At 30.3% G+C, this 115,343-nt stretch carries 141 protein-coding genes, 1 tRNA gene and 1 other annotated feature; of the genes, 129 read left to right on the forward strand and 13 right to left on the reverse strand.

Going from position 1 to position 115,343, the window contains the following annotated elements:
* Positions 1-348: 348 nt before the first annotated feature.
* The 17 genes from BUA92_RS00475 to BUA92_RS00555 all read left to right on the forward strand — a co-directional run bounded on the left by BUA92_RS00475 (position 349) and on the right by BUA92_RS00555 (position 10,976).
* On the forward strand, positions 349-735 hold the full coding sequence (locus tag BUA92_RS00475; protein WP_073015785.1) for a hypothetical protein: 387 nt from the start codon (positions 349-351) through the stop codon (positions 733-735).
* A 316-nt stretch (positions 736-1,051) separates the two neighbouring features.
* A complete protein-coding gene (locus tag BUA92_RS00480) occupies positions 1,052-1,441 on the forward strand; it encodes a DUF5071 domain-containing protein (protein ID WP_242950027.1) in 390 nt (129 codons plus the stop codon).
* Between the two features lie 111 nt (positions 1,442-1,552).
* Positions 1,553-2,278, forward strand: coding sequence for a hypothetical protein (locus tag BUA92_RS00485; protein WP_073015789.1), 726 nt, complete (start codon positions 1,553-1,555; stop codon positions 2,276-2,278).
* 233 nt (positions 2,279-2,511) lie between these two features.
* Positions 2,512-2,940, forward strand: coding sequence for a hypothetical protein (locus BUA92_RS00490; RefSeq protein WP_073015791.1), 429 nt, complete (start codon positions 2,512-2,514; stop codon positions 2,938-2,940).
* 57 nt (positions 2,941-2,997) lie between these two features.
* Positions 2,998-3,534, forward strand: a complete 537-nt coding sequence (locus BUA92_RS00495; RefSeq protein WP_073015794.1) for a hypothetical protein — start codon at positions 2,998-3,000, stop codon at positions 3,532-3,534.
* Between the two features lie 227 nt (positions 3,535-3,761).
* Positions 3,762-4,136: a cytidine deaminase family protein gene (locus BUA92_RS00500; protein WP_073015796.1), complete on the forward strand. Its 375-nt coding sequence runs from the start codon at positions 3,762-3,764 to the stop codon at positions 4,134-4,136.
* 282 nt (positions 4,137-4,418) lie between these two features.
* Positions 4,419-4,787 carry a nuclear transport factor 2 family protein gene (locus tag BUA92_RS00505; RefSeq protein ID WP_073015798.1) on the forward strand — a complete coding sequence of 123 codons (369 nt, stop codon included), beginning with the start codon at positions 4,419-4,421 and terminating at the stop codon, positions 4,785-4,787.
* Positions 4,788-4,864: 77 nt separating this feature from the next.
* Entirely contained in the window at positions 4,865-5,053 is a 189-nt protein-coding gene (locus tag BUA92_RS00510; RefSeq protein WP_073015800.1) for a DUF6440 family protein, read from the forward strand.
* Positions 5,054-5,323: 270 nt separating this feature from the next.
* On the forward strand, positions 5,324-5,821 hold the full coding sequence (locus BUA92_RS00515; protein WP_139259251.1) for a VanZ family protein: 498 nt from the start codon (positions 5,324-5,326) through the stop codon (positions 5,819-5,821).
* 309 nt (positions 5,822-6,130) lie between these two features.
* Positions 6,131-6,685 (forward strand): GNAT family N-acetyltransferase, encoded by a 555-nt coding sequence (locus BUA92_RS00520; protein WP_073015804.1) that lies wholly within the window; start codon positions 6,131-6,133, stop codon positions 6,683-6,685.
* The gene (locus BUA92_RS23455) at positions 6,670-6,888 is read left to right on the forward strand and encodes a hypothetical protein (protein ID WP_073015807.1); all 219 of its coding nucleotides are present in this window, start codon (positions 6,670-6,672) and stop codon (positions 6,886-6,888) included. The genes BUA92_RS00520 and BUA92_RS23455 overlap by 16 nt, the downstream gene beginning before the upstream one ends.
* A gap of 200 nt (positions 6,889-7,088) precedes the next feature.
* Positions 7,089-7,574 (forward strand): GNAT family N-acetyltransferase, encoded by a 486-nt coding sequence (locus BUA92_RS00530; protein ID WP_073015811.1) that lies wholly within the window; start codon positions 7,089-7,091, stop codon positions 7,572-7,574.
* Between the two features lie 269 nt (positions 7,575-7,843).
* Positions 7,844-8,218, forward strand: a complete 375-nt coding sequence (locus BUA92_RS00535) for a hypothetical protein (RefSeq protein WP_073015813.1) — start codon at positions 7,844-7,846, stop codon at positions 8,216-8,218.
* 26 nt (positions 8,219-8,244) lie between these two features.
* Positions 8,245-9,105, forward strand: a complete 861-nt coding sequence (locus tag BUA92_RS00540; RefSeq protein ID WP_073015815.1) for a metallophosphoesterase family protein — start codon at positions 8,245-8,247, stop codon at positions 9,103-9,105.
* 20 nt (positions 9,106-9,125) lie between these two features.
* Positions 9,126-9,389, forward strand: coding sequence for a class I SAM-dependent methyltransferase (locus BUA92_RS00545; protein WP_073015817.1), 264 nt, complete (start codon positions 9,126-9,128; stop codon positions 9,387-9,389).
* An 11-nt stretch (positions 9,390-9,400) separates the two neighbouring features.
* Positions 9,401-9,655, forward strand: a complete 255-nt coding sequence (locus tag BUA92_RS00550) for a hypothetical protein (RefSeq protein WP_139259253.1) — start codon at positions 9,401-9,403, stop codon at positions 9,653-9,655.
* A 58-nt stretch (positions 9,656-9,713) separates the two neighbouring features.
* Positions 9,714-10,976, forward strand: a complete 1,263-nt coding sequence (locus BUA92_RS00555) for a hypothetical protein (RefSeq protein WP_073015821.1) — start codon at positions 9,714-9,716, stop codon at positions 10,974-10,976.
* 121 nt (positions 10,977-11,097) lie between these two features.
* Here the strand turns inward: BUA92_RS00555 and BUA92_RS00560 are convergent, their stop codons facing one another.
* On the reverse strand, positions 11,098-11,577 hold the full coding sequence (locus tag BUA92_RS00560; protein ID WP_073015823.1) for a YbaK/EbsC family protein: 480 nt from the start codon (positions 11,575-11,577) through the stop codon (positions 11,098-11,100).
* A gap of 124 nt (positions 11,578-11,701) precedes the next feature.
* Between BUA92_RS00560 and BUA92_RS00565 the strand changes: the two genes are divergently transcribed.
* The 18 genes from BUA92_RS00565 (at position 11,702) to BUA92_RS00650 (ending at position 28,352) form a co-directional block, all read left to right on the forward strand.
* On the forward strand, positions 11,702-12,256 hold the full coding sequence (locus BUA92_RS00565; RefSeq protein ID WP_073015825.1) for a helix-turn-helix domain-containing protein: 555 nt from the start codon (positions 11,702-11,704) through the stop codon (positions 12,254-12,256).
* A gap of 28 nt (positions 12,257-12,284) precedes the next feature.
* On the forward strand, positions 12,285-12,929 hold the full coding sequence (locus BUA92_RS00570) for an alanyl-tRNA editing protein (protein WP_073015827.1): 645 nt from the start codon (positions 12,285-12,287) through the stop codon (positions 12,927-12,929).
* 479 nt (positions 12,930-13,408) lie between these two features.
* Positions 13,409-13,552, forward strand: coding sequence for a hypothetical protein (locus tag BUA92_RS23505; RefSeq protein ID WP_242950028.1), 144 nt, complete (start codon positions 13,409-13,411; stop codon positions 13,550-13,552).
* A 264-nt stretch (positions 13,553-13,816) separates the two neighbouring features.
* Entirely contained in the window at positions 13,817-14,722 is a 906-nt protein-coding gene (locus tag BUA92_RS00580) for a DUF4351 domain-containing protein (RefSeq protein ID WP_073015829.1), read from the forward strand.
* Between the two features lie 485 nt (positions 14,723-15,207).
* Positions 15,208-15,639, forward strand: a complete 432-nt coding sequence (locus BUA92_RS00585; RefSeq protein WP_073015830.1) for a hypothetical protein — start codon at positions 15,208-15,210, stop codon at positions 15,637-15,639.
* 22 nt (positions 15,640-15,661) lie between these two features.
* Entirely contained in the window at positions 15,662-16,216 is a 555-nt protein-coding gene (locus BUA92_RS00590) for a hypothetical protein (RefSeq protein WP_073015831.1), read from the forward strand.
* 21 nt (positions 16,217-16,237) lie between these two features.
* Positions 16,238-16,801, forward strand: a complete 564-nt coding sequence (locus BUA92_RS00595) for a GNAT family N-acetyltransferase (protein WP_073015832.1) — start codon at positions 16,238-16,240, stop codon at positions 16,799-16,801.
* A gap of 121 nt (positions 16,802-16,922) precedes the next feature.
* On the forward strand, positions 16,923-17,465 hold the full coding sequence (locus tag BUA92_RS00600; protein ID WP_073015833.1) for a helix-turn-helix domain-containing protein: 543 nt from the start codon (positions 16,923-16,925) through the stop codon (positions 17,463-17,465).
* 144 nt (positions 17,466-17,609) lie between these two features.
* A complete protein-coding gene (locus BUA92_RS00605; protein WP_073015834.1) occupies positions 17,610-18,530 on the forward strand; it encodes an ABC transporter ATP-binding protein in 921 nt (306 codons plus the stop codon).
* A 2-nt stretch (positions 18,531-18,532) separates the two neighbouring features.
* On the forward strand, positions 18,533-19,315 hold the full coding sequence (locus BUA92_RS00610; RefSeq protein WP_073015835.1) for an ABC transporter permease: 783 nt from the start codon (positions 18,533-18,535) through the stop codon (positions 19,313-19,315).
* 239 nt (positions 19,316-19,554) lie between these two features.
* Complete coding sequence (locus BUA92_RS00615) at positions 19,555-19,929, forward strand: hypothetical protein (protein WP_083553352.1); 375 nt, start codon at positions 19,555-19,557, stop codon at positions 19,927-19,929.
* Between the two features lie 34 nt (positions 19,930-19,963).
* Entirely contained in the window at positions 19,964-20,311 is a 348-nt protein-coding gene (locus BUA92_RS00620) for a TIGR04076 family protein (RefSeq protein WP_073015836.1), read from the forward strand.
* Positions 20,312-20,676: 365 nt separating this feature from the next.
* A complete protein-coding gene (locus BUA92_RS00625; protein WP_073015837.1) occupies positions 20,677-21,972 on the forward strand; it encodes an MFS transporter in 1,296 nt (431 codons plus the stop codon).
* Positions 21,973-22,243: 271 nt separating this feature from the next.
* Positions 22,244-23,029: an electron transfer flavoprotein subunit beta/FixA family protein gene (locus tag BUA92_RS00630; RefSeq protein ID WP_073015838.1), complete on the forward strand. Its 786-nt coding sequence runs from the start codon at positions 22,244-22,246 to the stop codon at positions 23,027-23,029.
* 20 nt (positions 23,030-23,049) lie between these two features.
* Positions 23,050-23,988 carry an electron transfer flavoprotein subunit alpha/FixB family protein gene (locus BUA92_RS00635; protein WP_073015839.1) on the forward strand — a complete coding sequence of 313 codons (939 nt, stop codon included), beginning with the start codon at positions 23,050-23,052 and terminating at the stop codon, positions 23,986-23,988.
* 126 nt (positions 23,989-24,114) lie between these two features.
* Positions 24,115-25,656, forward strand: a complete 1,542-nt coding sequence (locus BUA92_RS00640; RefSeq protein WP_073015840.1) for an L-lactate permease — start codon at positions 24,115-24,117, stop codon at positions 25,654-25,656.
* Positions 25,657-25,729: 73 nt separating this feature from the next.
* The gene (locus BUA92_RS00645) at positions 25,730-27,163 is read left to right on the forward strand and encodes an FAD-binding oxidoreductase (protein WP_073015841.1); all 1,434 of its coding nucleotides are present in this window, start codon (positions 25,730-25,732) and stop codon (positions 27,161-27,163) included.
* A gap of 49 nt (positions 27,164-27,212) precedes the next feature.
* Positions 27,213-28,352 (forward strand): acyl-CoA dehydrogenase, encoded by a 1,140-nt coding sequence (locus BUA92_RS00650; protein ID WP_073015842.1) that lies wholly within the window; start codon positions 27,213-27,215, stop codon positions 28,350-28,352.
* Between the two features lie 79 nt (positions 28,353-28,431).
* Here BUA92_RS00650 and BUA92_RS23100 read toward each other — a convergent pair whose 3' ends face one another.
* From BUA92_RS23100 to BUA92_RS00660, 3 genes are all read right to left on the reverse strand, one after another.
* A complete protein-coding gene (locus tag BUA92_RS23100) occupies positions 28,432-28,593 on the reverse strand; it encodes a hypothetical protein (protein ID WP_175550822.1) in 162 nt (53 codons plus the stop codon).
* 11 nt (positions 28,594-28,604) lie between these two features.
* Positions 28,605-29,198: a class I SAM-dependent methyltransferase gene (locus BUA92_RS00655; protein WP_073015843.1), complete on the reverse strand. Its 594-nt coding sequence runs from the start codon at positions 29,196-29,198 to the stop codon at positions 28,605-28,607.
* Positions 29,199-29,297: 99 nt separating this feature from the next.
* Positions 29,298-29,678 carry an RrF2 family transcriptional regulator gene (locus BUA92_RS00660; RefSeq protein ID WP_073015844.1) on the reverse strand — a complete coding sequence of 127 codons (381 nt, stop codon included), beginning with the start codon at positions 29,676-29,678 and terminating at the stop codon, positions 29,298-29,300.
* Positions 29,679-29,835: 157 nt separating this feature from the next.
* Here BUA92_RS00660 and BUA92_RS23105 point away from each other — a divergent pair, with 157 nt between their 5' ends.
* From BUA92_RS23105 to BUA92_RS00855, 40 genes are all read left to right on the forward strand, one after another.
* Entirely contained in the window at positions 29,836-29,985 is a 150-nt protein-coding gene (locus tag BUA92_RS23105; RefSeq protein ID WP_175550823.1) for a hypothetical protein, read from the forward strand.
* Between the two features lie 235 nt (positions 29,986-30,220).
* Positions 30,221-30,802: a helix-turn-helix transcriptional regulator gene (locus BUA92_RS00665; protein WP_073015845.1), complete on the forward strand. Its 582-nt coding sequence runs from the start codon at positions 30,221-30,223 to the stop codon at positions 30,800-30,802.
* A 176-nt stretch (positions 30,803-30,978) separates the two neighbouring features.
* A complete protein-coding gene (locus BUA92_RS00670; RefSeq protein ID WP_073015846.1) occupies positions 30,979-31,446 on the forward strand; it encodes a hypothetical protein in 468 nt (155 codons plus the stop codon).
* Between the two features lie 71 nt (positions 31,447-31,517).
* The gene (locus BUA92_RS00675) at positions 31,518-31,934 is read left to right on the forward strand and encodes a hypothetical protein (RefSeq protein ID WP_073015847.1); all 417 of its coding nucleotides are present in this window, start codon (positions 31,518-31,520) and stop codon (positions 31,932-31,934) included.
* Positions 31,935-32,127: 193 nt separating this feature from the next.
* Positions 32,128-32,616, forward strand: coding sequence for a PRC-barrel domain-containing protein (locus tag BUA92_RS00680; RefSeq protein ID WP_073015848.1), 489 nt, complete (start codon positions 32,128-32,130; stop codon positions 32,614-32,616).
* On the forward strand, positions 32,609-33,637 hold the full coding sequence (locus tag BUA92_RS00685; protein WP_073015849.1) for an AI-2E family transporter: 1,029 nt from the start codon (positions 32,609-32,611) through the stop codon (positions 33,635-33,637). Before BUA92_RS00680 ends, BUA92_RS00685 begins: the two co-directional genes overlap by 8 nt.
* A 75-nt stretch (positions 33,638-33,712) precedes the next feature.
* Positions 33,713-33,887: a binding site (T-box leader), on the forward strand.
* Between the two features lie 54 nt (positions 33,888-33,941).
* A complete protein-coding gene (alaS, locus tag BUA92_RS00690; RefSeq protein WP_073015850.1) occupies positions 33,942-36,581 on the forward strand; it encodes an alanine--tRNA ligase in 2,640 nt (879 codons plus the stop codon).
* 113 nt (positions 36,582-36,694) lie between these two features.
* Positions 36,695-36,952, forward strand: coding sequence for an IreB family regulatory phosphoprotein (locus BUA92_RS00695; protein ID WP_021802211.1), 258 nt, complete (start codon positions 36,695-36,697; stop codon positions 36,950-36,952).
* Positions 36,953-36,998: 46 nt separating this feature from the next.
* Complete coding sequence (ruvX, locus tag BUA92_RS00700) at positions 36,999-37,412, forward strand: Holliday junction resolvase RuvX (RefSeq protein WP_021802210.1); 414 nt, start codon at positions 36,999-37,001, stop codon at positions 37,410-37,412.
* A gap of 47 nt (positions 37,413-37,459) precedes the next feature.
* On the forward strand, positions 37,460-37,711 hold the full coding sequence (locus tag BUA92_RS00705) for a DUF1292 domain-containing protein (RefSeq protein WP_073015851.1): 252 nt from the start codon (positions 37,460-37,462) through the stop codon (positions 37,709-37,711).
* A gap of 23 nt (positions 37,712-37,734) precedes the next feature.
* Positions 37,735-38,187, forward strand: a complete 453-nt coding sequence (locus tag BUA92_RS00710; protein ID WP_021802208.1) for a Fur family transcriptional regulator — start codon at positions 37,735-37,737, stop codon at positions 38,185-38,187.
* A gap of 63 nt (positions 38,188-38,250) precedes the next feature.
* Positions 38,251-39,918: a ribonuclease J gene (locus BUA92_RS00715; protein ID WP_073015852.1), complete on the forward strand. Its 1,668-nt coding sequence runs from the start codon at positions 38,251-38,253 to the stop codon at positions 39,916-39,918.
* 15 nt (positions 39,919-39,933) lie between these two features.
* On the forward strand, positions 39,934-40,287 hold the full coding sequence (locus BUA92_RS00720; RefSeq protein WP_073015853.1) for a YlbF family regulator: 354 nt from the start codon (positions 39,934-39,936) through the stop codon (positions 40,285-40,287).
* 102 nt (positions 40,288-40,389) lie between these two features.
* Positions 40,390-42,216: a translational GTPase TypA gene (gene typA / locus BUA92_RS00725; RefSeq protein WP_073015854.1), complete on the forward strand. Its 1,827-nt coding sequence runs from the start codon at positions 40,390-40,392 to the stop codon at positions 42,214-42,216.
* A 63-nt stretch (positions 42,217-42,279) separates the two neighbouring features.
* A complete protein-coding gene (locus BUA92_RS00730; protein WP_073015855.1) occupies positions 42,280-42,924 on the forward strand; it encodes an O-methyltransferase in 645 nt (214 codons plus the stop codon).
* A 4-nt stretch (positions 42,925-42,928) separates the two neighbouring features.
* The gene (locus BUA92_RS00735; protein ID WP_073015856.1) at positions 42,929-44,152 is read left to right on the forward strand and encodes a peptidase U32 family protein; all 1,224 of its coding nucleotides are present in this window, start codon (positions 42,929-42,931) and stop codon (positions 44,150-44,152) included.
* Between the two features lie 11 nt (positions 44,153-44,163).
* The gene (udk, locus tag BUA92_RS00740; RefSeq protein WP_073015857.1) at positions 44,164-44,784 is read left to right on the forward strand and encodes a uridine kinase; all 621 of its coding nucleotides are present in this window, start codon (positions 44,164-44,166) and stop codon (positions 44,782-44,784) included.
* Positions 44,785-44,836: 52 nt separating this feature from the next.
* On the forward strand, positions 44,837-46,441 hold the full coding sequence (locus BUA92_RS00745) for a penicillin-binding transpeptidase domain-containing protein (protein WP_242950029.1): 1,605 nt from the start codon (positions 44,837-44,839) through the stop codon (positions 46,439-46,441).
* Positions 46,442-46,518: 77 nt separating this feature from the next.
* Positions 46,519-47,217, forward strand: coding sequence for an RNA polymerase sporulation sigma factor SigK (sigK, locus tag BUA92_RS00750; RefSeq protein ID WP_275299588.1), 699 nt, complete (start codon positions 46,519-46,521; stop codon positions 47,215-47,217).
* Between the two features lie 145 nt (positions 47,218-47,362).
* Positions 47,363-48,418, forward strand: coding sequence for a type IV pilus twitching motility protein PilT (locus BUA92_RS00755; RefSeq protein ID WP_073015858.1), 1,056 nt, complete (start codon positions 47,363-47,365; stop codon positions 48,416-48,418).
* Between the two features lie 175 nt (positions 48,419-48,593).
* Positions 48,594-49,868 carry a glycosyltransferase family 2 protein gene (locus tag BUA92_RS00760; protein WP_073015859.1) on the forward strand — a complete coding sequence of 425 codons (1,275 nt, stop codon included), beginning with the start codon at positions 48,594-48,596 and terminating at the stop codon, positions 49,866-49,868.
* 577 nt (positions 49,869-50,445) lie between these two features.
* The gene (gene ftsZ / locus BUA92_RS00765; RefSeq protein ID WP_073015860.1) at positions 50,446-51,543 is read left to right on the forward strand and encodes a cell division protein FtsZ; all 1,098 of its coding nucleotides are present in this window, start codon (positions 50,446-50,448) and stop codon (positions 51,541-51,543) included.
* A gap of 170 nt (positions 51,544-51,713) precedes the next feature.
* A complete protein-coding gene (locus tag BUA92_RS00770) occupies positions 51,714-52,517 on the forward strand; it encodes a sigma-E processing peptidase SpoIIGA (RefSeq protein ID WP_073015861.1) in 804 nt (267 codons plus the stop codon).
* A gap of 15 nt (positions 52,518-52,532) precedes the next feature.
* Positions 52,533-53,240: an RNA polymerase sporulation sigma factor SigE gene (sigE, locus tag BUA92_RS00775; protein ID WP_021802195.1), complete on the forward strand. Its 708-nt coding sequence runs from the start codon at positions 52,533-52,535 to the stop codon at positions 53,238-53,240.
* Positions 53,241-53,320: 80 nt separating this feature from the next.
* Entirely contained in the window at positions 53,321-54,094 is a 774-nt protein-coding gene (sigG, locus tag BUA92_RS00780; protein ID WP_021802194.1) for an RNA polymerase sporulation sigma factor SigG, read from the forward strand.
* Positions 54,095-54,280: 186 nt separating this feature from the next.
* Positions 54,281-54,541 (forward strand): YlmC/YmxH family sporulation protein, encoded by a 261-nt coding sequence (locus BUA92_RS00785; RefSeq protein ID WP_021802193.1) that lies wholly within the window; start codon positions 54,281-54,283, stop codon positions 54,539-54,541.
* A 59-nt stretch (positions 54,542-54,600) separates the two neighbouring features.
* Positions 54,601-55,062 carry a transcriptional regulator NrdR gene (gene nrdR, locus BUA92_RS00790; RefSeq protein ID WP_021802192.1) on the forward strand — a complete coding sequence of 154 codons (462 nt, stop codon included), beginning with the start codon at positions 54,601-54,603 and terminating at the stop codon, positions 55,060-55,062.
* A 101-nt stretch (positions 55,063-55,163) separates the two neighbouring features.
* Positions 55,164-55,877 (forward strand): peptidoglycan editing factor PgeF, encoded by a 714-nt coding sequence (pgeF, locus tag BUA92_RS00795; protein ID WP_073015862.1) that lies wholly within the window; start codon positions 55,164-55,166, stop codon positions 55,875-55,877.
* 18 nt (positions 55,878-55,895) lie between these two features.
* Positions 55,896-56,594, forward strand: coding sequence for a response regulator transcription factor (locus BUA92_RS00800; RefSeq protein WP_073015863.1), 699 nt, complete (start codon positions 55,896-55,898; stop codon positions 56,592-56,594).
* A gap of 2 nt (positions 56,595-56,596) precedes the next feature.
* Positions 56,597-58,294 (forward strand): HAMP domain-containing sensor histidine kinase, encoded by a 1,698-nt coding sequence (locus BUA92_RS00805; protein WP_073015864.1) that lies wholly within the window; start codon positions 56,597-56,599, stop codon positions 58,292-58,294.
* 225 nt (positions 58,295-58,519) lie between these two features.
* The gene (locus tag BUA92_RS00810; RefSeq protein WP_073015865.1) at positions 58,520-59,413 is read left to right on the forward strand and encodes a phosphate ABC transporter substrate-binding protein; all 894 of its coding nucleotides are present in this window, start codon (positions 58,520-58,522) and stop codon (positions 59,411-59,413) included.
* Between the two features lie 67 nt (positions 59,414-59,480).
* Positions 59,481-60,377, forward strand: a complete 897-nt coding sequence (gene pstC, locus BUA92_RS00815; RefSeq protein ID WP_073015866.1) for a phosphate ABC transporter permease subunit PstC — start codon at positions 59,481-59,483, stop codon at positions 60,375-60,377.
* Complete coding sequence (gene pstA, locus BUA92_RS00820; RefSeq protein WP_073015867.1) at positions 60,374-61,258, forward strand: phosphate ABC transporter permease PstA; 885 nt, start codon at positions 60,374-60,376, stop codon at positions 61,256-61,258. Before pstC ends, pstA begins: the two co-directional genes overlap by 4 nt.
* A 9-nt stretch (positions 61,259-61,267) precedes the next feature.
* On the forward strand, positions 61,268-62,017 hold the full coding sequence (pstB, locus tag BUA92_RS00825; protein WP_073015868.1) for a phosphate ABC transporter ATP-binding protein PstB: 750 nt from the start codon (positions 61,268-61,270) through the stop codon (positions 62,015-62,017).
* Positions 62,018-62,041: 24 nt separating this feature from the next.
* Positions 62,042-62,698 carry a phosphate signaling complex protein PhoU gene (phoU, locus tag BUA92_RS00830; protein ID WP_073015869.1) on the forward strand — a complete coding sequence of 219 codons (657 nt, stop codon included), beginning with the start codon at positions 62,042-62,044 and terminating at the stop codon, positions 62,696-62,698.
* A gap of 95 nt (positions 62,699-62,793) precedes the next feature.
* Positions 62,794-64,128, forward strand: a complete 1,335-nt coding sequence (locus tag BUA92_RS00835; protein WP_073015870.1) for a DUF512 domain-containing protein — start codon at positions 62,794-62,796, stop codon at positions 64,126-64,128.
* A gap of 3 nt (positions 64,129-64,131) precedes the next feature.
* The gene (gene der, locus BUA92_RS00840; protein ID WP_021802182.1) at positions 64,132-65,448 is read left to right on the forward strand and encodes a ribosome biogenesis GTPase Der; all 1,317 of its coding nucleotides are present in this window, start codon (positions 64,132-64,134) and stop codon (positions 65,446-65,448) included.
* 3 nt (positions 65,449-65,451) lie between these two features.
* Complete coding sequence (locus BUA92_RS00845) at positions 65,452-66,444, forward strand: NAD(P)H-dependent glycerol-3-phosphate dehydrogenase (RefSeq protein WP_073015871.1); 993 nt, start codon at positions 65,452-65,454, stop codon at positions 66,442-66,444.
* A gap of 270 nt (positions 66,445-66,714) precedes the next feature.
* Complete coding sequence (spoIVA, locus tag BUA92_RS00850; protein ID WP_073015872.1) at positions 66,715-68,193, forward strand: stage IV sporulation protein A; 1,479 nt, start codon at positions 66,715-66,717, stop codon at positions 68,191-68,193.
* Between the two features lie 296 nt (positions 68,194-68,489).
* Positions 68,490-68,565: transfer RNA gene (locus tag BUA92_RS00855), tRNA-Pro, on the forward strand.
* Between the two features lie 97 nt (positions 68,566-68,662).
* Here BUA92_RS00855 and BUA92_RS00860 read toward each other — a convergent pair.
* Together BUA92_RS00860 and BUA92_RS00865 are read right to left on the reverse strand one after the other, a co-directional pair.
* Positions 68,663-69,772 (reverse strand): site-specific integrase, encoded by a 1,110-nt coding sequence (locus BUA92_RS00860; protein ID WP_073015873.1) that lies wholly within the window; start codon positions 69,770-69,772, stop codon positions 68,663-68,665.
* On the reverse strand, positions 69,762-70,274 hold the full coding sequence (locus tag BUA92_RS00865; protein ID WP_073015874.1) for an ImmA/IrrE family metallo-endopeptidase: 513 nt from the start codon (positions 70,272-70,274) through the stop codon (positions 69,762-69,764). Before BUA92_RS00865 ends, BUA92_RS00860 begins: the two co-directional genes overlap by 11 nt.
* 161 nt (positions 70,275-70,435) lie before the next feature.
* Here BUA92_RS00865 and BUA92_RS00870 point away from each other — a divergent pair, with 161 nt between their 5' ends.
* A complete protein-coding gene (locus BUA92_RS00870) occupies positions 70,436-71,980 on the forward strand; it encodes a KAP family P-loop NTPase fold protein (RefSeq protein ID WP_073015875.1) in 1,545 nt (514 codons plus the stop codon).
* Between the two features lie 116 nt (positions 71,981-72,096).
* Here BUA92_RS00870 and BUA92_RS00875 read toward each other — a convergent pair whose 3' ends face one another.
* From BUA92_RS00875 to BUA92_RS00890, 4 genes are all read right to left on the reverse strand, one after another.
* The gene (locus BUA92_RS00875; RefSeq protein ID WP_073015876.1) at positions 72,097-73,929 is read right to left on the reverse strand and encodes a coiled-coil domain-containing protein; all 1,833 of its coding nucleotides are present in this window, start codon (positions 73,927-73,929) and stop codon (positions 72,097-72,099) included.
* A complete protein-coding gene (locus BUA92_RS00880; protein WP_073015877.1) occupies positions 73,930-74,418 on the reverse strand; it encodes an ABC-three component system middle component 2 in 489 nt (162 codons plus the stop codon). It lies immediately after the preceding gene.
* Entirely contained in the window at positions 74,411-75,484 is a 1,074-nt protein-coding gene (locus tag BUA92_RS00885; RefSeq protein WP_073015878.1) for an ABC-three component system protein, read from the reverse strand. Before BUA92_RS00885 ends, BUA92_RS00880 begins: the two co-directional genes overlap by 8 nt.
* A 130-nt stretch (positions 75,485-75,614) precedes the next feature.
* Positions 75,615-75,974 (reverse strand): helix-turn-helix domain-containing protein, encoded by a 360-nt coding sequence (locus BUA92_RS00890; protein WP_073015879.1) that lies wholly within the window; start codon positions 75,972-75,974, stop codon positions 75,615-75,617.
* A gap of 163 nt (positions 75,975-76,137) precedes the next feature.
* Here BUA92_RS00890 and BUA92_RS00895 point away from each other — a divergent pair, with 163 nt between their 5' ends.
* The 46 genes from BUA92_RS00895 to BUA92_RS01110 all read left to right on the forward strand — a co-directional run bounded on the left by BUA92_RS00895 (position 76,138) and on the right by BUA92_RS01110 (position 108,545).
* Positions 76,138-76,350 carry a helix-turn-helix transcriptional regulator gene (locus BUA92_RS00895; protein ID WP_242950030.1) on the forward strand — a complete coding sequence of 71 codons (213 nt, stop codon included), beginning with the start codon at positions 76,138-76,140 and terminating at the stop codon, positions 76,348-76,350.
* Positions 76,351-76,388: 38 nt separating this feature from the next.
* On the forward strand, positions 76,389-76,673 hold the full coding sequence (locus tag BUA92_RS00900) for a helix-turn-helix domain-containing protein (RefSeq protein WP_073015881.1): 285 nt from the start codon (positions 76,389-76,391) through the stop codon (positions 76,671-76,673).
* Between the two features lie 80 nt (positions 76,674-76,753).
* Positions 76,754-77,215, forward strand: coding sequence for a helix-turn-helix domain-containing protein (locus BUA92_RS00905; protein ID WP_083553355.1), 462 nt, complete (start codon positions 76,754-76,756; stop codon positions 77,213-77,215).
* Positions 77,216-77,228: 13 nt separating this feature from the next.
* Positions 77,229-77,561 carry a hypothetical protein gene (locus BUA92_RS00910; RefSeq protein WP_073015883.1) on the forward strand — a complete coding sequence of 111 codons (333 nt, stop codon included), beginning with the start codon at positions 77,229-77,231 and terminating at the stop codon, positions 77,559-77,561.
* A gap of 199 nt (positions 77,562-77,760) precedes the next feature.
* Positions 77,761-78,531, forward strand: a complete 771-nt coding sequence (locus BUA92_RS00915; protein ID WP_073015884.1) for a ParA family protein — start codon at positions 77,761-77,763, stop codon at positions 78,529-78,531.
* On the forward strand, positions 78,509-79,510 hold the full coding sequence (locus BUA92_RS00920; RefSeq protein WP_073015885.1) for a ParB/RepB/Spo0J family partition protein: 1,002 nt from the start codon (positions 78,509-78,511) through the stop codon (positions 79,508-79,510). Before BUA92_RS00915 ends, BUA92_RS00920 begins: the two co-directional genes overlap by 23 nt.
* A gap of 12 nt (positions 79,511-79,522) precedes the next feature.
* Complete coding sequence (locus BUA92_RS00925) at positions 79,523-79,912, forward strand: hypothetical protein (protein WP_073015886.1); 390 nt, start codon at positions 79,523-79,525, stop codon at positions 79,910-79,912.
* Positions 79,913-79,927: 15 nt separating this feature from the next.
* Positions 79,928-80,518: a DNA methyltransferase gene (locus BUA92_RS00930; RefSeq protein WP_073015887.1), complete on the forward strand. Its 591-nt coding sequence runs from the start codon at positions 79,928-79,930 to the stop codon at positions 80,516-80,518.
* A gap of 564 nt (positions 80,519-81,082) precedes the next feature.
* Positions 81,083-82,183, forward strand: coding sequence for a hypothetical protein (locus BUA92_RS00935; RefSeq protein WP_073015888.1), 1,101 nt, complete (start codon positions 81,083-81,085; stop codon positions 82,181-82,183).
* Positions 82,176-82,556, forward strand: coding sequence for a single-stranded DNA-binding protein (locus BUA92_RS00940; protein WP_073015889.1), 381 nt, complete (start codon positions 82,176-82,178; stop codon positions 82,554-82,556). The genes BUA92_RS00935 and BUA92_RS00940 overlap by 8 nt, the downstream gene beginning before the upstream one ends.
* Before the next feature lie 12 nt (positions 82,557-82,568).
* Positions 82,569-82,802 (forward strand): hypothetical protein, encoded by a 234-nt coding sequence (locus BUA92_RS00945; RefSeq protein ID WP_073015890.1) that lies wholly within the window; start codon positions 82,569-82,571, stop codon positions 82,800-82,802.
* 57 nt (positions 82,803-82,859) lie between these two features.
* Positions 82,860-83,051, forward strand: a complete 192-nt coding sequence (locus tag BUA92_RS00950) for an aspartyl-phosphate phosphatase Spo0E family protein (protein ID WP_073015891.1) — start codon at positions 82,860-82,862, stop codon at positions 83,049-83,051.
* A 113-nt stretch (positions 83,052-83,164) separates the two neighbouring features.
* Entirely contained in the window at positions 83,165-83,404 is a 240-nt protein-coding gene (locus BUA92_RS00955) for an AbrB/MazE/SpoVT family DNA-binding domain-containing protein (RefSeq protein ID WP_073015892.1), read from the forward strand.
* A 180-nt stretch (positions 83,405-83,584) separates the two neighbouring features.
* Positions 83,585-84,298, forward strand: a complete 714-nt coding sequence (locus BUA92_RS00960; protein WP_073015893.1) for a hypothetical protein — start codon at positions 83,585-83,587, stop codon at positions 84,296-84,298.
* A 142-nt stretch (positions 84,299-84,440) separates the two neighbouring features.
* Positions 84,441-84,839: a hypothetical protein gene (locus tag BUA92_RS00965; protein ID WP_073015894.1), complete on the forward strand. Its 399-nt coding sequence runs from the start codon at positions 84,441-84,443 to the stop codon at positions 84,837-84,839.
* A gap of 142 nt (positions 84,840-84,981) precedes the next feature.
* Positions 84,982-85,224 (forward strand): hypothetical protein, encoded by a 243-nt coding sequence (locus tag BUA92_RS00970; protein ID WP_073015895.1) that lies wholly within the window; start codon positions 84,982-84,984, stop codon positions 85,222-85,224.
* 102 nt (positions 85,225-85,326) lie between these two features.
* Positions 85,327-85,797, forward strand: coding sequence for a sigma factor-like helix-turn-helix DNA-binding protein (locus BUA92_RS00975; protein WP_083553357.1), 471 nt, complete (start codon positions 85,327-85,329; stop codon positions 85,795-85,797).
* 424 nt (positions 85,798-86,221) lie between these two features.
* Positions 86,222-87,253 carry an Ig-like domain-containing protein gene (locus tag BUA92_RS00980; RefSeq protein WP_073015896.1) on the forward strand — a complete coding sequence of 344 codons (1,032 nt, stop codon included), beginning with the start codon at positions 86,222-86,224 and terminating at the stop codon, positions 87,251-87,253.
* Positions 87,254-87,321: 68 nt separating this feature from the next.
* Entirely contained in the window at positions 87,322-87,528 is a 207-nt protein-coding gene (locus BUA92_RS00985; RefSeq protein ID WP_073015897.1) for a hypothetical protein, read from the forward strand.
* Between the two features lie 13 nt (positions 87,529-87,541).
* Positions 87,542-88,147 carry a tyrosine-type recombinase/integrase gene (locus BUA92_RS00990; RefSeq protein WP_073015898.1) on the forward strand — a complete coding sequence of 202 codons (606 nt, stop codon included), beginning with the start codon at positions 87,542-87,544 and terminating at the stop codon, positions 88,145-88,147.
* Between the two features lie 220 nt (positions 88,148-88,367).
* On the forward strand, positions 88,368-88,505 hold the full coding sequence (locus BUA92_RS23110; RefSeq protein WP_175550824.1) for a hypothetical protein: 138 nt from the start codon (positions 88,368-88,370) through the stop codon (positions 88,503-88,505).
* Positions 88,505-88,969 (forward strand): hypothetical protein, encoded by a 465-nt coding sequence (locus BUA92_RS00995; RefSeq protein ID WP_073015899.1) that lies wholly within the window; start codon positions 88,505-88,507, stop codon positions 88,967-88,969. Before BUA92_RS23110 ends, BUA92_RS00995 begins: the two co-directional genes overlap by 1 nt.
* Before the next feature lie 151 nt (positions 88,970-89,120).
* On the forward strand, positions 89,121-89,507 hold the full coding sequence (locus BUA92_RS01000) for a phage terminase small subunit P27 family (protein ID WP_073015900.1): 387 nt from the start codon (positions 89,121-89,123) through the stop codon (positions 89,505-89,507).
* On the forward strand, positions 89,504-91,168 hold the full coding sequence (locus tag BUA92_RS01005) for a terminase large subunit (protein WP_073015901.1): 1,665 nt from the start codon (positions 89,504-89,506) through the stop codon (positions 91,166-91,168). The genes BUA92_RS01000 and BUA92_RS01005 overlap by 4 nt, the downstream gene beginning before the upstream one ends.
* Before the next feature lie 15 nt (positions 91,169-91,183).
* Positions 91,184-91,384 (forward strand): hypothetical protein, encoded by a 201-nt coding sequence (locus tag BUA92_RS01010; RefSeq protein ID WP_073015902.1) that lies wholly within the window; start codon positions 91,184-91,186, stop codon positions 91,382-91,384.
* A 5-nt stretch (positions 91,385-91,389) separates the two neighbouring features.
* Positions 91,390-92,670 carry a phage portal protein gene (locus BUA92_RS01015; RefSeq protein ID WP_073015903.1) on the forward strand — a complete coding sequence of 427 codons (1,281 nt, stop codon included), beginning with the start codon at positions 91,390-91,392 and terminating at the stop codon, positions 92,668-92,670.
* Positions 92,630-92,911 carry a head-tail connector protein gene (locus BUA92_RS01020; RefSeq protein ID WP_341410781.1) on the forward strand — a complete coding sequence of 94 codons (282 nt, stop codon included), beginning with the start codon at positions 92,630-92,632 and terminating at the stop codon, positions 92,909-92,911. The genes BUA92_RS01015 and BUA92_RS01020 overlap by 41 nt, the downstream gene beginning before the upstream one ends.
* Before the next feature lie 17 nt (positions 92,912-92,928).
* Positions 92,929-93,522 carry an HK97 family phage prohead protease gene (locus BUA92_RS01025; RefSeq protein ID WP_073015904.1) on the forward strand — a complete coding sequence of 198 codons (594 nt, stop codon included), beginning with the start codon at positions 92,929-92,931 and terminating at the stop codon, positions 93,520-93,522.
* 40 nt (positions 93,523-93,562) lie between these two features.
* Positions 93,563-94,645 carry a phage major capsid protein gene (locus BUA92_RS01030; protein ID WP_073015905.1) on the forward strand — a complete coding sequence of 361 codons (1,083 nt, stop codon included), beginning with the start codon at positions 93,563-93,565 and terminating at the stop codon, positions 94,643-94,645.
* A gap of 11 nt (positions 94,646-94,656) precedes the next feature.
* Positions 94,657-94,971, forward strand: a complete 315-nt coding sequence (locus tag BUA92_RS01035) for a phage head closure protein (RefSeq protein WP_073016807.1) — start codon at positions 94,657-94,659, stop codon at positions 94,969-94,971.
* Complete coding sequence (locus BUA92_RS01040; RefSeq protein WP_073015906.1) at positions 94,972-95,409, forward strand: HK97-gp10 family putative phage morphogenesis protein; 438 nt, start codon at positions 94,972-94,974, stop codon at positions 95,407-95,409. It begins immediately after the preceding gene.
* A gap of 13 nt (positions 95,410-95,422) precedes the next feature.
* Entirely contained in the window at positions 95,423-95,755 is a 333-nt protein-coding gene (locus tag BUA92_RS01045) for a hypothetical protein (RefSeq protein ID WP_073015907.1), read from the forward strand.
* 16 nt (positions 95,756-95,771) lie between these two features.
* On the forward strand, positions 95,772-96,353 hold the full coding sequence (locus tag BUA92_RS01050; protein WP_073015908.1) for a major tail protein: 582 nt from the start codon (positions 95,772-95,774) through the stop codon (positions 96,351-96,353).
* A 43-nt stretch (positions 96,354-96,396) separates the two neighbouring features.
* Positions 96,397-96,720 carry a phage tail assembly chaperone G gene (gene gpG / locus BUA92_RS01055; RefSeq protein WP_073015909.1) on the forward strand — a complete coding sequence of 108 codons (324 nt, stop codon included), beginning with the start codon at positions 96,397-96,399 and terminating at the stop codon, positions 96,718-96,720.
* A gap of 104 nt (positions 96,721-96,824) precedes the next feature.
* Positions 96,825-96,956: a hypothetical protein gene (locus tag BUA92_RS23665; RefSeq protein ID WP_278335115.1), complete on the forward strand. Its 132-nt coding sequence runs from the start codon at positions 96,825-96,827 to the stop codon at positions 96,954-96,956.
* 9 nt (positions 96,957-96,965) lie between these two features.
* On the forward strand, positions 96,966-99,473 hold the full coding sequence (locus BUA92_RS01060) for a phage tail tape measure protein (protein WP_073015910.1): 2,508 nt from the start codon (positions 96,966-96,968) through the stop codon (positions 99,471-99,473).
* Positions 99,473-100,168: a phage distal tail protein gene (locus tag BUA92_RS01065; protein WP_073015911.1), complete on the forward strand. Its 696-nt coding sequence runs from the start codon at positions 99,473-99,475 to the stop codon at positions 100,166-100,168. Before BUA92_RS01060 ends, BUA92_RS01065 begins: the two co-directional genes overlap by 1 nt.
* A gap of 17 nt (positions 100,169-100,185) precedes the next feature.
* Complete coding sequence (locus BUA92_RS01070; protein WP_073015912.1) at positions 100,186-100,395, forward strand: hypothetical protein; 210 nt, start codon at positions 100,186-100,188, stop codon at positions 100,393-100,395.
* A gap of 20 nt (positions 100,396-100,415) precedes the next feature.
* Entirely contained in the window at positions 100,416-104,546 is a 4,131-nt protein-coding gene (locus BUA92_RS01075; RefSeq protein ID WP_073015913.1) for a phage tail protein, read from the forward strand.
* A 12-nt stretch (positions 104,547-104,558) separates the two neighbouring features.
* A complete protein-coding gene (locus BUA92_RS01080; protein WP_073015914.1) occupies positions 104,559-104,810 on the forward strand; it encodes a hypothetical protein in 252 nt (83 codons plus the stop codon).
* 394 nt (positions 104,811-105,204) lie between these two features.
* Positions 105,205-105,444 (forward strand): hypothetical protein, encoded by a 240-nt coding sequence (locus BUA92_RS01085; RefSeq protein WP_073015915.1) that lies wholly within the window; start codon positions 105,205-105,207, stop codon positions 105,442-105,444.
* A gap of 83 nt (positions 105,445-105,527) precedes the next feature.
* Positions 105,528-105,731, forward strand: a complete 204-nt coding sequence (locus BUA92_RS01090) for a BhlA/UviB family holin-like peptide (RefSeq protein WP_073015916.1) — start codon at positions 105,528-105,530, stop codon at positions 105,729-105,731.
* Positions 105,732-105,751: 20 nt separating this feature from the next.
* Positions 105,752-105,931 carry a hypothetical protein gene (locus BUA92_RS01095; protein ID WP_073015917.1) on the forward strand — a complete coding sequence of 60 codons (180 nt, stop codon included), beginning with the start codon at positions 105,752-105,754 and terminating at the stop codon, positions 105,929-105,931.
* A 52-nt stretch (positions 105,932-105,983) separates the two neighbouring features.
* Entirely contained in the window at positions 105,984-106,832 is an 849-nt protein-coding gene (locus tag BUA92_RS01100) for an N-acetylmuramoyl-L-alanine amidase (protein ID WP_073015918.1), read from the forward strand.
* 275 nt (positions 106,833-107,107) lie between these two features.
* Positions 107,108-107,881: a hypothetical protein gene (locus BUA92_RS01105; protein ID WP_073015919.1), complete on the forward strand. Its 774-nt coding sequence runs from the start codon at positions 107,108-107,110 to the stop codon at positions 107,879-107,881.
* A 160-nt stretch (positions 107,882-108,041) separates the two neighbouring features.
* Complete coding sequence (locus tag BUA92_RS01110) at positions 108,042-108,545, forward strand: hypothetical protein (protein WP_207650327.1); 504 nt, start codon at positions 108,042-108,044, stop codon at positions 108,543-108,545.
* A gap of 284 nt (positions 108,546-108,829) precedes the next feature.
* On the opposite strand, the gene BUA92_RS22745 is transcribed toward BUA92_RS01110, so the two are convergent.
* On the reverse strand, positions 108,830-109,039 hold the full coding sequence (locus tag BUA92_RS22745; protein WP_083553359.1) for a tyrosine-type recombinase/integrase: 210 nt from the start codon (positions 109,037-109,039) through the stop codon (positions 108,830-108,832).
* Positions 109,040-109,135: 96 nt separating this feature from the next.
* Between BUA92_RS22745 and BUA92_RS01120 the strand changes: the two genes are divergently transcribed.
* A complete protein-coding gene (locus BUA92_RS01120; RefSeq protein WP_073015921.1) occupies positions 109,136-109,678 on the forward strand; it encodes a hypothetical protein in 543 nt (180 codons plus the stop codon).
* 270 nt (positions 109,679-109,948) lie between these two features.
* On the opposite strand, the gene BUA92_RS01125 is transcribed toward BUA92_RS01120, so the two are convergent.
* The gene (locus tag BUA92_RS01125; protein ID WP_073015922.1) at positions 109,949-110,266 is read right to left on the reverse strand and encodes a hypothetical protein; all 318 of its coding nucleotides are present in this window, start codon (positions 110,264-110,266) and stop codon (positions 109,949-109,951) included.
* A gap of 522 nt (positions 110,267-110,788) precedes the next feature.
* Here BUA92_RS01125 and BUA92_RS01130 point away from each other — a divergent pair.
* From BUA92_RS01130 to BUA92_RS01145, 4 genes are all read left to right on the forward strand, one after another.
* Positions 110,789-110,983, forward strand: a complete 195-nt coding sequence (locus BUA92_RS01130) for a hypothetical protein (RefSeq protein WP_073015923.1) — start codon at positions 110,789-110,791, stop codon at positions 110,981-110,983.
* Positions 110,984-111,076: 93 nt separating this feature from the next.
* Positions 111,077-111,733 (forward strand): DUF998 domain-containing protein, encoded by a 657-nt coding sequence (locus tag BUA92_RS01135; RefSeq protein ID WP_073015924.1) that lies wholly within the window; start codon positions 111,077-111,079, stop codon positions 111,731-111,733.
* A 428-nt stretch (positions 111,734-112,161) separates the two neighbouring features.
* The gene (locus tag BUA92_RS01140) at positions 112,162-112,416 is read left to right on the forward strand and encodes a hypothetical protein (protein WP_073015925.1); all 255 of its coding nucleotides are present in this window, start codon (positions 112,162-112,164) and stop codon (positions 112,414-112,416) included.
* A gap of 53 nt (positions 112,417-112,469) precedes the next feature.
* On the forward strand, positions 112,470-112,748 hold the full coding sequence (locus BUA92_RS01145) for a hypothetical protein (protein WP_175550825.1): 279 nt from the start codon (positions 112,470-112,472) through the stop codon (positions 112,746-112,748).
* Positions 112,749-112,917: 169 nt separating this feature from the next.
* On the opposite strand, the gene BUA92_RS01150 is transcribed toward BUA92_RS01145, so the two are convergent.
* Complete coding sequence (locus BUA92_RS01150) at positions 112,918-113,274, reverse strand: hypothetical protein (RefSeq protein WP_073015927.1); 357 nt, start codon at positions 113,272-113,274, stop codon at positions 112,918-112,920.
* Between the two features lie 156 nt (positions 113,275-113,430).
* Here BUA92_RS01150 and BUA92_RS01155 point away from each other — a divergent pair, with 156 nt between their 5' ends.
* A complete protein-coding gene (locus tag BUA92_RS01155; RefSeq protein ID WP_073015928.1) occupies positions 113,431-114,027 on the forward strand; it encodes a peptidoglycan-binding domain-containing protein in 597 nt (198 codons plus the stop codon).
* A gap of 224 nt (positions 114,028-114,251) precedes the next feature.
* Positions 114,252-115,280: a sugar ABC transporter substrate-binding protein gene (locus BUA92_RS01160; protein ID WP_073015929.1), complete on the forward strand. Its 1,029-nt coding sequence runs from the start codon at positions 114,252-114,254 to the stop codon at positions 115,278-115,280.
* Positions 115,281-115,343 lie beyond the last annotated feature (63 nt).

Raw genomic sequence — 115,343 nt, forward strand, 5'->3', positions numbered from 1 at the left:
TGAATGTCTGAATGTCTGAATGTCTGAATGTCTGAATGTCTGAATGTCTGAATGTCTGAATGTCTGAATGTCTGAATGTCTGAATGTCTGAATGTCCGAATATCTGAATATCAGAATGTCTGCACCTCTATTTGGTAGAAGCGATCCTCAGCTTCAATCTAATCCTCTTAACCTCTATTCGGTAGGCGTGTTTTTCAGTGCCAGTCTAATCCTTTTAGTATAATAAAAAAGGAATTTTATGAAGCTTTTGAAAAGAAAAGCTTCTACATAGTAGGAGTGTATAATATTTATAAGTAAAAGAAGAACTTATTTTGAGGTTAAAGAATATTATGGGAATAAGGAGATAAAATGGGGAATTTAAATAAAGATAATGAAATATTACAAGGGGAAGAAAAAATCGAGAAGTTTGGTGTTTGGGGGGAAGTTAAGGGAGGACATACTGTGATGGAGTTTGATATAGCTGATTTAGTGGAAGAAAAGCTTAAAAATGACCCTGTAAAAAATACTGCTATTGAGACGAAACAAGAGAAGAAAGTTGCTATACAAAGGGAGTATGATCATTCAGATTCTAAATATAAAAAGAGTTTTTACCTTGGTTTTCCTGTAATAAGTATGTTAAATGACTTAAGAGGAAACCATCAAAATATAAATGTGAGAGTCAGTAAAATTGTTGAAAGTGCAATAAAGCATTATTATAAATACATTATGGAAGAAGGCGGAATCCAAGAAGATTAGTTCTTTTAAGGTTTTATGCATAAAAGGTAGTAATATTCTAGTTTGAACTGCTCATTGTTAAGTAGACAAGGGGCAGTTCAAACTAGTAAGTGGTGTTTTTTGGTTAGCATTTCAAAATTTGTATTATGTATTTTGGAATTAATATAAAGTTAGCGATTCTTGGGAAAGTGAAGAGTATGGTAAATTTTTATTTATTATAATATCTTGAGATGGTACAATTTAGTAAGATATATTTATTTAAAGGGGAAAATAATATGTTTTAATTTACGAAATATAACGAACTAGGCATTATCTATATTTTATGTAGGAGGTAATGATGACGTTAAGAGATTTAATCCCAAAAGACAAATTTGATAACTCAACAATTAAGCAGCTTTGTAAGTTAACTGATAATGAAATAAGACCTATTATTTTCGATTTATTGGAGTGGCTGCAAGATTATAATTGGCCGATAGCAAAAGATATTTTACCAATTGTTATTTTACATCAAAATATTGCTATACCGCACATTATAACAATTTTGCAAGGCAATAATATGATGTGGAAATATTGGATTATAGAATTAGTGATACCATATTTGATATATCCAAATAAGCAACTGTTAAAAAGTGAGCTGGAAAGATTATCTTCTTTTGAAATTATTAATGACGATATTGATGAAATAGTTAAAATGTCAAAAAATTGCCTTACGGTGTACTATACCTAAAAAGTATAATTTCTCATTAGAATGTTTTTATAATACCTGATCAGATAAAGATGGCATAATTAAATTTGGTAAAATAGTGAATATATTTATATTGAAATGAGGATAAGTTAGATGCCAACGTTAAGGAATATTGAATTACACGTAAGTTATATACCAAGCAAAGGAATTGAGGATTTACTTGTTGGAAAGAGTAATGAAGAGCAGAATAAGATTACAACAGAAGATTATAACAATAACTTTAAACAAAGAAATTTTAAATTTAGATTGCAAACAAGAAATATTACTGCTTTTTATGAGAGATGTTTAAAAGGTTATAAGAATGATAAATGTTGTAAGATAAACATAGAGTGTTCTCCAAACTCAGTTATAAGATCTAGTGTAGTACTAGGAATATATGCAGTTCATATACCTTATGATATTGATGATTTTTTTAAGCTTAATGATTTTGATAAGAAGAGAAAAACTCTTGACTTAATTAACATAGCAATAGAACATATTGTAGAAAAAGAGCAATGGGACAAAATAAGATTTGATGAGGCTTATAATCAAATTATCTCTGAAAACTACATTAATACGTGGATATGGAAGAAGCAAAAACATAGCCCTAATAGAAAATATATTGCTAAAGTCTTTTGTAAACATGATATATATTACTGCGATATTGGAATAATTATTGTTGACAAGAGTGGGCAAATAATTAAGAAGGAAGTTGTTGTAACAGAGATTCCTGATGAGTGGATGTTCATAAAATATTTTGGTGATTTAAAATGGATATCTAACAATGAACTAGAGTTTATTGGTAAAGACGGTAATTCACGATTCACTATTAAAATTTAAGAAGATTAAAATTGAATATAAATTTATGATGATACCGTATTATTCAAATGAATTTACGGTGTTTTTTAGTTCTCAATTCAAAAATAGTACTTAGTATTTTAAAAATAACGTGAAGTAATAGACTCCTTGAAAATTGAATAATAAGGTAATAATAATAATTTTTTTAAAGTTAAAATCATGATATACTTTTTATAGAAACATACTAAATATTATTTTTTAACATAGGAGAACAAATGAAGGATATATTAAATTATGTGTTTTTAGGAACAGGAGCTTTTATTTTATTGTTTGTTATTTATTTTGTAGAAAAAAATATTTTAGGAGCTAAAAAACTTTTGATGATACAAGGAAAGATCTTTATCCCTATAGAGATAATATTTACAGCAATAAAATGGTATAAAACTAATGAAATATTTGGACCCAAAAATTATTTTGGATTATTTCTTGTTTTGAATTCTTTTATCCTTGCTCTGTTAATAATAACTGACTTTTTATCAAAAAATTTGATTATTTATTCTATGAATAATATATATTTTGATAAAAGAAATTATAAATATGTTTTAGCTATAGCAATACAAGTATGTAATTCTATTTTTTGTTCACTTGGAACAATTCTGTTTATTATAAATGATTTTATAATAAAGCTTAATTTCATGAATTAGCAGCATATATTTTTAGTTAATTATTTTAAAAAATTATTATATAAATATGAGGAAAACATGAGTGAAAATAAATTAAATCAGTGTAAAAACATTGATAAGACTATATATCCAAAGCAATTTACAGCCTATTTTATGGTTAGTATTTTTATTACTGTAGCATTGTTTTTTATTACATACATCCTAATTAGAAAAGCTCCCTTAGAAGATATTAAGACTAGTGATGTATTTCTTATGACCTCTTGGTTAGTTATAGTCACACTGATTATATTTAACTATGCTATAACAATTCTATTTTTAATCAAAAAGAAAATAAAAATAGAAATTAGGGATGGAGCCATAGAATTAAAGAAGGTATTCAGTAAAAAGAAATTTGAATTTTATGTAATAGAGTCTATTAGAATAGACCAGTTAAATTTTCGATATCCACTAACTTTTGTAATAATTAAGGGGAAGAAAAAAACTAATAAATTTATTAATAGATATATAATGTTTCCTAAATCGTGGTTTTCTACTAAAGATATAAAATATATAGTAAAAATTATAAAAAAGTATAATGATAAGGTAAGTATTGATGGAATGTGGAGTTTAGATTAATAGTATATAAGAAGAAACCAAATAAATATTTTTGAAATACCGTATTATTCAAATGAATAAGCGGTGTTTTTTGCTTTGAAATACAAAAATAGTACTTAGTGTTTTGAAATTATTGCGAAGTAAGTGGTTCTTTGAAAAGTGAATAATATGGCATTGGATAAATATGATATAATTAATTCAAATGAACAACGAATATGCGAATAAAATATATATAAGGAGATAAGATTATGGAGTTTAGCAAGCTGTATGAAATTGCTAAGGCTACATTAAACCCACATGAGCTATCACGTAGTGCTTATGCAGGTTCTGTTGCTGCAGCAATAATTACTGAAAAAGGCAATGTATATAAAGGAGTTTGTATTGATGCGCCATCTTCAATGGGATTTTGTGCTGAACATGCAGCGATTGCTGCAATGATAACGGCAGGAGAAAGTCGTATAGTAAGAATGGTGGCTGTTTATCATACAGGTGAGGTAGTTCCACCTTGTGGGAGATGTAGAGAATTTATAAATCAGATTGATGATAATAATTATAAATGTGAAGTAATGTTAAAGGATAAAATTCTTACAATATCAGATTTACTTCCAGAACGATGGAATTAATCATTTAAAATATAAATAATTAAATCCAATTTATAGAGTATGTAAAATAAATATCAAATTAAGAATATTAAATTATTGAAAATACCGTATTATTTAAATGAATTTACGGTATTTTTTACTTCGCAATATAATTTAGTTCGCAATACAAAAATAGTACTTAGTATTTTGAAATCATTGTGAAGTTGGGGGTTCTTTAAAAATTGAATAATATAGTATTAGATAAATATAGTATAATTAACTGACAACTATAAATTTTAAGTAATTAAAAAAGGGGAGATGAAAATGGAGTTGTTAGAAAAACACCTACTACAACTCGAAACTGATTTATTAAAACCAGAAATAAGGCAATCAATAGAAAAGACAAGTGAATTGCTATTAGATGGATTTGTTGAATTTTGTAGTTCAGGATATATATGGCATTATAATAAAGGCGAATCGGTTGATGAACAGATAAAACAAATAGATTGGCAAATAAAGGACTTTGCAGTAAATCAATTAAGTAATGATTGTATATTGGCAACATATAAGTTAATAAAGAATGGTGAAATAAATGAAAACAAAAAATATTCACTTCGTAGTTCTATATGGAAGTGTTTTGATGGAAAATGGAAAATTTTTTTTCACCAAGGCACATTAACATCTAAATTCTAAGAGAAAATTACTATTAGGACACATAATGTTTTTATATATTATACAGATGAAATGCAATTTATATGGAGGGATTTTATATGTTTGGAAAAGAAAAAAAAGAAAAAAGATTTGTTGTTAAAGAGGAACAGTCATTATTAATTGGTGCAGCAGTATATATTGTTGTCGATATTCAGACAGGAGTCAATTACTTAATGACAGTTGGAAATGGTCTGAATGGAATTACACCGTTATTAGATTCAAATGGTAGTGTAGTAATTGATAGATAGTAGGTTTGAGATAATATAAGTTTAATTAAGTTATGTAGTATCTTATAAATAAAACCAAATATAAAGTTATTAGTATACCGTATTATTCAAATGAATAAGCGGTATTTTTTGGTTCGCAATACAAAAGTAATACTAAGTATTGTGAATTTATTATAAAGCAAGTGCTTCTTTTAAAATTGAATAATACGGTGTTGGGTAAATGTGATATAATTTATACATAATTGTAAAATAATGCGTATTAAGTTTTAAAAATGGCGGGGAGAGAAAATATTGAATAAGAAACTAACTTCAAAAGGTCTTAAATTATTAATTTCGTTCTTTTTTATAGTTTATTTAGCAGTTCTTGTGAACGTGATTATCTTAAAAGATGGAACTGCTTTAGTTATGGCGAAACACAGAACTCAAATACCTTTTTCACAAAAAATAACCCAAATAAATATTATTCCTTTAGTAAATACAATAATTCCATATTTACAAGGCGGACCCTCTATCCGTATCTCAATTGAAAACTTATTAGGTAATATTTTTGCTTTTAGTCCACTTGGATTTTTCTTGCCTTTATTGTTTAAGAAATGTAATAGGCTTAAAAATACCTTGTTAGTGTCTTTGATTATAAGTCTGCTCATGGAAGTGGTGCAATTGATATTTTCCATGGGGGCTTGTGATATAGATGATATAATCTTGAATGTTTTTGGTTCTCTTTTAGGGTTTGGAGTATATTATTTATTTGGGAATTTGTATAAAAGAAAAGTTGACATTCTTTCATGATATTCTTATATTATTCAAATAAAATTAAATATTAAGTTATTATGATACCGTATTATTCAAATGAATAAGCGGTATTTTTAACTTTGCAGTACAAAAAGTTAATTCAAAACATGAATTTAATATGAGTTTAACTGTGCAATAATATTCTCTCTTGATTAATTAAGGAGATATTGGATAAAAATGATATAATTGTAAGAGGATGCGGAGTTAAATTATAGAGCTAATTAGTAATTTTTAAGAGAAAATAATTAACTATTTTTATGGAATACTATGTAAAAAATTTATACTTAGTACAGGAGGAATAAACGAGTGAAGCATGCAGGGACACAAGCAATAAAAACTACACGATTGACATTAAGAAAACTGGAGCTTACTGATGCTGAAATGATGTTTAAGAATTGGACAAGTGATGATGAAGTTACACGCTTTTTGAGGTGGGATGCACATAAAACAATTGATGATAGCAAGAAAATGATTCAAATGTGGGTTAACAAGTATCAATCTGATTCCACTTATTACTGGGGAATGTATCTAAAAGACGGCGAAATGATTGGCTCCATTGGAATCTTGATAACTTCAGAACATGACTTCAAGGCTGAATTAGGTTACAAGATCGGTAGCCGTTGGTGGGGTCAAGGATATACTAGCGAAGCGGCAAGAGCTGTTATTGATTACATGTTTAAAAATACGGATGTTGAACGAATTGAATCATATAACTCATTAGAAAATCCTGCTTCAGGGAAAGTGATGGAAAAGGTTGGAATGAGCAAGGAAGGCTTTTTACGACATAACTATAAAACCCGTGACGGCTTTCAAGATTGTACTTTATTCGGAATAATACGAGATGAATGGGAACAAATATAATAAACAGTTGGAGCATCTATATTGCTAAATCAATTTGGATTAATTACAGGGAAGCAAAAGTTAAGATGATAGAAAAATATCTTTTATCAAAGGGAATTAAAAAAACTATAGTATTGAAGCGAGCATTGGAAGGCTGTTTGCCAGTAAAGGTAAGAAGAAAAGTTGAAGATATATTAAATCATGAGTTTATAAATAAAAAGTGAATAGATTTCTAAACTAACGTACTATTCAAATGAATTTGCGGCATTTTTACACGCAATAGTAATTTATTGCGAAGTAAATATGCTCTTTGAAAGTTGAATAATACGGTGTTGGAATAATATGATATAATTTATTCATAACTGTTAAATATTACAAAATAAAAAGATCTCAATAATATTGGTAAGGGTGGGGTTAAGTTATTATGAATTTGAAGGATATTAACTACAAAAGAGCTTCTGTTGAAAATGTTTATGCTATCCTAAATATCATTGTAAGATGTATGAAAGAGGTTAATTACAAAGACTATACGAATGAGCAATTTAATAAATATCTAAGCATGTTTACGAAAGAATGGTTAACTAATATTATTGCAACAAGGCACTATTATGAAGCTTGGTATGATGGGGAAATTATAGCTGCAGGTGGAGTTAGTCGAGATTACAGACAAGACAAGCAAAGCTATTTTACTGCAATATTTGTTAACCCTGATTTTCATGGATTAGGAGTAGGAAAAGATTTGATTTTGTTTTTGGAACAAGATGAATGGTGCCTTGATAGTAATTTGATTGAAATTCCATCGTCTAAAAGTTCACATGGATTTTATTATAAATTAGGATATCAGTATCGCACAAACCCACCAATTTTTAATGAAGATGATGGATCTACAATTATGTATAAGTACAGATAAGAAGTGTAATTTATTAATATTCAAGAACAACTTTATTAATATTATACAAATAGAATTCCATATGAGGTTATAAAAAACACCGTAATATTCAAATGAATTTACGGTGTTTTTTACTTCGCTATTCAAAAATAATAACAGGTATGAATTTATGGCGAAGTAAGTGCTTCTTTGAAAATTGAACAATGTGGTATTGGATAAATATGATATAATTGTAAGAGGATACTAAGTTAAATTATAGGGCTAAATAATAATTTGATGGAGGGATAATAATGTCTATAGAAAAATTTGCTAATGAATTTTGGGAGTGTGTTGCATCTCAAGATAAAGATGAGTTAAGAAAATATTTCTGTGAAGATGCAACTATCAGATGGCACTGCACAAATGAATGTTTTAGTGTTGATGAGTATATTATTGCAAACTGTGAGTATCCAGGAACATGGAATGGTGAAGTTGAGCGTATTGTTCAATTAGATAATAGCATTATTACGGTTACACGAGTTTGGGATGAAAGCATGTCTTTTCACGCAACTTCATTTTTTATAATAGAGAATAATAAAATTAAAGAACTTGATGAATATTTTGGAGATGATGGTTCTGCTCCAAAATGGAGATTAGATAAACAAATTGGAAAACCTATTAAGTAAATAGTAAATTTGTGGGGGAGTAGAAAATGGATATAGCAGTCTTATCAGATGTTCATGGCAATTACATTGCATTAGAGCGTTGCCTTGAATATGCACTTTCACGTAATATTAATACGTTTTTCTTTTTGGGTGATTATGTTGGCGAATTAGCTTACCCTGAGAGGACAATGAAAATACTATATGATTTTAATGAAAAATATAAATGTTATTTCATCAAGGGAAATAAGGAAGATTACTGGCTGAAATATCGTGCTGATGGTGAAAAAGGTTGGGAAGACAAAAATTCTGCTAGTGGTTCATTACTATATACGTATCAATCACTTACATCTAAAGATTTGAATTTTTTTGCACAGTTACAACCAGTGAAAGAGATAACAATAGATGATATGACAGCAATAACTATTTGCCATGGTTCTCCTTATAAAATAAATGAAAAGATGTTGCTAGATGATAATAAGACTATAGAAATTATGAACAGGGTAAAAACTTCAATTATCTTATGTGGTCATTCCCATATACAATGTAAAATTGTACATAACGATAAATGTGTTCTAAACCCTGGGGCTGTTGGAGTACCTCTTTTTAGTGAAGGAAAGACGCAGTTTTTGATATTGCATGGAAATGGTGAGGAATGGTCAGAGGAATTTATAAGTCTTGAGTATGATGTTGATGGTGTAATCAGAGATATGGATGAAGTTAAGCTTGATGAACACGCATATTACTGGAGTGTGTTAACTAAAAATATACTGCGTGGAGGTAATACATCACATGGTAAAATTCTATCAAGAGCTATGGAGTTATGTAGAGAAAAAACTGGTAATTGTGTTTGGCCTAATATTCCTGAAAAGTGTTGGAAACAGGCTATAAAGGAGTTAATAGGATTATAAATGTATGTGGAGGCTTTATTATGGAGGGAAATGAAAGTTATAAAACTGCATACGCAGCAGCCTATGCAAGATTGATTGAGCAACATGAACCTACAGAAACGAGATTATTTAATGATATATTTGTTAAAAACTTTTTTAGTAAGTATATTAATTCTATTATGAAGTTTGGTGCTATTAGAAAATTCATGATTTCAATGTATAACTCAACATCCATAGGGCTTTATGGATTACAAGTGTGTAGAACAAAATATATTGATGAAAAGCTTCATATGGAAGTGCACTAGTATTTACTTATGTGTTAAAAAGCGTGATTGATGGAACTGAGAGTAAGGTAGGTGCAGAAGCATTGACTACTTTATTTAAAGCAGGAGGAGAACCTTGGAGTTTTGGTCTAAACCCATCAGAAGTAGATAACTTCATAAAACAATATAACCTTAAGCTTATTGAGAACGTAGGAATGTCTTACTATGAAGAAAATTATCTAAAATGTATAAATAGAAAACTACATGTATCACCCATTGAAAGAGTCGTTTATGCAGAACTAATTTAAAATAGTCTGATATTGTGTACTCATTATAAGTATTAGGTGGAAGGAAGGGTGTAGTAAAATGCCAAATAGTCATCTTAATTATCAAGTTGAAGCATGGGATACACTTCAACACCTTTTCAGAGTTAAAAATATTAATGACCATACATTGCATTTTGTAGCAACACTTGCAGAAAAACTTGACTTAGGTCGATTTAAACAGGCAGTAAATATTTCAGCCAAAGTATTTCCTCTTATTAGAAGTAGTTTCAATGAAAATAAAAATCAAGCTTACTGGGAGGATAAGGGATATACAGCAGATGATATTGTAAAGCTTGTAGTAACATCGAATGTGGATAAAAGTATTAATGCATTTATCTGCAAAGAAATAGATACACTAAATGGGCCGCAGCTTAAGATTGAGGTTATTCGAGATGACAAAAATGACACTCTCTGTGTTGTAATTAACCATATGTTATGTGATGCTGCTGGATTTAAGGATTATCTTTATATGCTGGCTGACATTTATTCAAACATGAAAGAAAAGTCAAACTATTTTCCAAAACCAATTGGCAATAGAAGGATAAGCCAAATATTAAAGGCGTTTTCAGCAGGTGAGAAATTAAAAATCATATTTAGTAAAAATGATATGTTTTCCCTTGATCCAGCTAAGTTTGAACTTGAGGGGGATACTAGTAACCCTTTTATTGAGATTCGTGAGATTTCAAAAGAGCGTTTTTATCAAATTAAAGCCTATGCCAAAAAGCATGATGCTACCGTGAATGATGTCATCCTTACAGCTTACTTGAGGGTTCTTTCTCAAATATTTGGACGTGTTATTAGTATAACTTGTACAGTAGACATGAGAAAATATCTTCCGAGTAGAAAAGCAGAAGGTATTTGCAATTTATGTACTAATCTTACTTGCGATATAGGTTCTGAGATTGGTACAGAATTTGAACAAACTCTTGGTAAAGTAAAAAGGGTAATGGATAAAGAAAAATTAAATATTGCCTGCGTTAAAAGTATCAATTTAATGGAAAAGGTTTTTGATATATTCCCTTATAAATTGGCAAGGGGTATCGTAAAAAAGAAATTTACTAATCCATTAATTGCATTCACCAATATAGGGATACTTGATAAGACAAGGCTTAAGTTTGGGAAAGTTGAAATTACTAAAGCATATATGACTGGTTCAATTAAATATAGTCCCTATTTTCAGTTAGCTATCTCAACATTTGATAATCAGGCAATACTTAGTGTTAATCTTTATGGAACCCAATCTGACAGAAATACAATATCGTTCTTTTTAGATAAACTTGTTAAAGAGTTAAATGAAGACTAGCTAAACGTTCCTTGTAATTGACTCTTTGAAAATTTAATGCTGTGTTGGAATATAATAAACTCATAATTAATTTCGTGACAAATAGCCATAAGATACTTAAAAAAATATCCTATGGCTACACTTATTTAACACAAATAATATTTCCCTTTGTTATTTCTGCCAAAATTTTAGGAGTTAATTTAAAAACAGCATTAGGAGTTCCAGCAGCAGCCCAAATTTCTTCGTACTGCATTAAATCTTCATCTATAAAGGTAGCTATAGGAGTTTTGTGTCCAATAGGCGGAATTCCACCAATTGCAAAACCTGTATGTTCCAAAACAAAGTCTGCATCTGCTTTCCCTAATTTTTCACCAATATATTCCTTGATCGCCTTTTCATTAATTCTATTTGTACCACTTGCTATAATCAATATAGGATTTTTAGTTGTTTTACCCTGGAAAATTAATGATTTGGCTATTTGACTTACTGTACAGCCTATTGTATTTGCTGCTTCTTGTGCAGTACGGGTAGAATCGGATAGCTCTATTACATTAAGCTCAAATCCAAATTCATTTAGTACACTTTGCACTTTTTCTGCGCTCTTCTTTAAGTTAGATGACATAAAAGTTCCCTCCTTTAATTGTGCTTATAATTTTTTTTCACATAATATAGTAAATATGTAATTACTGTTGTATAATATATTATACATACGTTCAGAATAACATACAACCCTTGGGGGAATTTATATGAAGGACTTTAACTTGATAATAGGTAAAAATTTAAATAAAATAAGAAAACAAAAAAAATTGAGCCTTGATAAGGTTGCAGAACTTACTGGAGTAAGTAAAGCGATGTTAGCTCAAATAGAAAAAGGTAGTTCAAATCCAAGTGTATCTACTCTATGGAAAATCGCTACAGGACTAAATGTATCATTTTCTTATTTTATGGAAGAAGATGATATGGAAATTGTTTATATTTGTCACAATGATATTAAACCTATAGTAGAAAGTGATGAAAAAATGAGAGTGTTTCCTCTTTTCCCATATGATAACACTAGAAGATTTGAAGTATTTACTATTGAACTTGAGGCGGGTTGTAATCATCAATCATTGCCACACAATGAGGGGACTGAAGAGTATATTATTGTTACAAAAGGGCAGATGGAAGTGGAAATAGGAACTTCAATATATAAGTTATCACATGGAGATGCGATAAGATATTTTGCAAATAAGCCACATTGTTATAGAAATATAACAAATGAAATAGTAAGTTTTCAACACATAATATATTATTTAAAATAGAAGTGAGATAGAGAAGAGAGGTTATGAAATGAGTGTTAAGAAGTTATTTTGGGAAAATCCTTACTTAACAAAAATTGAAGCAAAAGTAACGAGTGTAAACAGTAATGTTATTACTCTTGACCAAACAATTGCATTTGCTTTTTCAGGAGGTCAACAGTCTGATTCAGGAACTATAGGGGGATTTGAAATCGTAGAAGCCAAAAAGGAAGGAAAAGAAATTTTCTATACTATTGGAGACAACCATGACCTAGTACCGAATCAAAATGTTATAGTTACAATTGATTGGGAAAAGAGATATAGGTTGATGAAATTGCATTTTTCAGCTGAAATAATCTTGGAACTAGTGTATCAAAACTATAATCATCCTGATAAAATTGGAGCAAATATAACTTTTGATAAGGCAAGAGTAGACTTCTTTTGGGAAGGAAGAATTTCTGAAATATTTCCAGAACTCCTCAATAAAGCAAACAACATAATAAATTCAAACTTGGATATAGTTAGTGCTTTCGATGATGAGGAAAATGAAAAAAGATATTGGTACATAGAAGGGTTTGCAAAAGTTCCATGTGGAGGAACACATATAAGAAATACAGGAGAAATCGGCACGATATCTTTAAAAAGAAAAAATTTGGGCAGTGGTAAGGAAAGAATAGAAATATACCTACAGTCATAAGTGTAGGGTTTGATTAGTAAACAATGTTTTTATTACTCATATAAAACTAAATATAAAGTTATTATGATACCGTATTATTCAAATGAATTTACGGTATCTTTTTACGTTGCAATACAAAAAAGTTAGTTTAAAACCTGAAATTATTGCGAATTAAATGGTTCTTTGAAAAATGAATAATGGAGTTTTGGATAAATATGATATAATTAATTAATAATTGTAAAAAAAGCAGTTGCTATATTTAGCTTATGTGTTGCAATATTTATTTTTGGTATTTCAATTTTTATATTTTTAACAAGATGAATTTTAGTTTGAAAAGGAGTGAAGCGTTACAATGTAAATTTTTAACATAAATCTTAATATATACTATTCAGCACCAGAAAGAGTATGGGATAAATTAATACAGTTATATCAAGAGATGCCTTATTGGAATAGATTTGTACATGGTTGTCCCCAGTGGTATGGAGTTGGTGGAAAGTTGATTGAGGCAAGTGTTGAAGTTTTATGCTGAATTGCCAGAACAAGAATGGGACACATGGATTTCACTATTTAAAACTAAGGCGACATTATTATTAGAAAGAGAGTCCATTTTAAATATAAAAGCTCCTAAGCTTATAAGTTCATAAAAAGATTTACTGATCATAATAATAACATTTTATAATATCGCTCTGCTATAAACTTATAAAGGGTTATGGCAGAGTTTTTTATTTACCATCAATGAGCAGATAAATCAGAAATCAGAGAAATTTATTTATAAATTTATAAAGTATAGGAATATATGTTCTCTTAAGTGGTAATAATAATTAAGAGAACAAACGTTCTGGATATCGAGGGGCCTAATATTAAAATTATAATTAAGTTGTTTTGCTTAATTGAAATAGGAGGGTGAAATGGACTATAATAAAGTTGAAGATGCCATAATGAAAAAAGCTATGGATTACTTTAAGGATCATGCAATTAAGTTCTTTGGGATAGAAGATAAGGTAATAGCTCCAGCTGAAACTGAATTAAAAAATATTGAAATTAAAACAAATCAGATGGATTATTTATTCTATTTAGAAGATGGTACTTATCTACATTTCGAATTTCAAACTACAAATAAAAAAGATGATTTAAGTAGGTTTCTTTATTATGATGCTTCTTTATATTTCAAAAATAAAAGAAAAGTTAAAACAGTAATTATATATTCAGCTGATATTGAAAATACCAATAAGTACATAGATGCTGGTTCAATAAAATACTCTGTAGAAGTTTTTTACATGAGCAGTTTAAATGGTGATGACAGATTAAATTATTTAAAAGAAAAAATCTTAAATGGTTCAAATTTAACTGATGAGGATATTGTAAATCTTACAATGATTCCGTTAATGAAAAGTAAAAGAGACAAAAGTACGCAAACTATTAATTGTATAGAATTAGCTGATAAGATTAAAAATAGCGAAGATAAAAGCAAATGTACTACACTTCTGTATGCATTATTTGAGAAGTTTGGAGATGAATTATCAAAGAAAAAATTTCTGGAGGTGATATCAATGACCGAAATAGGAAAAATGATATATGAGGATGGAAAGTCTAAGGGTGAAGAAGAAGGACTTATTAGAGGAAAGGCTGAAGGTAAAGCCGAAGGAAAAGCTGAGGTTTTAATAAAGCAATTAGCAAAAAAATTTAAATCTATTCCTGAAGCTTACATTAATAAAATAAAGAAATTACCTGAAACTATTATAGAAACTATAGCTACAGATATTTTTGATTTAGAAAAAGTTGAAGATATTGAAAAATATTTTGAAACCAAATAAAAAGATTAAATCTTGCAGGTGAGATTATCTCATCTGCATTTTTACGATGAATAATAATATAAAATACTAAGGAAAAATGTGATTTTTTGGCCTTAAAAGAGGTAAGAGTTTAGACTATGGCCTTATATTTAAGTTAATGATACTACTTCAGAGTTTGTACCAGTGAGAAATAGAAATAAGGAGAGGGATAAATAATTCTATGATATCAAGTGAGGAAGAAAAAACTCCTCCTTTATTTTTCTATACGTAATTGCTGGAACTATAATCTATTTCTTATGTATGATAAGATATGGATTATAGTATTATTCAGTGAGTAAGTTAAATATTAATTTCTAGAGCAGGCTTGATTGACAATGAAAAAGTTGTAGTAAGTATTGTACAGCAAGTACGAATTTATTTGAGGGGTTTACGGGAGTTAGTATCATAATACGAAATGATAATATCTTTAATATCATATATAGAAATAAGTGTTTTGGGGGGAAATGATGAGTAAAAAAAGTAAATTAATAGCTTCAATTTTTGTAATAAGTATAATTGGTATAGCCCTATACTTTCTAAGGACTTACATAGGTGGGGATATTAATAATGTAAATCAATCTATACCACAGTCTGAAGTTTATAGTAATCAAGACATTGACGATGCAATGAATATTGTAAAGAGAAAATTTAAAAGCGAATTTAAGGGATGTATATTAACTGATTTATGGTATGACGAAGATATTAATGTTGCTTCATCAGATGAATGGGCAAGGCAATATAATTCACATGAGGCAATAGTTTTGTTATCAAATTTTAAGGTTAATTCTTCTGGTGGAGATGGTAGTCTTGATCCTAATTCTAAGTATACTGATTGGCAGTGGATTTTAGTGCGTGATAAAGAAAATAGTAAGTGGACACTTAAAACATGGGGATATTAACTTATTAAATTAAGGAGAAAAAATGAGAATAAAAAAGGTATATAAAGTTTCAATGATCATTGTTTTTTTAATAAGTATATTATCTATTTTTTACTTTAATAGCAAGACAATAATGTTCTCTTCAAATATGAACAAAGGTATTAATAACTATTGGAATGATAAGGTTAGTATTAAAGAAGTTAAAGACTTTGAAGTATATGGCAAGAAGTTTAAATTGGTATTAAGCACACCTATTAATAATGAAAAATACAAATATCTTAATTGCTATGAAGAGAAAATGAATGGATTGTATTATAAGAGTTATCAAGCCGCAGAGCAGGGTGGAAGTAATAGTTTATTTAGTTTCTCAACTATATTTGTAAATGACGTAGAAAACTATTTTACTATAGTATATGGATATAATAAAGACGCTGAAGTAGTTAGTTATGAAATTAAAGTTAGTGAACAAGAAAAAAGTATAGTTTCAAATGTATCAAGCAAAGAATACTTTATTGATGCATTTAAAGGTCATATTCAAGATATAGTAAAGGTTATAGGAGAAGATGGAAGCGATAAAATTAACGTTTTTGAAGATTAATCAAATGATGGGAGGAAATACATGAACATAAAAATAGATTGTCATAGTTTAGAAACTCCACGATTGTTATTAAGAAAATTATTATTAATTGATGCGGATGATTTATATCAAGTGTTTTCTGATGAAGAAACTACTAATTATGTACCAAGAGAGAAACATTCTGATAAGATTACTACAATCAATCATTTAGAGAACTTAATTAAAAAAATGGATGAAGGTATTTCAATTGTTTGGTCAGTTATTGATAAAACTGATAACAGAGTAATAGGAACTGTAAATTTGTATTTTAAACTAGATAGAGCAGCCTCATTAGGTGCAGTTATTAACAGAGAATATTGGGGCAAAGGAATTGCAACTGAAGCATTAAGGCCAATCATTGGCTTAGGCTTTGATAAAATGAAACTTATACGAATTGAAGGAAAATGCGAATCAAATAATATTGCTTCAGAAAAAATGTTAAAGAAACTAGGGATGACTTATGAAGGAACTTTACGAAATGAAGTGATAATAAAAGATATACCGAGAGATGCTAAAGTATATTCTATATTGGTGGAAGAATATAATACTTCAAGAATAAATAAATAACGTTTCACAATTTTCTTATATATTATACAGATAAAATGAAAATATTCTACAAAGCGCATAATTATTTGACTTTATATTATCAAAGTGATAATATTTTCATAAGTAATTAGGAGGAAGTGTTATGGAGCAAAAAGTTATAGAGTGCATTACTCACCCAATAAAATGTAAACTATTATTAGAGCTATATTCTTCTGGAAAAGCAACTGCTAAACAACTTGCAGAAATATATAATGATATTCCACAAGCAACATTATACCGCTACTTGAAGCGTATGACAAATGACGGTATTTTAAAAGTAGTGGAGGAAAATCAGGTAAGAGGGACAATTGAAAAGACCTATGGAGTTGCCATTAATTTAGATTCTAACGGTCAGGATATGATTGGTGAAAACTCAGGTGATGCTTATATGCAAATGTTTATGCAGTATGTATTTGGATTTGTTAAAAGATTTCAAGACTATTGTAAGAATCCGAACATAGATATCTTAAAAGACAGGTCGGGTTTTTCTCTTGCACCCATCTATGCAACCGATGAAGAATTGGAATCAGCAATGGTGGAATACTCGAAAATAATTCAGCCGCTTTATAAAAATAGACCTACGGCAGATAGAAAATCACGAACTTTAGGATTAATTATTTCACCACCAGAAAATTACGATAAATAAGTTTTTTAAAGCTCCTTTACTTAGTGAATAGTAAAGGAGCTTCTTCTTGACATTATATTATCATAGTGATAATATAATCAATATAATAATAATTTAATCATTAGTTGATAAGATAAATTCTGTTAATGAAGAGGAGGAAAGCACATGAATGCAATCATTGCAGATAGGCTTACTAAAATATACCCTGGTGGAAAAAAGGCGTTGGATAATGTCAGCTTTGAACTAGGGCAAGGTGAGGTGTTCGGATTTTTAGGACCAAATGGGGCTGGTAAGACAACCTCAGTTAAACTTTTAAATGGTATGATATCTCCATCAGAAGGCTCTTGTCATATTTTTGGCATAAATCCTTCGTCTAATCCAGAGAAAGTCCATGCTATATCAGGAGTAGTTACGGAGCATGCGCAGATGTATGGCAATCTAACAGGGCAAGATAACCTTGTATTTTATGGTACGTTATTTGGAATTTCAAAAGAAGAAAGCCGTAAGCGAGCGCTTGAGTTGCTTGAGAGATTGGATCTTACTGACGCAAAAGATAAAAAGCTGAGCACATATTCTACTGGTATGCGTCAAAGACTTTCCTTAGCAAGGGCAATGATCCATACACCCAAAATATTATTTTTGGATGAACCCACCTCTGGATTAGATCCTGAGAGTGCTCAAAGTGTAAATAATATGATCAAAGAATTAGCTAGCGACAAAGGAACCACAGTTTTTTTATGTACGCATCAGTTACGTTATGCTCAGGAGGTCTGCACCTCATATGGACTTATTGATGATGGGACACTGCTAGAGGTAGGTAGCCTTGATGCTTTACGTTGCAAGTTTTTCTCAGGTCTAAATGTTCAAATTAAAGCAAACTATTTCCCAAAAGGAATGCCTTTCAGTAAAACTGAAGGACAGTGGGCTGAAATAAATGTGCAGACGGAGGAGGAAATTCCACCGATTATTAAACACATTGTGGATGCTGGCGGCAACGTATATTCAGTTTCAGCAAATAAATTGTCTTTAGAAGAGATATACTTCTCCCTTATTGAGAAACGAAAAGAGAAAAAGGAGGTCAAATAGTTATGAATGCAATGAAATCTTTAATTAGAAAGGATATACGAGGCATCACCGCCAACAAGCAATTACTTCTAGGAATGATAAGTGTTCCTATAGTGCTGACAGTTGTTATACCTTCAATTTTTATTATATTACTTCATTTTACATCGGATTTTAGGGATTTTGATGCAATGATTCGTATGTTGCCAGTAGACGTTCAGCAAGATAATATGAAGGCTTCGGTTATATCGCTACTTATAAACAACATTATGCCTGTTTTCTTTATAATAATCCCTATTATGGCTTCATCAATTATGGCAGCAAGTTCTTTCGTGGGGGAGAAGGAAAAGCGAACACTTGAAACGCTCTTATATTGCCCTCTTTCTCTAAAACAAATATTCAGAGCAAAAATACTTTCTTCATTTATCATGAGTGAACTGGTTTCTTTCCTATCTTTCATCATTATGACACTTGTGACGCAGATTGAAATATTTATAACAACAGGCAGCCTGATGTTACCTAATATAAGTTGGCTAATAGTGCTATTACTTATATCTCCAGCTATGTCCCTAATCTCAATTACATTGATTGTACGTGGCTCAGCCAAGGCACAAACAATGGAAGAATCCCAACAACTTGGTGCACTTTTAGTTTTGCCAGTAATTTTTCTAGTGGCTGGACAGTTTGTAGGGATTATCCTTATAAATATTTGGATTCTATTAGGCTTAGGAGTCTTTTTGGCAGCGATTGCATGGATTTTGATTAACGGTTCGTTTAAAAAAATAAGCTATGAATCAATGTTGCGTTAAATGTAAAGCACAAAACAACACTATAAAACTGTAGTATTTTACTAGTTTTATAGTGTTATTTTTACATATTCAATGAAGCATTAGCACTAACTAGGTTTATTTCTAAAGTCTCATTGCCCTAGGTTATATTTTCTATAACTTCCTTTATTAGATAAATATGATATAATTGATTTATAATTGTTAGAGAATTCAGAATTAAATTATAGAGCTAAATAGTAATTTAAATAGGGGGACAAATTATGAAACAAATCGAAAATTATAATGCGAATAAATATAATAGCGATCTATATTCTGAAATTGAAAACGGAATATATGAAGTAAAAGAGGATGGTGAGATTTTATATGTAACTTCACTATCTTTTATTCAAGAGCCAGAATTTAATGAGGGAGCTAATGCAAGTAATATAACACAATATCCTTTAGAAGATATACTAGATAAATATTATTGCTATATTTCAGATTTTTACAAAGAACTAAATACAGTTGATTCTCAAAAGTGTTATCAAGAATTTGCAAGTCCTGATTTAGAGGATATAAGAACACTACGCTTTTTAATAGGAAAACACGTATATAACAAAGAAACTGGAAGATATGTAGAACTTATTATTGAATAGGGAGGAAAGTAAAATTTAAAGTTGGAGGTTAATCGTGAAAAAATGGTATGATGAGGAGTACAAATTTGAAATTGAGGTGACTGGGTTTCTTCGTAGTGATCACACAGAACGATATTGCAGAAACGGAGAGGAAGTTGGAGATAAATATACCTGTACATATGGCTGTCCAACAAATTCAGATGGACAAGGTATCTGTTCCAAGGTCATGATGATTATGTTTCCAATCATGGAGGCAGTCAGAAGTGGCGGAGATTTAGAGAACATTGGTGGCAACGATAAATATAGCAAGGATATCGTATGCCCTGATGGTTGCGTCATGTTTAGGGTGACAGCCCAAAAACTTAACAATGAGAATTTTTATAAAGGGAAGTTTTTTGATTAGTTTTTAATAACTAAATTTGGGTGATTTTTAAATAGTATAGTTTTAATACAAAAATATATTAAGTAAATCATATTTGAATCACTTTATAGATTGCTGAAGCAAGGTGGTTTAAATTATTGTTTTTAAAATCTAATTCAGATTTGTATTATAGAAATGTCTTGAGAGTTGAAAGTTCAATGATAATTTATAAAGTTATAATATTATATGACATATTAATAAAGATTTAACAAATTATAAATAAAATAGAAAAAATAATGGTGAAATAATGATATATCCGTTATATGGTGGAAATTGGCTTGATATTTGCTTAACAAGGTAGTGTAAAAGATAGAATTTCAAGCTTGATTTTGAGGAGGTAACGGGTAATGAGAAAATCTAAAAATAGAAGTGATATTGGTGGATTTGGTTTAAGTGGATGGGGAACTATTGTTTATTGTGCAGCGATGTTTTGGTTTTATGTGGGCATGGTAAACGATGGTTCTAATATTACGGCACCAGCTTTTGCGGCTAAAACAGGTCTAGACTATTCTGTTGTATTGAGTATGGGTACTGTTGCAGGAGTTGTGGGCTTTTTTTTCTTTATCATATTTGGGCAAATTAATATTAAAATAGGTTCAAGGTATACTTCTGCAATATGTATGTTTCTTGCAGGGATTTTTTATGCTGTAATGGGAGGAACTAATTCTTTAGTTATATATGCAATAGCTTTATGTATTGTAACAGGATCGGTAATGGCTGGAGGATATATAGCTGGAGGAACTTTAGTTGCAAAATGGTTTCCTAAGAAAAAAGGTATAGTTATGGGATATACAACGATGGGACATAATTTGGCTTCAGCTTTTTATGTTCCAATGATTGCTTTTCTTGTGAATACTTTAGGACTTCAAAAGGGGTTGATAGTCCCAAGTGTTTTGGTAATAATTTTGGGTATACTAGGATTGCTTATGATTAGGAATACTCCAGAGGAGAGGAATCAATTACCTGATAATGTGTCAGAGGAAGTATATAAAAGTGAATATTTTAATGAAGAAAATAATGATATCTCTGGCGGATGGACTACTAAGAATCTCTTAAAGGAAAAACAATTTTGGTTATCATCAGTGACTACAGGCATTTATCAATTAGTTACAGTTGGAGTTATGACACAGCTAGTTGTTAGAAATGTTCAATTAGGCTTTACTCAGACAGAGGCTATTTCTATTATGACGTTTTTGGCAGTTATAGGGGTAATTGGATCATGGATTGTTGGAGTTATTGATCAAAAGTTAGGTACTAAAAGATCTATGCTTATATTTGGAGTATGGTACATTATAGCATTGTTTTTTAATGTTACAGAGACAAAGATTGGAATTTATATTTCTATATTTATGATAGGTATGGCAATTGGAGGTTCTGCTAATTTTACTACATCACTTCCAGCAGCTGTATTTGGGAGACATGGTTTCGAAAAGGTTAATAGCGTAATTTTCCCAGTGCAAGGGATTATAACTTCTGTTAATTTCTTGCTAAGTGGAATATCAATTGCGTTAACAAGGAGCTTAAAAGGAACTTATATTGTTTTTATATGTATATTGTTTATTAATTTAATATTAATTCGTTATGTAAATGAACATAAATTCAATAAGGATTTTTTAGATAAAAATGATAGTGTTGGTATATAGCTTTTAATTAAATGATTAAAAAGAAGTGCTTTTTTATGAAGGTACTTCTTTTTTGTTTAGATTAAGGATGAGAGTCTAAGTGTGAAGAAAGTTGTATTAAATTTACGGAAGATGTATTAAATACAAAAATTAATTATTTATTTAATGCGTTGAAATTTTTGGAATATTGTGATAAAATTAACTTGTTAATTGGTAAGACCAATTTCTGATTATTTAAATACAAAATGATTTTTAAAATTAACAATCTGAAAAGGGTAAGGAGAGGGATAGTATGAGGATTCTATTATGTGTAAAACAGGTTCCAGATGATTCTGTTGAAATTCATTTGGACAAGGACAAGAAAAAACCTAAATTAAATGGAGTCAGTTTTGTGGCAAATGCATTTGATACATATGCATTGGAGTTAGCTGCACGTTTTGTTGAGACTCATGGAGGAACAATTAGTGTATTGACGGTTGGAGCAGAGGATTCTATAAACACGTTAAGAAACTGTCTTGCAGTGGGAGCTAAAGAAGCCTTTTTTGTTAAAGATGATTTATATGCAGATTTAGATGCTATGGGAGCAGCTGGAGTTTTAGCTGATGCTATTCATAAAATTGAAGAAGATAAAGGTGAAAAGTTTGATTTAATTCTATGTGGAAAAGAATCTACAGATGAAATTACTGGACAAGTTGGAGCAATGCTTTCTGAAAAGTTAAGTTTAGGATATCTTAGTAGCGCTATTGAAATCGATTTAAAGGATGATGTGATGGAAATTCATCAAGAAACTGATGAAGGTTATAATTTAGTTTCTTTAGGTTTTCCAGCTGTTGTTACAGTAAGTAAACCGGATTATGATCCACGTTATCCTACTATTAAAAATAAGATGGCAAGCCGTAAAGCAGTTATCAAAACTTATAGTGCAGCGGAAATTGGAGATGTAGAGAAGTCAAAGGTACATTGTATTCAATATGTTGAACCCCTTAAGAAAGAGGCTGGCATAAAGATTCAAGAAAAAGACGCTATATTAGCAGTTAGTGCTACTATTGATCAAATGAAAAAAGATAAAGCAATTTAATTAAGGGGGGAAGAGACGGTATGAAAGCATTATTATTTATTGAAACAGATAAAGAAAAAGTTTTGAGCGGAAGTATTGAACTTATTAGTGCTCTTAAGGAATTGGATGCAGAAGGTACAGCTATTGTAGTAAATAACAAAGCTGTTGCAGAAAAAGCATCTGATTTTGGAGTTCCAGTTACTTTTGTAGATGGAGCTTCTGACTGTGATACTTTGACAGAGATATTATCAGAAATAGTTAAAGAAGAGAATCCAGATGTTGTTTTACTTGCAAATACAGCAATGGCTAAGGATATTGCACCACGTATTGCAGGACGTGTTGGATTAGGGTGTGTAAGTGATGTAACAGGGATTAGTAAAGATGATGGGAAAATTATATATACTAGACCAGCTTATGGCGGTACTATTTTAGAACATATTGTGGTAGATGGCACAGCTGTAGTTACAGTTAGAAATGGAAGTTTTCCAAAACCTGAAGCTGGTTCTAAAGCAGAGGTTACAGAGAAAGCTATTGAAGTTCAAGCTGATGCTTTAAAGTCAAAGATTATTGACAGGGTAAAAGAAATTTCAGAATCTGTTAATTTAGAAGAAGCTGAGGTTATTGTATCTGGTGGACGTGGCCTTGGAAGTGAAGAAAACTTCAAACTTGTTGAAGAATTAGCAGGTGTACTTGGTGGTGTAGTAGGTGCAACAAGACCAGCAATTGAAAATGGATGGATTCCGCGTACACATCAAGTTGGACAATCAGGAAAAATAGTATCACCTAAACTTTATATTGCATGTGGTATTTCTGGAGCAACGCAGCATACATCAGGTATGTCTGGCTCAAATTATATTGTGGCTATTAACAAGGATGAAGAGGCTCCAATATTTGAAATTGCAGATGTAAGCATTGTTGGAAATGTAAATGAGATTCTTCCAGTTATGATTGAGGAAATGAAAAAATTAAAAGAAAAGTAGTCACTTTTTATTGTATAAAAGAAATTGTCGCACTAAAAAATGAGCTTAATGTGCACTAACAATTGAACTTGGTGTCGCACTAAAAAATAGGGTTAATATTTTAAAATTAAATAGGGAGATGGAAAAATGTTATTTCTAAAATTCTTAATGGCAATATTACCTATTCTTTGGCTTATAGTTGCGCTCAGTAAATTAAAGATGCCAGGCTATAAAGCTTGCTCTATAGCCCTTTGTGTTACTATGTTTTTGGCGATTTTCTTCTGGAAATTGAGTGTGATTAATACTGTGACAGGAGTATTTGAAGGGATTCTTAATGCATTGTGGCCAATTTGCTTGGTTATTGTTGCAGCACTGTTTACCTATAATCTGATTTTACGTACAGGGGCAATGGATTCCATAAAGCAAATGCTAGCAGAAGTTTCTATAGACAAAAGGGTTTTGATATTAATTATTGGATGGGGATTCGGTAACTTTATGGAAGGTATGGCGGGGTTTGGTACAGCTGTTGCTATTCCTGCATCTATGCTGGCTGCTATTGGACTAAATCCCTTTGCAACAGTTATAGCATGTTTAGTTGCAAATACTACACCAACTGCCTTTGGATCAGTTGGAATACCTTTAGTGACTTTTTCAGCAGTAACTGGTGTTTCAGCTACTGACTTAGCGGCAAATACAGCAATAATTGAGGGGCTTCTTTGTTTTATAACTCCATTTATCATGGTGTGCATCATAGGTGGTGGAATTAAGGCTTTAAAAGGTTCATTTATTGTTACCTTAGTTGCTGCAATATCATTTACAGTGCCTGCTTATATTATGGCAACAACAGTTGGACCAGAACTACCAAACATAGTAGGTTCCATATGTTCTATGGTATTTACAATTATTGCAGCCAAGGTCTTTAATAAAAAACCTCAAGAAGAGTATTGTATTAAAGTTAGTGAGGAAAAGGAAAAAACAAGTTTATCCTTTGGTAAAGCAGTACAAGCATGGTGTCCATTTATTTTAATATTTGTGATGTTAATTTCTACATCAACATTATTTCCGCCAATTCATGATGTAATTGCAGTATTTAAAACTAGTTTAAAGGTGTATGCAGGTCAAGGTGCAAATACATTGAATTTTAGCTGGATCAATACCCCAGGGGTTATTATTTTTATTGCTGCAGTTATTGGTGGTTTTGTACAAGGTGCCAAACTATCTTTGATATTTGATGTACTACTTAGTACCTTAAAGGCAAACTGGAAAACGATTGCTACAATCTGTGCAGTTATGTCCACAGCAAAAATAATGGCATATAGTGGAATGATTTCTGATATTGCAAGTCTTTTAGTTGTGGTTACAGGAGGAGCATATCCATTAATTTCACCATTGATTGGATCTATTGGTGGGTTTGTAACGGGCTCAGGTACATCAACAAGTGTTTTATTTGGAGGATTACAAGTAGAAACAGCACGAAACCTTGGACTTTCTGGAGCTTGGATGGGAGCAGCAAATACTATGGGAGCAGGTATTGGTAAGATGATTTCTCCTCAAAGTATTGCAATCGGAGCAAGTGCAATTGCTGCTACTGGCTCAGAAAGTAAAATTTTAAGAACTGTATTTAAGTATTTTATCTGCTATATAGTTATAGCTGGTATTGTATGTTTCTTAGGAACCTTATGGCTTTAATAATTTTTAAGTGGTTTAATTGTGAGCAGAAATTTAAGTTTTTCACTAAATATATATGAAGGGAATGAGTAATATGGCTGAATATAATAAGTTAACAGAAGAGATAATAGAAAAATTAAGGGCGGTAGCTCCAGGGCATATTTTAACAGATAGTGATATCAATGAAGATTATTCTCATGATGAGATGCCTATCTATGGGAAAAAAGCTCCAGAAGTTGTTTTTATGGCACATTCTACAGAAGAAGTTTCTGAAGTTGTAAGGATATGTAATGAAAACAAAATACCAGTAACTCCAAGAGGAGCAGGAACTGGTCTTGCTGGTGGAGCAGTTCCACTTTTAGGGGGAGTTCTAATTGACATTACAAAGATGAACAAGATACTTTCTTATGACATGGAAAATTTCGTTGTTCATGTACAAGCAGGGGTTTTATTAAATGATCTTGCAGAGGATTGTGCTAAAAAAGGATTGTTATATGCTCCAGATCCAGGTGAAAAGCTAGCTTGCCTAGGTGGAAATGTTTCAACAAATGCTGGTGGAATGAGAGCTGTTAAATATGGTGCAACTCGTGATTATGTACGTGCAATGACAGTTGTTCTTCCATCAGGAGAAATCACTCACTTTGGAGCTACAGTATCAAAAACAAGTTCAGGTTACAGTCTTTTGAATTTAATGATTGGTTCAGAAGGAACTCTTGGAATTATTACAGAGCTTACTCTAAAAATCATGACAGCACCAAAGGTAGTTGCAAGTTTAATTATTCCTTTTGAGAATTTAGATGATTGTATTTCTGCTGTTCCAAAATTCAAAATGGAACACCTAAATCCACAAGCATTAGAATTTATGGAAAGAGAAATTGTTTTATCTAGTGAAAGATATGTTGGAAAAAGTGTATTCCCACAAGTAATTGATGGAGTAACTGCAAATGCTTATTTACTTGTTACTATAGATGCTAACAATGAAGATGAGTTAAATGATCTTATTGAAAAAGCAAGTGAAATAGTATTGGAGGCCGGAGCAATTGATGTTCTTGTAGCTGATACCCCTGCAAAAATGAAGGATGCTTGGGCTGCACGTTCTAGTTTTCTAGAAGCAATTATGGCAGAAACAAAATTATTAGATGAATGTGACGTTGTAGTTCCAGTAAATAAAATAGCCTCTTATCTTGCCTTTGTAAATAAAGCTGGTGAAGAGTGTGGGCTAACTATTAAGAGTTTTGGACATGCAGGAGATGGAAATCTTCACATATATCAATGCAGCAATGACTTAGAAGAATCAGAGTTTAAAGCAAGGGTTGATAAATTCTTCAAAATTATCTATGATGAAGCAACTTTATGTGGCGGACTTGTTTCAGGAGAACATGGAATTGGTAGTGGAAAGGTTAAATATCTTGTAGACAGCGTAGGCGAACTAAACATGGAATTAATGAAGGGTATTAAAAAAGTGTTTGATCCGAATTCTATCATGAATCCGGGCAAGGTGTGTTACACATTAGATGGTATAAACTAATAAATCACAATTGATATACACATATAAAAAAGAGAGGTAGGGAATTAATATGGATTTTAAACAAGATGAAAATCATCAACAATTACAAGAAATGTATCGTGACTTTGCAGAAAATGAGGTTAAACCAATAGCAAAAGAAATTGATGAAAGCATGCGTTTTCCAGAAGAAAATGTAGCGAAAATGGCTGAAATGGGGCTACTTGGAATTCCATTTCCTGAAGAATATGGTGGAGCTGGAGTAGACACCTTAAGTTATATACAATGTGTTGAAGAATTATCTAAATGTTGTGCAACAACAGGAGTTATTGTTTCAGCACATACAAGTCTTTGTGCATCACCAATTTATGCATATGGTACAGAGGAGCAAAAAGAAAAGTACTTAAAACCACTTGCTACAGGTGAAAAATTAGGTGCCTTTGGACTTACTGAACCTGTTGCTGGAACTGATGCTTCTATGCAAAAGACAACAGCTGTTTTAGAAGGAGACAATTATGTATTAAATGGAAGTAAAATCTTTATTACTAATGCAGGATATGCAGACATATATATTGTTTTAGCTATGACAGATAAGAGTAAGGGAACAAAGGGAATTTCAGCTTTTATCGTTGAAAAAGATTTCCCAGGTTTCTCTGTTGGAAGTCATGAAATGAAGATGGGAATACGTGCATCTTCAACATGTGAATTATTCTTTGATAACTGTATAGTTCCAAAGGAAAATCTTTTAGGACAAGAAGGTAAAGGTTTTGGAATCGCAATGGCGACTCTTGATGGAGGACGTATTGGTATAGCTGCACAAGCTCTTGGTATTGCAGAAGGTGCAATAGAAGAGACTGTAAAATATGTTAAGGAACGTGTTCAATTTGGACGTCCTATCGCACAGTTCCAAAACACACAATTTGAACTAGCTCAAATGCGTGCAAGTACAGAAGCTGCAAAACTTTTAGTATATCAAGCTGCATGTGCTAAAGATGATCATGAAAGATATACACATTTAGCTGCAATGGCAAAATTAGTTGCATCAAGAAATGCTACTGATGTAACAAACCGCTGCTTACAACTATTTGGTGGTTATGGATACACAAGCGACTATCCAATAGAAAGAATGATGCGTGATGCTAAAATAACAGAAATTTATGAAGGAACCTCAGAAGTTCAAATGATGGTTATTTCAGGATGGATGTTTAAATAGGAAGCAAACTTAAAGGAGGTACCTGTAAGTTATTTATACTTACTTTATACCTCCTTTAACTTATAAAAATAGTAGATTTTTATTCTACAACTAAGGGTAAGGCTTCCTTTTCTTCTAATCTATAGTCATTATCTAGTTTGTTTAGATGATTAAATGCCGATCTTAAAGCAAATATGGCAATTATATTTGAAATAATGTCAGACAGTGGTGTTGTGATGAGCATGTCTTTATTTGTGTCCATTAATTCCCCTCCTATTTAACGGCTATCATGGTATAAATAGCATCGTTAATTTTCGTTTTCTTCACAAGTTTAAAACCAATTGTAGTTAATGTTTTTTCAAGGTTCTCTGAGGAGATACGAATAGACATTGGTGGTCCTTCTACTATCAACTCCTCTTTTTCATACTCTAGACATAATAAATGTCCACCGGGTTTTAGTACCTCATATATCTTTGAAAGTGCGTTTGAAAGCGAGCTAACTTCGTGGAGTATTAAAGATGCCATAGCAAAATCGATACTTTCATTTTTAATGGTTAAGTTTTCAAGATAATCTTGAATAAGCTCAATATTAGTTATTCCTTTTTCCTTTGCTTTTTCTTCAATAACTTTTAGCATACGCCAATCAGGGTCCATGGCATAAACTTTATTGGTAGTGCTTTCTGCCATAGGAATTGTAAAAAAGCCTGAACCAGCACCTATATCAAGTAGGGTATGATTTTTTTCAATAGGCATTTGACTGATAAGAACTTCAGGGGGAATAAGTTTCACCCTTTGTTTGCTATCTAAAAAAGCTATTTTGTTTAAAAAATTTTGATTAAATTCATTGTGATGATGATTATGATTCATAATATACCTCCTATAAAATACAATACAGACTGTAATTGTCTATAATTACTTAAAAAAATGAGCAGCTTTATAACTGCTTACATGATTTCTAGCTCATTTTTAAATAATATCAAAAATAAGTTTCTCCTTAAGGTGTTTCACCATCTTGTCTTCAGCTTCCCTCATAACATTCTCAATTCTACAAGTGTTATTTTCACCCATTTCACAAGTGAAAAGTGCTCCACTTCCTTCAATAGCTTGAATGACATCATAAAAGCTTATTTCAGATTTAGGTTTTCTAAGAGAATAACCTCCGTTTACACCAGGTGTAGACTGAACTAGGTCAGCTTTGACTAATTGAGTTAAAATTTTTGATAAGTAAGTTGAGGGTATATTCATATGATTAGCCAATGGAATGAGACTTAAATTCTCCTTACCTTCTTGTTTAATTAAGTAAGCCATGATATGCAAGGCATAATTTGTTGCTTTAGTATACTTCATATTAATTCCTCCATAAAGATATTACAGACTGTATTTGTCTTTAATTATAAATTGGAGATTTTATCTTGTCAATAGGTATATTTTTATTAATTGTAAAAGAATTAATTGGGCAAATTAAAAGATGAGTAATATAGAAAACATTTAAGAGGTGAATAGAATGAGTACAAAATATAAAAATACAAAAAAGAAAATGGCGTCTTTAGGTCTTAAAAAAAGTGAAAATGGAGATTATGTTTATATTGATCCAAATGATACTACATCAGAGTTTGTACCAGTAAGAAATAGAAATAAGGAGAAGGATAAATAGTTATATGACAGAATGTATTGTAACTGGAATGGTATATTTTATGGTAAAATTAAAAAGGAATCTTAAGTATAAATAAAGAAGGCTTTATTAAGCTTAGTGGAATGTTGGAGTAAAAAGTTGGTGGCATTTTTAAGGTGTCAAATCTTTTTGACATCTGAAAATAAGCCAATGTAAAGCACTTTTGATTGTGATAATTTATTTAAGATCTTAGACTGAAGTTGCAGGAGGACATTTTATGGAGATTGGAAAACAAATAAAAAAATATAGGAATGAGATTGGGATTTCGCAGGATGAATTAGCTGAAAAGATTTTTGTATCTCGACAAACAATTTCAAGTTGGGAAAATAGTAAGAGTTATCCTGATCTTAGAAGTTTATTATTACTAGGTTCTCTTTTTGATGTCTCTCTTGACAATTTAATCAAAGGAGATCTTGAAAAAATGAAAGAAAAGGTAAAGGAAGAAGACATTAAAAGATTTAAAAGTGAGGGGAATATTTTTACTATCCTCATGGTAGTTTTGATTTTAACTCCAGTTCCATTAGCAATGCTTTGGAATTTCGTTGGTTTAGGAATATATGGAGTGATTTTTATTATAACTATGTACTATGCCCTTAGAGTTGAAAAACTAAAAAAGAATTTTGACATTCAGACTTATAGAGAGATTCTTTACTTTGAAGAAGGTAAAAGTATGGATGAAATTGAAAAGAACCGTGAATATGGGAAACGTCCATATCAAAAGTTTTTGTTAGCAGTGGGGGCAGGGGTGATTACTCTTGTTGTTGGAGTTGTTATAGCTATAGTGATTCGTGTATTATAAATAAAGTATAAGTTTTAGAATGGGGTGCTTTCTTGGAAGAGCGCTTCTTTTTTTATTTATACGTAATTACTAGAACTATAACCCATATCTTATGTATAATTAAGAAGATAAACTATTTGACAATAGTATTATTCAGTGAGTAAGTTAAATAGTAATTTTTATAGGAGTAATGAGGAATGAAGAAAGTCTTAATTAATAAATTAAACCAATTATATACTGGAGAATTGGCAAGCATAGTAGTTTTTTTGTCTATATACTATTGGAAATTCGAGGATTTTGTTCTTCCTGTATTCTATCCTTTACTAGTTTTATGTTTTATTCTTTTTCAGGGAGCTTTGTATTGGTTTATTTGTCTACAAAGGCTAAAAGGTAAATATATAAAAAATGTTGGGGGGAGTTTTTATGTTCTCAAGTATTTTAACTTAGCTCTCATCCTAGTATCTATACCAGTAATATTAATTGGTAATTATGATAATGTATTTCATATAATTGTAGGCTTTTTTCTTTTGTTATTTGCTATTGTAGAATGGATAAATTATTTTTTTGTTAGACTTTCATATAGAAATCCCAAAATACCAATTGATTTAATTAAACATAGAAAGTTGAAAAAGAGTAAGTTAGCTAAAGAAATTGCAGAACGGTAAATTTCAATTTGAAAGTGAGATATAGTAAAATATTTTAACTAGAGTATTTTAAAATTAAAAAGGGGATATTTATGAATAAGAAAAAGTGGATTTTTATAGTCATTATAATGGGGGTAGCGCTTCTGTTTTATTATATTAACACAAAACCTAATTATAAAATTTCAAGGGGAAATGTTAAGGATATATATTGCAAGTATTCTGATAAAAATGGATATTATTCTATTAAAGTTAGTGATTCAGATAAAGAGATGATAATAGATGAAGTAAGTAAAATGAGAAAAAAGAGTGTAAGTGGAGACATAGTTACTCTAAATTATAGTTTTGTTATTGAACTTACGAGTGGGGAAACTTTATCTTTCCATGCAAATACAAAAAATATCATAAAGTTATATTCCAAAGATGGAAAGTCTATTTTAAATATAAAAGCTCCTAAAACTTATGAGTTTATAAAAAGATTTACTGATGAAAATAATATTGAGAGATATTGAAGAACTTAAAGTTTTTTGTAAATAATAACATTTTATAATATCACTCTGCCATAAACAGATAAAAGTTTATGGCATAGCTTTTTTTATTTAGGAAAATAGGCATAAAGAATCTAATGAAACTTCATAAATAAATGTTATATTTTATCAATTTTTAGAAATACTAAATATATAATTTTCTATGGGAGGCGATTTTTTGAAACGTAGGAAAGATTTTGTAGGGATGATGGTTTTTGATGTTGGGGGAAAGAAAATAGGAACTGTAACTGATATATATATAGATTTTTATAAGGGAATAGTTAAGGGTTTTAAGATTTCAGCTTTTAGTTTATTTAAGAAAAAGCAGTTTATAGCTGTTGAGGATATTTTATCTTTAAATGAGGTTATAGTAACAGCTAAAACAACCTCTGAAGAAGGCATAGCTTTTTTAGATATTAAGGATATGGAGGTAATAAGTAACGAGGGAAATATTTTAGGTGTAGTTGAGGATGTTCTTATTAATTTATTGAATTATTCGATTAAAGGTATGATTGTTGCCTCAGGGATTTTTGATAAAATATATAAGGGAAAAAGAGTTTTGCTTATAAATAACAGCATACTTGGTGAAAAAGAAATATTATATTATGAGGATCAAAGGATATCATTTAAGTCCCTTCCACACAATTTGGTGATGTCTAATGAATAGAAGTTATGTGGTGAAGTGGGGCAAAAGAATTGGAATATTACTTTTATTATTAGCTATTATATTCATAATAAACAAAAGCTCTATTATAAGAGAGCTAGTAGGTGTGGTTTTTACATCATTTATAATAGCTTATAGTTTAAAACCTGTTAAAAATTCTATAGTAAGTAAATTTAAGTTTAACGAGAGGTTAGTTTCTGCTTTATTAGTAGTTGCTATATTAGGCACTGTTGTTTTAACTTTTGCTTTATTAATACCAACATTATTTAAGGAAACTTTGGATATAGAAAATATTTTAAATGGATTTACTGAATTAATAGACTCTGTTCTTAATAAACTTAGAAGTTATAATATAGGTGTTGTGGATGTGATTTATGAGCAGACTAGCGAAAAGCTAAATGTTTGGCTTATTGATACTTCTTATAGATTTTTTGATACCCTTATAGCTTTGTGGGAGAATATGATATCCTTGGCTATAATTCCTGTTGTAACTTATTATTTTCTAGCGGATGGGAAAACTCTTGGCAGTAAGTTTTTATTGGTTCTTCCAACTGAAAAAAGAAGTGTTGTTAAACTTATTGGTAAGGATATAGATAAACTTTTAGGTAAATATATATTTTCTCAGCTTCTATTGTCACTTATTATAATAGTTTTAACCTTTATAGGTTTACTTGTAATAGGGATTAAATTTCCTTTATGGCTCTCTATTTTAAATGGAATATTTAATATAATTCCTTACTTTGGGCCTATAATAGGGCTAGTTCCAGCTCTTTTAATAGCTTTTTTAACTTCTCCATCTAAGGCTATTGCAGTTGCTATATTATATTTTGTAATACAACAGTTAGAAGGGGATCTTATAGCTCCTAAGGTTACAGGAGAATCTATTAGTATGCATCCTATTTGTATTATATTATTGCTTTTGATTGGGGAAAAATTAGGAGGGATATTTGGGATGGTTTTGGCTGTTCCTATAGGTGTCATGGTTAAGGTTATATATGAGGATATAAATTATTATTTATTTTAGATATATTAGTTATGACTAAAGGTGATAAATATTGACAAAATTATTTGCGTATCCTATAATTCAAATATATATTTGTGTTTGGCTGTGAAGAGAATGAGTAGATTTAATTAATGTATCTAGAGATGAAGTGGCTGGTGAAAACTTCGTACATATTAAATTGAAGCTGTCTTGGAGCTGATTTTCTTGAGTGATGCTATTATTATAGCATAATTAGGGTGGTACCGCGGAAGTTATGTCTTTCGTCCCTTGTTTAGGGATGAAGGGCTTTTTATTTTAATTTTTTTTATTGTTGGAGGTAAAATATATGAAATTCATGGGAGCAAATGAGCTTAGAGAAGCATATTTAAGTTTTTTTGAAGGTAAAGAACATTTAAGGCTTGAGAGTTTTTCTCTTGTACCTAAAAATGATAAAAGTTTATTATTAATTAATGCGGGTATGGCGCCATTAAAGCCTTATTTTACAGGACTTCAAGAGCCACCTAAAAACAGAGTAACAACTTGTCAAAAGTGTATAAGAACTGGTGATATTGAAAACGTAGGGAAAACTTCAAGACATGGTACTTTTTTTGAGATGCTTGGAAACTTTTCTTTTGGTGATTACTTTAAGGAAGAGATCATTCCTTGGGCTTGGGAATTTATAACTGAAACTTTACAAATTCCTAAAGATAAGCTTTATGTAACTATATATTTAGAAGATGATGAAGCTTTTGATATTTGGACTTCAAAAACAGATGTAGATCCAAGTAGAATTTTTAGATTAGGTAAGGATGATAACTTCTGGGAAATTGGAGTTGGACCTTGTGGACCTTGTACAGAAATTCACTTTGACAGAGGAGAAGGTAAGGTTGAGTCTGTTGAAGAATTCCTAAAGGCTGCTGATGATGATAGAATAGTTGAGTTTTGGAACCTTGTGTTTACTCAATTTGATAAGGATGAACAAGGAGTTTACAACAAACTTGCAAAACCTAATATAGATACTGGAATGGGTCTTGAAAGAATAGCTACAATAATGCAAGGGGTAAATAATATTTTTGAAATAGATACAGTAAGAAGCATACTTAACAAGGTATGTGAGGTTACAAATTCAAAATACGGTGAGGACCCTAACAAAGATATATCTTTAAGAATAATTACTGACCATCTTAAGAGTGTTGCTATCTTAATTTCTGATGGAGTTTTACCTTCAAATGAAGGAAGAGGTTATGTTTTAAGAAGATTATTAAGAAGAGCTGCAAGACATGGAAGATTGTTAGGAGCTAAGGATATATTCCTTATAGATATAGTTGATGTTGTTATTGAGAACTATGGAAAAGCTTATTCTAATTTAGTTGAAAAGAAAGATTATATAAAGAAAATCATTTTATTAGAAGAGCAAAGATTTAATGAAACTATAGATTCTGGTATGGATATATTAAAGTCTTATATAGAAGAAATGGAGAAGGCTTCTGAAACTGTATTAGTTGGAGAAAAAGCTTTCAAATTATATGATACTTTTGGATTCCCACTAGAACTTACTATGGAAATATTAGAGGAAAAAGGTTTATCTTTAGATTTAGAAGGTTTTAATAAGTCTATGGAGCATCAAAGAACATCTGCTAGAGAAGCAAGAGGGGAAAGTACTTACATGGGTACTGATGATAAACCTATCAATAAATTAGATGCTTATATAGAAACTGAATTCTTAGGATATTCAAAACTTGAACTTAAATCAGAAGTGGTTGCATTAGCTGATAGTAGTGATTTAAAAGAAAAGCTATCTGAAGGAGATAAGGGTTATATAGTTACTTCTAATACTCCGTTTTATGCAGAAATGGGAGGTCAAGTAGGAGACACTGGTGTTATTTATAATGATAATTTTAATGCAGAAGTTTATGACACTAAGAAAAATGTTTCTGGAAAGACAATCCACTACGTTACTGTAGTTCAAGGTGAAGTTTCAGTTAATGAAGAAGTAACACTTAAGGTAGATAGAGTAAGAAGAAGCAGCATAGGTAAAAACCATACTGCAACTCATATGCTTCATGAAGCTTTAAGAGAGATACTAGGAGAACATGTATCTCAATCTGGATCTTATGTTGATGCTGAAAGATTAAGATTTGACTTTACACACTTCCAAGGATTAACTAGAGAAGAGCTTGACAAGGTTGAGGATTTAGTTAATGAAAAAATAATGGAAGTATTTGATGTTGATACTGATGTTATGACTATGGATGAAGCAAAATCTTCTGGAGCTATGGCTTTATTTGATGATAAATATGGTGATAAAGTTAGAGTGGTTTCTGTTGGGGAATTCTCAAAAGAACTATGTGGAGGAACCCATGTTAGAAATTCAGGAGAGATTGGATTATTTAAGATAGTTTCTGAAGCTGGGGTTGCAGCTGGAGTAAGAAGAATAGAAGCTTTAACTGGATTTAATGCTTTAAGATATATGGAAGAAAAACAAAATCTATTAAAAGAAGCTTGTGGAATATTAAAATGCAGCGAAAAAGAAGTTATAAAAAAAATTAATACAACAACTCAAGAGCTTAAGGAAAAGGATAAAGAGATTCAAGAGCTAAAGAGTAAATTAGTTTCTGGAATTGAAGATGAAATATTAGGAGCTAAAAAATTAATTAACGATGTAGAAGTTGTTGCTTATGTAGTTTCAGATGTTGATGCGAATTCTTTAAGAGATCTTGCTGATAAGGTAAGAAATAAATTAGATCTTGGAGTAGTTGTTTTAGGTAGCGTTTTAGGAGATAAGGTTAACTTTGTATCTATGGCTACTAAAAATGCATTACCAAAAGGCGTACATTGTGGTAAAATCATTAAAGAAGTTGCTACTGTAGCTGGTGGTGGCGGTGGTGGAAGACCAGATATGGCGCAGGCTGGTGGTAAAGATCCGCTAAAAGTTAATGAAGCTATTGCCAAATCATATGAAGTGATTGAAAATTTGGTAAAATAGTGTACATTTTTAATATATTAAGTTATAATAAACTTAGATAATGGGTATATTTATTAATATGTTAATGTAATATTGTGCGAAGGGATGGTGAAGCTGCCTTTTAGCAGCGAATTATGAACGACAATATACAAAATACTATGATGTTTGATAGAAATAGAGATAAAAAAGATTTAACAAAGGCAATGCTGACAGAAGTTTATGATTCACTTATTGAGAAAGGATATAATCCTGTGAATCAATTAGTAGGCTACTTGATTTCCGGAGATCCAACATATATTACTAACTACAATGGAGCTAGAGCTCTAGTGAGAAAACTAGAAAGAGATGAGATTCTAGAAGAAGTAATAAAATCCTATCTAGGAATAGAGTAAAGAGTGCCTTCGGGTGCTCTTTATTGTTAATTGAGGAGTATATATAATGCGTATTTTAGGTTTAGATTTAGGAACTAAAACTATAGGAGTTGCTGTAAGCGATCCTTTAGGGTTTACTGCACAAGGGATTACTACTGTAAAAAGGAAGAATTTTAATAGCGATATTGAAGAAATAAAAAGGATATATGATGAGTATTCTGTACAAACTATAGTGATAGGACTACCAAAAAATATGAATGGAACTATAGGAGAAGCAGGAGAGAGAACATATAAATTTTGCGAAAAGTTAAAGGCTGCTTTTAATCCTGAAATTGTGTATTGGGATGAAAGACTTACAACTGTTGCTGCTCATAGAGCTATGTTAGAAGCCGACTTATCAAGAGAAAAAAGAAAAAAAATAGTGGATAAAATAGCTGCAACCTTTATCTTACAGGGCTATTTAGATAGAAAATCTAGATAGGGTTAAGGCTTAATATATAATTTTAAAATATTTAAAGGAGTGTTTTTATGGAAAACGAAGTTGATAAAATTACCTTATTAGATGAGGACGGAGAAGAAAAAGAATTTGATGTTGTGACAAAACTTGATATTGAAGAAAATGAATATGTAATAGTTATTCCTTCAGATGGGGATGAAGAAGAAGCTGTTGCGTTAAAAATTGTTAAAGATGAAGATGGAAACGAGGTTCTTGTAAGCATAGAAGACGAAAATGAATTTGAGATGGTTGCAGAAGCTTATGAAACGTTATTTAGTGAGTAATTTATAGAAGAGAGGGTAATTTTATGCCATATTTAAATGAGGAAGAAGTAAATTCTTTAAAGGAAGATTTTAAGAAAAAAGGGTATAAGCTGACACCTCAAAGAAGAGCGATTGTAAACTCTATAATCAAAAATGAGGGTAAGCATTTAACTGCTGAGGAAATTTATGATGAGGTAAAGAGAGATTGTCCAGAGATCGGGCTAGCTACGGTTTATAGAACCATACTTTTACTTGAAGATTTAGGTATAATATATAAATTGGATTTAGATGATGGTTGTGCTAGATTCGAATTAGCTCATGAGGGCGAAAATCATAGACATCACCACTTAGTATGTAACGTTTGTGGTGGGGTTATAGAAGTGGAAGACGATTTATTAGATGAAATTGAACAAAAGATTCAAAATTCTTATAACTTTGCGATAACGGATCACTCAGTTAAGTTTTTTGGAGTTTGTGATAAATGTAGAGACAAATAAATAAAGGTATCCTCTCGATTGAGATGACATCCTTTGTAGACACCTATAAGAAGGAGGGGAAATATGAAAAGAGAAAAAGCAAAGGTTAAAATAATTCCTCTTGGGGGAATTAGTGAGATCGGGAAAAACATTACTGCTATTGAATTTAAAGATGATATCGTAGTAATAGATTGCGGAATGAAGTTTCCAGATGAAGATATGTTTGGAATAGACGTTGTAATTCCAGATGTATCATACCTACAGAAGAACGCTGATAAGGTTAGAGGAATATTCTTAACTCATGGTCATGAAGATCATATAGGAGCATTACCTTATGTCTTAAAGCAATTAAATGTTCCTGTGTATGGAACTAAACTTACCTTAGGGTTAGTTGAAACAAAATTAAAAGAGCACGGTTTATTAAGTTCAGTTGAACTTATAAGAGTAAAACCAAGAGAGGTTGTGAAACTTAATGCTGTGTCTGTGGAGTTTATAAAGATAAATCACTCCATTGCAGATGCATGTGCAATAGCAATTCACACCCCTATTGGAGCAGTACTTCACACTGGTGATTTTAAGATAGACTATACTCCTATTGATAATGAACCAACTGATTTTTCAAGACTTGCTGAGCTTGGAAGAAAAGGAGTACTTGTAATGCTTGCTGACTCTACTAATGTTGAAAGACCAGGTTATACCTTGTCTGAAAGAGTGGTTGGTGAGAACTTTATTAATTTTTTTGGAAAAGCTAAAGGCAGAATAATAGTTGCAACATTTGCATCCAATGTTCACAGAATACAGCAAATTATAACTGCGGCTCAAATATATGGCAGAAAAGTAGCTGTTTCAGGTAGAAGTATGGAGAATGTTGTTCAAGTTGCTGTAGAGCTTGGATATATAGAATTTAATAAGGATGTATTAATAAGCGTTGACGATATTAATAAGTATCCTAATGATAAGGTTGTTGTAATAACTACAGGCAGCCAAGGTGAGCCTATGTCAGCTCTTGCTAGAATGGCGAGTTCTGATCATAAGAAACTTAATGTTATTGAAGGGGATACTGTTATAATATCAGCTTCACCAATTCCAGGTAATGAAAAGTTGGTTTCTAGAGTTATAAATCTTTTATTTAAAAAAGGTGCAGATGTTATTTATGAAGCGTTAGCTGATGTTCACGTATCAGGTCATGCTTTCCAAGAAGAACTTAAACTTATGCATACTTTAGTTAAACCAAGAAACTTCATACCTGTGCATGGAGAGTTTAGACACTTAAAACAACATGGAGAACTAGCTATGAAGTTAGGACTTCCTGAGAAGAATATCCATATTCCTGAAAATGGGGAAGTTATAGAGGTTACAAGAGATTCTATAAGAAAAAATGGAACAGTAACTTCAGGACAAATTTTTGTTGATGGACTTGGTGTTGGAGATGTTGGAAATATTGTTTTAAGAGACAGAAAACATCTATCACAAGATGGAATACTTACTGTTGTAGTTACTATTGAAAAAGAATCTAGTACTGTTATAGCTGGTCCTGATATAATTTCTAGAGGATTTGTATATGTTAGAGAATCTGAAAGACTTATGGATGATGCTAGAGAGATAGTTAAAAAGGTACTAAGAAACTGTGAAGAGAAAAAGATAACTGATTGGGCTACAATGAAAACAAATATTAAGGATGAATTAAGAAATTTCTTATATGAAAAAACTAAGAGAAGACCTATGATTCTTCCTATAATAATGGAAATATAGATTTAGGAGAAATTTATGGCAAACATTAATGATAAGGTAAATGAATTAGCTAAAGCCTTAAAAGAAGATTCTCAAGTTGTGGCCTATAGAGAGGCTACAGAAAAAATAAATGGTAACCCAGAAGCTAAAAAGATGGTTGAAGATTTTAGAAAGATTCAATTTAAAGCATATAGTGAGCAAGTGCAAACTGGAACTGTTTCAGCAGAGACTCAAGAAGAAATGAGAAACTTTGGAACTATTATGACTTTAAATCCAGAAGTTTCAAATTACATTTCATCTGAAGCTAGCTTCGCTGTTATGTGGGATGGTATTTTAAAAACTTTAAATGAGGCAATAGGTGTAAATATTATTGCACCTTCTCAAGAATAAAGTTTGACTTTTTCTCACTATAAGATTAGAATGTAGTATAGACATGAAATTGGATACGTAAGTATCCAATTTTATTTTGCAAATTGTTTGGAGGAATAAATAATGAACTTAACTGTAAGAGAAGATATAAGAAATATAGCAATTATTGCCCATGTTGACCATGGTAAGACAACATTGGTAGACGCACTATTAAAACAAAGTAATATATTCAGAACTAACGAAAGAGTAGAAGAAAGAGTAATGGACTCTAATGACCTAGAAAAAGAAAGAGGAATAACAATTCTTTCTAAAAATACTGCTGTTATACATAATGGTATAAAGATCAACATTATAGATACACCAGGCCATGCTGACTTTGGTGGAGAAGTTGAACGTGTTCTTAAAATGGTAGACTCTGTTCTGCTTGTAGTAGATTCTTATGAAGGTCCAATGCCACAAACTAAATTCGTTTTAAGAAAAGCACTTGAACTTGGATTAAAACCTATAGTTGTAATAAACAAAATTGATAAACCTAATGCTAGACCAGAAGAAGTTATAGACGAAGTTTTTGACTTATTCTTAGAACTTGGTGCTGAAGATGAGCAATTAGATTTCCCTATAGTTTATGCATCAGCAAGAGAAGGTATAGCAAAACTTGAGATAGATGAAGAATCAAGTAACATGGAACCTTTATTTAATACTATAGTTGAAAGAGTAGATGCTCCTAAAGGATATCCAGAAGAACCACTTCAAATGCTTATAACTACATTAGATACTAGTGAGTATGTAGGTAAAATAGCTATTGGTAAAATAGTTCGTGGAACTATAAAGAAAAACCAAAACTTATCAATAGTTAGAAAAGATGGAAGTACAACTAATTTTAAAGCTTCTAATATCTATACCTATGAAGGACTTAAAAGAGTAGATGCTGATACTGCTTCAATTGGAGACATAATCGCTGTTTCAGGTATTGGTGATGCTAATATAGGTGAAACTATAGCAGATTCTGCTAATCCAGAAGCACTACCATTTGTTGATATAGACGAGCCTACTTTAAGCATGAACTTTATGGTTAATGACTCACCATTTGCAGGTAAAGAAGGAGACTTTATAACTTCAAGACATTTAAGAGACAGATTATTTAAAGAACTTGAAACAAACGTAAGTTTAAAAGTTGTAGAAATTACTCCAGACTGTTTCGAAGTATCTGGTAGAGGAGAACTTCACTTATCAATATTAATCGAAACTATGAGAAGAGAAGGATATGAGCTACAAGTTTCTAAAGCTAATGTTATATTTAAAGTTGAAAATGGTAAGAAGCTTGAGCCAATAGAATATTTAACTATAGATGTTCCAGAAGAATTTATGGGACCTGTTATGGAAAAATTAGGACCAAGAAAAGCAGAAATGGTTAATATGACATCTGCTCAAAATGGTTATACAAGATTAGAATTTAATATCCCAGCTAGAGGACTTATAGGATTTAGAAATGAATTCTTAACTGATACTAAAGGTAATGGTATAATGAACCACGTATTCCACGGATATGAGCCATTTAAGGGTGAAATTCCAGGAAGAAGCAGAGGATCAATAGTTGCTTTTGAATCAGGTGAAGCTATAACTTATGGATTATACAATGCTCAAGAAAGAGGTACCTTATTTATAGGTGCTGGAGTTGATGTATATGAAGGAATGATAGTTGGAGAATCTTCAAGAGCTGATGATTTAGATGTTAATGTATGTAAGAGAAAGCAATTAACAAATACTAGATCTTCAGGTTCAGATGATGCTTTAAAATTAACAACTCCTAGAGCTATGTCTCTTGAACAATCTTTAGAATTTATTAATAGTGATGAATTAGTTGAGGTTACTCCTGAAAACATAAGAATGAGAAAAAGAGTTTTAAATAGCGGAGAAAGAAAAAGAACAACATCAAGAAATAAAAAATAATTAATAGCCTTAGGGCTTTTAATTATATTAAGAGTAAATTTACCTTTAAAGGTTGGAGGGAAAATGAGCGGAATTACTTATGATTATATGGAAAGCTATATAAGAGGACTTATTCCTGAAAATATTGGAATCTTAAAGGAACTCGAAGATTATGCAAAAGAAAATAAAGTTCCAATAGTTCAAAAAGAAACTGCAAAGTTTTTAGAGTTCATGGTAAGTTTTCAAAAGCCTTTAAAAATTTTAGAGTTAGGTACAGCTATAGGATATTCTGCAATAATGATGTATGAAGCAAGTGGAAAGCTTGCTCATATAACTACCATAGAAAGAAGCGAAGAGATGATATTTATGGCAGAAGAGAATATTAAAAGATTTTCTTTAGAGGATAATATAAAAGTTCTAAAAGGTGACTGTTTAGAAATTTTAGAAAGCTTAGATGAAGAATATGATATGATTTTTATGGATGCTGGAAAAGGACATTATAATCATTTTTTACCTCACTGTTTAAGACTTCTTAAACAAGATGGAATTATTATTGCAGATAATGTACTTTTTAGAGGAATGGTTGCTTCTAGAGATTTACTTCAAAGAAGAAAAATAACTATAGTAAAAAGAATGAAAACATATTTAGACTTAGTATCAAAAGATGAAAGCTTAATCACCTCTGTTATACCAATGGGTGATGGGATAGCTATAACTAAAAGGAGGTAGGGTTATGAGGATACCAGAACTACTAGCACCAGCAGGTAGTTTAGAGAAGTTGAAAACAGCCATAGATTACGGTGCTGATGCAGTTTATTTAGGTGGGAATAAGCTTAATTTAAGAGCTTTTGCTGATAATTTTACAAATGAACAAATAAAAGAAGGGGTAGAATATGCTCATAAAAGAGGAAAAAAAGTCTATATGACTTTAAACGTAATTCCTCATAATGGAGATTTATATGGTTTAGAGGATTATCTAAAAGAAATATATTCTCTTGAAGTAGATGCTATAATAGTAGCAGACCCTGGTATAATAGCTACTGCTAGAGAAGTTGTTCCTGAGCTAGAGATACACTTAAGTACTCAAGCTAATAATACTAACTGGAGAACAGCTAAATTTTGGTATGATCAAGGGGTTAAAAGAATAGTTCTTGCAAGAGAGCTTACTATGAAAGAAATTAATGATGTAAGAGAAAACCTTCCTGAAGAATGTGAGATAGAAGCATTTATTCATGGTTCTATGTGTATGAGCTATTCTGGAAGATGTGTAATGTCTAATTACATGACAGGAAGAGATTCTAATAGAGGTGCTTGTGCGCAGCCTTGCAGATATAAGTATTATTTAGTTGAAGAGAAAAGACCAGGAGAATACTTCCCTATAATTGAAGATGATAAAGGAAGTTACATAATGAATTCTAAAGATCTATGTATGATTGAACATATTCCAGAACTGATGGAAAGTGGAATATATTCATTTAAAATAGAAGGAAGAATGAAAAGCTCGTACTATGTAGCTGCTATAGTTAAGTCCTATAGACAGGCAATAGATGCATATTTAGCAAATCCAGAAGGATATGAACTTAAGCAGTCTTGGGTAGATAATTTATTAAAGGTATCACATAGAAGTTATCATACAGGATTTTATTTTAATGAACCTAATAAACAAGTATATGACACATCATCCTATGTAAGAGATTACGATATAGTTGGTGTGGTTAAAGAATATGATGAAGTAAATAAAATAGCTACGATAGAGCAAAGAAACAGAGTATTTGAAGGAGATAAGGTAGAGGTATTAGGCCCTGTTGGAGAAAACTATGAGATAGTATTATCCGATATGCATGATGGAAAAGGTGAAAAGATTGAAGTTGCACCAAGGGCTCAAATGATATTCTCAATTAAAGTAGATGCTCCTTTAAAAGTTAAAGATATGCTTATTAAAGGAAAAGATAACTAGAGGGGGATATTATGAATAAACCTATTCTTATTGGAATTACTGGGGGAACTGGCTCAGGCAAAAGCACTATAGCAAAAGAAATATATAATAACTTTTCTGAAAATCGTATAGGTATGATTGAACAAGATTCTTATTACAAAGATCAGTCACATTTAAGTATGGAAGAAAGAGTTAAAACTAATTATGATCATCCAAAAGCTTTTGATAATGATTTATTAGTTGAACATCTTAAGCAATTACTAGAATGTAAAAGCATAGATAAGCCTATATACGATTTTTCAAATCATAATAGAAAAAGTGAAACTATAAAGGTTGATTCAAAAGAAATCATAATAATAGAAGGAATATTAGTTCTTGAAGATGAAAGAATAAGAGATCTATTAGATATAAAGATTTATGTTGATACTGATGCTGATGTTAGAATAATCAGAAGAATGGTTAGAGATATTAAAGAAAGAGGAAGAACTGTTGAGTCTGTTATTGATCAATACCTATCAGTAGTTAAACCAATGCATCTTCAATTTACAGAGCCTACTAAAAGGTATGCTGACATTATAATACCAGAAGGTGGACAGAATAAGGTTGCAATAGATATCATGGTTTCTAAAATAACTCAAATTTTACAAAATTAATTGAATAAAACATCTCTCTAGAGTCAAAAATTTAGCTGGGGAGGTGTTTTTTTTGTTAAGAAAAAAATATTCAAAAAGACTAAGAGCCATGATTATTGTATTTTCGCTAATTTTATTAGTTTTATCATACAGAACATATGATGTTGTTACAAAATACAGTCCTCAAAGTACCAAGGGAGCTGTAGCTAATACTCAAGTAGAAAATTTGTCAGAAACAAATTATATGCTTTTAGATACTAATGGCAAGGACTTAAGAAGCTACAAGAAAAAATATGTTGTTGTAATAGATTCTAAACCTTTTTCTTTAAATAATTTTGAAGAAAACATTGAGGGGCTTTTAGCCTTTAACTTCATTATGAAGTCACAGGTAGATAACTTTGCCTATGATGAGGTTCTGAAAAAAGGTGGAAAAAGTTATTTTGTTGTTAATCAAGAGGCTTATGAAAAAGTTAATAAGATTCAGGGTGTTAAAGGAATATATACATATGTATATGATGAAATAGAAAGAAACTACGCCTGGGGAATTGGAGATATTTTAAGCAATATAAATGAAAAAAATAATTATGAGGGAGATTCTCTGGAGGCAAAACTTCTTAATGAGATAAAATCTAACAATCCTCCTCAAGGAAAATTTGAGATTGAAAAAGATGGAACTTACAAGGCTGGAGTATTAGGAGTAAATCCAGAAAATAAAAATATTAAATTAACCATAGACCTTGATATGAATGAAAAAATAAAAGATATATTAAATAAAGAGCAGTTTTCTAATTTAAGTAATATAGGGGTTATACTTATGGATAGTGAGACAGGAAAAATTAAGGTATTAGCTCAAAAAGATGACTCTATGCCAAACATCTTAATTGGAGCTGAGGGCTTAGGGTTTGAACCTGCTTCAACATTTAAATTAATAGTAGAAGAGGCAGCTTTAGAGAATAAAGCAGTAACTTTGGATTCAACCTTTACCTGTACAGGACAAATATGTCAAAAAGATGGAAAACCTTATTCTCATGGTACTCTAACCGTTAGAAAAGCCCTTGAGATATCTTGTAATGATACTTTTTACCATGTAGCTCAAAAGGTTGGTTATGACAAGTTAATGGAGATGGCTGAGAAGCAGGGACTGTATTCTAAGGTACTTGGTTTAACAAAAGAGGTTACTGGACAAAAACCTTTAGAAGAGGCTAGTTTAAGAAATATAGCAATAGGTCAATCTATGACAGTAACGCCAATACAGATGGCAGGTGCCATAAATACTATTGTAAATAATGGTGTATATGTTGAGCCAAGTGTAATAGAAGGGTTTGTGGATAATAAAGATAATGTTTTAGATACCTTTAATTATAAAAAGACTACAGTTATATCAAAGGAAACAGCAAACTTAATAAAAAGTAATATGAGAGATGTTGTTAGTAAAGGAACTGGTACAACAGCATATATAAAAAATGTTGAAATCGGAGGAAAAACTGGTTCTGCTACTGGAAGCAATGGAACTACCCATGGATGGTTTGGAGGATATTTCAAAAAAGGAAATAAAAATTACACTATGATAGTTTTTGTTCCAGACATTAATGGAAAAAACAAACAAGGAGAAGATTTAGTAGGTGGAAACACAGCAGCCCCTGTTTTTAAAGATATTGTTTTAGAACTTTTAAAATAAATTTAATGATACATGCAACATTGGATTATTATTTCATATTATATTAATAAGCATTATTAGGAGGCACATCTGTGTTTATGATTAGTAACCTTATAGATATAATATGTAACTTACCTTTATTGACTGGGTATATAAATAACAATAATAATACATTTCCAAAGCCACTTTCAGAAGCTGATGAGGAATTGTATTTAAAAAAATTCCATGAAGGAGATGTATCAGCAAAAAGTATACTTATTGAAAGAAACTTAAGATTAGTAGCACATATAGTAAAAAAGTATTCAATGCAGAACAAGGATGTAGATGATTTAATCTCTATAGGAACTGTAGGCTTAATTAAAGCCATAGAGTCTTTTGACTCTTCAAAAGGTACTAGATTAGCTACTTATGCAGCTAGATGTATCGAAAATGAAATACTTATGCTTTTTAGAAATAATAAAAAAAATAAAAGTGAAGTATATTTACAAGATCCTATAGGAATAGATAAAGAAGGTAACGAGATATGTTTAATGGATGTATTGAGCAGTGAAAGTGATTCTGTAGTTGAAATAGTTGAAAATAATCTACAAGTGAGAAGTCTCTATAATAAAATGAGTAAGTTTTTAAGTACAAGGGAAAGAGAAATATTAGAGATGAGATATGGATTAATAGATGGAAAGGTTAAAACTCAAAGAGAAATAGCTGTAATTTTAGGTATATCTAGATCTTATGTATCAAGAATAGAAAAGAAAGCTTTAAAAAAGCTAAATAAAGAGATGAACTTTAATAAGATATAGTTAATGACCAGAGGTTAACTCTGGTCATTAACTATAATTTTTTATGAAAAAAAGGAATTTAAATTTTAGTATGGAATTTAGTTTATTAATGGTATAATTAGTTATTATTGATATTTTTTATTACACCTTAGATTGGAGGAAATTAATGTACGTTTTAGTTGAACTGTTAAGTAAAACATTAGAGTTAGGGGCATCAGATTTGCATCTTACAGTAGGAATTCCACCTGTAATTAGAGTTAATGGTGGATTGATTAAAATAGGAAGTTCTAATCTAACTCCTGTAGACACCGAAAAATTTGCAAAAGAAATACTAGAAGAAAAATTCACAGAATATAGTCAAGTGGGTGAGTACGATACATCTTATTCAATTGCTGGCTTAGGTAGATTTAGAGTGAATGTATTTAAACAAAGAAATTCAGACGCATTAGCACTTAGAGTCATTGCATTAAAGATACCCACATTACAGGAGCTTAGTCATCCACCTGTATTAAAAGAGTTAACAGAGAAAAAGAGAGGATTAGTTCTAGTTACTGGGCCAACTGGAAGTGGTAAATCTACAACTTTGGCTGCCATGCTTAATGAGATAAATCATAATAGAGAAGCTCATGTAATAACTTTAGAAGATCCTATAGAATTTTTACATAAACATGATAAGTGTATAATTAATCAGAGAGAAATAGGAAAAGATTCAAATAGCTATCAAAATGCTTTAAGAGCTATATTAAGAGAGGACCCTGATGTTATTCTAGTTGGAGAGATGAGAGATCTTGAAACTATAGCTATAGCAATAACAGCTGCTGAAACAGGGCATTTAGTTTTTTCAACATTACATACTATTGGAGCTGCAAAGACTATAGATAGAATAGTTGATGTTTTCCCTCCGCACCAGCAACAACAAATAAGAATTCAATTGTCAGCAGTGTTACAAGGAATTGTTTCGCAGCAATTGGTACCAACAGCTGATAAACAAAGTAGAGTAGCAGCATTAGAGGTTATGATTACTACCCCAGGAATTCAAAATATAATAAGAGAAGGAAAAACCCATCAAATTGAATCATCAATACAAACTGGAAACAAATATGGAATGAAGACTATGGATATGGCTTTAGCTGAGTTATATAGAAAAGGAATTATTACTCAAGAGACAGCTTTAAGTTATGCCGTTGATAGAGAGACTATTAAAAGAATTATGTTGCTTTAGATAAAACTAATTTGTAAGATATCAGATTCATCTTACAAATTAGTTTTTAAATATATTTGATATAGACCCAAAAAAATTAAATAATTAGCAATAAATTAACATATTAAGGCGAACAATAAGTAGTATTATAAGTTGTTTTATGCTAAAATGGGTATGAATTAGGGGGGAACTTTTGATGCAATATATAAAAGGTATACTAGACTATATCTCAGTTATTTATTCAAACGTAGTATTTGTAATATCAATGTACTTTTTATTTCTTTCATTTTTTGGACTTATTAAGGTTAAATCAAAGAAGAAAAAGAAACCCACAACAAGTTTTGCATTAGTTGTTGCGGCTCATAATGAAGAGAAAGTTATTAGCGGTATAATAGATAGTTTAAATAGGTTAGATTACCCTAAAGAATTATATGATATTTTCGTTATAGCAGACAATTGCACTGATAATACAGCTAGAATTGCTAGGCAATGTGGTGCACAAGTTTTTGAAAGAATGGATGCAGAGAAAAGGGGAAAAGGATATGCTTTAGAGTGGATGTTTAATAAATTGTTTTCCATGAAGAAGCAATATGATTCAGTTGCAGTTTTTGATGCCGACAATTTGGTAAGCAAGAACTTTTTAAGTGAAATTAACAACAAATTTTTAGATGGATATAAAGTTGTTCAAGGATATTTAGATTCTAAAAATCCTAATGATACATGGATTACAGCTAACTACTCAATATCTTTTTGGTTATCTAATAGAATATTCCAATTGGCCAGAGCAAATATCGGATTATCAAGCCAATTAGGAGGTACAGGTTTTTGTATAAAAACAGATATACTTAGAGAATTAGGATGGGGAGCTACTTGTTTAACTGAAGACTTAGAGTTTACTTGTAAGCTTGTACTGAATGGATATAAGGTTGGATGGGCACATGATGCTATCATCTATGATGAAAAACCTTTAACATTAGGGCAGTCTTGGGCTCAAAGAAAAAGATGGATGCAAGGATTTGCAGATGTATCTAGTAGATATTTCTTTAAGTTATTGAAAAAGGGAATAAAAGAGCTTAATGTTGTGGTTTTAGATTGTGCACTTTATAGTATACAACCGATAATTATAGTTTTGCTTGGAATAGCTTTGGTTCTAAATATGTATAATCAAGTTGTTAATGCCCCAGAGCTTATATCGGGAGTTCTAAGTACTCTTAATAATTTTAATGCTAATATTACAAAGGTTGGAGCGACTGGACTAATAATACTACAATTTTTATATAATCCTATAATATTGGTTTTAGAAAGAAAGTTAAGCTTTAAAATACTACTATATTATATTTTAAATCCTATATATTCTTTAACATGGGTACCAATATCTATTCAAGGTATGATAGATAAAAATAAAAAAGAATGGTCTCATACAGCTCACACTAGAAATATAGATATAACTGAGTTAGAAAAGGTCAATTAACATACAGGAAACTGTATGTTTTTTCTTTTTGGTATAATTTACATAGAGGAAAATTTAAAGTTTTGTTGAATATACTTAATAGTTCTAATTTCTTTCTGAAATGAGAATAAATATTTTAATTTGGTTATAAAACAAATCATTTTATTTACGATAATATAATGAGAGGGAATATAACCAGAATATTCATAGGGAAATTATTGATAATTTTTATAAAATAATTTAATAAATCCTTAAAATCATAATATTTCAGTTAAAAAAACGAAAATAGTATGATAAAATAAATAATATAGTTATTTTTGGTGATATCTTAATTTATTTTGAAAATACTAAGAAATGTTTATAATATTTGTAGGAAAATTGTTAATTTTATCTCCAAATGAGACTTATTTACAAATTTCTTCAACAAATTCATCCTTACTACTTGTAAAGGATGTATATGATGATTTAAAATTAATGTATAGGATTTTTACAATTGAGAATATTTTAACTAAGGAAAGTAGTAAACAAATGAACTATTAATAACGAATTAACTAAAATAAAATTTTACTAAAGGAAATTTTCTAAAGGAGGAATTACTTTGTTAGACTTTGAAGTAGATATGCATGACTTTGCCAATATAAAGGTTGTTGGCTGTGGTGGCGGAGGTAGTAACGCCGTTAATAGAATGATTGTTGAAGGATTAAGAAATGTTGAATTTATTGCTATAAATACTGATAAGCAAGCACTTATGCTTTCACATGCTAATCAGAAAATACAAGTAGGAGAAAAATTAACTAAAGGTTTAGGAGCAGGAGCTAACCCAGAGATTGGGAAAAAAGCTGCTGAAGAAAGTAGAGAAGAAATCGAAGAGGCTATTAAAGGCGCTGATATGGTGTTTATAACTGCTGGTATGGGTGGGGGAACTGGAACTGGAGCTGCCCCTGTAGTAGCTGAAATAGCTAAATCTTTAGGCATATTGACTGTTGGAGTAGTTACTAAGCCATTTCCTTTTGAAGGAAGAAGAAGAATGAAACACGCAGAAATGGGTATAGAGAATCTTAAAGAAAAAGTAGATACATTAGTTACAATTCCTAATGAAAGATTATTGTCGATGGTTGATAAAAAAACTACTTTACTTGAATCTTTTAAATTTGCAGATGATGTATTAAGACAAGGTGTACAAGGTATATCTGATTTAATAACTATACCTGGACTTGTTAATCTTGACTTTGCAGATGTTAGAGCAGTTATGTTGGACAAAGGTTTAGCACATATGGGTGTTGGAACTGGTACTGGCGATAATAGAGCTCAAGATGCAGCAAAGCAAGCTATATCATCACCATTATTAGAGACATCAATTGTAGGAGCTACTGGAGTATTATTAAATGTTACTGGAGGAGCTGATTTAGGTCTTTTAGAAATTAATGAAGCGGCAGAAATAGTTCAAGAGGCTGCTGACCCAGATGCTAACATAATATTTGGTGCTGTGATTGATGAGACATTAAAAGATGAAATAAGAATCACTGTTATTGCTACAGGTTTTGAAGAAGAAATAAGAAGAATTCAAAAACAAGAAGTTAAAGAAGAAGTAGCAGCAACTACAATGACAAGAGAGAAAGAAGAAGTAGTGGAAAGCCAGGTTTTTGATCCAGAAGAGATAAATATACCTACTTTTTTAAGAAATAGAAGAAAATAATAAAATTTATGATAAACAGCTATGAGGTTTTATAAACCGCATAGCTGTTTTTTTAACTATGCAATGTAATTTATTGTAAAAAAGAGGTGTAAAATAATTGAAATTATAATGTTTAAAATGACAAAATTCTGATATTAATAGTTTTATAATTTACTTGTGAGGTGGAATTGATGGAGATAAATTTAGATATATTTTTAATAGAGAATTTTGTGATTAATTTATTTTTAATAGTAATAATGATGAAGTTATTAAGAGCCAAGCGAAAACGAAGAATGGAAATTATAGCAGCAATGGTTGGAGCTTTTTACACTTTAGTTATGATATTTCCTGAAGTGAGTATTTTAGCCGCCTTACCATTTAGAATAATAGTAGCTGTTATTATGGTTTATATAGCTATGAGGTGTAGAAATGTTAAAGAGATACTTAAGGGAACATTAGTGTTAATATTAACATCATTTATATTAAGTGGAGTATCCTTTGGATTTTCTTTAATGGGTAATGGATATAGCTTAGAAGATGGACTTACAATAAATAATTATCCAATAAAATATTTAATAATATCTATATTAACTATATTTATATTAGTTGAAAGAATTGTTAATACAATCAGAGATAAGATGTTTGTGGAGAATTATATATATAATTTGACAATAAAGTACCATAGTAAAGAATTTTATGCTAAAGGTTTTTTAGATACAGGAAATGAATTGAGAGAACCAATTACAGATTTGCCTGTGATTGTAGTTGAAAGCGATATATGTAAATATGCCGATTTTAATGAAAAAGAGGCTATATATATAAATATAAAAACTATCAATGGTGATGGTGGAAAACTAAAGGGTTTCAGAGTTAAAGATGTAGTAATTGAAAATGAAAAAAGTAAGTTGATTAGAGATGTTATTATCTGTTTAACAGAAAATATATTAAGCGGAGAAGGAGCTTATAATGCATTGTTATCTAGAGGAATAGTATAAGGGAGTTGTGACGTTATGATGAAAATACTTTTATTACTTAATAAGCTTGTAATTAAATTAAAGTTATTTAAAAAGAGGGTTTATTATATTGGTGGAAGCGATGCTTTACCACCACCACTATCAAAAGAAGAAGAAGAAGAACTTGTAGAGAATCTTATGTCTGGAGACGAAAGAATAAGAAGTACATTGATTGAAAGAAATCTAAGATTAGTTGTTTATATAGCTAGAAAGTTTGAAAATACGGGGGTAGGTGTTGAAGATTTAATTTCAGTTGGTACTATTGGATTGATAAAGGCTGTTAATACTTTTAATCCTGAGAAAAAGATAAAACTTGCTACTTATGCATCAAGGTGTATAGAAAATGAAATTTTGATGTATTTAAGAAGAAATTCAAAGGTAAAAGCCGAAATTTCTTTTTATGAGCCACTTAACATAGATTGGGATGGAAATGAATTATTATTATCAGATATATTAGGCACAGAAAATGATATAGTATATAACCTAATAGAAGATGAAGTGGACAAACAACTTTTGTTTATGGTTCTTAAAAGTTTAAATGAAAGAGAAAAGGAAATAGTTAAATTAAGATTTGGATTATATGGGGTTAGAGAAAAGACACAGAAAGAGGTAGCCGACATGCTTGGAATATCACAATCATATATTTCAAGATTAGAAAAAAAGATAATAAGTAGATTAAAAAAAGAAATGAATAAAATGATTTAAATTATTATCAGTATAAAATTTGCTTCTTAGGGATATACTCTAAATGCAATCAGTTATTACTTCCTAAGGGGTTGATCATTTTGATAATTAATAAGGTTGAAATCTGTGGAGTAAATACTTCAAAGCTTCCTGTACTAAAAGGCAAGGAAATGAAGGAGCTTTTACTCAAAATGAAAGCTGGAGATGATAGTGCTAGAGAGATATTCATAAAAGGAAACTTAAGGCTTGTATTGAGTGTTATACAAAGATTTAACAACCGTGGTGAAAATGTTGATGACCTTTTTCAGGTGGGTTGCATAGGATTAATGAAAGCTATTGACAATTTTGATTTATCACAAAATGTAAAATTTTCTACCTATGCTGTTCCAATGATTATAGGAGAAATCAGAAGATATTTAAGAGATAATAATTCAATTAGAGTAAGCAGATCTTTAAGAGATATTGCATATAGAGCTCTATTAGTGAGAGATAGATTAATTAATGAAGATAATAAAGAACCAACTATATCTCAAATTGCAAAGGAGTTAGATCTACCAAGAGAAGAGGTAGTATTTGCATTAGATGCAATACAAGATCCAGTATCATTGTTTGAGCCTATTTACCATGATGGTGGAGATGCTATTTTTGTAATGGATCAGATTAGTGATAGCAAAAATGGAGATGATAGTTGGTTAGAAAATATATCGATTAAAGAAGCCATGAAGAAATTAAACGAAAGAGAGAAATTAATATTAACATTAAGATTTTTTAATGGAAGAACACAAATGGAAGTCGCAGATGAAATAGGTATTTCTCAAGCACAAGTCAGTAGACTAGAAAAAACAGCATTAAAACATATGCGAAAGTATGTCTAAGAGCTCAATTGAGCTCTTATTTTTCATTGTTTATAGGAATTAGTGGCATTGTATTAATTTAACGTGTGCAGAAATATTTTTAAACGTGCAGAAATATTTTTTATTGTGCAGAAATATTTTTTATGTGCATATATTTTTAATTAAAGAATATTATGTAATACAGTAAAAGTTATAGGGGGGAGAACAATGGATGAGGAATTACATTCAATAAACTCTATTCGAGCTATGGAAGTTATTGATATTGAGCGTGGAGCTAAAATAGGATTTGCTAGAGATTTTAAAATAGATTGTGAAAGTAGTACCATAGAGTCAATACTTATTCCAGTTCAAAAAGGATCTTGGTTTGGTAAAGTGGAATTTATAGAAGTACCATGGAAAGATATAATAAAAATAGGTGATGATGTTATTTTAGTTAAGTTAAATACATTTATGGATGAAATACTCTAGAAAAAATCGTCTATTGACTGTATAATATAATTACATTAGAAAAGAAGGGCGTGAAGTTAGTGAGATGTCCATATTGTTCTTATGAAGAAAGTAAGGTTGTTGATTCTCGTTCTACAGAGGATTTTACAGCTATTCGAAGAAGAAGAGAATGTCTTAGCTGTGGGAAAAGATACACAACTTATGAAAAGGTTGAAGATATACCTATTTTGGTAATTAAAAAGGATATGAACCGCGAGATTTTCTCAAAGGAAAAAATAGTTAGCGGTTTAATAAAAGCATGCCAAAAGCGACCTGTATCTAGAGCTCAAATTGAAGATTTAGCTAATGATGTTGAAAAAGCTATTAGTAATAAGATGATTTCTGAGGTTAAGTCAGAATATATTGGTGAGATGATAATGGAAAGGCTTAAGGTAATAGATGAAGTATCCTATGTTAGATTTGCATCTGTATACAGACAATTTAAGGATATCAATACTTTTTTACAGGAAATTAAAAGCTTAATGACAAACAAGGACTACTAATAGAAGGTAGTCCTTTTGTTATAATTAAGTTAAAAAAGCAATTATAATGTTTCAAATTAACTATAAAATGTTAAAATTAAATTACTTGAGGAGGATAATTGATGACAAAAATTAATAATGAAGAATTCATATCATTTTCTGATGATAAGTTTGAAATATATTTTTCTATAGGAGATAAAAATTATAATAGAAAGCTTGAAAAAGGCAGGAATAATATAGAGAAGTTAAAAGATATATTTGAATTAAGTTCTATAAAGTATCTTACCCAAATACATTCAGATAAAATCATGAATGTATCTAATGTTAATGAAGAAACTAGTAGCGAAGAAGCAGATGGCCTCATTACAATTTTGAAGAATGTGGGAGTAGGTGTTTTTTATGCAGACTGTGTGCCAGTTATATTATATGATAAGGTTAAAGGCGTCATAAGTGCAGTTCACAGTGGATGGAGAGGAACTTATGATGAAATAGTTAAGAATGCAATAAGCATGATGAAAGATAAATATAAATCAAATGAAGAGGATATTAAAGTTATTATAGGGCCCCATATTAGGCAATGCTGCTATGAGGTTAGTGAAGAATTAAGAGATAAGTTTAATAATAAGGAATCTTTCCAGGGAGAAAATCTTTTTGAGGGAAGAAATCTTTCATTAGAGAAAGTAATATTAAAGTCATTGAGGAATAATAGGATAAAAGAAGAAAATATACAGACTATTAAATTATGTACTTGTTGCGATACGAATAATAAATTACATTCCTATAGAAGAGATGGAAATGAAGCTGGAAGATGTTATTCGTTTATAGTTAAAAGATAATTAATTGGAGGGATTTTTGTGGCTAATGAAAAAATTCTTATTGTAGATGATGAAGAACATATATTGGAGTTATTAAAATTCAATTTAGAGAATGCTGGATATAAGGTCACTACATCTACTAATGGTATAGATGCATTAAAAAAGGCTAAAAATGATTTGCCTAATCTAGTATTATTAGATTTAATGTTACCTGGGTTAGATGGGTATGATGTGTGTAAGGAAATAAGAAAAGATCCTAATGCTCAAAATATACCTATAATTATGACCACTGCTAAGAGTGAAGAATTAGATAAAATATTAGGGCTTGAATTAGGTGCTGATGATTATATAACAAAGCCATTTTCAATAAGAGAACTTCTTGCAAGAGTTAAGGCTGTTTTAAGAAGAATTAATACTACTCCAACTTCAGAAAGAGCTTTCAGTTTTTCTAATATATCAGTAGATTTTAATAAACATGAAGTGGTAAAGGATGGAGAAAAAGTAGATTTAACATTAAAGGAATTTGAGCTTTTAGAAATACTTATAAAAAATAGAGGGAGAGTTTTAACGAGAGAAACTTTACTAGACAAAATATGGGGATATGAGTATATTGGTGAAACAAGAACTGTAGATGTTCATATAAGACATCTAAGAAAAAAAATTGAGATAGACGATAAAAATCCTAAGTTGATAGAAACTATTAGAGGAATAGGCTATAGATTTTTTAATGGAGATTAAATATGAAAAAGAAGATATTAATAACTGTAATTATAGCAATCTTATTTGCATTAATTGTAATAAGCTCTTCATTTATAGCTATAGTAAATTATAGATATATCGACAGTTCTAAGGAAACTTTAAAATTCTATAATGATTTAATAAAATATTCGGATTTAAGCAAAATTGAAAACCTAAAGGAACTGGTTAAGGCTGATGAAGAAGCAAAGCAAGTGAGAATCACATATATATTGCCTGACGGAACTGTAGTTTATGATACAAATGTTGATAAATCTACACTTGAAAATCATAATAACAGGGAGGAAGTTAAAGAAGCAGAAGAAAAAGGAGAAGGCTCCGCTGTAAGATACTCGACCACACTAAAGAAAACATTAGTGTATTATGCTACAAAATTAAATGATGGGAGTATTATAAGAACCTCTATTGCTATAGAGAATACTAAAGTATTTAAAGATGGACTTTTAAAATATTATTTAATTATATTAGCAATTGTTATTTCTATTTCTATTATAATATCTTTAAAATTAATTAGGGTTATATTAGAGCCTGTTAGGGAAATGGAATTTATCACTTCTAGAATTGCTAGAGGGGAATTAAACAGAAGAGTAAAAATATTATCTAATGATGAGCTAGGTACATTAGGAAAAACATTTAATAATATGGCAGATCAATTACAAGGAAAGATAAATGAAGTTTTAGACAAACAGAATCGATTAGAAGCTATATTACAAAGTATGGATAGCGGTGTGATAGCTGTAGACAGAAAACATAATGTCATAATGATGAACCATTATTCTAAAAAGATATTTGGAATAAAAAAGGATATAATAGGGGAGCCACTTATGGATCACATACGTGACTTTGAGTTAGATCTATTATTTGAAAAAAAAGATGTACGTGTTCATGAAATTAAAATAATTTGGCCAAAAGAAAGTATTCTTAGAATAAGAACTGCTGATATTATAAACGGTCTTGATTATATAGGAACAGTTGCAGTTTTACAAGATATTACTGATATAAGAAGGCTTGAGAATATAAGGTCTCAATTTGTAGCAAATGTATCCCATGAACTTAAAACTCCATTAACTTCAATAAAAGGTTTTGCTGAAACTCTTAAATATGTTAAAGATGATGAGAATAGGGAACGTTTCTTAAATATAATTAATGATGAGGCTGAGAGGCTTACAAGGCTTATTAATGATATATTAACCCTCTCTAACATTGAACAAAAGGGTGATGTTTTTAAGGAAGAATTTTTCCCTAATGATGTTATTGATGATGTTTTTATTCTTATGAATAACCTAATAGAGGATAAAAAAATTAAATTAGAGTTTGAAAATAATAATACAAAGTATCTTTACGGAAGTAGAGATGGGTTTAAACAAATGTTAATTAATCTTATAGAGAATGCGATTAAGTATTCTGAAGAAGGAGATAAAGTTACTTTTAGAAGCTATAATTTGGACAGTAAACTAGTAATAGAGGTTGAAGATACTGGTTGTGGTATTCCGGAATCTGAAATACCTAGAATCTTTGAACGTTTCTATAGGGTAGATAAAGCTAGAAGCAGGGCAAAGGGTGGAACAGGTCTTGGATTGGCTATAGTTAAACATATAGTTAAGAATTTTAATGGAGATATTACTGTTAATAGTGTCTTAGGTAAAGGAAGTAATTTCATAGTGAAAATAAAACATATATAAAAATAGGATGCCTCAAGGGAAGTTTATAACCTTTGATGCATCTTATTTTATTTAATATAAGAATTTCAAGAAATTATTCAATTGTTAACTTTTCTTAACAATTATCTAATATTACTTAACATCAAACTAATAACAGGTTAACTTTTAATGTTTATTATATTATTTGTAAGGAATAATAAATGCATAGAAAGAAATAAACATGAAAGAATCTTTGGAGGTTAAAAGATGAAAAGAAGAGGTATAAAGTTAGCTATTTTAGGATTATCATTAACAATAGGATTAGGAGCTTTTGCAGGTTGCTCAAAAGGGACTGACAATTCAACTCCAGATAAGAAAAATTTAAGTGGAAGTATAACATTATCAGGATCATCTGCTTTATTACCATTAATAGAAGCTTCAGCAGAACCATTCCAAGATGAAAATCCAGATGTTACAATTAATGCACAAGCTGGTGGATCAGGTCAAGGATTAACTCAAGTGTCAGAAGGTTCAGTAGATGTAGGAAATTCTGATGTGTTTGCAGAAGAAAAATTAGATGCTGCTAAAGCAAAAGAGTTAATAGATCATAAAGTTGTAGCACAAGGTTTTGCAGTTGTTGTAAACAAAAACCTTAATGTAACTAATTTAACAAAACAACAAATTCAAGATATATTCTCTGGTAAGGCTAAAAACTGGAAAGAAGTTGGAGGACCAGATAAAGAAATAATTATAGTTCATAGACCAAGTTCATCAGGAACTAGAGCTACATTCATCAAAACAATTCTTGATGGAAAGAAAGAATTAGAAAATGACCAAATAGGTGTAACTCAAGAAAGTAATGGTGCAGTAGTTAAAGCTATGGAAAACTCAGATGGAGCAATAAGTTATGTAGGGTTAGCTTACTTAAATAGTGATGAAGCTAAAAGCAAACTATCAGCAGTTAAAATTGATGGCACTGAAGCTACAGTTGCTAACATAACAACAGGTAAATATCCATTCTGGGCATGGGGACATATGTATACAAAAGGTGAACCAAATGAAATCTCAAAAGCATTTATTGATTATATAACAAGTGATGCAAATAAGAAAATTGTTGAAAAGCAAGGATATATCAGTGGAGCTGAAATGAAGGTTAAATAATAATCTTAATTCTCCAAGGACTGGCAAATGCGCCAGTCCTAAATTCAGTGAGGGGGAAAGTACAAAAATGGAAGACTCAAAAAATGTATTAAAGAAAATTAAAAATGAATATGCTGGAAGAGGATATGCATATTTCTGTGGAGTAATGATAATTATAATTACTCTATCCATCATGATATTTATAGCCTCAAAAGGAGTTCAAACTTTTATAAAAGATGGAGAGAGTTTAAGTGGATTTTTATTTGGAACAAGATGGAATCCTAGTGGAGATGTTCCACAATATGGTGCTTTAGTATTTATATTAGGGTCAACATTTATATCTGTTGGAGCAGTCATAATTAGCGCACCTATAGCTATAGCTTTAGCTATATTTATGAATTTAATATCATCTAAAATAGGAAAAACTGTACTTCAACCAGTTTTAGAACTATTTGTTGGAATACCATCGGTTGTTTATGGATGGATGGGTATAACAGTTCTTATACCTCTAATAAAAAATTCTTTCGGTGGACTTGGATTTAGTTTGCTTGCAGGTATTTTAGTACTTAGTGTAATGATATTACCTACAATAGCTTCACTTTCATCTGATGCTATTAAAACTGTACCAAGGGAATATTTAGAGGCTTCTTATGGATTAGGGGCAACAAGATGGCAAACAATAATAAAAGTAATATTACCAGCGGGTAAAAATGGTATATTAACAGGTGTTGTTTTAGGTATTGCAAGAGCCTTTGGAGAAGCATTAGCAGTTCAGATGGTTATAGGAAATACTGCAAGACTTCCATTTAATTTAACAGAGTCTATGGCAACTCTAACAAGTATTATAACTATGGATATGGCTAATACAGCAGGTGGATCAACATGGAACAATGCTTTATGGACACTTGCACTTATACTATTAATTATAAGTTTTGTATTTATATTAATAATAAGAAAAATAGGATCTAGAGGTGAAGAGAGATGAGTGCAAAAACGCAAGACAAAATAGCTACCGTTATTTTATATATAATAGCTTCTTTAGTTGTATTATTATTAGTATCATTTTTCGCAGTTGTTATTTATAGAGGAGCATCTTCATTAAACTTTAAGTTTTTATTCGGCACACCCAAAACCACTGCGGCTGGTGGTGGAATAGGACCACAATTATTTAATTCAGTTTATATGTTAATAATTTCTTTAATAATAACTGTACCTTTTGGTATAGGTGCAGGGATATTCTTAGCTGAATACGCAAAGGAAGGTAGATTTGTTAGGTTTGTTAGATTATCAATAGAAACTATGGCATCTTTACCATCAATAGTAATAGGTTTATTTGGATTATTGATATTTGTAACCTACTTTGGATGGGGTTATTCTCTTTTAGCAGGAGCTCTATCAGTATCAATATTGAATTTACCAGCTTTAGCTAGAGTTAGTGAAACTGCTATAAAGGAATCATCTAAAAAAGTAAAAGAAGCAAGCTTAGGATTAGGAGCTACTAAATGGCAAACGATAAAAAAGGTAATATTACCTTCTGCAATGCCACAAATATTAACAGGAATAATTTTAGCTTCAGGAAGAATATTTGGTGAAGCAGCTGCATTTCTATATACAGCAGGGCTTAGTGCAGGAAGACTTAGATTCTCTAATATAAGCCTTACTAATAATGTATCACCATTTTCATTATTTAAACCAGCAGAAACTTTAGCAGTACATATATGGAAGCTTAATGCTGAAGGCATAGTTCCAGATGCTGCTAAAATAGCTAGTGGTACATCAGCAGTTTTAATTCTTGCAGTATTATTATTTAATATTATAGCTAGATTAATTGGAAATGCATTATATAAATCGTATAGTGGAAAGTAGGAGGAAAACATGAGTATTATTGAAACAAAAAAATTAAATTTATTTTACGGGACTTCACAAGCTTTAAAAGAGGTTTCTCTTCAAATAGACAATAATTCTGTAACAGCCCTTATAGGACCTTCAGGATGTGGTAAATCAACATTTTTAAGAACTATAAATAGAATGAATGATTTAATAGATGGTGTAAGAATTGAAGGGGAAGTACTTTTTGAGGGAAAAAACATATATAGCGATTATGATGAAATATTATTAAGAAAAAGAATAGGGATGGTATTCCAAAAACCAAATCCTTTCCCTATGTCTATTTATGATAATATAGCATATGGCCCAAGAATACATGGAATAAAGAACAAAAGTCAATTAGATGAAATTGTAGAAAAAAGTTTACAAGGAGCTGCTCTTTGGAATGAAGTTAAGGATAGATTAAAGAAAAGTGCTTTAGGACTATCAGGTGGACAACAACAAAGACTATGTATAGCAAGAAGTTTAGCTGTAGAACCAGAAGTGTTATTAATGGATGAACCAACTTCTGCACTTGACCCTATTTCTACTAGTAAAGTTGAAGAACTTATGGATGAATTAAAAAAGAAATATACAGTAATAATAGTAACACATAATATGCAACAAGCAGGTAGAATTGCAGATAAAACAGCTTTTTTCTTAAATGGAGAAGTGGTAGAATATGATTTAACAGAGAATATATTCTATAAACCTAGAGATAAAAGGACAGAGGATTATATTACAGGAAGATTTGGATAAAATACTTTAAAAGGAGCGAGAATTATGACAAGAACTTCATCAGATTTAAGACTACAAAAATTACATGATGCAATTATAAAAATGGGCAGCATCGTGGAAAAGCAAATTTTTAATTCAGTGGAAGCATTAAAAAATAAAGACATAAAGTTAGCAAACGAAACAATAAAAAAAGATGATTTAGTTGATGATTTGCAGAAAGAAATAGAAGATGCATGTATAAAGTTTATAGCAACTGAGCAGCCTTTAGCTATAGATTTAAGAAATATATTTACAACTGCTAAGATAGTTACAGATTTAGAAAGAATGGCAGATCATGCAGTAGATATATGTAAGATTGCAAAGAAGTTAAAAGAAGAAATATATATAAAGGAACTTAAACACATTAGTGAAATGGCTGAGAAAGTTCAAAATATGATAAAAATATCTATAGATGCTTATGTGGAATCAGATGATATACGAGCACTTGAAATTTGCAAGATGGATGATGAGGTAGATGACTTATATAAAGCTGTTTTTGAAGAACTACTTCTATTAATGAGTAAAGACCATAATACAATACAACAGTCAGCACAATTCTTATTTGTATGTAAATACTTGGAGAGAATTGCAGACCATGTTACAAACATATGTGAATGGACTATATATCTTAAAACTGGGAAATATGTAGATTTAAATGAATAGCTTTAAAAAGGGGGCCTAGGCTCCTTTTTTATTGACTAAAGTTATTAATTAAGTTAATATTACATAATGAAAGTAAATAATTTAGGAGACTAGAAATGAAAAATAAGATTACTAGTGTTGAACCTAATAGTTTGGGAGAAGAACTAGGCATTGAAGTAGGAGATTATTTGGTATCCATAAATGATACTCCGGTTAAAGATATCATAGATTATAAGTTTTTAATGAATGATGAATATATAAAGGTTGAAATAGAAAAATCCGATGGAGAAGTTTGGATATTAGAAGCAGACAAAGATATTCAAGAGGATTTAGGTGTGGACTTTGAGAGCTCTATTATGGATAAAGCAAAAAGCTGCTCTAATAAATGTATATTTTGTTTTATAGATCAACTTCCTGGAGGAATGAGAGATACACTTTATTTTAAAGATGATGATTCTAGATTATCTTTTTTACAAGGAAACTTTGTAACTCTCACTAATATGAAGGAAGAAGATATAGATAGAATTATAAGCTACAGAATAAGTCCTATAAATGTTAGCGTACATACAACTGATCCAAAGTTAAGAGTTCAGATGCTTAATAATAGGTTTGCTGGAAATCTTTATGATAGATTAAAAAGATTAGCAGAAGCTGAAATTGAGATTAATGCTCAAATAGTTGTAGTGCCTGGAATTAACAATGGAGAAGAACTTAAAAGGACAGTTGAAGACTTATATAAACTTTATCCTTCAGTTCAAAATGTGGCAGCTGTACCAATAGGAATAACAAAACATAGAAAAGGCTTAAAAGAGCTTGAGATTTTTAGCAAGGATACAGCTAAAAAAGAAATAGAGGATTTAAAGAAGCTTCAACAAAAGTATATAAAGGAGATAGGAGCTCCTTTTGTTAGACTTTCAGATGAATTTTATGTTTTAGCAGAGATGGATCTTCCAGGTGAAGATTTTTATGGAGAATATGATCAGCTAGAAGACGGAATTGGAATGATTACCTTATTTAGAAAATATATTAAAGATTCGCTTAATTACTTAAGCAATAAAAATAAAGGGAGTTTTACAATTGCATCTGGAGTATCTGCATACAAAGAACTTTTATGGGCAAGTGAAGTTATTAAGGAAGCTAATCCTAATATAATTTTAGACGTTTATGAAATTAAGAATTACTTCTTTGGAGAAACTATTACAGTTGCAGGACTTCTTACTGGAAAAGATATTATAGAACAATTAAAGGGCAAGATAAAAACTGACTATTTAATTTTATCTAGTAATATGTTTAGAAAAGGTTATGAACTTTCAAATTCAAAAGAACAAATAATGCTTGATGATATGAAAATAATAGATATTGAAAAAGCATTAAATATAAAAGTTATAGTTGTCGATTATACTGGTGAAGATTTAATTGACAAGATTAATACGCATTTACAGGAGGAATAAAAGATGGGAAAGCCTATAGTTGCTATAGTTGGTAGACCTAATGTTGGGAAATCAACCCTATTTAATAAATTAGCAGGAAAAAGAATATCCATAGTACAAGATACTCCAGGAGTAACTAGAGATAGAGTTTATGCAGAAGCAGAGTGGCTTAATTATAATTTTACAATGATTGATACAGGTGGTATAGAACCTGAAAATCAAGATATAATAGTTAAGCAAATGAGAAGACAGGCGCAAATTGCTATTGAAACAGCAGATGTTATAGTTTTTATAGTTGATGGTAAAGAAGGATTAACTGGTGCAGATAATGAAGTTTCGCAAATGCTTAGAAAAAGCAAAAAGCCAGTAGTTCTAGTTGTTAATAAGGTAGATTCTCTCAAAGAAGAAGATAATGCTTGGGAGTTCTATAATTTAGGAATAGGTGACCCTATTACTATATCAGCGTCTCAAGGTTTAGGTTTAGGAGATATGCTTGACAGAGTAGTAGAGCACTTTAAAGAATTAGGAAATCAAGACGAAGATGAAGATTACATTAAAATCGCCATGATAGGTAAACCTAATGTAGGAAAATCCTCTTTAATAAATAAGCTTTTAGGTGAAGATAGAGTAATAGTTTCAGATATACCAGGAACTACTAGAGACGCTATAGATAGCTACTTAGAAACAGAAGATGGGAAATTTATACTTATAGATACAGCTGGGCTTAGAAGAAAGAGTAAAGTAAAAGAAGAAATAGAAAGATACTCAGTTATAAGAACCTATGCAGCTGTTGAGCGTGCAGACGTGTGTATACTTATGGTAGATGCTCAAGAAGGTGTAACAGATCAAGATGAAAAAATCATTGGGTATGCACATGAACTTAACAAAGCTATTATGGTAATAGTTAATAAATGGGATCTTATAGAAAAAGATGATAAAACTATGAATTTATATCAAAAAGATTTAATGGCAAAATTAAACTTTATGCCATATGCTAACTACTTATTTATATCAGCTTTATCAGGTCAAAGAGTTCATAAAGTATTAGAAGTAGCTAAATATTGTTATGCTAACTACTCTAAGAGAATATCTACGGGAATATTAAATGAGGTTATTAATAAAGCAGTATTAATGAAAGAACCTCCAGTAGTGGGACTTAAAAGATTAAAAATATTTTATGCAACTCAAGTTGCTACAAAACCACCAAAGTTCTTATTCTTTGTTAATGATAGAAATGCATCACATTTTTCTTATGAGAGATATTTAGAAAATCAGCTTAGAGAAAGTTTTGACTTTAAAGGGACTGGTATAGATATTGAGTACAGGGAAAGAAAGGAATAAGGGATGAATAAAGTTGCTTTTTTAGGTGGGGGTAGTTTTGGAACAGCCCTTGCGGTATTAATAGCTAATAAGGGATATGAAGTTAACTTTTGGCTTAGAGATGAAGTTCAAGCTAAAGAAATTAATGAACATAGAAGAAATATAAAATACTTAAAAGATATTATTATACCTGAAAATGTAACAGCTACAGCTGACCTTGAAACTGCACTAGAAGGAGTTAAATATATAGTTCTTACTATACCTTCTTTTGCTGTTAGAGAAATGTGTGAGAGAATAAAACCACTTTTAAAAGAGGACCAATTAATTGTTTCCTTAGCAAAAGGAATAGAAGAACATAGTAACTTAAGGTTATCAGAAGTTATAGAAGAAACTTTAAATCACTCACCAGTAATACTATCAGGGCCTTCTCATGCAGAAGAGGTAGCTCAAGGTATTCCAACGACTATAGTATCGACAAGCAAAGATATGAAGTTAGCTGAAGAGGTTCAAGAATTATTTATGACACCAGACTTAAGAGTTTATACAAATGATGATTTAGTTGGTGTTGAAGTTGGAGGAGCAGTTAAAAATATAATAGCTGTTGCTGCAGGGATTCTTGATGCTATAGGATATGGTGATAATACAAGAGCTGCATTGATTACTAGAGGTATGAAAGAGATTTCTAGAATAGGCAAAAGCCTAGGTGGAAAAGAAGAAACTTTTTATGGGCTTACTGGTATGGGAGACTTAATAGTTACCTGTACATCCATGCATTCTAGAAATAGAAGAGCTGGAATATTAATAGGTAAAGGCCTGACTCTAGATGAAACATTAAAGGAAATTGGAATGGTTGTTGAGGGCGTTAAAGCTTGCAAAGCCTTTTATGATTTGAAAGAACATCTGCATGTATCTATGCCTATAACAGACTTGTTATATAATGTTCTTTTTAAAGGAGAAGATCCTGTAAGAGGAATTCAAGAGTTGATGTTAAGAGATAAAAAAAGTGAAAAGTTTTAATTAAAGAAACGTTGTAAAGTAATTAATAAATTATTTTGCAACGTTTTTATTTTATGAAGAAAATATATTTTTTCTTATGTAACGATTTCAAGTGTATATTTTGGATAGGATACAAATATCTTATAATAAGTAGAATTTCAGAAATATATATTATTAGAAATACTCGTAAATGATGATTAAAAAAGATAAACTAAATCCCAAAATTTCAGTATACTTTTATAAATTATCTAATATATATATATTGTCAATAATATTATTAGGAGGATTATCTTGGAAGATTATAATATCTATAAAGATATAGCGGAAAGAACCCAAGGAGATATTTATGTTGGGGTTGTAGGACCTGTAAGAACTGGTAAATCAACATTTATAAAAAGATTTATGGATCTTATGGTAATACCGAACATAGAAAATTCTTATAAAAAAGAAAGAGCAAAGGATGAATTACCACAAAGTGGATCAGGAAAAACAATCCATACTACTGAACCTAAATTTGTACCTAACGAAGCAGTAGAAATATCCTTAGAGGAGGAATTGAAACTAAAAGTCAGACTTGTAGATTGTGTTGGATATATAGTTAAAGGAGCTTTAGGCTATATAGAAGAAAACAATCCTAAAATGGTAAATACACCATGGTTTGATTATGAGATTCCTTTTGAAGATGCTGCTGAGATAGGAACAAGAAAGGTTATAACAGATCATTCAACAATAGGTCTTGTAGTAACTACAGATGGATCTATCACAGGAATACAAAGAGAAGACTACGTAGAGGCTGAAGAAAGGGTTATAGGAGAATTAAAATCTATAAATAAACCATTTATAGTAATATTAAATACAAATAATCCTAATGCTACAGAAACAATGGAATTAAAGAAAAGCATGGAATTAAAGTATAATGTATCAGTTGAAATAATGGATGTACAAAAAATGGATGAAGGATCCATACAAAAATTATTCAAAAAAGTACTTAAAGAGTTCCCTGTAAAAGAAATAAACATAGATATGCCTGAGTGGATAGAAAAATTAGAAGGTTCTCATTGGTTAAAATCTAATTTTATAAACATAGTAAAATCAATGTGTGAGAACATATTTAAAGTCAGAGATATAAAAGAATGCCTAAATAATAATTCTGGAGAAGATATCTTTGCACAATCAGAAGTTACTGAAATGAATTTAGGAAATGGTACAGCTAGAATTAATATGAAGCCTAAGGATGGAATATTCTATAAAATTCTAAGCGAACTATGTGATACAGAAATAGCATCTGAATCACACCTTATAGATTTAGTAAAAGACCTTCACCATGCAAAAGTTGAATACGACAAAGTATCAATAGCATTACAAGATGTTAAAGATACAGGTTATGGATTAGTAGCTCCTCAGCTTTCAGAAATGAAATTTGAAGAACCTGAAATAGTTAAACATGGTTCTAAATATGGAATAAAACTAAAAGCTAGTGCACCTAGCCTACATTTAATAAAAGCAGATATAGAAACTGAAATATCTCCTATCATGGGAACTGAAAAAGAAACAGAAGAATTAATGAAATCATTACTTAACCAATTTGAAAATGATCCATCAAAACTATGGCAGAGTAATATGTTTGGAAAGTCTTTAGAAGTATTAGTAAAAGAAGGACTTCAAAACAAGTTATATAAGATGCCAGAAGATGTACAAGTAAAAATACAAAAAACACTTCAAAAAATTATTAATGAAGGTAATGGCGGATTAATCTGCATAATTCTATAGTTTGAAATTTGACCACAATATTTCTAAATAAATATTTAAGAAGTAATGTGGTTAAATTTATTTGCGGTTATAAATTGCTTTCAGAAATATGGATATGATAATTAAAATTAAGGGGGAAATACTATGCCTGATAAAGGAAAAAGTAAAAGTGGCTCAACTAAAAAGCCAAAAGCAAATAAAAATAATAAAGCAGGTACCAGCTCCAAAACTACTTCATCCGATAAAAAGAAAAAGAAATAGATAAAAATGTGAACATTGCGCTAAACCATAACTTGTTATATAATAATATTTAATTTCTGGGTATAGCGCAGATGGTAGCGTACAAGACTGGGGGTCTTGGGGTCGCGGGTTCAAGTCCCGCTACTCAGACCAAAATGAGATTAAAACCCTGTAAACATGAGTGTTTGCAGGGTTTATGTTTTTGTGGGAAATATGGGTTTGTGGCCAATTTGTGGCCGAAGTAAAAAATTTAGTCAAAAATATCTTCAAGTTTACGTACAGCTTCAAGCTGCATATTAGGAAGAACATGAGAGTAGATATCTAAAGTCATACTGATATTTGCATGCCCCAAACGTTCACTAACTATTTTAGAATGAGTACCTTGCTGCAATAGTAGAGTAGCATGAGTATGCCTTAAATCATGGAATCTTATTTTCTTAAAATTATATTGTTTAATCAACTTCTGAAAAGTCTTAGACACATAATCAGGAAGCATATGGCGACCATCTTCTAACCAACAGCATACATAATCATATTGGATTTTATTTTCAGTTTTTAAAAGTAACTGCTTTTTCTTTAAAGCATTAAGTTCCTTAACAGTTGAATCCATAAGAGCTATGGTTCTAATGGAGCTTGAAGTCTTAGGTCTTTTTATGATAATCTCATTCTTTATATAGCTTAAGCTATTTCTAACAGCCAAGGATTTACCAGGAATATTAATGTTATCCCATCTTAAGGCTAATATCTCACCTAATCTCATCCCAGTTTGAAGAGCCAGTAATACTGGTATGTATATATTATGTTCCTTAATAAGTTCCAAGAATAAATTAGCTTCTTCACCATCCCAAACAGTAAAATCAACTTTATTGGCTCTAGGAGGCTTTACAGCACTAGTAGGTATAGAAGTTACTAACTTCAATGAATACGCATTCTTATAAGACGTATGGAACATTCTGTGAACTTTTAATATGGTAGTTGAAGATAGATTAGTTTCTGTTAACAGTTCATTATAGAACTCTTGAATATCAGTAGACTTAAGAGCAGCTAACTTAGTCTTGCCTAGATACTTCTTTATAGTCTTAGCTAATTCTCTATATCTCTTAAGAGTAGAAGGAGCTAAATTAGCTTTGCAATAAGTATTAAGCCAATAATCTAGATATTCCTCAACAGTCATCTTAGATTCTTCAATAAAAGTTCCTGAATTAACTTTATTGATAACCTTAGCCAGAGCAGCTTCAGCTTCAACTTTAGTTCTAAAACCTCCCTTAGATTTTCTCTTTCTTAGTCCAGTAACAGGATCTATGCCAACATCAACCCTATAGTACCAGGTATTACTTCTTTTAATCACACTACCTCTCATAATGAACATTCTCCTTATCATAATAAATTGATTGATTTATGGAATAGGAGATACCTTCTATATTTAAATTAGGTCTTTCTAAGCGTAAGAAATAAAACCTATCTAACACAAAAGCAGGTGTAACAATAAAATAGTCTGATAAGTCATCAATAGACCTACAGCCTTTCTTAATAGCTTTTATAAGCTTATCATAGGGCATGATGAATTCAGTAGCCCACTTTCTAGCTATTCTTTCTTGTTTTGATCTTTGGATTTTCTCGGAGTAGACAAAGCATTCAGCTGTTAAATCTCCGTAAGATGTGAAATGATGACCCAGTTCCTCAGCGAGAGTAGAAACCAGTCTTTTAGAATTATTTGAGATAGATTTCCTAATTCCAATAGTAGGTGATAACCCTGGAACCTTAAAATAGATTCCATCCATATAGTAATATTTAAATTTTACTTCCTCAACTATTATACCTTCTTCTTCGATTATTTTATATATCTTTTCTAATATTTCCATATATCACTACCCCTTTTATCTAAAGTATGGAAATATTATATCATAAATATGAGAACCTATGTTCTTTTTTAGATGAGTTAGTAGAAGGACGAATATTTATAGGATTATATGTAATAATATGGTACTATATGTATATTGATTAATAAATGGGGAGGATAATTATGGAAAGAAGGGTTTATCAAAATAGACCACATGAATTAGACGAAGTTAATGATTTGTTTGGTACATACTATAAAGCTAAATCTATTTTAAATGTTTTAGATAATACCAATAATTATTTAGAAAATAATAATATAATAGCTTTATATGGTGCATGGGGAAGTGGAAAAACAACTGTAATGGATTATATATCTAAGAATACAAAAAAATATAAATGTATAAAATTTGAGGCATGGAGATATGAGAATGATGTAGAATTGGCTTTATCTTTATTTGAAGCTATTGTAAATGAAATAGAAAAGGAGGTCAGAGATTTTAATAAATTTATTAAAGAAGTTAAATTAAGCGCTAAGACACTATTTTGCTTTGGGAAAAATATGATTTTAAATACTGAAATTAATGTATTTGGTGTAAAAATTCCAATTGGGAAAAGTGGTAAAGATACAATCAATGAGATGGGTGATTCTGTAAAAAAAACATCTTATTATAGTGCTGTAAATAAATTTAATTCTACATTTAAGAAACTGCTAGAAGATTATAGTAAAAAATTAAATAAAAGAATAATAATTTTTATAGATGATTTAGATAGATGTGAACCTAGTAAAGTATTAGACTTATTGTCAGCAATAAAACACTTTTTTTCTGAAAGTAAAGATGTAGTGTATTTCTGCGCTATAGATAAAAATTCTGTAAACCAATCTATAAATGTTAGATATAAAAATGTAATCACAGCAGAAGAGTATCTCGAGAAAATTTTTGATATCAGTTTTAGCATGCCTGAAGAGTGTTATTTGTATCCTATAGTAAGAGATTTTTATGTTAGGATGTATAAAGAAGATGAAGTTAATGAGTCTGAAGTTAAGCTAGTAAATAATTTTCTAAAACATATAAACTTCACAAATCCAAGGAAAATAAAAAAAGTATTTAATAAGTATATAATGTTAAATGATTTATATGATTCTATGAGTGAAGCTGGGAGTGATATATCATTTTTATACAATATGAGTAGAAAAGATGTTTTTAATGTAATTATGATACTTTATATAATAATACTATTTGAATTCTATAGAGAAATTTTTAATGATTTGCTTGAATATAAAACCAAATTCAGCATGAAAATCGATATGGAAAGGAATCCATTATATATAACACTTAATAACGAAGATATTAATCTAATAGAATTTGTAGATGACAAGAATTTGACAAAACGATTTGCGTATTTAGAAGATTTTTGTGCAGAAGAGTTGCTTAGTGATAAAAGAAGAAAAAATCTTGTGACTTTCATTTTAATATTTTACCCAAATGACTTAGATAAAATATACTTACCTAGGTACATTAATAATAATCCATTTGATGATTTTTATGTATATCGAGAAGATACTATGAATAATATCAAAGAAGTTACTAACAATATACAAAAAAGTAATATAAAAATTTTATCTAAATTCTTAAGTTTTATAATTAATAAATTAGTTATTAGTGAAGAAAGAGTTAAAGAACCTATAAATATTGTAAAAATAATAACTATGGCAAAGATGTATTTATAAATTTACATATAAATAAATATTTTGAAAATTAAATAAAATAAAGGTGTCAATTATGAACACCTTTATTTTATTTAATTTTAAATTTTTTATATATTTTAAAAATAATTATATGTTGATTATAGCAATCCGTTTCTATCAATTTCAGTACCCGTAAAATGAATTAAATTAGCATTAAGTTTTTCAGGTGGTGTTGTATTTTCTAAAACAATTATTTGCATTCCAGTAAAAGTAGACAAATATTTAAAAAACATATCTTGAACTTTTTCATTAATTATTTCAGATTTATCAGTTTTTTCTCTTTCTTTAAAAGATAGAAGAGGAGAGTCTAAAATTACAAAACCAGGATGAATTTTATCATTATCTATAGCAAATTTCATCAAAGCAATTGCCATACATGATGCTATTAAAGCTCTAACACCTTTTCCATTACTAGTCCTAGATTTATTGTTAATCTTTATATCCAATTTGTCTATATCAAATAATATTTCATTAATACGACCATATTCTTTATCGTAATCGAATCCCTCAAGAATATTTTGTATATTTTGGGAGAGAGTTAATGAATCCTCATCAGAGATATCTTTAGAGTAGGTGATTTTACTTGAAGGTTTCATTTTATTTAAGTTTGATAACTTAATATTCAAATTTTCGAGCATTGATTGCTTGTCTTCAATAATGGATTTAATACGCTCTAGTTCGTTAAATGATTCCATATTCATCTCATGTATTTTCATCTTATTTTCATTAAAAGATTTCAATTCTGCATTTAAGAAATCAATGTTTTCATCCAACTCAAAAATTATTGAGTTTATATGTTCAAGTTCTTTTTCTTCATTCTCAATAGATAATTCAATATCTGTTAATTGGTATAGAATTTTACTCATTTCAGCTTTATACGCTGATTTAATTTTTTCTAAATCAATGATTGAACTATCGGTATTTGCTAATATTAAATTAATATCTATATTTGAATTACAAATGGGACAATTATGATCTAGAAGTCTATCTAGATATAAATTACCTTCTATAATAAAATTTAGTCGTTCTTTATCACTTTCTAAGAATTTTTTATGAAGTATAAATCTATTAATTAGTTCCTCTGTAAAAATTAGTTTAGATTTATATTTATCAAGTTCTTTTTCAAAAGAGTCACGATTATGATATAGTGAATTTATTTTAGTATTAAAGTCATCAATCATGTTGTTAAATTTTTCAATAGCATTTTTTAAAATATAATATTGATTTTTATCAAAATTTTTATTTAATTCTATAATTTGATTATTAACTTCATCTTTTAAATTATCTATAAAATCTTTTTGTGCATCTATTTTACTTTTTGTCATAGCCTTTTTATCAATATCTGGGACATCTGAATAATCAGTATCAGTAATCATTACTTTAAATGCAGAAATTTCTTTAGTTTTATCATAATTTTGTCCACTTAGAAATGGAGAATATTTTTTTGAAATTATTTTATCCTCATCAATAATGCTAGTTAATCTTTGATAGAAAAATGTATAATTCTTTTTTTCAAAGCTAGCATTTTTTATTATTTTTAAATCTGTTGCACTTGTAATTTTTAATAAAAAGTCTGAAATTATGTTTTTTTCTGATGTTCTAAATTTAGGTCTAAAAGCTCTTAAAAAATTGTCACCTGATACCCAAATATCGGAGTCAGGGTTATGTAAATCTCTTGTAATAGAGTAAGTTTTATTATATTTATCAGTTATTTCTAATATAACCACATTGTATTGATTAATTTCATTTACTTCATAAAAATCTTCATAATTATCTGATCCAAATACATAATTAATAAATTCTACTATCAATGATTTACCTGTATTTGAAGGTCCATAAATTATGTTTAGACCATCAAATAAATTGAGAACTTGCTTTTTCCTACTTCCTTCAAATGACAAAGAATTAATAGTAAATCTATTTTTAAACATTTAAACACCTCTAATTACACTTTCAAAAGTATTGTTAGTTGAAATATTGTTATATAAAACTTCAAATTTATTTTTTAGTTCATCTTTATCAATATTATTTAGTAATTTGGAGCAAATTTCTATATTATTCTTTAGTTTTATGAAATAGTTTGAGTTAAAATATTTAAGGAATGTTATTGTATTATGTGTTGTTTTATATTTTATTCCATCATAATCTAATTCAATTGTTATAAGATTTTTTTTAATCATCAATGCTAATCCTGCTTTTAATATTTGTTGTTTAGTTATTAGTTCACCAAATCTATATGGAGTTAGGGGATGAAGACTTTCATATGAGTTATCTAAATCATATAGATGAGTAGAGTAATAATCATAATATGATAATAACTCTATATCAAAAGATTTATGAGTATTAATGGAAAGTATTATAAGAGATCTTAAACCTATCTCTAAAGGACTATTTAGTAAAAGATTATAATTATCAATCATTTTCAACCCACCTAACTTTGTTTTCATTAGCAAGATTATGACAAACTCCCATTTTTTCATTTGGTCTAAGTACATTTTTTAATTGACATGCATCCAGGTTTAATAATACACTTCTCTCGAGAGATTTTTCGAGTTTATTAAAGCCGTTGTATGAAAAGTTAGAAAGTATATCTGAAATTCCTTTATGAATAATATCTTCGGCTTGATTAAAATAATCCATTGAAGGAAGGCTGTCTCTTACAGCACGCCTTAAAGATTCAGTTGAATAGAAATAAGAACGCTGTTGGTCAAGATGAGACACATAAGATCTTTTTAAAGAAGCTATATCGGAATGTATAATTCCATCTAACTCGGAATAAATCTCAAGTAGCCTATCGATATATAATTTCTCACTAAGTGTTATATCTTCTGGAACTGGGAGCTCATCAATTTTTAACTTTGGATATATCGTAAAAAAATAGTAAATAAAGAATTTTGAACAAGAAAATTCTTTTATTAATTGATTAGGTTGAAGTTCATGAACTATAGAAAAATCAAACTTATTAACATAATCAATCAACCCTTTAACTTTCTTCAAATTAATTTTTCCTACAAGTGCAGTTCCATTTTTGATTTCCTCATTTATTAATGTATTTATTTGCTGTGGCTTATCTATATAGTTTGTCCTTAAATCGGTACTACAACCTTGTGGAGAAACTATGTAATAATTTTCAGGAATAGGATAAGTATTGTTGTATGTAAAATAACATAGTTTATAAAATTCTTTTTTTATATCTGATAAGCTTATTTTATTATCATAATGTTTACACTGATATATATCAATTTTTATATTTCCAGTTGTATTAAAATAACCAACAATATCTCTGCCTTTATCTCCAGAACCAGAAAAACGCTTAACATCAGTATACTTACTTCCAATCTTCTCAGAGCACCATACCTCAGTCATTTCTTCAAATTTATAAGGATCCATTAGCTTTAGTTGCTGCTGATGAGTAATCATAGTATTATTTTCAATATCAGCTAATTTTAGATTTTCAGGTATATATAAATCTCTAAATGATTCCATAAATTAATCCTCCTAATAGAAATAAAAGAATAAATAATATAAAAAAACAAATATGTAAAAAAATATTCTAATTAATAAATATATACAGTGTAAATGTAAAAATTAAGTGTCCGTCACGGACACCTTATTTTTATTCTTTCTTCCCATACTTCTGTCTAACATATTCAATAAAATTATCGATTTCTTTCCTAGCTTCTTCAGGAAGTTCTTCATCATAACCATTATTGTTATGTAGAGCAATAGTATATTCATTTTCTTTATTTCTTTCTAAAATCTTTTCAGCAGGTTCTTTTATATCTGATTTTCCAAGCAAATAATCTGTAGATACATTAAAAAAGTCTGCTAATTTATTTATTATTTCAATATCAGGAACTCTCTTTCCTTGTTCATAGAATCCATATGCACTAGTAGTAATATTCAAATATTTCGCAACGTCTTTTTGCAAAATATCCTTTTCAGAGCGAAGCTCTTTGAGTCTAATATCAAACATATAATCACCTTACCTAGTTATTTATAGTAATATTATACAACGACGAGTTGTAATAAAAAAATAATCCAACAAAAAGTTGTTTTAATTGTTGACAAACAACTAAGTGTTGGTTAATATAAAAGTATAGAACAACAAATTGTTGCAAAGAATGGAGGAAAGCATTTTGGATAATTCTAGGTCTAATAAATTATTACAATATAGAACTTGTAATAATTTAAAGCAAAAGGAGGTGGCTAAAGCTGTAGGAGTAAGCACTAGCTACTATGGAATGATAGAAACTGGGGTAAGAAATCCTAATTTAGAAATAGCACATAAAATAGCTAAATATTTTAATACATCAATTGAGAATATTTTTTTTAAAAGTCCAGACAACTAAATGTTGTTTAGGACTGTGAAAGAAAGGAGTAGAAGAAAATGAAAGCATATTCAACACAAGAAGCAGGAGAAATATTATCAGTTTGTAAAGAGACGGTAGTAAGAGAAATCAAAAATAATCGTATTAAAGCTTTTAAGGTAGGTAAGGATTGGAGAATCCATGAGAGTAGATTAATGGAGTATATGGATGTTGTAGCTAACAACTATAAGACAAAAAAAGAAGTTGAGCTTGAACAAAAGCTTAAAGAGCTTGAGAAAGAAAATAACAAGCTTAAAAATGTCATTGTAAAAATCAGTACAGCTGTTGTTGAAATCAATACTTAAGAAAAAGAGCAGAGTAAGTGGGAACCCTGCAAATAGAAATTTATATGTATTTAGATGTGATTAACATAATTTAATTATAAATGACGAGAGGTATAAAAGGAATGAATGAAACATGCGTAAATTACTACAAAACTTGCAGGGAGAATGCGGGTTTAACTCAAGCTAAAGCTTCTGAGCTATTGGGAGTTAGTGAAAGGTCTATATCAGACTATGAGAATAACAAAACAAAAGTTCCAGATGAGATAGTGGATAGGATGGCTATGGCTTATAATACACCGCTTTTAGCATGGTGGCATATCAAAAATAGCAGTGTTTTAGGTAAGTATTTACCAGAAATAATAACACCTAAAACCAATGTTGATATGGCATTTCAGACTATACTTGCACAAGATGAACTTGATCCTGCTGTAACATCTTTAAAAAAGATAATGTCAGATGGAATCATATCAGAAGATGAAAGGCTAGAATTTCATAGCAGCATAAACAGAATAAATAGCGTGGCGGGTAAGCTGATATCAGTTGTTACTTTTGCCAAAGATTGAGGAGGAAACTTATATGAAGGATTATACAAACATTATATTTGATATATCCAAAATGAAAGATAATGAGGAACATGCTTTTAAAATACCTGAAGACTCAACTATACATTTTGGAGCAGCTATTTTAGGTAGAAAACTTATAACTTCAATTAAATTTAGAAAGGTTACATTTGAAGATAAGGGTGAAAGTTTATTTATTGAAGCATTTGCAGGACATATAACAGTAGCAACAATAGTGGATGACATTCCATATACCTTAGTTTTAGGTGATGATAACTATTTTGTCATTGGGCCTACAGAAGAATACGACTATATATCTAAAAAAGGGCAAAAAAATAAACCCTTATAAAAAGAGTTTATCTTTTTATGTAATTTTTAGGACTACGATGTTCGAGCATCGTAGCTCCATTATAACATAATTAAATATTTGATGTAAAGGAGCTTATAAAAATGAGAAAGATTAAGGTTGAAATGAGATCATGGATAGATCCTAAGACAGGAAAGAAAATTGTAGCTATAGCTGGAAAGAATTTTTAAGGGGTGATTTTATGGGAACAAGAGTTATAAGTTTTTTAAACATTAAGGGTGGAGTAGGTAAGACTATTTCCACCACAAACATAGGAGCTGCTTTAGATAAAATGGGTTATTCAGTATTGATTATAGATATTGATCCACAATCTAATGCAACAAAGTATTTATCAAGTTATAAGGAAGATGACTTATCCAGTTATGAGCTTTTAAAAGGTGAAACAGGTATTTATATAAAAGCTACAAAATACAATGCCCTTCAAATAGTACCAGGTAACATAAAGCTTATCATGGCTGAGAATGAGATAATGCTTGATACTAGAAAAGCTAGAGAAACAAGACTTAAGAAATGGATAGATTCATTAGACCATGAATTTGACTTTATATTAATAGACTGTCCACCATCATTAAACATCTTAACGACTAATGCATTAGTTGCATCTACAGAGGTACTAGTACCTATTAAAATAGACAAGTTTGCATTAGATGGATTTGAGTACCTAATGTCAGCTATAGAAGAAACTAGAGAGGAATTCAACCCACACCTAAACTTATTAGGTGCCTTTATAACTATGGACAAGTCTACAACAATCAACAGAGATATAAAAGCAGAACTAGATCAAATACTTGGAGATAAATTTCTAAAACAAACAATAAGAGAAAATGTTGCTGTAACTAAAAGCACATTCCATGAAACACCAGTCATATACCATGATCCTAAATCAAATAGTGCTAAAGACTACATCAAACTAACGGAGGAAATAGTAAATGTTCTTACAAGGGTTATCTGAAAAAGTTAATAGCTTTGATGCAAAAGATAAGTTTTCCCTTTTAGAAATAAACATAGAGCTGTTAGAACCATCAAGCAATAACTTCTATGGAATAAGGGAAATTGATGAACTATCAGAATCCATAAAAGAACAAGGCTTACTTCACAACCTAGTTGTAAGAGAAAAAGAAGGAAAGTATGAAATACTCTCAGGAGAAAGAAGGTACCATGCATTAAAGAAGTTAGGCTTTAAAAAAGTACCATGTAAAGTGCAAAGGAATCTATCAGACATAGACTCAGAAATCCTATTGATTGAAGCTAATGCAAGAACTAGAGAACTTACACCTTCTGAATTCATGAGAGGTATTAGTAGATTAGAAGAAATCTATAAAGCTAAGAAATCCAATGGTGAGCAGATAGAAGGCAAAACAAGAGAAGCAATAGGAAAAGTATTAGGTAAATCAGGAACTCAGGTAGGAAGATATCAAAAGATAAACAAAAAGCTCTCAGAGGATTTAAAAGAGGACTTAGACAAGGATAAGCTTACAGTAACCCAAGCTGAAATAATATCCAACCTAAAACCTCAAGAGCAAAAAGAAATAGCGAAACAAATAAAGAACTTAGATCCAAAAGAATCAAAAGAAGAAATCAGTATCCTCATAGAAGGAATTAAGCAGCCAGTAGAAAAAAAGCGAGATAAAGAACTACTAAAAGAGATTTATCCAGAACCTAAAGCTAAAGAGAAGAAACACAAGACAACTAAGTTTACCTTTGAAAATAAGGAGCAGCTGCAAACAATACAAGAACTTTGTGAAGAAATGGTGAGAACACTAAAAAGCATGCTGCACAAAAAAGGACAGAAGTGGACTGAATTTGATCATGAGGTTAAGGGGCAATATGATGCCTTTGACTTGATGAGGATAACCTTGAGAGATCATGGATATTCGGATGGGTTGGTGTTTGAGATGCCTTTGATAGATAGTGAAGAAGATAGATACTAGGAGTTGAATAATATGGGATCAGTTAAAAAGAAGAAGTATAAAAGATTAACCAATGCAGAGAAAAAATTTAATAAAGATATAAGAGAGCAGCTTAGAGAAGATGGAATATTACCACCAATAAAACCTAAGCTTAATAGAAAGAAATTCTCAAAAGAAGTAATAGAAGAGTTTAAGGAGTTTGGTGGTTATTCTGACTTAAAAAGCTTATATGAAGCTATATCGTGGATGCTTCCATCAGACATTGAAAGAAAAGTAACACCAGAGCAAATAGGATTAGTTAAGACATTAAAACTAGCCTTAGAGATAAAGAAGTTTAAAGAGAAGAAAGAAGCAGAGGGGTTAGACACCTATAAGGTAGAAGAACTTTATGAAGAAGTAGTTAAGCCTATAAAGAATTTGTAGAGTAGGTGAATTAAGTTGGAGAATTGTAAAATAGAGAATCCAATATACACAGTACATGTAGGAAGTAATTCAGGATTGATTAAGAATGTAACAGATTTATATTTTATTAAAGGCGATAGAATTGCTGATGTTACTTGGGGTAAAGGAGTATTTTGGAAAGAAGTAGATAAATCAAAGTATGAGATAGTTGGTTCAGATTTAAAAACAGGTATTGATTTTAGATACTTACCCTATAAGGATAATTCATTTAATCATAGTGTATTAGATCCGCCATATGCAAGAATAACTAACTTAAAAGGTATGGTTGAATGCTATAACACTACGAGATTTACCACCCATGAAGATATAATTCATCTCTATAAAGATGGTTTAAAGGAATTAATAAGAATAACTCAACCAGGAGGATTTATTCTTTGTAAGTGTCAAGATGAAATATATGCAGGAAAGCAAAAATGGAGTCATATAGAGATATATGAAATTGCTAAAGCTCTTGGATTATATGCTAAAGATTTATTTATATTAGTTAGTGATAAGAAACCAAAACCTAGATATAAGCAGCAACATGCTAGAAAGATACATAGTTATCTTTGGGTGTTTGAGAAATAAAAATAATCTTTGATAGTTGTAACTTTAAACAGTTAAACAACTAAACAATTAAATAATTAAAACTTTATAAAAAGTTATAAAGTTTTAATTTATAAAAGAAATAGAGAAGAACTTATTAAATGATTAGTTTGGAATACAAAAATATATATAAGATAAAAAAATCATATTTGAAGAAGCCTAAACTTCAACAAATATGATCCACCTTTTGAGTAAAGAAACAGATTAAACTATTGAAAGGGTTAAATGTTTGAAAATTAAAAAACATTTTGCCTTAACTGAATTGTATCAAGGGGAAATTTTCAAATCAAGATACAATTCTTATAAGCAAGGTATTCCATAATAGGTTGCTCTATGGAATTATATTTATACTAGAAATGTATGGAAAAAGAGTAGAAGTGCCTTATATAATCACATTTACGAAGGTTTATAGACAGTTAACCAGAAAAACAGTTAACTGGATAAGAAGTTAACCATTTAACCATTTAACCCGTTAAACAGAAATACAGATAACCAGTTAACCTGTAGAAAACAAAAGAAAATAAGCTTTTTGAATAGGAGGTAATGATGGCTAAATTTAGATATGTTTATACAGATTTTTGGAATGATACAAAAGTTATAGAGAGATTTACACCAGAGGATAAGCTGTTTTGGCTTTATCTTTTGACTAATTCACATACAAAACAAATAGGAGTTTATAGAATACCTAGGAAGGTTTTAGCCTTTGAGCTTGGATATAGTATAGAATCAACTACATCTTTACTAGAACGCTTTGAGTGCAATTATAAGCTGATTAAATATAACAAAGATACTGGTGAGGTTGCTATAAAAAATTGGGGTAAATATAACCTAGTTAATGGTGGACTACCTATTGAATGTTGTATAAAGTCCGAATTAAAAACTATAGATGACAAAGATCTTGTCTTATATGTACTTGATGGAGTAAAGAATGAAAAATTAAAGTTATTTATTATTGAATGCTTAAAAGAATACGGTACGTACTACGGCACCTATGACGGCACGTACCACGATACGTCAACAGAAGAATCAAGTAAAATTGCCAATGTGGAAGAAAATAACAAAGGGCGAAATCAAGCCATTCCTACGGCACGTACTACGATACGTGGGGAAAATAAAAATGAAAATAAAAATATAAAAGAAAAGATAAATAATATATATAGTGTGCAAGACACTTCTTCAGATGAAACATCTGAGACTTCATCTGCAAATGATACAAGCAAAGTTCCATATGAAGAAATCATAGCTCAGTATAATGCTATCTGTAAGTCCTTACCTAAAGTTAAGGCTAGGTCAAAAGCTCGTGATAAGTCTATGAAATCTCTTTATAGAAAACTTAAAAGTCTTGAAAAGATTGCAGAGCTATTCTCAAAGGTTGAATCTAGTGATTTTCTATCAGGTAGGGATGGGAAGTGGTCAAACTGTGGCTTTGATTGGGTATTAAAAGAGTCTAACTATATAAAAATTCTTGAAGGTAACTACGATAATAAATCAAGGACTCAAATAGTGAACCCAAGCAATAATACAAACTATCAAAGCTCCAATAAGGGCAAGTTAAGGTTTGATAATTTCACTGGCCGTCAATATGACTATGATGCCTTAGAGAAAAAACTATTAGGCTGGGATGATGAGGAGGACAAGGATGAATAAAGTAGTACTCATAGGGAGATTGACAAAAGATCCAGAGCTTAAGTTTACACCAGGTAATGGAACAGCTGTAACCACAGTAACATTGGCAGTAGACAAGTTTAATTCATCAACAGGTAAGAGAGAAGCTGATTTTATCTCGATAACAATATGGGGTAAACAGGCTGAAAACACAGCTAACTATATGACTAAAGGCAGTATGATGGCTATTAGTGGGAGAATTCAAACTAGGTCTTATGATTGGAAAGATGGTACTAAGAGATATGTCACTGAAGTAGTTGCAAATGAAGTAAGTTTTCTAAGCTATAGAAAACAAGGCTCTATACCAAGTTTTGATGATATGACTCCAACAGATGATGGTGATATACCATTTTAGGGGAGGGGTTAAATGTCAGTTGTTTTAAGTGATAAAGAGTTTGATGTTATATCCAAGTTCTATGACTATGCAGATAAACTTTATCATCATGCAGATGAAATGCAGTTAGTTACTCAGTACAAAGGTGAAAAGATAAACTATCTAGCCACTTTAAGATATAAGCAATTAACTAAGGAAATTTTAGATAAAAAGCAGCAAGAATCAAAAAGTGTCCGTGGCGGACACCTTAAGAAATTAGTGAAATAAATTAACAAAAGAAATATGCAATTAAATATCGGTGAACATTAGGGGAGGAGAATGAAGATGAAAAAAGTACTATCGATAATAGAGAGAAAGCGAAGAAGTTTACATAAAGCTATGGATATGTATGGAATTAGTGATAATAGGGTATTAACTAAGAGTATAGAGCTTGATAAGCTGATACTTATAGAGCAAAGGAGAAGGTTATGTTTATTAAATACTGCCAAGTCTTTCAATGCATGTGCAACGAAGTAAAAGACATTATCAAAGGTTATGAGGTTGTATGCAGCGCAGAATGTCATAACTGCCATGAAAGCAAAGACTTGAAAAAAGATGAAATCGAAGAATAAATTTTTAGGAGGATAATTATGAAAAGTACAGGAATGGTAAGAAAAGTAGACGAGCTGGGAAGAATAGTACTACCAAAGGAGTTAAGAACAGTAATGAATATTGATATTGCAGACTCACTTGAGGTATTCACCGAGGATAAAACAATGATCCTAAGAAAATATAATCCAGGCTGCACCATCTGCGGCCACATAAAAGGTGGACAAAGCTTTAAAGGGAAATATGTTTGTGAGGATTGCTTGGAGGGGATGAGGAAGTAGGGTTTTGTGATGTTCTTTGAAAATTAAATAATACAGTGTTGGATAAATATGATATAATCGCTTTATAATTGTAAAATGTGACATATTATTTTAATGCAAGAGGGATAGTAGATATAATAATATGTTTTCAATAAATACAATTATTAAATAATACTTCAAAAAATTTTTAGGGGGAACTTTATGAAGGAAGAATTTATAGCTCTACAAATTAAAAGAATAAGGCGTAATATCATTATTTTAATAGTTGTATTAACATTATTGTCGATATTTATAGCATTTTATAGAGGGATAGGTTTAATGATACTAAGCGTCGTGTTCTTTGTATTTATAATGGGGCCAGTTAGATTTATAAGAAAATTGAAAAGTATTAAAATTTATTCAGTAAATAAAGCACTATCAGTTTATGGATACTTTTATGATGTGGCTCAATATATAAATAATGAGATATTAAGAGGAGATTCTGTAAGATATGGAAATGTAATAATTACTGATTCTTGGATTTTGAAACTTAACACCTTTAGTTTGGATATAATAAAAATTGATGATATAGTGTGGGCATACCAACAAATTATTAGGCACAAACAAGGAGTAATAATGCCTGGAGTAGTTGCTCCACTTGATGAGGTAGGGAAGACATTTGCTGTAATTATTAATTCTAAAAATCCTATTGCTCCAACTATTAGAATTAATACAACTCATATGAGTTATATGGACAAGAGTAAGGAAGTAGAAATTGAAGGTGTTGAAAAGCAACAACGTATGCTGAATATACTTGATGAATTAGAGAAAAGAAATTCTTATGCTATATATGAATATTCAAGTGATCTTTCTAAAATATGGGACGAAGATAGAGATAGATTTATTAAATTAGTAATGAGTCAATATTCTCAATAAGAAGTTATATGGTTAAGCGATAATATTCAAATGAATTAGTGGTATTTTTTACTTCTGAATAAAAACTCTTTAAAATTTGGATGCTAAAATAATATGATATTTTTAATGCTAAGTAAAAGTTAAACATAATTTAGGGGGAAATATGAAAAGAAAATATGTTTTGGTAGATAGCAATAAACTTAATTTACCTAATTGGAAAAAGTGGTTGATGCTAATAGGGGGTAGTTTTATTGCCTTGTTATTAATTTCAGTATTAGAAAATTTATTATCAAATGCTATGGAAATTCAAATTGAAAAAGTTGCATTAGTAACATTTTATATTAGAGCATTCATAGTATTAGCACTAATACACGACTTAGCACCTAAGTTAAAGAAAATAATATCAGTTATTTGGAGCATGGCAGTATATGTTGTGTATGTTGGGATAGATTACAGTTCAGGAGACAAATTGTTTTTAGGTTCACTTGTATTTTTTGTTTTTCTAGTTGGATATAATATTTTTTTATTTAGAAAGAAGAAAAATAATATGATCAATATATAAATAATATCAAAAAGGATAATTTATGATACCGCACTTTTCAATAAAAGAATATGCGGTATTTTTGTTCAATAATTCTATGAAAGCGCTGTAAACCCTCATAAATTCTTAAGAATATTTTTAATATAAATACAGTGAGGTGAAAATGAAAGGAAAAAAGAATACTGATAAGTTAGTAACCATCTTGCCTAATATGGATTTTTGTTGGTATTCAAAAGAAATAGATAGAGCTATAAGATTATGGGAGTATGGTACAGGCATAAAAGAAATGTCTAGAATCTTAAAAAGAAGCTCTGAAGAAGTCTTTATGCTGCTAATGCATTTATCCCTAGAAGGTAAGATAACTCAAAGAGAAGGTTATGTATGGGGAATAAATAATTTTAATTAAACAAAAAAAGAGAGCTGCAAGTTTCCAGACCTTTAAGCTCTCTTTAAACCTCATTTAGTTACATATATATTATAACATAGATGTGATTAAGGAGGAAGAAATTTGATAAGCCAAGGAAAGTTAATAGAAGGAATGTTAAATGATTATATTGATTTAGAAAACTCAATAAGGAATTTAGAACTAGACATCGAGGAACTAGAAAATGATTATGTGGGTATATCATCAATAAGTATGGGAGAAAAGTCTAGTCATACATATAAAATAAATAGACCTATAGAGAATGAAGTATTAAGTAAGGAAGAAAAGATAGTAAGATTAAGAGAACTTAAAAGATCCAATGAAATAAGAAAAGAAAGAATAGATAATGCACTAAATGTATTAAATGATAATGAGAGAGATGTTATCTACTTTAAGTATCTGAAGTATAGAAATAAGTCTTGGTGCTTTGTAGCCAAGCAGATGGATCTTAGTGAAGCTTGGGTAAGAAGATTAAGAGATAAGGCTATTGATAAGATGATTCCAATAGTTTATCCAAGCAAAAAAGAATTAAGTATCAGAAAAGTAGCAGAATAATATCACTTTAGTATGTAGAATAGTTTCATTTCTTTGTGATATCATTTAAAATGTGATAATAAATTAAGTCTTAAAAGCATCTATGAGTGGGTAGGTGCTTTTTATTATTAAGATAAGTTAATAGTTGTTAATAGAATGTTTATAGTGATGACACATGGAAGACATATAGAAACTCTATAATAAAAATATAAGATGACCATAAGAAATTTTTCATTATTTGTTCCCTACCTTTTATAGAGCAGCTACGATTGAGTGGCTGCTTTTTTGTTACCTATTTTAATAATAATATAAATTATCTTTGCAAAATTTACTTATATTATAAAAAATAAAATAATATGTGGGAAAATGTAGTAAATAAATCCTTGAATTTACAAAATAGTACAAGATATAATACTAGTAGATTAAATTTGAGGGGGACATAATAATGAAAATACAATCAAAAAAGAAATTTATCGCATTTAGTTTAGTAGTAATATTGGCAACAATATTCTCTTTAACTTGGATGCAAGGGGACAGAGTTTCAGCTGCAACAGTAGGACAACAATTATCTAGTCCGGAAGCTGGATGGCAAAGATTTGACGATACAGATAGCAAAATTAAATATATAGAGACTAATGATGGAAGAAGAAAGGATAGTAGTTATGATTATAACGGAACTAGACATGTAAGTTTGCAAGGTGACAAAATAACAATTAAATTTTATGGGACTAAATTTAGAGTAATAGCAACTAGATGGAATGATTGTGGAACAAACAATTTAGTAAGTATAGATGGTGTTGATTCAGGAAGTTTTAGCAATTATACAAGTGAGATAACTTCTTTAGGAAGTGTAAGACAAATACTTGTATATGAAAAAAATAATTTAGAAATGGGCTTTCATACCATAGAAATGACAGCAGTAGGAGTAATGGTTCTTGATGCAATAGACATAGATTCCTATGGATATCTAGTTGATGCGTCAACGGTTGCTGTAAGTGAAATATCATTAAATAAAACTTCTTTAAGTTTAAATGTTGGACAAACTGAAGATTTAATAGCCACAGTAAAGCCAGACAATGCAGAGAATAAGAACATTGAATGGTCATCAAGCGATACTGGGATAGCTACAGTAGATTCAAGTGGAAAAGTTACTGCTATAAAGCCAGGGAATGTTACAATAACAGCTAAAACAAAGGATGGCACTAATTTAACAGCAACTTGTGATGTAACAGTTGTTCAACCTAGTAATGATAGAGCTATCTTAGCTATAACAATGACTAATGGTCAAACTAAGGAATATGATTTACCTAATAGTGAAATAGAAGCTTTTACAAATTGGTTTGATAGCAGCAATGGTAAAGGACAACCTAAGTTTGGATTCAATAAAAAGATTCAACCATACAAAGAAGTAAAAGAGTATGTTGTATTTGATAAAATATCTTCATATGAAGTTAGATCATATACTGTAAGTAATTAAATAGCTATAGAAAGACACTCAATTTATTGGGTGTCTTTTTTATACTCTAAATTAAGGAGGCTCAGCAAATGACAACTAAAAGAAAACTAAATTTAAACATAAAATTCCATGGAGATAAAGTTATATGTGCTAAGTCTCCTACTGAATGTAAGAAATGCTTAGATAGTAGGTCATGTGAAAACATGACCTTATTTTATGATCCTTTTGAGGGAATAAATGAATGTATGAAGTCTAGGAGCTACAAAAGAGAAAAAGGAGCCATAAGGCAAAGGTAGGTGAGAAAATGAAATGAGAAAGAAAAGACCTGCTAGTCCTATAAAAAACACTAGAGATGTTTTAGATATTCAAGACTATCTAAGATATAGAAGTGAAAGAAACTATGTACTTTTTATTGTTGGAATAACTACAGGATATAGAGCAGGTGATTTAGTTAGGTTAAAGGTCAGAGACATTAAAGAAGCTCTTAGGCATAGAGAGTTTGAAATCATGGAAGGAAAGAAATCTAAGTCAAAGTTTATTAAAGAAAAAAATAGAAAGCCTAGGACGGTTGAAATTATTCCTAAAGTATCTAAACTACTTAGAGATTATATAAAAGATAAAAAAGATTATGAGTATGCATTTCCAAGTAGAAAAGGAACGAATAAATCAATAGGAGTTCCAGCAGTTAGTAATATTTTAAAAGATGCAGCTGAATATTTTGGATTAGATAACATTACCGCTCATAGCATGAGAAAGACTTATGCCTATAAAATCTATATTGATAATGACCGAGATATTCTGCTTGTAAAAGAATTATTAGGTCATAGTAACATTGAAGAAACAAAACGTTATTTAGGATTAGATAAAGAAAGATATCATCAAGCAAGTAAATCATTAAGTGATTTTGTGAGATGATATTTATTTTTTATCCTATGAATGTTTAAAAAATTAAGGTGTTAATATTAGAGGTCAAAAAATTAATGACTTATATTAGTAGAGAAAGTTTTAAATGAATGTGTGATTCTCCAAGAAAATAGAACATTCAAAAGGGCAAAACACGAACATTCAAGGGATACTTGTTGATATTTTTAACAATGTGGTTACTATTTTAGTAGCAAAAATGAGGTGATAGATAATGGAATTATTATTAGTGCTTATTCTAGGATATGCAATAGGAAGCTTAAAGACACCTACTCCAAAACAAACATATAGAGGTGGTGGTGTTAGAGTATGTAATAATATTACTCCACCAACAAAGCCACCTAAGAAGTAATGATAAAGAAGCAATGCTCATATCATAGCTGCAGTAAGATACTTGATGATGGTGTTATGTTTTGTCCTTATCATCAAGCAGTATATGAGAAGGAGAGAAAGAAAAGGTGGAATAAGTACCGCAAGGAAAGAATGAAGGACAAGTATGAAGCTATGTGTCAAAGCTTCTATAGAAGTCCTACATGGGATAGAAAAAAGGAAGAAGTTAAAGGAAGATGTTTGCATATTGATATTCTAGAATTCTATAGGACAGGAAAGATTGTTGAAGGTTATGCTGTACATCATATCAAAGAGTTAAAAGATGAGTGGGATTTAAGACTAGACTATGATAATCTAATATATCTAACTAAAAGTAATCATGCTAGAGTACATAGAGAATATGATAAAGGTTTTAAAGAAAAAAAGAAAATGCAGACTATATTATTAGAAATAAAAATGATGTTTGAAACTGAGTTCAATTTATAGCGATACCGGGGGGAGGGTGCAAAAGTTTTAGAAGGCTAGAAAGGTCTCGATGCCTAGTACTACAAGAATTTTTTCGGGACTTTTTGCTATAGGGGGTATGCAAAAAATTGAAATACGAACATTAAAATTTTACACTTGGAGGTGAAAAGTATTGGCAAGGAAATTAACGTGTCCTAAGTGGTTTGATGAATATGCCACTGAAGAATGGAAGAGAATTATTAGATTACTAAAAGCTGAGGATAGAGATTTTACAGATAAAGACGTGAAAGCTCTTGAAGGGTATTGTGTAAATTATTCTAAATGGAAAAGGTGTGAGCAGATCCTATTAAAAGAAGGAATGTCTATGGTTGTAAATGAAGAAGGTTATGAGCAGCAAAGACCAGAGGTATCTATAGCAAATAAAGCTCAACAGGAAATGAGGAGTTGGATGAAAGAGTTAGGAATTACTCCAGCAGCTAGAGCTAGAATGAATAAAAACATCAATTTCAATAATGATGGAGATGGAGATCCTGAAATGGAATCCATGATTAGTAGATGATAACTGAAAAGATTAAAAGTTTAATTGATGCTCATATAGTTTATGAAACTACTTATGAAGTTGAAGAAGTAATAAGAGAGCAGAAATTAAAATATGATGATGAAGAGTTTTACTTTGATGAACAAGAAGCCAGGAAGATTTCTAAGTTTATTTCTAAGCTTACCCTGGACAAAGGAAAGAAAGGAACTAAAGTAAGGCTGCTAAGATTTCAGTTTAAGATATTAACTTCAATACTTTGTGTGAAGAGTAGAGAGACAGGCTTTAGAAGATTTAAAGAAGCACATTTAAATATAGGTAGAAAAAATGGGAAAGGCTCATTAGTTGCCTGGATCATAATCTATTTATACTTTACTGAAGATGTTTATGGAGCAGAATACATAATCGTAGCCAATGATATTAAACAAGCTACAAACCTATTTAATACAATATTCCAAACTATAAAAGGTAATAGGACTTTACGCAAGTATGTTAAGATAACTGAATCTAAGAAGATAATGTATAGAAAGTCTACTAATAGTTGGCTTAGAGTTCTAGCAAATGAGGGAAGTAACCTTGATTCCTACGCTACTTATATTGCTGTTCTTGATGAAACTCATGAGTATAAGAAAACAGATGCTTATTCAAAACTTATAACTGGTATGGGTTTGTGGGATGAGCCATTAATGTTTACAACAACTACTGCATCAGATGGTGAAGATGATGAAAATTTAGAATTTCAGATGTATAACTACTCCAAGAAAATAGATAATGGAGAAGTTGATGATGATACTTTCTTTGGAGCTGTGTTTGAATCAAAGAAAGATTGTGAAATATGGGATGTACAAGAATGGATTAATGCTAATCCGGCACTAGGTATATTTAAAAAGCTATCTGACTTTATTAAATTAGCTAATAAAGCAAGTGCCATGAAAACTTTTGAAGCTAAATTCAGGAGATTATATTTAAATCAACACATAGCTACTGATGAAATCAAAGGTGCCATTAATATGGAGCTATGGAGTAAAGCTTTAAGAAAGATTAATTTAAAAGACCTTGAAGGTTGGAAGAGTTGGAATGGATTTGACTTATCATCTAAGAATGATATAACAGCTTTTGTCCAAGTATTTTATGATGAAGAGTCTTGTGTATTTATTATTTATCCTCACTTATATACTCCAGGAGATAATATGTATGAAAGAGCTGAACTTGATGGAAATGATTATCCTAGATGGGTTAAAGATGGACATCTTATAGCTACTGAAGGAAAGTATGTAAACTTTGAAAATGTGTTAGATAAGTTATATGAATATGATGAGAATACTCCTTTTGAGCAGATAGGTTTTGATAGATGGGGTTCACCAACTATTATAAACAGGCTAGAAAATAAGTGGGATGTAATAGCATTAGGTCAAGGTACTGGAACAATGTCACCAACCATAAGTGATTTTGAAAACTTATTAATTGATGGAAAGATAATAATAGCTGATAATGAAGTATTTAATCTTATGGCCAAGAAGGTTGTAGCCGTAGTTAATGATGGAGGCACCAGGTATAGTAAAACTAAATCTGAGTTTAAGATAGATGGAATTATAGCTATGTTAATGGGATTAAATCTTGCTATAGAAGCCAATGGAATACCATCATATAATGCAATAGATGAACTTGATAAAATGGACTGGTAGTGAAGAGGTGGAAAGATGAAAGAAAAACTTAATAAGATCCTTAATAAGACCATTCATAATGAAATGTTTGTTATGGAAATGGTCTTTTTTGTTGGGCTGATTATTATTATCTTCACTAATTTTTATGTTTCTGTAGTTTTTGGAATGTACTTTCTAGGCTTTATATTGATAGCTTACTCAGTATTTTTATTTAAATTCAGAAAAGAGAAGAGGTGAGATAGTTGATATTTGATAGATTAAATAGTGAAAAGAGAGAAACTGAGGTAAATGACTGGAAAGAAGTTTATAGCTTTGAAAAAGGTTATGAGGATTCACCATTTAGCAGTGGATTACAAGAGAGTACTTATTTCAGCTGCATTAAAATTATTTCTGAATCTATAGCTAAATGTCCTTTTCAAGTTAAGCAGGAAACTGATAAAGGGGAGATAGTAGCAAGAGATCATTATCTATATGATTTACTAAGATTAAGACCAAACCCATATATGAATGCTGTTGATGTGTTTAAAAGTTTTGTTGCTATATCAAAACATGAAGGTATAAGTGGATTGTTTATAGATAGAAAAGGCAGCAAGATAGATGGATTATATCCTGTAAAGATAGACACAATTACAGTTGATGATGCTGGATTAATTAAATCTAGTAAAAATAATAAGATTCTATATGACTTTCAAGGGGTAAATGGAGAAACAGGTTCTTGTTTCGATAAAGACATGATAATTCTAAGAGATTTTAGTATAGATGGAATCAATGCTAAAGCCAATAAATCAATACTTAAAGAAAGCTTAGATACAAGTATTAAAAGTCAAAATTACCTTAATACCTTATTCTCAAATGGATTAACTAATAAAATAGTGGTTCAGCTGACAAATGATATTAAAGAAGAAAGTGAATTAAAGAAAATTCAAAGGAAATTTGATAGGATATACACTAATAACGGAAAGATATTTACAGTTCCAGCTGGATATAATGCTTCATCCTTAAATCTTAGCTTAACTGATGCACAGTTTGCTGAACTTAGGTTTATGAGTAAGAAAGATATAGCAGCATCTTTTGGAGTTCCCTTATCAAAACTTGGGGAAATGAAAGAAAATGCTAAAAGTGATGAGCAGGATAATCTAGCTTTTTTAGTAGATACACTCCAGGTTATCTTCACAGCAATAGAGCAAGAGGGAGACTGGAAGCTTCTAACTCAAACTGAAAGAAAAAAAGGTTATAAGATTAGATTTAACACCAATGTAATGTTAAGACTTGATAGTTTAACTCAAGCAAATGTTATAAGTACCTATGTTAAAAATGGTGTTTATGATTTAGATTATGCAAAGGATCTTTTAGGAGTTGAGAGAATTGGTGGAGATAAGATTATTACATTACCTTCAGGACAGATATTGCTTAAGGACTTGTTAGCAGGTAAAGGAAGTTGGCAACAGAATAATAATGCTACTGAGAAAGTAGGTGATGAAGATGTTGACACTGGAGGAAACGAAGAGATACCTAAAGATTGATTTTGAAGATGATGATGAAGATATTGAGTCTTTTATTGAAGCAGCTGAAGCTTATATAGATAGTATGGTTGGGATTTTCTATAAGGCAGATGAAAAGGCTGTTAAGCTTGCAATCTTACTACAAAAGAAGTTAGTAAATGATATGTATGAAAATAGAAATACAGAGATTCCTTCAAATACTAAACAAGATAGAATAGTGACAAGTATTCTAGATAAATTATCTAACTATGAAGAGGCCTAGAGAGGAGGTGATAGAGTATGCAGATAGAAATCAGAAGCGATAGCATAATTGTACGTGGCTATGTAAATGCCGTGGAGAGGGATTCAAGAGCCTTGCAAACACCAAAAGGAAACTTTGTAGAACAAGTAAGAAGTGGAGTGTGGCAAGATGCCATTAAAAAGAATGATGATATTCCAATACTTTTAAATCATAACTGGAATAGAAAGCTTGGCAGCACAAAAGATAACTTGAAACTTAAAGAAGATAATATAGGTTTATATGCTGAAGCTAGAATATTAGATAATGATGTTATAGAAAAGGCTAAGAATGATAAGCTTGTAGGTTGGAGTTTTGGATTTAAAGCTAATAAACAAAGTTGGGGTAAAACTGATACTGATATGGATAGAAGGTATTTAGATGATATTACTTTATTTGAGGTAAGTATATTAGATAATACCAGGACTCCTGCTTATTATGGAACTTCTTTAGAAGCTAGAGATAATGAGGAAATAACTATTGAGCAAAGGTCTAGTAATGATGAAATTGAAGTTATCAATACAGTTGAAACTAGAGAAGTTGATGAAGACTTAGAACTTAAAATGAGGTTATTAAAGTTAGAACTAGAGTTATAGTTCTTTTTTTATTATAAAAATTCGAAAGTGAGGAATAACAATGGACTTAAAAAAACTATTTGAAATTTTAGATGCTAAAAAAGCTGAGGTAAGATCATTAATAGCAGAGCAAAAAGCAACAGAAGCAGAAGCTGCAATGGTAGAAGTAAGAAATATAGAGAAGATGATAAAAATACAAGAAGAAATAGAAGAAGATGAAAAGAGAGCTTTAGAAACTCAAAAGAAGAAAAATGAGAATAATACTGAAGAGGTAAGTGAGTTTAGAGCTATAGTTAAACAAATAATGGGTGAAACAGTAAGTGAAGAGGAAAGAGCTACTATAACAAGCGTTGATAACTCAGCTGTTTTACCAAAACAATTCATAAATGACATTATAGTTTTACAAAAAGGCTACGGCTCATTAAAGCAGCTATGCGATATAATTCCTGTAACTAAAAATGAGGGTACTATACCAGTTGTTGATTTAGATCAAAATGAGTTAGCTGAAGTTGGAGAAGGTGAAGATATAGTTGATGGAACTCTAGTTACTACTGATGTGTCCTTTAAATGTGCAAAGGTAGGATTAATTCAAACTCTAACTTCTGAGTTAATAGATGATGCAGAGGTAGAAATAGAAGGTTTAGTAAGAAGCAACTTCACTAATATAGCTACAGTAAAAGAAAATACTAAAATATTAAAGGTTATTAAAGAGAATGCTACTGAAATTCCAGGAGCAACTTCCTATGAAGATGTAGAAAAAGCAATAGATGGATCATTACCAGCTGTAAAAGCAGGACTAATAACTCTTACTAATGTTTCAGGATATGTGCATTTAAAGAATCTTAAAGACAATGAAGGAAGACCACTTAATCTAATAACTTCTGGTGCTGATGGAGCAGAGTACTTTCACTCAAAACCAATAGTTCATGTGGAAGATACTTTATTACCTCCAAGTGAAGCAGGTAAGCTTGTATTCTATATAGCTCATATGAAAGAAGCTGTTAAGTACTGCGATAGAAAGGCTATAACAATAGCTAAGAGTACAGAAGCAGGATTTACTGATGATACAGTTAAAATAAGAATACTTGAAAGATTCATACCAGTTAAAGGTTCTGTTAGATCTGTTAAAAAGATTGAGTTTTAGTAATTATGGTTATGAAGGAAAGGGTATCTATAAAGAAAAAGGTTAAAACCAAGGATGATGATGGATATAAAATAGATGCCTTAGAGGATTATTATAGCTGCTGGGCAGAGATAAATAATCTATATGGAAAAGAGCTATATGAAGCTTATAATTTGAAGCTAGAAAATACTTTAAATATAAAAATAAAGTATTGTAATAAGGTAAAAAGCTTAAATAATAAGGACTTTATGCTTGTATGGAAGGATAGAAAGTTTAGAATTTTACTTGTTGACTACCTAAAATACAATAAAAAAGATGTGCTCTTAAAGTGTATCGAGGTAAGTTAAATGGCATATATGGAGTTTGAAGGACTAAGTGATCTAATAAAAACTGCTGAGAGAATTGCAACATCAGCTGAAATAGATAAAGTTAATAAAAATATCATTAAAAAATGTGGTGCGTTAACTCAACAGGCAGCTAAAACTAAAGCACATAGAAGTAAAAATCCTAAACAAAGTGGAAGAAAAGGCAGCAGGACAGGAAAACATATGGCTGATGAGATTCCGTTATCAAATATCAAAAAGAATAAGAATGGTGGCTTATACATCATTGTTGGTTGGGAAAAGGACGATACAAGTCCTTATTTTTATGCAAAATTTGAGGAATGGGGAACGTCACAAAGACCTCCTCATCCTTTCTTAGCTACTGCACTAGAGCAATATAAAAAAGATTTTAGCAAGATAGCTGAAGAAGAATATCAAAGATTAATAAAAGATTTAGAGTAAAGAGGTGAGTACATTGAATTTAAATAAATTAGTCATAGAAGCTTTAGAAGGTCTCGATTATCCAGTGGAATATGGTTGGTATGATAAAGAAATTAATGATACTCACATTACTTTTTTTCAATACAACGAAGTTCCTGAAGAGCATTCAGATGATGAGGAAGAAATAATAGCTCATTATGTTCAAGTTGATTTATGGAGTAAGGAAAATACAGAACAACTTAAAAAAGATGTTAAAGCAGCTTTGAAAGAAGCAGATTTTATTTACCAAGATAGCAATGATCAATTTGAAACTGAGACAGGGATATATCATAAGGCTATGAGATTTTATATAGCAGAATATTTATAAGAAAGGAAGCGATAAGATGTCAAGAAGAAAGAGTTTAAGAGACATATTTGTAGCTAAAGTTACAACTAATAATGCAACAACTTACGCTGCTGCAGCTCCTATAAAACTAGCAAGAGCGCTTAGTGCAAAAGTTGATATTAAAAGAGAAAGTGAGCCATTATATAGTGACGATTCTGTAGAAGAGATTTTAAGTTCATTAACTGGAATAGATATAGAGATTAATGTTAATGATTTATCTCCGGAGCAGGAGGCTTTATTAACTGGTGCGACTTATGATAAAGGCTATTTAATTGATAATAAAGATGATATAGCAAGTGAAATAGCTATAGGCTGGAGAGCAAAGCGAACAGATAACAAGTGGGAAATGGTTTGGTTATATTGTGGTAAGTTCAGTCAAGGTACAACAGATAATTATGAAACTCAGGCTGATAAGGTAGCAACTCAAACTCCAGTATTAAAGGGAACCTTCTACGCAAGAGAAAAGGATGGAAACTTTAGAGTAAGAGTAAATGAAACATATTTAGAAGAGACATTTACAGATGCAAAACAAGCTATTGCTACTTGGTTTAGTGAAGTTCAAGAACCTATTGCAGCTTAAAAAATAAGGTGTCCGTCACGGACACCTTTCAAGGAGGTAAGATATGAAGATAAAAATTGGATTCGAGAATGAAGATGGAAGTGAAGAAATAAAAGTCTTTGAGTCATTAAAACTTAAGGGAAGAGCGTTAAGAAGATATCTTGAAGTGCAAGATGTATTAGAAGATGCACAGAGAGTTGGAGTATTTAATACTAGTCATTTTGATTTAATGATGGAGTTTATTGTTGAATGTTTTGGAAATAAGTTTACTACAGATGAGTTATTGGATGGGGTAGACATAGAGGATATTTATCTTCACTATAAAACTTTAAGTAAAGAAATTCAGGATAAAACCACTAAGAAGATGAAAAATATCTCAAAAAACTAACTAGCCGACAGGAAAAAAAGTCGGCTTTTTTTGATGAGTGGAATGAAGAGGAGCAGGAAGAGGAAAAGAGGAACTATATAGATATCCTTTTTCAAATATATGATTTGGCTATTAATGAGCAGAAAATGTCTTTTGAAGATTGTGAGGAAATGGACATACTGGCGTATATAGATTTCCTAGATTATCTACTAAATAGAAAGCAAGTTAATAGTCCAGATGATATTGAAGATTATTAGGAAAGTGAGGTGACTAAAATAGCAGGTGCAAATATTAAAATAGGTGCTAACAGCTCAGAATTTCAAAAGCAAATGGGAGATGTAGTTAAGCAGCTTAAAGTCACTCAATCAGAATTTGGATTAACAAGTGAAAGAGCAAAGTTATTTGGCAGCTCAACTGATATGCTAAAGGTTCAACAGGAGCAACTAAGCAGCAAAATTAAGGCTCAAAACACTGTGGTAGCTTTAAATAGAGAGTTTATAAGGAACTTGAATAAAGATATAGTTGCATATGGTGATAGAAATAAAGAGTTAGCAGTTAAGATTGAGGAAACTGATAGAAAGCATAAGGAAGCTATCACAACCTATGGTAAAAATAGCACAGAAGTTAAGAATCTAGAGGATGAGTTATCAAAGTTAAAAAATACTTATGATAAAAATGAAAAAGGTATTGTATCCACAAACAAAAGATTAGATGAAGCTAAGATCAAGTTAAATAATAATGAAAAAGCATTGCTTCAAGCAAGAAATGCCCTTGAAGAGGTTGAGAAGAAATTAAAAACTTCGAGTTTAGATGAGTTTGGAAAGAAACTAGATAAAGTATCTGAAGCTTCAAACAAAGTTGCAGGAACATTAGGAAAAGTATCTTTAGGGGTTGGAGCTGCTTTTGGATTAGCTGGTAAGGAAGCTCTTGATGCAGAAAAATCCACAGCAAAACTTCAAGCTAAGTTAGGAGCTACAGCAGAAGAAACAGAAGCATTAACAGAAGTAGCTAAGAATGTATATAGAAATGGGTATGGCGAAAGTTTAGATGATGTTACAGACTCGCTGTTTTTACTACAAAGTCATTTTTCAACTGCTAAGAACTGGACTCAAGATACTCAAGAAGAAATGGTTGGATTAGTTTCTACTGTTAAAGATGTTTTTGGAGCTGAGAATGATGAAATATATAGAACTTTAAAGGTAATGCAGGATTCAGGTCTTGAGGATAATGTTGATTATGCTTTAGATATTATAACGAGAGGTTTTCAAGAAGGTGGAGATTACAGTGGGGAGTTATTAGATTCAATTAGAGAATATTCACCTCAATTTGTTAAGCTAGGACTTACAGCTGATGAAGCTCTTAACTATTTAATAACCGGAGCTGAAAATGGAGCCTTTAACTTAGATAAAGTTGGGGATGCCATGAAAGAGTTTAGTGTTAGAGCTATCGATGGAAGCAACACAACTCAAGAGGGATTTAAATTGATAGGCTTAGATGCTAACAACATGGCAGCAGCCATAGCAAGAGGTGGAGATGATGCAAAAGAAGCATTTCAAAAGACACTTGAAGGACTTACAAGTATAGAAGATCCATTAAAACAGAATCAAGCAGGAGTAGATTTGTTTGGTACCATGTGGGAAGACCTAGGTGGAAATGTAATTAACTCATTAGCAGGAGTAACAGGTGGCTTGTCAGATGTTGAAGGATCAACCAAGAGAATGCAAGATGCTATGAACTCAACACCGCAAGCTCAATTTCAAGCAGCCTTAAGAGATACTAAAATGTCATTGTTGCCATTAGGAACTGAATTATTGAATATAGGAAAGGACTTAGCTCCTTCAGTTAAATCTGTTTTAGAAGATATAACTGGAGTACTAAAAAACATGTCACCAGAAACAGCTAAAACAGTTATAGGCATAGGTGCATTTACAATGGGAGCTGCTGGACTAGCTAAAGGAATTTCAACAGTTACTGGAGGCGTAAGTGATGCTATAAAAATTATAAATAAGATGAGAGAATCAACATTTTTGGCAGAGCTTGCAACCAAAGGAATGACAGCAGCACAAACTGCTCTTAATTTTGTTCTGAACATGAATCCGATTGGATTGGTGGTTATAGGAATAGGGTTGTTAGTAGGAGCCTTTATATTTGCCTATAACAAAAGCGAATGGTTTAGAGATGGAGTTAATGGAGCATTTACAAAAGTTAAGGAAACAGGAGAGTGGGTATTTGGAGGTCTTAAAGATTTCTTAGGTAAATGGGGATTAGATATACTTACAGTTTTTGTACCATTTATAGGAGTACCGCTCCAGATAATTAAACATTGGGATGAAATAAAAGGATTTTTTTCAGGATTAAAAGATTTTGTATCAGGAAAAATCCGAGATATGTTTAGCTTTCAGCTGCCACACATAAAGCTACCTCATTTCAAGCTTAATGGGGAGTTTAGCTTATTACCGCCTAAAGTTCCATCTGTAGGAATAGATTGGTACGCTGAAGGTGGTATCATGACCAGTCCTACACTGTTTGGATTTAATGGACTTAATGCAATGGTAGGTGGAGAAGCAGGAGCAGAAGCGATATTGCCATTAAGCCAATTATGGCAGGAGCTATCAAAGAACTTTGATGAGTTGGCTGAGAGACTTAATAAAAATCAATTAATGGTTACTATACCTATTTACTTGGGAGATAGTGAACTTATTAAAATAGCTAAAGTAATGACTCCAATAGTGGGAAATCAATTAGCTATAGCAAGTGTAAGGAGAAGAAGATAATGAAGATAAACGGAGTTGATATATCTGTATTTAATGGGAAGCAGCTAAAAGTTGATATTCAAACATCATCTATAGAAATAAATAAAGAGTGGCTTAAAAAAGCACTTATTCCCCTTACATTATCTTCAAAAGTCTCATACAAACAAATAAAACTTGAGATCCTTTTTAAAGGTAATTCAAGAGATGAAATATTAAGAAATATATCTAATCTTACAGCTAAGTTAAAAAAGGAAACTGAATTAATACTTGATGGATATAGCAATAAATATATAGCTACTTTGTCTAGTAAAAGTACGGAAAAGACTATTTCAAAGTTTCGATATTTACTTAAGCTTGAATTTGAAGGATATGAAGTGGGAAATCAAGTTACAGAAACAGCTAATAGAGTCTCAACCAAAACAATAAATGTACCAGGTAATTCAGAAACTCCAGCCATAGTAGAAATAACTCCTAGTGTTGCCCTTGTGGATCTAGTAGTAACTGGACTAGGAGAAACCTTCACACTAAAGAATTTAGCAGCAGGACAAAAGATAATAGTAAATGGAGAAGATTGTACAGTGCTTCAAGGAACAACTAATAGATTTAGTGATTACGATAGTTGGGACTTTCCTGTACTTTCTCCAGGATCAAATACAATTACATTTAGCAAAAGTTCATGTGATGTGAGTATTAAATATAAACCTAGATGGATATAAGAAAGGATGAATGTATTATGAATAATAATGTTAATCAAGAAATTAAAGAAGTAAATCAAGTACCAGAACAATCTAAACTAATAGATCCAAGTAAAGACTTAGGAAATTATGTAGTACAAATTATAGGTGAAGATGGAAAGTCAGTTTTAAAACAACTTATAGCAAATAAGTGTACTGTAAAAATATCAAGTTTAGGAGAAGGCAGCATTTGTGCTGAGATTAAATAATCTCTCAAGGGAGGGATAACATGTTAGTATTATACGACTTAAATAAAACTAAAATAGCGGGACTAAAAAACTATAAGGATTTAAGGATGGAAAGAGATCTTTCAGGTGATGAAGTTCTCTTTTTTTCATATCCTCAACTAGATAGTAAACATGATTCTATAAAAGAAGAAACCTATATTAGAACTAAGAAAAATGAATATGTAGTTAAAGAAGTTAATATAAAAGATGATTGGTCAGAGTTTGTAGGAAAAGTTAATGTTGAAGATCTCAAAGGAAAGGTATTAGATAAGTTTGAAGTATTAGAGCAACAATGTGCTGATACTGTTAACTTAGCTTTGGTTAGTACTGGATGGAGTATAGGAAGTTCTGATGTAAGTAAAAAAAGAACTGTAAGAAAATCTAATTGCAGCGTTTATGATGTTCTTCTTGAAATTAAAAAGATTTACCTTTGTGACTTTAAGTTTGATGCTATAAATAAGAAAATCTATATTTATCAGTCAATGGGTTCAGATAAAGGATCATATTTTTCTGATAAATTGAATCTTAAGAAACTAGATATACAGTCAAACTCCTATGACTTCTGCACCAGGATAATACCTATAGGTAAAGATGGACTAAGGATAAATGACATAAATGGTGGGAAAGAGTATGTAGAGAATTATCAGTACTCAAATAAAGTTATAACTGTATTTTGGGAAGATAATAGATACACAGTAGTTGAAAACTTAAAAGAGGATGCTACTGCAAAATTAAATGAGTTATCAAAACCTATAAGAGCATATTCAGCAGAGATATTTGACCTGGCTAATTTAAATGATAAATATAAAAATATCCTGGACTATGATCTTGGAGATACTATCACACTTTTATCTAAAGATAAGAAGGTTAAGGAAAAACAAAGGATAGTAAAAATCATTGAATATCCAGACGAACCTGAAAGAAATTCTTGTGAGATAGCTAATAGAACTTTGAGTTTCGATGATATACAAGCAGATACTTTAGAGGCTGCCGAAACTATAAGCTCAGTCACTACAAGTGATGGAATGATTGATAATTCTAAGGTTGATTTTAACCCTTTAAGACTTGAAGTTGTAGATTTAGTGGCTCAAAAAGTAAGTGTGGGAGAACTTGAAGCCGCAAACGCTAGGATTGGAACATTAGAAGCCACCACTATTAAAACAACAGAATTTGAAGCTTACAGAGGGAATATTGAGATACTTATATCTAGTAAAGCAACCATAACGGATTTAGAAGCAGTCAAATTAAAAGCAGACCAAGCAACAATTAATATAGGAAATATAAATACTGTCTTAGCTAAACAAGTGTTTACTGAGTTAGCTAATGTAGGACAGATAGTTGCAGGAAGCTCAATAATAGCAAATGAAGCTATAGGAGATTCCCAAATAGCAAACTTAAAAGTTGGAAAACTGCTTGCTGGAGATTTATCTACAAGTAAGTTTAAGATTGTTTCTGATAGCGGTAATATGCTTATTTCTGATAATACTATACAGATAAAGGATTCAAGTCGAGTAAGAGTTCAAATAGGTAAGGATGCATCTAATGACTATAACATGTATGTGTGGGATAGTACAGGAAACTTAATGTTTGATGCAACTGGACTTAAAGCAAGTGGTATTAAGTCTAAAATCATTCGTGATGATATGGTATCAGACACAGCTAATATAAGCGGTAATAAGATAGAGAAAGAAAGCCTAGTAAGTCAAATAAATGGAGCAACTACAACCCTAAAGGCATCTAAAATAAAGTTTGATGATTTTAATCAAACCTTGGACATAGCATTTAATTCTCTTAAATCAACTGTGAATGAGACAATTCAAACAGTTAGCTCTCAAGGTACTTCAATCGGTACACTGCAAGGGCAGATAACCACAAAGATATGGCAAACAGATATAACTACAGCTATAAACAATGTAGTTATTGGAGGAAGGAATTTAGCACAAAAAACAAGTGATGTCTATATAGATGCTACAGGGTTTACAGGAGCTACAAATGATGTAAAGTTTCCTCATACTGTTTTAATTAGAGATTTAAATGTGGGGGATAACGTAACTGTATCATTTACCTTTAAGTATTCCAATTTAACTTACAATAATGCATCAAGGGGAATAAGGGTACAAGGACAAGGTAATGTAACAGGATGGGGTAATGGGGCGTTTAATTCTTATGCAATACCAGTAGATTTTAATGCCGGAAGCGGAGAAGTAAATGTATCATATAGAATGATAATTACATCAGATCATCTTCTAAATTCAATGTGGTATATAAACTTTAGAACAGACTATATAACTGGTGGAACAATATCATTAAAGTCACTTATGATAGAAAAAGGAAATAAAAAGACTACATGGACAAGAGCTTTAGAGGATTTAGATACAAAAATAAGTGAAAACTATTCAGCAATAAATCAAACTATAAGTGGAATAAACACAACAGTTGGAAGTATGCAAACTTCTATTAGTGGACACGAGACAAGAATAGGGACAGCAGAGGGCTCTATAAATACAATGAAAGACCAGATACTATTAAAGGTTGAGAAAACAGATATCTATAATATAGCAGGTTTGGTAACAAAAATTGATGATAGAGATGCAAGTTTAATTTACACAGGAACATGGAATAAAGGAAATGACCCAGCACACTATAATACAACTTATTCTCATAACTCTATAGCCAATACTTCCGTTAAATTAACTTTTGATGGAGTAGGAGTTAGATGGATAACATCAAAGAATACTTTTAGAGGTTATGCAGATGTGAAAATAGATGGTACCATTGTTGCTACAAATGTAGATACTTACTCAGCAACTACAGTATCAAACTTTGTTGCCTTTGAAAAGCTAGGACTAACCTATGGACAACATACTATAGAAATTATAGTAAAAGGTACTAAAAGAGCCGAAGCTGCAAGTCCGGCAGTACTAATAGATTGTTTTGAGGTATTAAAAGAAGTTCAAACTCAAATTGATAGTGCAGTATCTAGTATATCAATACTTAGTAATCAAATAACTTCAAAAGTAAGTTCGACAGATTTTGAAACTTATAAAATTCAGACAGCTAATCAGATAGCATCAAAAGTAAGTGCAGTAGATTTCGGTTCTCTAATAGAGCAAAATCCTAATAACGTAAGAGTTGCAGTAGGTCAAATTGGAGGTACAAACTTATTAAAAGGAACAGACTTCTCTGGTTTAGTCGGAAGTAAAACTCCTCAAGGTTGGTGGTATTGGGGTTCAGCTTCAACATATGGTAATCAAGGTTCTACTGGATATAATAATGCAGGAACTATATGTATACAAAACCCAACATCAGAATCAGGGGGACTATGGCAATCGAATATACCTTTGAAACCTAATACAAAATACACTTTGTCTTTAGCAGTAACAAAAGAGTCAAACGTTAAGGGTGGCCAATTCATATTTGAGTATATGGATATTAGTGGAGCCAATATTAGCAATACAGGAATAACCCTTAATTATGATGGAAAGAGACATTCTTATACTTTTACAACCCCTAGTAACTTTTCTAGTGCTAAGGGAGGAATGCAACATCAAGGAAGTTACAATTCAGGTGGAGGATATGTTATATTTTTGACATATCCTAAGCTTGAAGAAGGAGATTATGCAACTTCATGGAGTCCAAATGCCAATGAACTTAAATCAGGATGTTTTGAAGTTAATGATAGTTACGCTAGATTTACTAATCAAGATGGAAGTTACACAGAATTTACACCAGGAACTACAGGCTTAAAGTGGCATAAAGCTTTTGGAGATGCAGGTAAAGATTATCACTATCTAATGGCAACTGGAGTAGCTTCAGTTACATCTAGTTCAAATGCAACAGTACAACTTCCAGATGAGTTTAAAGGTAAGAACTTTGAAGTATTAGTTTCAGTTAAAACAGCAGATGCTTTAACTGGGAGTTCAATTAACAAGTTTACTTGTAGTGTTGGTGGGAAAGATATAGTGAATGGAACATTTAATATAATTGGTTGGATGATTAATTATCCTAAAACAACCTTGCAAAAATTCACTAGCTATATAGATGGATATTGGCTACTAAATGATAATACTTATATAAATCAAGGGGTATCCTTCTACTCAATAATGGAAGTTTCATGGATAGCTATAGCTTAAGGAGGTGATATAATGGCATCATTAGAGGAACATGAAAAGTCAATGACACTATATTATTCAAAAAGAACTGGTGAGATAACAGCTTTCTCAACTGGAATACAGGATATGAGTTTCTTTGGAGACAATAAAGAAGACTATGAAATAATATGGGACTTTATTGTATTAGAAAAAGATACTTATGTATTAGAAAATAGAGATAAGTTTAAGGTCGTAGATGGAGCTGTGAAATTAAAAGAATCTGTAGACTTAACTAAATACATGTAAAAAAAGAAGATGCTCCTTGTGTACAAAGCATCTTCTTTTTAATGAATTTTATTAAAGTAGAATATTTCTATTATTATCAAATGAAAGAGTTTTATACATTTTAAAACAACAAAAAAAGAAGGTATTCAAGCTACTATATACCTTCTTTTTTATATCTATTCAATTAGGAGATAATTATAAAAATTTTCTATAAGGAAGGTAAAAACTATTAAATTAAAGATAGTGTTTACCAAATCGTAGGAACCTTCCTTATAGAAACAACATTCATTGGGGGAATGTTATTTTGATTATTGACAAGACATAAAAACTTTATACAACTTGGGGTATAATGTATGGGTATTAGAATTTTAGGATGGTATAATAATTATGAAAGTTACTTTAAGGGGGAGAATATATGAGAACTAAGTTAATCTATTCAAGTGAAGAAAATCATCTAGGCTATGGAGCAGGTTCAGGAGATACCGAAAGATATGAATATGAGTGTCTTTGTGGTGAAGGGAAAATAGTTGAAGAGCACGACAACATACCTGGGTTTAGAGATCATACTGTGTATATCGCTTGTGATAAGTGTAGAGAAAAATATAAAATTGATGAATCTAAAAGTGTTAGAGGTTGGGAGATCGTAGAAAAGTAATATCAATAGTAATTTTAAGATTTAGAGAGTTGAGAAAATCAGCTCTCTTTTTATTATGTAAAAAACAATTAAGAGGTGATGAAATGGAAAGCGAAATAGTTAAATATGTGGTAACTCAAGGGATATTTTGTGTTTTATTTGTATGGTTACTAATGGACACAAGAAAAGATTCAAAGGAAAGGGAAGTCAAGTATCAGGAAACAATAGATAAACTTGCAAGTTCAATAGGAACCATAGAAGACATAAGGGAAGATGTAGAAGACATAAAAGAAATAATTTTAAAATAATTTTAAAAGGAGGTTTACAAATGAAAGAATTAAAAGGTTTATTACAAGTGAAGAAGCTTATTGCATTATTACTTACTATTGTATTTTGTGCATTAAGCTTTAAAGGTCAAGTTACTGCAGAGCAATTTCTAACAGTATTTAGTTTAGTAATAGCTTTCTACTTTGGACAATCTACAGCAAGACAAGCTAAGAATGAATAATTAGGAGCCTTATGGTTCCTTCTAAATTTAAAACGAGAAAGGATGATTAATTATGAAAATAGCAATATCAATAGGACATACACTTACAGGCAAAGGTACAGGAGCAGTAGGATTTTTAAATGAAAGCATATGCACAAGAGAAATAGGTGAAAGAGTAAAATCAATGTTAGAAGCTCAAGGCCATGAAGTTACTTATTGTAGAGTAGATTTAAGTGATAATGATTTAGCTTATAGAGTAGAATTAGCAAATAAATCAGATGCAGATATATTCGCAGAGATACATCTTAATGCAGGTGGAGGATTAGGAATAGAAGTTTATACTTATGGAGCTAAAGAAGTACCACAAGCTAGAGCGGTACTAAATGCTATTGTAGAATTAGGATTCATGAACAGAGGAATTAAAGATGGTAAAAGCCTATATGTAATAAGAAAAACTAATATGACTGCTATGTTAATAGAGTGCTGCTTTGTTGATACTAAAGAAGATGCAGATAGATATAATCCAGATGCAATAGCAAAAGCTATAGTAAAGGGATTAATAGGAACAGCAGTTAAAGAAATACCTCCAGTAGCTCAAGATACTGAACCAGGTAAAGAAATTTCTAAATGCTCAGGAGATACTTATATCATAGAAATTCAACAAGAGTTTAACAAACAGTTTAATTCTGGATTAAGTGTAGATGGAATACCTGGACCAAAAACTTTAGCAGCATCACCACTAGTAAAAGAAGGTGCTCAAGGGAATATAACAAGGTGGATTCAATCAAAAGTTGGCACACACGTAGATGGAGTATTCGGACCTATTACTAAACAAGCTGTTAAGAATTATCAAAATCATACCGGGTTATACGTAGATGGAGTAGTAGGACAGAACACATGGAGAAAGTTGTTAGGTTTATAATATAAATAATATATTGTAAATAAAATACACATTAAAATTTAATTAAATGTTAATAAATTCAATAATAGTTAATGATTATGAAAAATGTTAACGATAAATTTAAAAATTTAAACGTTTATTACAAAAAATACAAAAATAACATAATATATGGTATAGTAAAAAAGTGGTACGTACCTATAAATTATGATAAAAATATATAGATAAGCTGTATAAATATATTATTTTGTTTGAATGAATTAAATATTTTAAAATTTGAATTTAGGAGAGAATTATATATGTTTAAAAATAAGTTAAAAAAAATTTTTACTTCTATTATAATTGGAGCAGTGATGATATCCCCAATTAGCGTTAGTGCAGCAGAACAAGTAGCTTCTGTTTCTAACGAAAAGGATGTAGCAACAAAATATTTAGAATATTTTGTAAATAAAGATATACAAGGAATAGTTAATATTTCTGAAGATGCTTCATTTCCTACAAAAGAAGGACAGACTAAAAATGTACAAGAGTTATTATCAAATCCTAACAATCATTTAAAGTCATTTGAGTTTATTGATGAAACTAAAGAAAATGATACTGTTAATTTTAATGTAAGGCTAAACTATAAAAATGGTAAAATAGAAGAAGGTTTATTACGAGTAAAAAACTTTGGAGAATCTTCTAAAGTATGGATAAGTGATGAACTTGTTGATATTAAAACAATAGATGAAGGAGAGAGAATTCCAGTAATTAGATTATTTGCTCAATTAACTAAATTTAATATAAGTGTTGATTATAGTGGTAAATATGGGTTTTCTCCAGCATTTAATACTTCAAAATCTTATGTAGATATTAATTATAAACAAAGTGTTGAAACAGATTTTACAGTTGTAAAAAATACTTTAATTGGTAATACAGCACTTAGCTATACGGCTACTAGAGGTGCCAATGCATCCAGTGGCCCTAATAGTGTAATTCTTAATGTAATACCTGGAAAAAGTTTTGCAGATGCAAAATTAAGAGTTGTTTTTGGAGCTGCAGGATATAGTTTTGGAGAAGTATACGCTTACTAAAAGATAATATAATAAAAAAGCCACAACTGAGGGTTAATTCCCTTGGTTGTGGCTTTTTTTATTATAAAAATTAAATATCTATATAGAAAATATAGAAATAATATATTAAAATTAGCTTATTGATTTAAAAATAATAGTAGTAAAAAATTTATATGATGAGGTGAGTAGAATAGCGTTTAATTTGAAATATATCGCAACAATGCATACTTTTATGCTGATAGGAGCATTAATACCTATGATGGTAGTCCTATTATTTATGCTTCATTTAGCAAAGAAGAATTTTAGAGACTTTAGAAATAATGATTCTTCAATAGGATATTTATATACATATTCTCCATCTAAATCTAAATTACACTTGATAAGCAAATCAATACTTTGTTCGATTATGTTTGTATTGTATTTTAGTATACTAATATTTTATATAAAAGATGTTATGATTCCAGCAATAAAAGATGCGCCTAAATTAATAACTAATGATTATGAGTACACTACTGGGATTGTTTATGAAGTTAGAAATGGAAGAAGTAGTAATATAATATTTGTAAATGGTCTTAAAATTTATGAAACTAAAGTCTTTATAAAAGGTAAAATCAAACAAGGACATGAATATAAGATTGCATATTTAAGAAATACAAAAGAGTGTGTAGGATTTGAAGAACTATAATTACTTAAATTAGGTGGACAAAAAGGTGCCACAACTTAATAATTTATAGCTTTTTATAGTGTTTTTAGAAAAGTGAGAAATGCTCATGAACCTAGATAAACAAAGACTTTGATAGCTTTTAGTATTTTATAATTTTATGCCTTTAGAGGTTCTTGGGGTCGCGGGTTCAAGTCCCGCTACTCAGACCAAAATAAGATTAAAACCCTGTAAACATGGGTGTTTGCAGGGTTTATGTTTTTGTGGGAAATATGCCACGGGTGACGAAAAGGTGACATAGCAAAAAATTAAGTAAAAATATTCTCTAGTTTTCTAACTGCTTCTAGCTGCATATTAGGCAGAACATGAGAGTAAATATCTAAAGTCATACTGATATTTGCATGACCCAAACGCTCACTAACTATCTTTGGATGAGTACCTTGCTGCAATAGTAGAGTAGCAAGTATTCCCCTAACCTCATACCAGTTTAAAAAGACAGAAAAAGTATATAGTAATATTTATTGGATAATATGTAATGTATAGAAAATAAATAGGGGGTATGGTATACTAATTTTATTGTTAAATGCGTATTAAAAGGGAGGGTGGTACTGAAAATGAAAAGTATGATGAAAAGTATGAGAATGAGTAAAAATGAAATTCCAGTCGATATAGTGCCTTTGTTTGAGGAGATTGTTCAAACATATAAGGGAGACGAATGTGAAGAAAAGTTTATGATAGCTATGGAAGAACATCTCTCTAAAGAGCAGAGATTCCGCTTATGTGAACAAAATGGAAGTTGTAGGGGTACTGGGGAAGATAAAGTGAGAAAAGCATTCGCACTTGAATATGCTGACAAACCTCTTGGCGAGAGATTGAGATTATTTACAAATAAATTTAGAAGAACAGCTGTTTTAAATGAGGATAATACAATTACAGTCACTTTTGCTTGTAACCACGGATACTATAAGCATGCACCAAAAGGAACGTTTCAGTTTCCAAAATCCATTGAAACATATTTTGAAAGATGTGCAGGTGGGCGTTTGTATGAATATCAAAAGGCATTAGGAATAAAATTGAAGATTAAGTCAGTTGATGTATCTCCACTCATCGAAAATATGATAAATCCAGTAGTATTTACTTTTGAGATAGTTAATTAATACAAGGTAAAAAAAGATAGTAAAAATGTACATAAGAAAATAAGGTGTCCGTTACGGACACCTTTATCTTTTATTCCCCTTTCCATACTTCTATCTAACATACTCAATAAAGTAATCTATTATTTTCAGCAACACCAGTAGCATCGGTAATGCCAGTAACACTAGTTGGAGAAACTATATCATTTTATACTGTGACTAGATTTACTTCAACAAATACGATTCTAAAATAGCAAATATTAAAGCAATTTTAAAGATGCTTATTAGTATCTTTTAAGATATATAGGCTTCTCCATCACCTATAATCACTATTCTGTGCTCTGGTTTTAATGATATTAAATTAAATTTTTGTGATTTAGGAGGTAGGCGTATAGCTTGTTGTGCAATCTGATCTTTATCATAAATCTGCAATAAGAGAGAGCCCTTTTCAGATATATTTTGAATATAGTGAAGATTGTCTTCTGAAAAATTAAAATCAGATACTTTATAAACCCCTTCTTTAAAAGTATTCGAATTTGGAACTGCGTTAGCTTTATATGGAATTAAAAATAAGAGCAAAATAATTAAAAAAGTACTAGTAAATTTCCTCATATGCATAGCCACCTTTCATGGTTATTGTGAGAATAAGTAAGGTTAAATATTCATGAGTTGGAAGAAACCTTAAAAACATAAAAGAATCATATCTGAAGGAGGTTAATCTTCAAATATGATTCTAAGAAGGGTAATTTATATATTAGCATATAATGAGGATACCAACGCTTTGGAATTAAGTATCAGCACATTAGTAAGAAAACTTTTAGGAAAATGGTACATCAATAGTTTAAGCGAGAAATAGATGCCTATACTAGAAATTAATAGAATTAGGCTTGAATGCCCTATATGAGCCATTCATTAGAATTTGTAAAATATTATGTTTAATAACCATATAACCAGTTAACCAGAAATACAGATAACCATATAACCAGAAATACAGCAAATTGGAGCAAAATAAGAAAAATTGGTGCTTAAGTTCACACTAGGTAATGAGACAGCTGTAACTACAGTAACATTGGCAGTAGACAAGTTTAATACATCTATAGGTAAGAGAGAAGCTGATTTGATCTCAATAACCATATGGGTAAACAGGCTGAAAATACAGCTAACTTCTATGACTATGCAGATAAACTTTATCATCATTCATATGAAAGTCAATTAGTTACTCAGTACAAAGATGAAAAGATAAACTATCTAGCCACTTTAAGATATAAGCAATTAACCAAGGGGATTTTAGACAAAAACAGCAAGAAATTCTTTTTTTATGTTCCTTGAGAAGTGAATAGTAAGGTTTTGAAAATATATTTTTGTTGTTTATTATAGGGTATAATTAAGTAATCTAACTATATAATGAAGGGGTGCTTAAACATGACAAATTATAAAATAAAGTTAGTTCAAAAAATCGGAACTATATGTGGAATGTTAAGTTCCGTGGTATATATTTTACATGTATTTTTAGGGGCGAATTTATGGGGTGAATATTCTTCTATAAAGCAGCCAATTAGTGATTTAACTGGAGAAGGAGCTCCAAATGCTGAACTTCTTAGGATTTTTACTGGTATATATGGGGTATTAGCAATATTTTTTGCTGTTACTTTATATTTAAGCTTAAAAAAGTATGTAAATATACCTTCTAAAATAGGAATGGTATTATTAATAATAATGGAAATATCATCATTTTTGGGATACTCTTTATTTCCTCTTGATGATATAAATGCGGGAATGACATTTCAAAACCTAATGCATATTATGGTAACTGCAATTGTTGTAATAACTACTATTGATTCAACATTTTTTATTGGGATAGGCTTTAGAAAAATAGAAAATATGAGGACATTGGGGGTATTTATTATCTTATGTGGATGTATAATAACAATTTCTGGAGCTTCCACAGGTATAGTTATATCAAACTCAATTCCTATTTTAGGATTAATAGAGCGTATAAATATTTTTACCGTACAATTAATGATTTTTATACTATCGCTTTTTTTAGCAAAAAACAACAAATATAGAATCGAAATATAACTCAATAGAATTGTAAGGTGAAATTGAAAGCTAAGATAAGCAAAAGAGAAGTTATAGTTTACTGTTGATTGTGATTAGGAGAGTTTATGATATTTCTTACGCCTCTTCTTTGGATGGATAGTGTTAGGAATAGCAGTTTAATACATATCCTTAAAAACGATAGCATATGATACCGCATTATTTAATAAAAAGAATATGCGGTATTTTTATTCAACAATTAATTCTATGAAAGTGCTGTTAACCATAAACATAAAATGATTATATTTATTTAGAAAACTCAATAAAGAATTTTAGGATTAAGTTCAACAGTTGTGGCTTTTAATTTATAATCTATATTCTTGTCCTAAGAATATCATGTTAAAATATAATAAGAATGGTAAATTATCATAAAGAGTAAAAAAGAAATATATTAATTATGGAGGGGTACTATGGAATTTTATTTCAAAAATGTTGGTGGGAAAACACACCTTTATCGTGAAGATGGGTTTATTGATGAAGATTTAGGTGAATTAGAGACAACATTTACAGGTAAGTTGAAAACTAATAATATTTTTGGTGAAGATTATGAGCTAGAGGATATTTCAGGTTTCTTTTCTAAAGGAAAACGATATTCTATTAAAAGTAGTAATGGAATTAATGGTGTAATAGAGAAATCCTCTGGTGGTAAATATGTTCTTAAGTAGCTACTTATAGTTATAAATTATAATTGAAAAGTAAATCAATATTTTGTTCAATTATGTTTGTATTGTATTTTAGTGTGCTAATATTTTATACAAAAGATGGTATGATTGCATGGGTAAAAGATGTACCTAAATTAATAACTAATGATTATGAGTACACTACCGGTATTGTTTATGAAGTTAGTAATGAGAGAGGTAGTAATATAATATATGTGAATGGTCTTAAAATTTATGAAACCAAAGTCTTTATAAATGGTAAAATCAAACAAGGACATGAATATAAGAGTGCATATTTAAAAAATAAAAAAGAGTGTGTAGGTTTTAAAGAACTATAAATGCTTAAATAAGGTGGACAAAAAGGTGAAATAACTTAATAAGAAGAAAGTGTTTTTGATAAAATTATTTGAAATATTAGTTAATTAATTAACATTTAAGATGTATTCTTAATTTTATATACACAGGTAGCTTAAATTGAAAAAGGTAGTTTAAGCTACCCTTTTTAAATTACCTTATAATAGACCCAAGTAAGAACAAAGGTAGCGGATTAAATCCATATATAGGGTAGGTATAGTATGGATAATAATGAGGATAGTAAGGATTGTAGGGGTATCCGAACTGATTATAATAAGGTCTAGGGAACTCAGAATTATAGGGTCTATTAGTATTAGATATAACTTCGGGATCTATAGGTTGTTTAATAGGAATATTTTTATAGTTTGGATTAATAAATAGAAAATTACCCATAAGCTCATAATACTCTTCAGGATATCCTGTTTCATGCATTAGTCCTGGAAGCGTATGTGAGTCAATATATTCTAAGTTTTCTTTTGTATCTTGATTTAAGGACTTTTTAGTGTCCATATTATCCTCCAATAAAATAAATCACATTATTTATATATGAAACTAATAGGCATATGTGAAATAAAAACATTATGATATTTGGTGAAAAAAGAAGGTATTTAAATATTAATATTGAATTACTTATTTTGTATACTAATATTTATAAGGGGTGGTTCAATGATTTTAAAAAAAGCATGTACGATAACTTTAGTATTAAGTATTTTATCAGGAACAACAGCTTTAGCTGCAACAACTACAAACAGCAATAAGAACATTTTAGATTCACAATATCAGTCAGAAAAATCTTCTGAACTTGGGCTGAATTTAACTCAATATACATACATAAATGCACCAGAAGATATTCGTAAGATGCATGAAGAAAACTGTATATTAATAGGTAAAACGGTTAATTTAGATGACGTTATTTATGTCCCTTCTGTAAATAAATTAAACGAAGTGATGTATAGTAATAGTAACTCCACATATTTGAATAATGCGTGGGCTCTTGATAATGGAAATAGAATAGAATTTTATTTAAGAGGAACTTGGTATACTGTTTATAAAAGCACCTATGTAGGATATAACTATACAACTAGTGGGATTCCAGTATACTTATTACAACATCTATTGATATTGAAGGGGTATGATGTTGGAATAATGGATGGAGTTTTTGGGTCTAAAACCCATAGTGCCTTAATTAATTATCAAAGTAGTAGAGGGCTATCTGTAGATGCAATATGTGGACAAAATACCTGGAGCTCTTTTTGGTGGTAAATATAAAAGCTAAATATTTAATAGATTTTTTAATATTTTAAGAAAACTAAAAGACATCAAAACCTGAATGAATAAAGGGTTTGATGTCTTTTTATATTTTATAAACTTATTTTTTTAGAGATATGACTTGTGGTCAATTTGTTGTGAAGAAAAAATAAAAAGTATCTTAAAAAGGCTTAAAAGAATATTTTAATTATATATATAATAATTAACAGGGGAATAATATGAAAAGTTTCATTTCAAAAACCTTAAATGGTTCATTTAAATATATAGATTTAAGAGAATTAGGTATAGAACAATTAAGAGAATGTAATTTTATGAATAAAAAAGAAAATAGAGATAATGAACGTGTTGGTATTATTTTACCTAATCAGCGAGAAGAGAGATGGAAAAGAGATAAATCTGCTATGGAGAAAGAAGGAAAGATAAGAGATCTAAGTTTGATATTTGAGTATAACGATTTTGAAATGGATAAGCAAATTGAAGCAATTAACAAATTAATATTAGAAGAGGTGGACGTATTAATTATATGTCCAATAAATGGAGAAGGAGAACCAGAGGCCATTGAGAAGGCTAAAAAGAGAGGTATTAAGGTAATATCGTATGATGTACTTGCAATGAATAGTGATATAGATTTATTTGTTTCCTTTAACCTCATGAGGGTAGGAGAACTCCAAGGTAAATATCTTATAGGAAAAGTACCTAGAGGTAATTACATTATTTTATTAGGAGAACCGAATGGGGAGGTTTTTATAGAAGGGGCAATGGAATATATTATGCCCTTAGTTTATACAGGGAATATAAAAATTATCACTCAAGAAAAGGTAGAAAGATGGAGTCCTGATTACGCTTATAATATTGTAAAAAATTCTTTAATTCAATATGAAAATAATATTGATGCTGTCTTGGCTCCAAACGATGCAATAGCAGGCGCTGTAATAGAGGCCTTGGACGAAGAAAATTTGGCTGGAAAAGTTGCTGTAACTGGTCAGGATGCAGACATTTCTGCAATTAGGAGGATTATTGAAGGTACTCAATCCATGACAGTACTTAAAGATACTAATGAATTAGCCTGGGTTGCTATAAATGCCGCAATTAAATTAATAAAAGGTGAACAGAAAATCACGTATAAGTCAGTTAATAATGGGAAGATAAATGTTCCTTCAATACTAACTAATCCAATATTAGTTGATAAAAACAATGTATACTCTATTCTTAATGAAACAGGATATTATAAAAATTATATTATATAAGATACTAAGTTGTTAGACTTTTTTATTATAGAAAGTCATATTTGAAGAAGCCTAAGCTTCAAC

Source organism: Clostridium intestinale DSM 6191 (assembly GCF_900130055.1).
GTDB lineage: Bacteria > Bacillota > Clostridia > Clostridiales > Clostridiaceae > Clostridium_T > Clostridium_T intestinale.

Bases quoted from the DNA above. Each gene is read 5' to 3' on its own strand.
- BUA92_RS00555 (WP_073015821.1), top strand. From the start codon at position 9,714: ATGCCAAATAGTCATCTTAATTATCAAGTTGAAGCATGGGATACACTT.
- BUA92_RS00890 (WP_073015879.1), bottom strand. From the start codon at position 75,974: ATGTTTGATATTAGACTCAAAGAGCTTCGCTCTGAAAAGGATATTTTG.
- BUA92_RS00495 (WP_073015794.1), top strand. From the start codon at position 2,998: ATGAGTGAAAATAAATTAAATCAGTGTAAAAACATTGATAAGACTATA.
- BUA92_RS01105 (WP_073015919.1), top strand. From the start codon at position 107,108: ATGTTTAAAAATAAGTTAAAAAAAATTTTTACTTCTATTATAATTGGA.
- BUA92_RS00995 (WP_073015899.1), top strand. From the start codon at position 88,505: ATGATAAAGAAGCAATGCTCATATCATAGCTGCAGTAAGATACTTGAT.
- BUA92_RS00880 (WP_073015877.1), bottom strand. From the start codon at position 74,418: ATGATTGATAATTATAATCTTTTACTAAATAGTCCTTTAGAGATAGGT.
- BUA92_RS00785 (WP_021802193.1), top strand. From the start codon at position 54,281: ATGGATGAGGAATTACATTCAATAAACTCTATTCGAGCTATGGAAGTT.
- pgeF (WP_073015862.1), top strand. From the start codon at position 55,164: ATGACAAAAATTAATAATGAAGAATTCATATCATTTTCTGATGATAAG.
- BUA92_RS00630 (WP_073015838.1), top strand. From the start codon at position 22,244: ATGAGGATTCTATTATGTGTAAAACAGGTTCCAGATGATTCTGTTGAA.
- BUA92_RS01125 (WP_073015922.1), bottom strand. From the start codon at position 110,266: ATGAGGAAATTTACTAGTACTTTTTTAATTATTTTGCTCTTATTTTTA.
- BUA92_RS00910 (WP_073015883.1), top strand. From the start codon at position 77,229: ATGAAGGATTATACAAACATTATATTTGATATATCCAAAATGAAAGAT.
- BUA92_RS00645 (WP_073015841.1), top strand. From the start codon at position 25,730: ATGGCTGAATATAATAAGTTAACAGAAGAGATAATAGAAAAATTAAGG.
- BUA92_RS00715 (WP_073015852.1), top strand. From the start codon at position 38,251: ATGAAAAGAGAAAAAGCAAAGGTTAAAATAATTCCTCTTGGGGGAATT.
- BUA92_RS01155 (WP_073015928.1), top strand. From the start codon at position 113,431: ATGATTTTAAAAAAAGCATGTACGATAACTTTAGTATTAAGTATTTTA.
- BUA92_RS00570 (WP_073015827.1), top strand. From the start codon at position 12,285: ATGAGTGTTAAGAAGTTATTTTGGGAAAATCCTTACTTAACAAAAATT.
- BUA92_RS00905 (WP_083553355.1), top strand. From the start codon at position 76,754: ATGACGAGAGGTATAAAAGGAATGAATGAAACATGCGTAAATTACTAC.
- BUA92_RS00535 (WP_073015813.1), top strand. From the start codon at position 7,844: ATGTCTATAGAAAAATTTGCTAATGAATTTTGGGAGTGTGTTGCATCT.
- BUA92_RS23455 (WP_073015807.1), top strand. From the start codon at position 6,670: ATGGGAACAAATATAATAAACAGTTGGAGCATCTATATTGCTAAATCA.
- BUA92_RS00615 (WP_083553352.1), top strand. From the start codon at position 19,555: ATGAAACAAATCGAAAATTATAATGCGAATAAATATAATAGCGATCTA.
- BUA92_RS00945 (WP_073015890.1), top strand. From the start codon at position 82,569: ATGTCAGTTGTTTTAAGTGATAAAGAGTTTGATGTTATATCCAAGTTC.
- BUA92_RS00545 (WP_073015817.1), top strand. From the start codon at position 9,126: ATGGAGGGAAATGAAAGTTATAAAACTGCATACGCAGCAGCCTATGCA.
- BUA92_RS01120 (WP_073015921.1), top strand. From the start codon at position 109,136: ATGAAAAGTATGATGAAAAGTATGAGAATGAGTAAAAATGAAATTCCA.
- BUA92_RS00625 (WP_073015837.1), top strand. From the start codon at position 20,677: ATGAGAAAATCTAAAAATAGAAGTGATATTGGTGGATTTGGTTTAAGT.
- BUA92_RS00960 (WP_073015893.1), top strand. From the start codon at position 83,585: ATGAAGGAAGAATTTATAGCTCTACAAATTAAAAGAATAAGGCGTAAT.
- BUA92_RS00510 (WP_073015800.1), top strand. From the start codon at position 4,865: ATGTTTGGAAAAGAAAAAAAAGAAAAAAGATTTGTTGTTAAAGAGGAA.
- BUA92_RS00695 (WP_021802211.1), top strand. From the start codon at position 36,695: ATGAACGACAATATACAAAATACTATGATGTTTGATAGAAATAGAGAT.
- BUA92_RS00655 (WP_073015843.1), bottom strand. From the start codon at position 29,198: ATGAATCATAATCATCATCACAATGAATTTAATCAAAATTTTTTAAAC.
- BUA92_RS00935 (WP_073015888.1), top strand. From the start codon at position 81,083: ATGGCTAAATTTAGATATGTTTATACAGATTTTTGGAATGATACAAAA.
- BUA92_RS00915 (WP_073015884.1), top strand. From the start codon at position 77,761: ATGGGAACAAGAGTTATAAGTTTTTTAAACATTAAGGGTGGAGTAGGT.
- BUA92_RS00885 (WP_073015878.1), bottom strand. From the start codon at position 75,484: ATGGAATCATTTAGAGATTTATATATACCTGAAAATCTAAAATTAGCT.
- BUA92_RS00660 (WP_073015844.1), bottom strand. From the start codon at position 29,678: ATGAAGTATACTAAAGCAACAAATTATGCCTTGCATATCATGGCTTAC.
- BUA92_RS23100 (WP_175550822.1), bottom strand. From the start codon at position 28,593: ATGGACACAAATAAAGACATGCTCATCACAACACCACTGTCTGACATT.
- BUA92_RS01140 (WP_073015925.1), top strand. From the start codon at position 112,162: ATGGAATTTTATTTCAAAAATGTTGGTGGGAAAACACACCTTTATCGT.
- BUA92_RS01075 (WP_073015913.1), top strand. From the start codon at position 100,416: ATGTTAGTATTATACGACTTAAATAAAACTAAAATAGCGGGACTAAAA.
- ruvX (WP_021802210.1), top strand. From the start codon at position 36,999: ATGCGTATTTTAGGTTTAGATTTAGGAACTAAAACTATAGGAGTTGCT.
- BUA92_RS01080 (WP_073015914.1), top strand. From the start codon at position 104,559: ATGGCATCATTAGAGGAACATGAAAAGTCAATGACACTATATTATTCA.
- phoU (WP_073015869.1), top strand. From the start codon at position 62,042: ATGACAAGAACTTCATCAGATTTAAGACTACAAAAATTACATGATGCA.
- BUA92_RS00835 (WP_073015870.1), top strand. From the start codon at position 62,794: ATGAAAAATAAGATTACTAGTGTTGAACCTAATAGTTTGGGAGAAGAA.
- BUA92_RS00955 (WP_073015892.1), top strand. From the start codon at position 83,165: ATGAAAAGTACAGGAATGGTAAGAAAAGTAGACGAGCTGGGAAGAATA.
- sigK (WP_275299588.1), top strand. From the start codon at position 46,519: ATGATTAGTAACCTTATAGATATAATATGTAACTTACCTTTATTGACT.
- BUA92_RS23105 (WP_175550823.1), top strand. From the start codon at position 29,836: ATGAGTACAAAATATAAAAATACAAAAAAGAAAATGGCGTCTTTAGGT.
- BUA92_RS01085 (WP_073015915.1), top strand. From the start codon at position 105,205: ATGAGAACTAAGTTAATCTATTCAAGTGAAGAAAATCATCTAGGCTAT.
- BUA92_RS00900 (WP_073015881.1), top strand. From the start codon at position 76,389: ATGAAAGCATATTCAACACAAGAAGCAGGAGAAATATTATCAGTTTGT.
- BUA92_RS00610 (WP_073015835.1), top strand. From the start codon at position 18,533: ATGAATGCAATGAAATCTTTAATTAGAAAGGATATACGAGGCATCACC.
- BUA92_RS01050 (WP_073015908.1), top strand. From the start codon at position 95,772: ATGTCAAGAAGAAAGAGTTTAAGAGACATATTTGTAGCTAAAGTTACA.
- BUA92_RS01030 (WP_073015905.1), top strand. From the start codon at position 93,563: ATGGACTTAAAAAAACTATTTGAAATTTTAGATGCTAAAAAAGCTGAG.
- BUA92_RS00635 (WP_073015839.1), top strand. From the start codon at position 23,050: ATGAAAGCATTATTATTTATTGAAACAGATAAAGAAAAAGTTTTGAGC.
- BUA92_RS01130 (WP_073015923.1), top strand. From the start codon at position 110,789: ATGGGTAAACAGGCTGAAAATACAGCTAACTTCTATGACTATGCAGAT.
- BUA92_RS00480 (WP_242950027.1), top strand. From the start codon at position 1,052: ATGACGTTAAGAGATTTAATCCCAAAAGACAAATTTGATAACTCAACA.
- BUA92_RS00665 (WP_073015845.1), top strand. From the start codon at position 30,221: ATGGAGATTGGAAAACAAATAAAAAAATATAGGAATGAGATTGGGATT.
- BUA92_RS00650 (WP_073015842.1), top strand. From the start codon at position 27,213: ATGGATTTTAAACAAGATGAAAATCATCAACAATTACAAGAAATGTAT.
- BUA92_RS01025 (WP_073015904.1), top strand. From the start codon at position 92,929: ATGCAGATAGAAATCAGAAGCGATAGCATAATTGTACGTGGCTATGTA.
- BUA92_RS01135 (WP_073015924.1), top strand. From the start codon at position 111,077: ATGACAAATTATAAAATAAAGTTAGTTCAAAAAATCGGAACTATATGT.
- BUA92_RS01070 (WP_073015912.1), top strand. From the start codon at position 100,186: ATGAATAATAATGTTAATCAAGAAATTAAAGAAGTAAATCAAGTACCA.
- udk (WP_073015857.1), top strand. From the start codon at position 44,164: ATGAATAAACCTATTCTTATTGGAATTACTGGGGGAACTGGCTCAGGC.
- BUA92_RS00670 (WP_073015846.1), top strand. From the start codon at position 30,979: ATGAAGAAAGTCTTAATTAATAAATTAAACCAATTATATACTGGAGAA.
- BUA92_RS00595 (WP_073015832.1), top strand. From the start codon at position 16,238: ATGAACATAAAAATAGATTGTCATAGTTTAGAAACTCCACGATTGTTA.
- BUA92_RS01095 (WP_073015917.1), top strand. From the start codon at position 105,752: ATGAAAGAATTAAAAGGTTTATTACAAGTGAAGAAGCTTATTGCATTA.
- BUA92_RS01005 (WP_073015901.1), top strand. From the start codon at position 89,504: ATGATAACTGAAAAGATTAAAAGTTTAATTGATGCTCATATAGTTTAT.
- BUA92_RS00920 (WP_073015885.1), top strand. From the start codon at position 78,509: ATGTTCTTACAAGGGTTATCTGAAAAAGTTAATAGCTTTGATGCAAAA.
- pstB (WP_073015868.1), top strand. From the start codon at position 61,268: ATGAGTATTATTGAAACAAAAAAATTAAATTTATTTTACGGGACTTCA.
- typA (WP_073015854.1), top strand. From the start codon at position 40,390: ATGAACTTAACTGTAAGAGAAGATATAAGAAATATAGCAATTATTGCC.
- BUA92_RS00500 (WP_073015796.1), top strand. From the start codon at position 3,762: ATGGAGTTTAGCAAGCTGTATGAAATTGCTAAGGCTACATTAAACCCA.
- BUA92_RS00490 (WP_073015791.1), top strand. From the start codon at position 2,512: ATGAAGGATATATTAAATTATGTGTTTTTAGGAACAGGAGCTTTTATT.
- BUA92_RS00770 (WP_073015861.1), top strand. From the start codon at position 51,714: ATGGAGATAAATTTAGATATATTTTTAATAGAGAATTTTGTGATTAAT.
- BUA92_RS01100 (WP_073015918.1), top strand. From the start codon at position 105,984: ATGAAAATAGCAATATCAATAGGACATACACTTACAGGCAAAGGTACA.
- BUA92_RS00755 (WP_073015858.1), top strand. From the start codon at position 47,363: ATGTACGTTTTAGTTGAACTGTTAAGTAAAACATTAGAGTTAGGGGCA.
- BUA92_RS00560 (WP_073015823.1), bottom strand. From the start codon at position 11,577: ATGTCATCTAACTTAAAGAAGAGCGCAGAAAAAGTGCAAAGTGTACTA.
- BUA92_RS00565 (WP_073015825.1), top strand. From the start codon at position 11,702: ATGAAGGACTTTAACTTGATAATAGGTAAAAATTTAAATAAAATAAGA.
- BUA92_RS00485 (WP_073015789.1), top strand. From the start codon at position 1,553: ATGCCAACGTTAAGGAATATTGAATTACACGTAAGTTATATACCAAGC.
- BUA92_RS00925 (WP_073015886.1), top strand. From the start codon at position 79,523: ATGGGATCAGTTAAAAAGAAGAAGTATAAAAGATTAACCAATGCAGAG.
- BUA92_RS00675 (WP_073015847.1), top strand. From the start codon at position 31,518: ATGAATAAGAAAAAGTGGATTTTTATAGTCATTATAATGGGGGTAGCG.
- BUA92_RS01010 (WP_073015902.1), top strand. From the start codon at position 91,184: ATGAAAGAAAAACTTAATAAGATCCTTAATAAGACCATTCATAATGAA.
- BUA92_RS01065 (WP_073015911.1), top strand. From the start codon at position 99,473: ATGAAGATAAACGGAGTTGATATATCTGTATTTAATGGGAAGCAGCTA.
- BUA92_RS00985 (WP_073015897.1), top strand. From the start codon at position 87,322: ATGACAACTAAAAGAAAACTAAATTTAAACATAAAATTCCATGGAGAT.
- BUA92_RS00540 (WP_073015815.1), top strand. From the start codon at position 8,245: ATGGATATAGCAGTCTTATCAGATGTTCATGGCAATTACATTGCATTA.
- BUA92_RS00590 (WP_073015831.1), top strand. From the start codon at position 15,662: ATGAGAATAAAAAAGGTATATAAAGTTTCAATGATCATTGTTTTTTTA.
- BUA92_RS00940 (WP_073015889.1), top strand. From the start codon at position 82,176: ATGAATAAAGTAGTACTCATAGGGAGATTGACAAAAGATCCAGAGCTT.
- BUA92_RS00860 (WP_073015873.1), bottom strand. From the start codon at position 69,772: ATGAGAGGTAGTGTGATTAAAAGAAGTAATACCTGGTACTATAGGGTT.
- sigE (WP_021802195.1), top strand. From the start codon at position 52,533: ATGATGAAAATACTTTTATTACTTAATAAGCTTGTAATTAAATTAAAG.
- BUA92_RS00710 (WP_021802208.1), top strand. From the start codon at position 37,735: ATGCCATATTTAAATGAGGAAGAAGTAAATTCTTTAAAGGAAGATTTT.
- BUA92_RS00730 (WP_073015855.1), top strand. From the start codon at position 42,280: ATGAGCGGAATTACTTATGATTATATGGAAAGCTATATAAGAGGACTT.
- gpG (WP_073015909.1), top strand. From the start codon at position 96,397: ATGAAGATAAAAATTGGATTCGAGAATGAAGATGGAAGTGAAGAAATA.
- BUA92_RS01145 (WP_175550825.1), top strand. From the start codon at position 112,470: ATGTTTGTATTGTATTTTAGTGTGCTAATATTTTATACAAAAGATGGT.
- BUA92_RS01020 (WP_341410781.1), top strand. From the start codon at position 92,630: ATGTTGACACTGGAGGAAACGAAGAGATACCTAAAGATTGATTTTGAA.
- BUA92_RS00585 (WP_073015830.1), top strand. From the start codon at position 15,208: ATGAGTAAAAAAAGTAAATTAATAGCTTCAATTTTTGTAATAAGTATA.
- BUA92_RS00505 (WP_073015798.1), top strand. From the start codon at position 4,419: ATGGAGTTGTTAGAAAAACACCTACTACAACTCGAAACTGATTTATTA.
- BUA92_RS00530 (WP_073015811.1), top strand. From the start codon at position 7,089: ATGAATTTGAAGGATATTAACTACAAAAGAGCTTCTGTTGAAAATGTT.
- BUA92_RS01090 (WP_073015916.1), top strand. From the start codon at position 105,528: ATGGAAAGCGAAATAGTTAAATATGTGGTAACTCAAGGGATATTTTGT.
- BUA92_RS00965 (WP_073015894.1), top strand. From the start codon at position 84,441: ATGAAAAGAAAATATGTTTTGGTAGATAGCAATAAACTTAATTTACCT.
- BUA92_RS00980 (WP_073015896.1), top strand. From the start codon at position 86,222: ATGAAAATACAATCAAAAAAGAAATTTATCGCATTTAGTTTAGTAGTA.
- BUA92_RS00845 (WP_073015871.1), top strand. From the start codon at position 65,452: ATGAATAAAGTTGCTTTTTTAGGTGGGGGTAGTTTTGGAACAGCCCTT.
- BUA92_RS00735 (WP_073015856.1), top strand. From the start codon at position 42,929: ATGAGGATACCAGAACTACTAGCACCAGCAGGTAGTTTAGAGAAGTTG.
- BUA92_RS00875 (WP_073015876.1), bottom strand. From the start codon at position 73,929: ATGTTTAAAAATAGATTTACTATTAATTCTTTGTCATTTGAAGGAAGT.
- BUA92_RS00720 (WP_073015853.1), top strand. From the start codon at position 39,934: ATGGCAAACATTAATGATAAGGTAAATGAATTAGCTAAAGCCTTAAAA.
- BUA92_RS00865 (WP_073015874.1), bottom strand. From the start codon at position 70,274: ATGGAAATATTAGAAAAGATATATAAAATAATCGAAGAAGAAGGTATA.
- der (WP_021802182.1), top strand. From the start codon at position 64,132: ATGGGAAAGCCTATAGTTGCTATAGTTGGTAGACCTAATGTTGGGAAA.
- BUA92_RS00640 (WP_073015840.1), top strand. From the start codon at position 24,115: ATGTTATTTCTAAAATTCTTAATGGCAATATTACCTATTCTTTGGCTT.
- BUA92_RS00950 (WP_073015891.1), top strand. From the start codon at position 82,860: ATGAAAAAAGTACTATCGATAATAGAGAGAAAGCGAAGAAGTTTACAT.
- BUA92_RS00760 (WP_073015859.1), top strand. From the start codon at position 48,594: ATGCAATATATAAAAGGTATACTAGACTATATCTCAGTTATTTATTCA.
- BUA92_RS23110 (WP_175550824.1), top strand. From the start codon at position 88,368: ATGGAATTATTATTAGTGCTTATTCTAGGATATGCAATAGGAAGCTTA.
- BUA92_RS00600 (WP_073015833.1), top strand. From the start codon at position 16,923: ATGGAGCAAAAAGTTATAGAGTGCATTACTCACCCAATAAAATGTAAA.
- BUA92_RS00810 (WP_073015865.1), top strand. From the start codon at position 58,520: ATGAAAAGAAGAGGTATAAAGTTAGCTATTTTAGGATTATCATTAACA.
- BUA92_RS01040 (WP_073015906.1), top strand. From the start codon at position 94,972: ATGGCATATATGGAGTTTGAAGGACTAAGTGATCTAATAAAAACTGCT.
- BUA92_RS00605 (WP_073015834.1), top strand. From the start codon at position 17,610: ATGAATGCAATCATTGCAGATAGGCTTACTAAAATATACCCTGGTGGA.
- BUA92_RS01035 (WP_073016807.1), top strand. From the start codon at position 94,657: ATGAAGGAAAGGGTATCTATAAAGAAAAAGGTTAAAACCAAGGATGAT.
- BUA92_RS00990 (WP_073015898.1), top strand. From the start codon at position 87,542: ATGAGAAAGAAAAGACCTGCTAGTCCTATAAAAAACACTAGAGATGTT.
- BUA92_RS00685 (WP_073015849.1), top strand. From the start codon at position 32,609: ATGAATAGAAGTTATGTGGTGAAGTGGGGCAAAAGAATTGGAATATTA.
- BUA92_RS00475 (WP_073015785.1), top strand. From the start codon at position 349: ATGGGGAATTTAAATAAAGATAATGAAATATTACAAGGGGAAGAAAAA.
- BUA92_RS01160 (WP_073015929.1), top strand. From the start codon at position 114,252: ATGAAAAGTTTCATTTCAAAAACCTTAAATGGTTCATTTAAATATATA.
- pstC (WP_073015866.1), top strand. From the start codon at position 59,481: ATGGAAGACTCAAAAAATGTATTAAAGAAAATTAAAAATGAATATGCT.
- BUA92_RS01150 (WP_073015927.1), bottom strand. From the start codon at position 113,274: ATGGACACTAAAAAGTCCTTAAATCAAGATACAAAAGAAAACTTAGAA.
- BUA92_RS00870 (WP_073015875.1), top strand. From the start codon at position 70,436: ATGGAAAGAAGGGTTTATCAAAATAGACCACATGAATTAGACGAAGTT.
- pstA (WP_073015867.1), top strand. From the start codon at position 60,374: ATGAGTGCAAAAACGCAAGACAAAATAGCTACCGTTATTTTATATATA.
- alaS (WP_073015850.1), top strand. From the start codon at position 33,942: ATGAAATTCATGGGAGCAAATGAGCTTAGAGAAGCATATTTAAGTTTT.
- BUA92_RS00705 (WP_073015851.1), top strand. From the start codon at position 37,460: ATGGAAAACGAAGTTGATAAAATTACCTTATTAGATGAGGACGGAGAA.
- BUA92_RS00805 (WP_073015864.1), top strand. From the start codon at position 56,597: ATGAAAAAGAAGATATTAATAACTGTAATTATAGCAATCTTATTTGCA.
- BUA92_RS00580 (WP_073015829.1), top strand. From the start codon at position 13,817: ATGGACTATAATAAAGTTGAAGATGCCATAATGAAAAAAGCTATGGAT.
- BUA92_RS00970 (WP_073015895.1), top strand. From the start codon at position 84,982: ATGAAAGGAAAAAAGAATACTGATAAGTTAGTAACCATCTTGCCTAAT.